The 86491-nt window shown below is 57.3% G+C and carries 75 protein-coding genes and 1 riboswitch; of the genes, 40 read left to right on the plus strand and 35 right to left on the minus strand.

The window, feature by feature from the left end:
- Positions 1-81 precede the first annotated feature (81 nt).
- From ACR0JG_RS15900 to ACR0JG_RS15910, 3 genes are all read left to right on the plus strand, one after another.
- Positions 82-1305, plus strand: a complete 1224-nt coding sequence (locus ACR0JG_RS15900) for a urate hydroxylase PuuD (RefSeq protein ID WP_170397471.1) — start codon at positions 82-84, stop codon at positions 1303-1305.
- 153 nt (positions 1306-1458) lie between these two features.
- Positions 1459-3264 (plus strand): autotransporter assembly complex protein TamA, encoded by a 1806-nt coding sequence (locus ACR0JG_RS15905; RefSeq protein WP_170626495.1) that lies wholly within the window; start codon positions 1459-1461, stop codon positions 3262-3264.
- The gene (locus ACR0JG_RS15910) at positions 3264-7346 is read left to right on the plus strand and encodes a translocation/assembly module TamB domain-containing protein (RefSeq protein WP_480570971.1); all 4083 of its coding nucleotides are present in this window, start codon (positions 3264-3266) and stop codon (positions 7344-7346) included. The genes ACR0JG_RS15905 and ACR0JG_RS15910 overlap by 1 nt, the downstream gene beginning before the upstream one ends.
- 49 nt (positions 7347-7395) lie before the next feature.
- Here the strand turns inward: ACR0JG_RS15910 and fdhF are convergent, their stop codons facing one another.
- The 3 genes from fdhF to ACR0JG_RS15925 all read right to left on the minus strand — a co-directional run bounded on the left by fdhF (position 7396) and on the right by ACR0JG_RS15925 (position 12866).
- Positions 7396-10182, minus strand: coding sequence for a formate dehydrogenase subunit alpha (fdhF, locus tag ACR0JG_RS15915; RefSeq protein WP_480570974.1), 2787 nt, complete (start codon positions 10180-10182; stop codon positions 7396-7398).
- Positions 10183-10195: 13 nt separating this feature from the next.
- Positions 10196-11899: an NAD(P)H-dependent oxidoreductase subunit E gene (locus ACR0JG_RS15920; protein ID WP_480570977.1), complete on the minus strand. Its 1704-nt coding sequence runs from the start codon at positions 11897-11899 to the stop codon at positions 10196-10198.
- 85 nt (positions 11900-11984) lie between these two features.
- Positions 11985-12866: a LysR family transcriptional regulator gene (locus ACR0JG_RS15925; protein WP_170404498.1), complete on the minus strand. Its 882-nt coding sequence runs from the start codon at positions 12864-12866 to the stop codon at positions 11985-11987.
- A gap of 305 nt (positions 12867-13171) precedes the next feature.
- Between ACR0JG_RS15925 and ACR0JG_RS15930 the strand changes: the two genes are divergently transcribed.
- Complete coding sequence (locus tag ACR0JG_RS15930) at positions 13172-13564, plus strand: DUF4275 family protein (protein ID WP_480570980.1); 393 nt, start codon at positions 13172-13174, stop codon at positions 13562-13564.
- A gap of 28 nt (positions 13565-13592) precedes the next feature.
- Here ACR0JG_RS15930 and ychF read toward each other — a convergent pair whose 3' ends face one another.
- A complete protein-coding gene (gene ychF, locus ACR0JG_RS15935) occupies positions 13593-14690 on the minus strand; it encodes a redox-regulated ATPase YchF (protein WP_480570983.1) in 1098 nt (365 codons plus the stop codon).
- A gap of 202 nt (positions 14691-14892) precedes the next feature.
- On the opposite strand from ychF, the gene ACR0JG_RS15940 reads away from it, so the two are divergent.
- From ACR0JG_RS15940 to ACR0JG_RS15970, 7 genes are all read left to right on the plus strand, one after another.
- Positions 14893-15378, plus strand: coding sequence for an acyloxyacyl hydrolase (locus ACR0JG_RS15940; protein ID WP_170404502.1), 486 nt, complete (start codon positions 14893-14895; stop codon positions 15376-15378).
- Positions 15379-15457: 79 nt separating this feature from the next.
- The gene (gene trpA, locus ACR0JG_RS15945; RefSeq protein ID WP_170511464.1) at positions 15458-16249 is read left to right on the plus strand and encodes a tryptophan synthase subunit alpha; all 792 of its coding nucleotides are present in this window, start codon (positions 15458-15460) and stop codon (positions 16247-16249) included.
- A gap of 164 nt (positions 16250-16413) precedes the next feature.
- Complete coding sequence (locus tag ACR0JG_RS15950; RefSeq protein ID WP_170397492.1) at positions 16414-17580, plus strand: alpha-hydroxy acid oxidase; 1167 nt, start codon at positions 16414-16416, stop codon at positions 17578-17580.
- Positions 17581-17834: 254 nt separating this feature from the next.
- A complete protein-coding gene (locus ACR0JG_RS15955; RefSeq protein ID WP_170397494.1) occupies positions 17835-18488 on the plus strand; it encodes a 50S ribosomal protein L25/general stress protein Ctc in 654 nt (217 codons plus the stop codon).
- A gap of 130 nt (positions 18489-18618) precedes the next feature.
- Complete coding sequence (pth, locus tag ACR0JG_RS15960; protein ID WP_170511466.1) at positions 18619-19302, plus strand: aminoacyl-tRNA hydrolase; 684 nt, start codon at positions 18619-18621, stop codon at positions 19300-19302.
- A gap of 72 nt (positions 19303-19374) precedes the next feature.
- Positions 19375-20538 carry a serine hydrolase domain-containing protein gene (locus ACR0JG_RS15965; protein ID WP_480570987.1) on the plus strand — a complete coding sequence of 388 codons (1164 nt, stop codon included), beginning with the start codon at positions 19375-19377 and terminating at the stop codon, positions 20536-20538.
- Between the two features lie 9 nt (positions 20539-20547).
- Positions 20548-20928 (plus strand): DUF2237 family protein, encoded by a 381-nt coding sequence (locus ACR0JG_RS15970; protein WP_170397502.1) that lies wholly within the window; start codon positions 20548-20550, stop codon positions 20926-20928.
- Here ACR0JG_RS15970 and ACR0JG_RS15975 read toward each other — a convergent pair.
- From ACR0JG_RS15975 to ACR0JG_RS16015, 9 genes are all read right to left on the minus strand, one after another.
- Complete coding sequence (locus ACR0JG_RS15975; protein ID WP_480570990.1) at positions 20925-21557, minus strand: class I SAM-dependent methyltransferase; 633 nt, start codon at positions 21555-21557, stop codon at positions 20925-20927. The two genes, ACR0JG_RS15970 and ACR0JG_RS15975, sit on opposite strands and share 4 nt — an antisense overlap.
- 51 nt (positions 21558-21608) lie before the next feature.
- Complete coding sequence (trpB, locus tag ACR0JG_RS15980) at positions 21609-22856, minus strand: tryptophan synthase subunit beta (RefSeq protein ID WP_170397508.1); 1248 nt, start codon at positions 22854-22856, stop codon at positions 21609-21611.
- A 67-nt stretch (positions 22857-22923) separates the two neighbouring features.
- A complete protein-coding gene (locus ACR0JG_RS15985; RefSeq protein ID WP_480570993.1) occupies positions 22924-23259 on the minus strand; it encodes a hypothetical protein in 336 nt (111 codons plus the stop codon).
- A gap of 45 nt (positions 23260-23304) precedes the next feature.
- The gene (locus tag ACR0JG_RS15990) at positions 23305-23949 is read right to left on the minus strand and encodes a phosphoribosylanthranilate isomerase (protein ID WP_480570995.1); all 645 of its coding nucleotides are present in this window, start codon (positions 23947-23949) and stop codon (positions 23305-23307) included.
- Between the two features lie 9 nt (positions 23950-23958).
- Positions 23959-24309 carry a LapA family protein gene (locus tag ACR0JG_RS15995; RefSeq protein WP_170397774.1) on the minus strand — a complete coding sequence of 117 codons (351 nt, stop codon included), beginning with the start codon at positions 24307-24309 and terminating at the stop codon, positions 23959-23961.
- Positions 24310-24316: 7 nt separating this feature from the next.
- On the minus strand, positions 24317-24601 hold the full coding sequence (ihfB, locus tag ACR0JG_RS16000; RefSeq protein ID WP_050603110.1) for an integration host factor subunit beta: 285 nt from the start codon (positions 24599-24601) through the stop codon (positions 24317-24319).
- Between the two features lie 270 nt (positions 24602-24871).
- On the minus strand, positions 24872-26548 hold the full coding sequence (gene rpsA / locus ACR0JG_RS16005; protein WP_039532111.1) for a 30S ribosomal protein S1: 1677 nt from the start codon (positions 26546-26548) through the stop codon (positions 24872-24874).
- Between the two features lie 336 nt (positions 26549-26884).
- Positions 26885-28570 carry a tryptophan halogenase family protein gene (locus ACR0JG_RS16010; protein ID WP_170404526.1) on the minus strand — a complete coding sequence of 562 codons (1686 nt, stop codon included), beginning with the start codon at positions 28568-28570 and terminating at the stop codon, positions 26885-26887.
- 199 nt (positions 28571-28769) lie between these two features.
- Positions 28770-29306, minus strand: coding sequence for a hypothetical protein (locus tag ACR0JG_RS16015; RefSeq protein WP_480570998.1), 537 nt, complete (start codon positions 29304-29306; stop codon positions 28770-28772).
- A gap of 219 nt (positions 29307-29525) precedes the next feature.
- Between ACR0JG_RS16015 and ACR0JG_RS16020 the strand changes: the two genes are divergently transcribed.
- Complete coding sequence (locus tag ACR0JG_RS16020) at positions 29526-30002, plus strand: YHS domain-containing (seleno)protein (protein ID WP_170424393.1); 477 nt, start codon at positions 29526-29528, stop codon at positions 30000-30002.
- 26 nt (positions 30003-30028) lie between these two features.
- On the opposite strand, the gene cmk is transcribed toward ACR0JG_RS16020, so the two are convergent.
- The 10 genes from cmk to miaB all read right to left on the minus strand — a co-directional run bounded on the left by cmk (position 30029) and on the right by miaB (position 40515).
- Positions 30029-30643, minus strand: coding sequence for a (d)CMP kinase (cmk, locus tag ACR0JG_RS16025; protein WP_480571001.1), 615 nt, complete (start codon positions 30641-30643; stop codon positions 30029-30031).
- The gene (gene aroA / locus ACR0JG_RS16030) at positions 30640-31986 is read right to left on the minus strand and encodes a 3-phosphoshikimate 1-carboxyvinyltransferase (RefSeq protein ID WP_170397529.1); all 1347 of its coding nucleotides are present in this window, start codon (positions 31984-31986) and stop codon (positions 30640-30642) included. The genes cmk and aroA overlap by 4 nt, the downstream gene beginning before the upstream one ends.
- 69 nt (positions 31987-32055) lie before the next feature.
- Positions 32056-32766, minus strand: coding sequence for a tRNA (guanosine(46)-N7)-methyltransferase TrmB (gene trmB, locus ACR0JG_RS16035; RefSeq protein ID WP_480571003.1), 711 nt, complete (start codon positions 32764-32766; stop codon positions 32056-32058).
- Between the two features lie 93 nt (positions 32767-32859).
- Positions 32860-34041 (minus strand): methionine adenosyltransferase, encoded by a 1182-nt coding sequence (metK, locus tag ACR0JG_RS16040; RefSeq protein ID WP_480561127.1) that lies wholly within the window; start codon positions 34039-34041, stop codon positions 32860-32862.
- A 5-nt stretch (positions 34042-34046) separates the two neighbouring features.
- Positions 34047-34095: riboswitch (SAM-SAH riboswitch) on the minus strand.
- Between the two features lie 15 nt (positions 34096-34110).
- Complete coding sequence (gene lnt, locus ACR0JG_RS16045) at positions 34111-35643, minus strand: apolipoprotein N-acyltransferase (RefSeq protein WP_480571006.1); 1533 nt, start codon at positions 35641-35643, stop codon at positions 34111-34113.
- Positions 35640-36524, minus strand: a complete 885-nt coding sequence (locus tag ACR0JG_RS16050; RefSeq protein ID WP_170733296.1) for a hemolysin family protein — start codon at positions 36522-36524, stop codon at positions 35640-35642. Before ACR0JG_RS16050 ends, lnt begins: the two co-directional genes overlap by 4 nt.
- Before the next feature lie 36 nt (positions 36525-36560).
- Positions 36561-37055, minus strand: coding sequence for an rRNA maturation RNase YbeY (gene ybeY, locus ACR0JG_RS16055; protein ID WP_170404552.1), 495 nt, complete (start codon positions 37053-37055; stop codon positions 36561-36563).
- 41 nt (positions 37056-37096) lie between these two features.
- Positions 37097-38119: a PhoH family protein gene (locus ACR0JG_RS16060; RefSeq protein WP_170404555.1), complete on the minus strand. Its 1023-nt coding sequence runs from the start codon at positions 38117-38119 to the stop codon at positions 37097-37099.
- A gap of 146 nt (positions 38120-38265) precedes the next feature.
- On the minus strand, positions 38266-39030 hold the full coding sequence (locus ACR0JG_RS16065; RefSeq protein ID WP_170564561.1) for an outer membrane beta-barrel protein: 765 nt from the start codon (positions 39028-39030) through the stop codon (positions 38266-38268).
- Positions 39031-39195: 165 nt separating this feature from the next.
- Positions 39196-40515, minus strand: a complete 1320-nt coding sequence (gene miaB / locus ACR0JG_RS16070; protein ID WP_480571009.1) for a tRNA (N6-isopentenyl adenosine(37)-C2)-methylthiotransferase MiaB — start codon at positions 40513-40515, stop codon at positions 39196-39198.
- A 120-nt stretch (positions 40516-40635) separates the two neighbouring features.
- Here miaB and ACR0JG_RS16075 point away from each other — a divergent pair, with 120 nt between their 5' ends.
- Positions 40636-41499: a hypothetical protein gene (locus ACR0JG_RS16075; protein WP_480571013.1), complete on the plus strand. Its 864-nt coding sequence runs from the start codon at positions 40636-40638 to the stop codon at positions 41497-41499.
- A 3-nt stretch (positions 41500-41502) separates the two neighbouring features.
- On the opposite strand, the gene ACR0JG_RS16080 is transcribed toward ACR0JG_RS16075, so the two are convergent.
- Positions 41503-42300, minus strand: a complete 798-nt coding sequence (locus tag ACR0JG_RS16080; protein WP_170397571.1) for a phytanoyl-CoA dioxygenase family protein — start codon at positions 42298-42300, stop codon at positions 41503-41505.
- 85 nt (positions 42301-42385) lie between these two features.
- Here ACR0JG_RS16080 and ACR0JG_RS16085 point away from each other — a divergent pair, with 85 nt between their 5' ends.
- Positions 42386-43282 carry a LysR family transcriptional regulator gene (locus ACR0JG_RS16085; RefSeq protein WP_480571016.1) on the plus strand — a complete coding sequence of 299 codons (897 nt, stop codon included), beginning with the start codon at positions 42386-42388 and terminating at the stop codon, positions 43280-43282.
- Positions 43283-43285: 3 nt separating this feature from the next.
- Here ACR0JG_RS16085 and irrA read toward each other — a convergent pair whose 3' ends face one another.
- Positions 43286-43702, minus strand: a complete 417-nt coding sequence (gene irrA, locus ACR0JG_RS16090; RefSeq protein WP_170397577.1) for an iron response transcriptional regulator IrrA — start codon at positions 43700-43702, stop codon at positions 43286-43288.
- Between the two features lie 187 nt (positions 43703-43889).
- Between irrA and fabA the strand changes: the two genes are divergently transcribed.
- From fabA to ACR0JG_RS16110, 4 genes are read left to right on the plus strand one after another with little or no spacing between them, the layout of a single operon-like run.
- Positions 43890-44399 carry a bifunctional 3-hydroxydecanoyl-ACP dehydratase/trans-2-decenoyl-ACP isomerase gene (gene fabA, locus ACR0JG_RS16095; protein WP_039538618.1) on the plus strand — a complete coding sequence of 170 codons (510 nt, stop codon included), beginning with the start codon at positions 43890-43892 and terminating at the stop codon, positions 44397-44399.
- 30 nt (positions 44400-44429) lie between these two features.
- The gene (gene fabB / locus ACR0JG_RS16100) at positions 44430-45659 is read left to right on the plus strand and encodes a beta-ketoacyl-ACP synthase I (protein ID WP_170397584.1); all 1230 of its coding nucleotides are present in this window, start codon (positions 44430-44432) and stop codon (positions 45657-45659) included.
- Between the two features lie 5 nt (positions 45660-45664).
- Positions 45665-46456 carry an enoyl-ACP reductase FabI gene (locus tag ACR0JG_RS16105; RefSeq protein ID WP_170397587.1) on the plus strand — a complete coding sequence of 264 codons (792 nt, stop codon included), beginning with the start codon at positions 45665-45667 and terminating at the stop codon, positions 46454-46456.
- Positions 46457-46515: 59 nt separating this feature from the next.
- Positions 46516-46704: a hypothetical protein gene (locus ACR0JG_RS16110; protein WP_170397589.1), complete on the plus strand. Its 189-nt coding sequence runs from the start codon at positions 46516-46518 to the stop codon at positions 46702-46704.
- Positions 46705-46715: 11 nt separating this feature from the next.
- On the opposite strand, the gene ACR0JG_RS16115 is transcribed toward ACR0JG_RS16110, so the two are convergent.
- Positions 46716-47144 carry an FKBP-type peptidyl-prolyl cis-trans isomerase gene (locus tag ACR0JG_RS16115; protein WP_170818117.1) on the minus strand — a complete coding sequence of 143 codons (429 nt, stop codon included), beginning with the start codon at positions 47142-47144 and terminating at the stop codon, positions 46716-46718.
- A 124-nt stretch (positions 47145-47268) separates the two neighbouring features.
- On the opposite strand from ACR0JG_RS16115, the gene ACR0JG_RS16120 reads away from it, so the two are divergent.
- The 7 genes from ACR0JG_RS16120 to ACR0JG_RS16150 all read left to right on the plus strand — a co-directional run bounded on the left by ACR0JG_RS16120 (position 47269) and on the right by ACR0JG_RS16150 (position 53905).
- Entirely contained in the window at positions 47269-47955 is a 687-nt protein-coding gene (locus ACR0JG_RS16120; protein ID WP_480571020.1) for a haloacid dehalogenase type II, read from the plus strand.
- Entirely contained in the window at positions 47955-48782 is an 828-nt protein-coding gene (locus ACR0JG_RS16125; protein ID WP_480571023.1) for an alpha/beta fold hydrolase, read from the plus strand. Before ACR0JG_RS16120 ends, ACR0JG_RS16125 begins: the two co-directional genes overlap by 1 nt.
- Complete coding sequence (locus tag ACR0JG_RS16130; RefSeq protein WP_170663912.1) at positions 48779-49753, plus strand: threonine/serine dehydratase family protein; 975 nt, start codon at positions 48779-48781, stop codon at positions 49751-49753. The genes ACR0JG_RS16125 and ACR0JG_RS16130 overlap by 4 nt, the downstream gene beginning before the upstream one ends.
- A gap of 75 nt (positions 49754-49828) precedes the next feature.
- Positions 49829-50617: a 3-oxoadipate enol-lactonase gene (pcaD, locus tag ACR0JG_RS16135; RefSeq protein ID WP_170647423.1), complete on the plus strand. Its 789-nt coding sequence runs from the start codon at positions 49829-49831 to the stop codon at positions 50615-50617.
- A gap of 11 nt (positions 50618-50628) precedes the next feature.
- Positions 50629-51342 carry an alpha/beta fold hydrolase gene (locus ACR0JG_RS16140; RefSeq protein WP_170397608.1) on the plus strand — a complete coding sequence of 238 codons (714 nt, stop codon included), beginning with the start codon at positions 50629-50631 and terminating at the stop codon, positions 51340-51342.
- Between the two features lie 214 nt (positions 51343-51556).
- Positions 51557-52651, plus strand: coding sequence for a Zn-dependent alcohol dehydrogenase (locus tag ACR0JG_RS16145; RefSeq protein ID WP_170397613.1), 1095 nt, complete (start codon positions 51557-51559; stop codon positions 52649-52651).
- A gap of 21 nt (positions 52652-52672) precedes the next feature.
- On the plus strand, positions 52673-53905 hold the full coding sequence (locus ACR0JG_RS16150; RefSeq protein ID WP_480571026.1) for a mandelate racemase/muconate lactonizing enzyme family protein: 1233 nt from the start codon (positions 52673-52675) through the stop codon (positions 53903-53905).
- A gap of 23 nt (positions 53906-53928) precedes the next feature.
- Here ACR0JG_RS16150 and ACR0JG_RS16155 read toward each other — a convergent pair whose 3' ends face one another.
- Positions 53929-56970, minus strand: coding sequence for an ABC transporter transmembrane domain-containing protein (locus ACR0JG_RS16155; RefSeq protein WP_480571029.1), 3042 nt, complete (start codon positions 56968-56970; stop codon positions 53929-53931).
- A 169-nt stretch (positions 56971-57139) separates the two neighbouring features.
- Here ACR0JG_RS16155 and ACR0JG_RS16160 point away from each other — a divergent pair, with 169 nt between their 5' ends.
- Positions 57140-57529, plus strand: coding sequence for a DUF3307 domain-containing protein (locus ACR0JG_RS16160; protein WP_170397621.1), 390 nt, complete (start codon positions 57140-57142; stop codon positions 57527-57529).
- Positions 57530-57532: 3 nt separating this feature from the next.
- On the opposite strand, the gene ACR0JG_RS16165 is transcribed toward ACR0JG_RS16160, so the two are convergent.
- Positions 57533-57994, minus strand: coding sequence for an Lrp/AsnC family transcriptional regulator (locus tag ACR0JG_RS16165; protein WP_170397624.1), 462 nt, complete (start codon positions 57992-57994; stop codon positions 57533-57535).
- A gap of 146 nt (positions 57995-58140) precedes the next feature.
- On the opposite strand from ACR0JG_RS16165, the gene ACR0JG_RS16170 reads away from it, so the two are divergent.
- Positions 58141-61536, plus strand: coding sequence for an indolepyruvate ferredoxin oxidoreductase family protein (locus ACR0JG_RS16170; protein ID WP_480571032.1), 3396 nt, complete (start codon positions 58141-58143; stop codon positions 61534-61536).
- Here the strand turns inward: ACR0JG_RS16170 and ACR0JG_RS16175 are convergent.
- The 6 genes from ACR0JG_RS16175 to ACR0JG_RS16200 all read right to left on the minus strand — a co-directional run bounded on the left by ACR0JG_RS16175 (position 61533) and on the right by ACR0JG_RS16200 (position 68776).
- Entirely contained in the window at positions 61533-62837 is a 1305-nt protein-coding gene (locus ACR0JG_RS16175) for an FAD-dependent oxidoreductase (RefSeq protein WP_170511276.1), read from the minus strand. The two genes, ACR0JG_RS16170 and ACR0JG_RS16175, sit on opposite strands and share 4 nt — an antisense overlap.
- Positions 62824-63507, minus strand: coding sequence for a TetR/AcrR family transcriptional regulator (locus ACR0JG_RS16180; protein WP_170404600.1), 684 nt, complete (start codon positions 63505-63507; stop codon positions 62824-62826). Before ACR0JG_RS16180 ends, ACR0JG_RS16175 begins: the two co-directional genes overlap by 14 nt.
- Positions 63508-65052: a trimethylamine methyltransferase family protein gene (locus tag ACR0JG_RS16185; RefSeq protein ID WP_480571035.1), complete on the minus strand. Its 1545-nt coding sequence runs from the start codon at positions 65050-65052 to the stop codon at positions 63508-63510.
- Between the two features lie 2 nt (positions 65053-65054).
- Positions 65055-67457, minus strand: a complete 2403-nt coding sequence (locus ACR0JG_RS16190) for a GcvT family protein (RefSeq protein WP_480571038.1) — start codon at positions 67455-67457, stop codon at positions 65055-65057.
- A gap of 98 nt (positions 67458-67555) precedes the next feature.
- Complete coding sequence (locus ACR0JG_RS16195; RefSeq protein ID WP_170564505.1) at positions 67556-68185, minus strand: glutathione S-transferase; 630 nt, start codon at positions 68183-68185, stop codon at positions 67556-67558.
- Between the two features lie 93 nt (positions 68186-68278).
- Positions 68279-68776, minus strand: coding sequence for a class I SAM-dependent methyltransferase (locus ACR0JG_RS16200; RefSeq protein WP_480571041.1), 498 nt, complete (start codon positions 68774-68776; stop codon positions 68279-68281).
- 228 nt (positions 68777-69004) lie between these two features.
- Between ACR0JG_RS16200 and ACR0JG_RS16205 the strand changes: the two genes are divergently transcribed.
- From ACR0JG_RS16205 to ACR0JG_RS16225, 5 genes are read left to right on the plus strand one after another with little or no spacing between them, the layout of a single operon-like run.
- A complete protein-coding gene (locus ACR0JG_RS16205; RefSeq protein ID WP_170511264.1) occupies positions 69005-70777 on the plus strand; it encodes an ABC transporter ATP-binding protein in 1773 nt (590 codons plus the stop codon).
- Complete coding sequence (locus ACR0JG_RS16210; RefSeq protein WP_170647404.1) at positions 70770-72683, plus strand: ABC transporter substrate-binding protein; 1914 nt, start codon at positions 70770-70772, stop codon at positions 72681-72683. Before ACR0JG_RS16205 ends, ACR0JG_RS16210 begins: the two co-directional genes overlap by 8 nt.
- Positions 72684-72698: 15 nt before the next feature.
- Positions 72699-73727, plus strand: a complete 1029-nt coding sequence (locus ACR0JG_RS16215) for an ABC transporter permease (RefSeq protein ID WP_170397654.1) — start codon at positions 72699-72701, stop codon at positions 73725-73727.
- On the plus strand, positions 73724-74878 hold the full coding sequence (locus ACR0JG_RS16220) for an ABC transporter permease (protein ID WP_170397657.1): 1155 nt from the start codon (positions 73724-73726) through the stop codon (positions 74876-74878). The genes ACR0JG_RS16215 and ACR0JG_RS16220 overlap by 4 nt, the downstream gene beginning before the upstream one ends.
- Positions 74875-76230, plus strand: a complete 1356-nt coding sequence (locus tag ACR0JG_RS16225) for a CoA transferase (RefSeq protein WP_480571047.1) — start codon at positions 74875-74877, stop codon at positions 76228-76230. The genes ACR0JG_RS16220 and ACR0JG_RS16225 overlap by 4 nt, the downstream gene beginning before the upstream one ends.
- A gap of 87 nt (positions 76231-76317) precedes the next feature.
- Here ACR0JG_RS16225 and ACR0JG_RS16230 read toward each other — a convergent pair whose 3' ends face one another.
- Complete coding sequence (locus ACR0JG_RS16230; RefSeq protein ID WP_480571050.1) at positions 76318-78714, minus strand: mechanosensitive ion channel family protein; 2397 nt, start codon at positions 78712-78714, stop codon at positions 76318-76320.
- A 382-nt stretch (positions 78715-79096) separates the two neighbouring features.
- Here ACR0JG_RS16230 and ACR0JG_RS16235 point away from each other — a divergent pair, with 382 nt between their 5' ends.
- From ACR0JG_RS16235 to rpe, 8 genes are all read left to right on the plus strand, one after another.
- On the plus strand, positions 79097-80311 hold the full coding sequence (locus tag ACR0JG_RS16235) for a hypothetical protein (RefSeq protein ID WP_170424455.1): 1215 nt from the start codon (positions 79097-79099) through the stop codon (positions 80309-80311).
- Complete coding sequence (locus ACR0JG_RS16240; RefSeq protein ID WP_170663925.1) at positions 80308-81555, plus strand: glycosyltransferase family 4 protein; 1248 nt, start codon at positions 80308-80310, stop codon at positions 81553-81555. The genes ACR0JG_RS16235 and ACR0JG_RS16240 overlap by 4 nt, the downstream gene beginning before the upstream one ends.
- Positions 81555-82628 (plus strand): glycosyltransferase family 4 protein, encoded by a 1074-nt coding sequence (locus ACR0JG_RS16245; protein WP_480571053.1) that lies wholly within the window; start codon positions 81555-81557, stop codon positions 82626-82628. The genes ACR0JG_RS16240 and ACR0JG_RS16245 overlap by 1 nt, the downstream gene beginning before the upstream one ends.
- Positions 82628-83206, plus strand: a complete 579-nt coding sequence (locus tag ACR0JG_RS16250; RefSeq protein ID WP_480571056.1) for a histidine phosphatase family protein — start codon at positions 82628-82630, stop codon at positions 83204-83206. The genes ACR0JG_RS16245 and ACR0JG_RS16250 overlap by 1 nt, the downstream gene beginning before the upstream one ends.
- 2 nt (positions 83207-83208) lie before the next feature.
- Complete coding sequence (locus ACR0JG_RS16255; RefSeq protein ID WP_480571059.1) at positions 83209-84351, plus strand: glycosyltransferase family protein; 1143 nt, start codon at positions 83209-83211, stop codon at positions 84349-84351.
- Positions 84348-85100: a polysaccharide deacetylase family protein gene (locus ACR0JG_RS16260; RefSeq protein WP_480571062.1), complete on the plus strand. Its 753-nt coding sequence runs from the start codon at positions 84348-84350 to the stop codon at positions 85098-85100. Before ACR0JG_RS16255 ends, ACR0JG_RS16260 begins: the two co-directional genes overlap by 4 nt.
- 19 nt (positions 85101-85119) lie before the next feature.
- The gene (locus ACR0JG_RS16265; protein WP_480571065.1) at positions 85120-85596 is read left to right on the plus strand and encodes a class I SAM-dependent methyltransferase; all 477 of its coding nucleotides are present in this window, start codon (positions 85120-85122) and stop codon (positions 85594-85596) included.
- A 125-nt stretch (positions 85597-85721) separates the two neighbouring features.
- On the plus strand, positions 85722-86411 hold the full coding sequence (rpe, locus tag ACR0JG_RS16270; protein WP_170647387.1) for a ribulose-phosphate 3-epimerase: 690 nt from the start codon (positions 85722-85724) through the stop codon (positions 86409-86411).
- Positions 86412-86491: the final 80 nt, after the last annotated feature.

An 86491-nucleotide genomic window follows, 5' to 3' on the forward strand; every position in this document is an offset into this window, starting at 1 on the left:
TGATACAGTTTGACAATATACGGGAATACCGAAGAAAAGCCCGTTTGCCTAGTGTGGCGCAACGCAATCGGAGACATAAGCATGTACGACTTCGCCGTGTTCTGGGATTGGATTGGTTTTGGCGTGCGCTGGTTGCACGTTATCACCGCGATTGCCTGGATCGGATCATCCTTCTACTTCATCGCGCTGGATCTTGGTTTGAACCGCGATATCCCCGGACCGGCGGACGGCGAGGAATGGCAAGTCCATGGCGGAGGATTCTATCACATCCAGAAATATCTCGTCGCTCCGGAGCGTATGCCCGACCACCTGACCTGGTTTAAATGGGAAAGCTACGCCACATGGCTCAGCGGTGCCGCGCTACTGATGATCGTCTACTGGGTAGGCGGAGAGCTCTATCTGATCGATGCCCAAAAGGCGGATCTGGCGCTATGGCAAGGCATATTGATCTCGGCTGCCTCGCTGACTGTCGGTTGGCTGGTCTACGATTTTCTCTGCAAGTCGGGATTGGGCGAGCGTCCGACATTGCTGATGGTTCTTCTGTTCGTGCTGCTGGTGATTATGGGCTGGGGTTATAACCAGATTTTCACCGGTCGCGCGATGATGCTGCATCTGGGGGCCTTCACGGCCACAATCATGACCGCAAATGTGTTCTTCATCATCATGCCAAACCAGCGCATTGTGGTGGACGACCTAAAGAACGGGCGCACACCTGATCCGAAATACGGCAAAATCGCCAAGCTGCGTTCGACCCACAACAACTATCTGACATTGCCGGTCGTGTTTCTGATGTTGTCGAACCACTATCCGCTGGCTTTTGCGACCGAGTACAATTGGATCATCGCCGCGCTGGTCTTCCTGATGGGTGTCACGATCCGGCACTATTTCAACACCCGCCACGCGCGCGCTGGAAACCCAACCTGGACCTGGCTGGTAACGGCTTTGCTGTTCATGACCATCATGTGGTTGTCGACCGCTTCGATGAACGACCCGTTGGAAGAGGCCGAAGCGCGGCAACTAACTCCCTACGAACAGAAATTCGCATCAGCGGATGGCTTTGAAGAAGCACAGGACATAGTTCTGGGTCGCTGTTCTATGTGCCACGCGCGCGAGCCTGTCTGGGAAGGCATCCTGTGGGCACCCAAAGGTGTCCTGCTGGAAACAAAAGCTGACATTGCTCAGAACGCGCAACAGATTTATCTGCAATCCGGCGTCACACATGCCATGCCTCCTGCGAACGTGACCTATATGGAACCTGAAGACCGGGATGCGATTGTTCGCTGGTTCCGAAATGCCGGTCTGTAGCGGATTGGCACACGAGTTTGCCAATAAAAACACCTGAACTTTGTTTAGTTCTTCCCCTAAGCGCCGTCAGATGCTCTAAATGAATTCAACACGCCGCATTCGTTTTGTTTCGCGGCCATAGCGATTTCGACTTGGGGCAGTTGGAGCCATACAATGACAGGGAGCAGACCGCGCAGCGATCTGAGAGGCTGGCTTTTTGGTGCGTTTGTGGCCTTGTCCCCCAATCTTGCTACCGCGCTAGAAACGACCCTATCCGCCCCTGGTGCATCTGAAGATCTGGTCGACCGCTTGGAAGAGACTTCATCCATCTTCACCTCGGAATCGCGTGGTCTTGATACGTCACTGGAAATACTGTCGGCAGCTTTGTCCGACTACCGCACCATCGTTCAGATCATGTACGACGAAGGCTATTTCAGCCCCGTCGTCAGCATCAAGCTTGACGGGCAGGAAGCCGCCAAAATCAATTCGCTGAACGTTCCAGCCCAATTCAAACGGGCGACTATCCTTGTCACACCAGGGCGGAAGTTCAAGTTCGGAACGGCTGTCGTGCAACCGCTGGCACCGGGCACGGAACTGCCCGAAGAGTTCGCCACGGGTAAGACCGCGACCACCGGAGCGATCCAACAGGCGGCTTCGGCCGGGGTGCAGGGCTGGCGCGATACAGGCCATGCCAAGGCGGAAGTGGAAGATCAGAAAGTGATAGCGCGCCATGCGCAGGCACGGCTGGACGCGACAATTGATCTGGCTCCGGGGCCAAGGCTGCGGTTCGGTAAAATGATCATTCAGGGCGATACAAATGTCCGCCATCGATCGATCGAGAAAGTCGCAGGCTTCCCGTCGGGTGAGGTTTATTCGCCTGAACAGGTCCAAAAGGTTGGCACCCGCCTACGGCGCACCGGCACATTCGCTACGGTTTCGCTCAAGGAACATGAAGAACCCAACCCGGATGGCACGCTTGATTTCGACGCGACGTTTGAAGACCTGCCACCGCGCCGCCTGACCTTTGGGGCCGAGATTGCCTCGCGCGACGGGGTTGATCTTACAGCTACGTGGACCCATCGAAACGTTTTCCGGCGAGCCGAAAGGCTGCGGTTCGAGGCGGCAATCCGCAATATCGGCGGTGCCGAGGATATCGATGGACGCATTGGTCTGCGGCTAGATCAACCTGATCGTCTGGGCCCTGACGACAATACATTCTGGAGCGCGCTGTTGGAGCGGCGCAATACCGAAAACTACAACGTCACCGTCGCCTCGCTTGCCTATGGTGCACGCCGCACATTCTCTGACCGCCTTTACGCCGAAGCCTCGGCAGGTTTCCAATGGTCGGACGCAGATGACGCCTATGGCGATGGGCGCAAGTTTCGATACTTTATTCTTCCGTTCCGGTCAGAATGGGATGAACGCGACAGCAAGGTCAGCGCGACGCGCGGTTATTATCTAGACTCGCAAGTCATGCCCTTTGTCGGGTTCTCCGGGTCGGATACCGGCCTGAGAATGTTCTTTGACGGTCGCGCCTATAACGATCTGGGCACCGCCGGTCGGCTGGTGTTGGCAGGCCGGGTGCAGTTGGGATCGGTCCTCGGACCTCCGGCAGATGGTGTGACTCCAGATTTCCTGTTCTTCTCGGGTGGTGCCGGTACAGTACGGGGTCAGCCATTTGAAAGCCTAGGTATCCCCGTCGGGGATGGTGTCGCCGGTGGCAAGTCTTTTCTGGGACTCTCAGCCGAGGTCCGAGGCAAAGTCACTGACGCAATCTCGTTGGTTGGGTTTTATGACTACGGTGTGGTCGACACGTCCTCATTCATCGGCAGCGGCGCGGAAGAGCATTCTGGCGCGGGCCTTGGAATCCGTTATGATCTGGGCGGCTTCGGGCCCTTGCGCTTTGACCTTGCGGTGCCGGTTCAGGGCGATACGGGTGACGGGCTGCAATTCTACCTCGGGATCGGGCAAGCCTTTTGATGCGTCGCGTTGTATATCCCCTGTTGCTAAGTTCAGCAGCGATCACCGTTCCCATCGCGGCGACCGCTCAGGACGAGGGCGGCAGCATGATCGAGCAGTTTCTGCAAGATACCCTGTCCGGTGATGATCAGAATGTGCGGGTGATCGGCCTTGAAGGTGCCTTAAGTTCGCGTGCGACGATTCAAGAAATCACAGTCGCCGATGACGACGGCGTCTGGCTCACCATTAAAAACGCTGAATTGGACTGGAACCGATTGGCACTGCTGCGCGGCCGGTTCTCGGTCAACACACTATCGGCGCAGGAAATCGATATCGCCCGCGCACCCGGTACAACAACAAAGGACGCACCGCCCCCTTCAGCCGAAACCCAACCCTTCCAACTACCTGAGCTTCCGGTTTCGATCGAAATCGGAGAGCTGCGTGTCGATGACCTTTCTTTAGGTGAGCCGCTGATCGGCGTCGCTGCCGAGCTTGCCGTGAACGGCAACCTATCGCTGGCTGATGGAACACTGGATACTACGCTGGATATCGACCGACTGGACCGCGCCGGGGACACGATTGATCTGAAAGCAGGCTTTCAGAACGACAGCCGCCAGATCGATCTGGACTTGACCGTAGCCGAAGCATCAGGCGGTCTGATCGCAACGGCCCTGTCCATCCCCGATGCCCCGCCGCTTGAGCTGACTGCAAAAGGCTCGGGGCCGATAACGGATTTTAATGCTGATATCGGTCTAAGCAGCGATCAGCAGCTTCGCGTGTCCGGTCAGGTACGACTGCGCACAGCCGAAGAGAGTGGCAACGCTTCCGATGGAATCGCGTTTACTGCCGATGTCGGAGGCGACCTGACGCCGTTTCTGGCCGAAGAGATGGACACGTTCTTCGGTACCGACACACGGCTGTTTGTAGATGGGCGCACCCATTCTGACGGGGCGCTGGATATATCGGATATCGAGATTACCTCGGAAGCGCTGGACCTCAAAAGCGAACTCAGCCTTGCTTCGGGTGGTGTTCTGAAACTGGTCGCCCTGCAAGGTCGTATCACGCCGCCGGAAGGTGACAAGGTCGTTCTGCCCGTCAGCGGCGGCGATACGTCAATCGGCGCGGCTCAGATTTCGGCCTTGTACAATACCGAGAATGGCAATCTCTGGGACCTGAGCCTGACGACCAACAAGATTGAAACCCCAAACCTGAACCTCGATCATGCACGGATCAGCGGGCAAGGCACGCTAGATCAATCCAGCGGGCTGTCGGTCGATGGCGATCTGCAGGCTGTGCTGGATGGCATTGATCTGACAGATGCCGCACTGAATGCCGCCGTCGGAAATCAGATCACACTGGATGGACAGTTCGAGTACGGCAGCGACCAGACATTGCAATTGTCCGGGGTCGAACTGGTCGGCAGCGACTATACTCTAGACGCTGATGCGTTGATCAGCGGGCTTGCGACCGGGTTGCAGGTTGATGGCACGGCACTGCTGCAGGCGACCGACCTGTCGCGGTTCTCGGACCTGGCACAGCTTCAGCTTGGTGGCGAGGCTTCGGTCCAGGTGGCTGGAAAGGGCTCGCCACTGGAACGCAGCTTTGACGGCAAGGTCACGGTGAATGGGCGTGATCTGGTGACCGGGCGTGACGATATTGATCCAATGATCACGGGTGAAACCGAAATCGTTCTGGATGCCAAACGCGACACCGATGGGGTAACAATTCGCGATTTCACCGTGAATGGCGACGCTCTGACAGCGCAGGCCAGCGGCACGGTCACGACGCCAAATGGCAATCTGACGATTGACGGTCAGGCCAGCGTGAACGCCCCAAATCTGGCGGTGTTCTCAGGCATCGCACAGCGTGATCTGGCGGGCGCATTACAGGCCCGGCTGGATGGCAAAGGCACCGTACAGACGTTGGAATTCGACGGCCAAGCCAGCGTGATCGGAACAAATATCGAAACCGGGATGAACGAGTTCGACCCGCTGTTGAAAGGCCGGACATCAATCAATCTGGACGGTGCGCATTCGGGAAACCAAATCGTTATTCGAAACGCCACGATCAAAAGTGCTGCTATTACTGCTGAGGTAGGCGCAACCATCGATGACCCCACCGGAAACATCGCGGTGGATGGAAGCGCCAAGCTGAACGCCCCCGACCTGTCTTTGTTCTCCGGCCTCGCCGGGCTTGATCTGGCCGGGTCGATTGATGCCGACGTCACCGGTCGGGCCGCGCAAAGCAGCAAGGCCTTTGATATCAAAGGCAACCTGAGCGCAGACGACCTTGCCACGGGTATCCAAGCCGTAGATGCGTTGGTACAGGGACGAACCACGCTGAACGTGGATGCCGCCAACGATGATCAGGGGCTGAACATCCGCACTTTCAGTCTGAACGGAACCGCGCTGACCGCAGATGCATCGGGCCTATTGGATCGGGAGGCCGGTGGCCTCGATTTCTCGGCCATGCTGGACGACATCGGCCGTCTATCTTCGACATTGTCCGGGCCGCTCACGCTGGATGGCAACGTCGCCCCGACAGGGTCCGGTTTGGAAGGCAATGCGCGCCTGCAGGGACCTGATAGCTCGTACGCCAATTTAACCGGAACCGTAGAAACCGGTGGCACCGCGGATCTAAATTTTGACGCCCGCCTGAATCGGGTCGAACGTTTTGTGCCCGATTTCCCCGGAACCGTCGCCGCCAGTGGTACCGCCCGCCGCGACGCCGGGATGTGGACCATCGACGCAAAGGCTAATGGCCCCGCCGATATCAATACAACGGTTGCCGGGACCTTTAACGAAACCAGCGGCGAAGCGGACCTGAAGATGCAGGGCGGTGTCAACATCGGTATCGCCAATGCATTTATCTCCCCCAACAATCTGGCCGGTACCGCCCGGTTCGATCTGGCCCTGAAAGGGGCACCTGCGCTGGATGCGCTTAGCGGAACGATTTCAACATCCGGCGCGTCGATGGCCTTGCCCGATGTGGGACAGACAATCACTGGCATCGGGGGTTCCGTAAACATCGCGCAAAGCCGCGCCACGATTGCACTGCAGGGTGGGTTACGAGCGGGCGGAGGGTTTACCGTCAACGGCCCGATTGATCTGACCCCACCCTTCAACGCCCAGATAACCACAGCGCTCAACAATCTCGTGCTGACAGACAAGCTGCTCTATGAGACCACATTGAACGGTCAGATCGCCCTGACCGGGGCATTGGCCGGTAACAGTTCGCTGGCCGGGCAGATAAACTTTGGCGAAACCAACATCAATCTTGCAGCCGCCGCAGGAGCAGTCGGCGCAGCACCAATTCCGACGATCCAACACCTGAACGAAAGCCGTGCCGGTTTCGTAACGCGGGAACGCGCCAATCTGGTGGAAACCGAGGATGAGACTAAAAGCAACTCGCGCATGTCGCTCGACATCGGATTGCTTGCACCCAAGGCAGTTTTTGTCCGAGGACGCGGCGTGAACGCGGAACTGGGCGGTCGCATACAGATTGGTGGAACTACAACTTCTGTTGTGCCGTCAGGCCAGATTGAGCTTATCCGCGGTAATATCGATATCCTTGGTCGCCGCCTTGCGCTGACTAAGGGTGTGGTCACCCTGCAGGGTGACCTGACGCCATATATCGAGTTTGAATCGTCCTCCAGCACCTCGGACGGCACCGCAACGATCGAGATCGCCGGGCCGCTGGACTCACCCGAGGTCGACGTTTTCTCAGATCCTGAACGCCCGACCGAGGAAGCGCTTGCAATGCTCTTGTTCGGCAACCGGTTCTCAGAACTGTCACCGTTTGTCATTGCGCAGATGGCGGCCTCATTGGCCCAACTCAGCGGCGCCGGCGGGGATACTACCAAAGGGGTGCGCGAGGCCACGGGCCTGGACACTATCGACCTTGGCGCGACTGAGGGCGGTGGGGGCAGCCTTGGTGCGGGCGCATATCTAAGCGACAATCTCTACACCGATTTCACCGTCAATACCGAAGGTGACACCGAGGTGAACTTGAACCTCGACGTCACCGACAGCTTCACGGTGCGCGGCACGGTGGATGGCCGGGGTGAGACGGGCTTGGGTATCTTTTTCGAACGCGACTACTGAAAAAAAAGGCGACCCCAAAGGGCCGCCTTTTTTTTCAGTTGATTGAAGACTATTCCGCCGCGACGGCGTCTGCGATCTTTTCGACGCGAATTGCCGAGAACTTGAACTCGGGGATCTTGCCATAAGGATCGATGGCCGAGTTGGTCAGGATATTCGCCGCCGCCTCGACATAAGCGAACGGGATGAACACCATATCTTCGGCAATCGCCCGGTCGGCCCGCACCATGATTTCAATCGAACCGCGGCGAGTAGTCAGACGAATCATATCGCCCGGCTCAATCCCCATCAGTTTCAATGTACGCGGGTTCATCGAGCAGTTCGCTTCAGGTTCCACGGCATCCAGAACGTTGGACCGGCGCGTCATCGACCCGGTATGCCAATGCTCCAGCTGGCGGCCTGTAGTGGCGATCATCGGGTATTCATCATCCGGGGCCTCATCCGGTGGGATGACACTGGCTGGCGTGAACCGGGCGCGACCATCCGCACGTGGGAAACCATCGCCGAACACAATCGCCTGACCTGGGTCTGTCTCGGACAGTGACGGGTAAGTGATCGTCTCCGTCTCAAGCCGTTCCCACGTGATGTTGTCGAGCGAATTCATCGTCAGCTTCATCTCAGCAAAGACCTGAGAAACATCGGAATAATCCCAGTTCAAACCGATCCGCCGCGCCAGCTCAACGGTGATCTTCCAATCCTCGCGCGCCTCACCCGGAGGGGTCACGGCGGGCCGCACACGCTGTACCTGACGGTTGGTGTTCGACACGGTGCCGTTCTTCTCATAGAGCGCTGAGGCGGGCAGAATGATGTCGGCATAGTTCGCCGTTTCGGTCAGGAAGATATCCTGCACGATCATCAGTTCCAGCTTGGCCAGTGCGTCGCGCGCGTGATTCACATCGGGGTCGGACATGGCGGGGTTTTCCCCCTGGATGTACATACCCTTGATGTTGCCCGCATAAGCCTGATCGATAATCTCGGTGACGGTCAGCCCCTTCTCGTTCGAGAAGTCGCGGTCGTCATTCCAGACGTTGGTGAACTTGGCCCGAATGCCGTCGTCGGTAACGGACTGATAGTCCGGCAGGAACATCGGGATCAGGCCCGCGTCTGAGGCACCTTGCACGTTGTTCTGCCCGCGCAGAGGGTGAAGACCTGCACCGGGTTTACCAACATTGCCGGTCATCAGAGCCAACGAGATCAAGCAGCGCGAGTTGTCGGTGCCATGGATGTGCTGGCTGACACCCATACCCCAGAAAATCAGACCGGCCTTGGCTTGTGCAAAGGTGCGCGCCACACGGCGCAGCTGATCCGGTTCGATACCGCAGATCGGCGACATCGCTTCGGGCGTGAACTGACGCAGGTGCTCTTTCTCGGCTTCCCAGTTCTCGGTCCAGCGGTGGATATACTGGCTGTCATAGAGCTCTTCTTCCACGATCACATTCATGATCGCGTTGAGCATCGAGACATCCGCTCCCGGACGGAATTGCAGCATTTCATCGGCAAATTTACGCATACCGACGCCGCGTGGGTCCATCACGATCAGCTTTCCACCACGTTTGGTGAACTGCTTAAAGTAGGTCGCAGCAACAGGGTGGTTTTCAATCGGGTTGGCCCCGATGATGATCGCCACATCCGCGTTTTCGATCTCGTTGAAGGTCGCAGTAACAGCGCCAGAGCCGACGTTTTCGATCAGGGCCGCAACCGACGACGCATGGCACAGGCGGGTGCAGTGGTCGACATTGTTGTGGCGGAAACCCTGGCGGATGAACTTCTGGAACAGATAGGCTTCTTCGTTGGTGCACTTGGCCGAGCCGAAGCCTGCAACGCTGCGCGGGTCTTCGTCGCGCAGAGCCTTCAGCTTGGTGGCGGCCAGATCCATCGCCTCTTCCCACGTCGCTTCGCGGAAATGAGTCGAGAGGTTGCCCGGATCGACGTTCAGGCCCTTCTCAGGCGCATCATCACGCCGGATCAGCGGTGTGGTCAGGCGGTGCGGGTGGTGGATATAGTCGAAACCGAAGCGGCCTTTGACGCACAGACGGCCTTCGTTTGCGGGACCGTTGATGCCCTCGACATATTTGACCTTGCCGTCTTTGACCTTCAGCGAAACCTTACAACCGACGCCGCAGAACGGGCAGACGCTTTCGGTTTCGCTGTCGTAATCCTTGCTGTCGCCGCGCTGGTGGTCATCTAACACGGTGGCAGGCATCAGCGCTCCGGTCGGGCAGGCCTGAACGCACTCACCACAGGCAACACAGGTCGATGCACCCATCGGATCGTTCTGGTCGAACACTACTTGCGCGGTATGACCACGACCGGCCATGCCGATCACGTCGTTCACCTGCACGTCGCGGCAGGCACGAACACAGAGATTGCAGTTGATGCATGCGTCCAGATTGACGCGCATCGCAACGTGGCTGTCATCCAGCAGAGGGATCTTCTCGGCTTCTTTGGCCGGGAAACGGCTGTCGCTGACATCGTTCAGCTTGGCCATGTCCCAGAAATGGCTGGAGGTATCATGTGCCTCTTCAGGCTGGTCGGCCACCAGAAGTTCCATGACCATCGCGCGCGATTTCTCGGCCCGGTCGCTGTCGGTCTTAACCACCATACCGTCGGCTGCCGGACGGATGCACGAGGCGACCAGAGTACGCTCGCCTTCCACCTCGACCATACAGGCGCGGCAGTTGCCGTCGGGGCGATAGCCCGGTTGCGGCTTATGGCACAGGTGAGGGATGGTAAACCCCTGCCCCTTTGCGGCTTCCCAGATGGTCCAGCCTTCGGGCACGGTGACATCTTCGCCGTTCAGGTTGAAGGTGACGGTCTTGTTTGGGCTTGCATCAAGCATGGCTCTGTCTCCCTCAGATTTCGTCAGAAAAATGTTTTATGACCAGGCGGATCGGGTTTGGGGCCGCCTGCCCCAGACCGCAGATCGAGGCATCGCCCATCACTTGGCAGAGGTCTTCCAACAGGTCCTGATCCCACTTGTCGGCCTGCATCAACTTCACCGCCTTTTCACAGCCTGCGCGGCAAGGTGTACACTGGCCGCAGCTTTCATCTTCGAAGAACCGCAGCATGTTCAGCGCCGCATCGCGTGCCGTGTCCTGATCAGACAGAACCACCACGGCAGCAGAGCCAATGAAGGTGCCGTGCGGTTGCAGCGTGTCAAAGTCCAATGGGATATCGTCCATCGACGCAGGCAGCAGGCCCGAGGACGGACCACCTGGCTGATAGGCCTTGAAGGTTTGCCCTTCGGCCATGCCCCCGGCGGCTTCGATCACATCCAAAATGGTCGAGCCAGCGGGCAGAAGGTAAACGCCCGGCTTTGCGACACGACCCGAGACCGAATAGCTACGCAAACCCTTGCGACCGTTCTTTTCGGTGCTGTTAAGGCATTCAGGCCCTTCACGGCAAACTTTGGTCACCCAATAGAGCGTCTCGACATTGTGCACCAAGGTCGGACGGTTAAAGACCCCAACCTGCGCCACGAACGGAGGGCGGTGACGCGGCAGGCCTTTCTTACCTTCGATCGACTCGATCATCGCGGATTCTTCACCGCAGATGTAAGCGCCAGCACCACGGCGCAGGTCGATATAGCCTTCTTCGACGATCCCGGCTTGTTCGAGCGCGGTAATCTCACGACGCAGGATTTCCAGAACTGCCGGGTATTCGTCGCGCATATAGATAAAGCAGGTCTCTGCCTCGACGGCCCAAGCGGCGATCAGCATCCCTTCGAGGAAGACATGCGGCGTGCGCTCAAGATAGTAGCGGTCCTTGAATGTGCCGGGCTCGCCCTCATCGCCGTTGACAGCCAGATAACGCGGGCCTTCATTCATGCGAACAAAGCCCCATTTCTTGCCCGACGGGAAGCCAGCGCCGCCCAGACCACGCAGGCCCGAGGACAGTACGTCTTCCTGCACCTTCTCCCAATCGTCGCCCTCGCGCAGCTCTTTCAGTTTGGCGTAGCCGCCATTGGCTTCATAAACCGCAAAGGCTTCGTAATCGGGCAGATGGGCGTGGGTGTCATTCGCCGCAATCGCGGCCTGCACCTTTTCGGGGGTCGCGTGGTCGATGTGGTTGTGACCGATCTCCAGCACTGGAGCGGTGTCGCAGCGTCCCATGCAGGGCGCACGGACAACGCGGACCTGCGAGGCATCCAAACCCTCTTCCAGCGCTTTTTGCAGCTGCTGGGCACCGGCCATTTCGCAGGACAGCGAATCGCACACACGGATCGTCAACGCCGGAAGAGGCGTTTCACCCTCTTTCACCACATCGAAATGGGCGTAGAAGGTTGCGGTTTCGTAAATCTCAGCCTGCCCGATCCGCATCTCAACCGCCAGGGCGGCGATGTGGTCGGCGCTGATATGGCCGTGTGCGTCCTGTATCAAATGCAGAAATTCAATCAGCAGATCGCGACGTCGCGGACGGTCGCCCAGCAGACGTGCAATTTCTGCTTGTGCCTCGTCCGAGAATTGACGGCCTTTGGGCGTGTGCCGCCCCTTGCCTTTACCTGACTTCCAGACGCCCTTTGGCGCGCCTGATGGCTTGGTGTCTAATGGTGCCATGATGCCCTCCGATTGAGGCCCCGTGTCTCATCAGATTAGCATATCGTCAAATCGCATATTTCAATCGCACGATAACGACAGTTTATCACCGCAAAGACGCCATCACTGTGCGTAAGGCCGCGACCGTGGGCAATTCCGGGTCACGAGTGAGCGTGGCCAGACAAATTGGCTTGCTCACCACGGGTTCGATCAGGGACAGAACCCTTGTGTCCTTCAGGTCGCCCAGCGCCCGCACCAGCACGCGTGGAATCACGGTGGCCGCTAGCCCCTCGCGTGCCATGACCATCGAGGCAGTGAATCCGCTGGTCTCGGCCACAATATCCGGGTGCAAGCCCTGTTCGGCGAATATCCGATCCAGAATGCGCCGGTTCTGCATCTGTGGTTCCAACAGGCTCAGGGGAAACTCGGCCACGCGGGCCCATGGGATCGGGCCTGTCTCATCGGTCATATGCGAGGGGACCAATAGGACATAAGTTTCTTCGTACAAGCGCTGCACTTGCCGTAGATCGGTACCGATACTGTCGCCATAAGTGATGCCTGCATCCAGACTTCCTTCGTCCAACCGGTGCTGAATGGCCGTTGCAGACATTGTTTCAATCCGGGTCACGATACGTGGATGCGCATCGCGCAACCGCTTCGTAAGACGCCCGGTGAAGGCAATCGCGGTAGGGATTACACCCAAAATAAGCGTGCCGGTGATCTCACCCTTTGCAGCGAGCACCTGTTGTTCCAAAGCCTTGGTGTCGTCAAGAATGCGCCGCGCGCGCTGGACAATCATCTCGCCTTCTTCAGTCAGCCCCTGAAATCGGTTTGCGCGGCGAACAATGGAGACACCCAGCCGATCCTCCAGGTTTCGGATTCGCATCGAGAACGCAGGCTGTGAAATCCCGCATTCCTCAGCTGCCTTGGCGAAATGACGATGCCGCGCCAATGCGCTGAGCAATTGCAGGTCGCGGATTTCGATCATCTAGAGCTGTCTCAAGTATCAGGTCAAAATCCAAACTAACCACATTTCTGCACGAGAGAAATGTGCGAGATGCGAGCATCGTCAATTTGTTGGCTGCCAAAGGATCGGCGTTTCAGGTACATGCAATACTCGGGTGGTTGAGCCTGCCGAACTGCTGTTCCAGCCCAAATGAAACCAACGGGATCGCATCTTGCCACCTGAGCGGTTTTGACACTTCGCCATAACGCGCGATATGCCAGTTTAACAAAAAGATAGAACCGAATTATTCCATGAACCTTACGAGAAACCAAATTGAGGACTTCTTGGTGCGTGAATGCGTCGATTTTGATCCTCTCAATTCCAAAGAAGGTGGTGAGGTTGTTCAATGCTGGCATCAGACATTCGCCGGGAGTGTAAAGAAATCAACCGGTTCCTGGATTCACAATCGCATCCGCTGGCATGGTTTCAGTTACGGGTTTCAAATCGCGCGGGCGGGCGATGACGCTTTAAATGCCTATAAGAACCAGTGGCCTGCCGCGTATGTTATCTTTGATGAAGATATCAAATGGTCGTATCGCTGCGTCTCAGAAACATATCCAGATTTCACATCTTTTGGCGCGGATATCTACGTAGCCCACCACAACATGAAGTGGACAATGGCGTTCACGCACGAGCAACCCGATATCGGCCCGTTCTTCGCAGAAAATCCGAGGTTATAAGCTGAGCAGTGACTGCTTTGGTGGCTTCTCAGGTGTTGAACAAAAAGTGCATCACATCGCCATCCTTGACGATGTAGCCTTTCCCTTCGGCCCGCATCTTACCCGCCTCTTTGGCACCCTGTTCGCCATTGGCGGCGATGTAGTCGTCATAGGCGATAGTCTCGGCACGGATGAAACCCTTCTCAAAGTCTCCGTGGATGACACCTGCGGCCTGTGGTGCGGCGGTGCCGGTGCGGATGGTCCAGGCCCGGGCCTCTTTCGGGCCGACGGTGAAATAGGTTTCCAGCTTGAGCAGGTCGTAACCGGCACGGATCAGACGGTCGAGGCCGGGCTCTTCCAGACCCATTTCCTCTAAGAACATCTGTGCCTCGTCGTCTTCCAGAAGGCTGATCTCTTCCTCGATCTTGGCACTGATAATGACATGAGCATTACCTTGCGCGGCAGCCATCTCAGCGACTTTGGCAGAGTACTTGTTGCCTTCGGCGGCCTCTTCTTCGGACACGTTGCAGACATAAAGCACCGGCTTGGTGGTCAGAAGTTGCAGCATTTTCCATGCTTTAGCGTCTTCATCAGACACTTCAACCAGACGCGCTGGCTTGCCGTTTCCCAGCATCTCCTGCGCCTCGGCCAGCAGGCGGTCCTGCTGTTGCGCTTCTTTGTCATTGCCCTTCAGCTTGCGCACCAGATTGGCGCGACGCTTTTCGATGCTTTCCAGATCGGCCAGCATCAGCTCGGTTTCGATCGTATCGGCATCGGCCACCGGATCAACGCGGCCATCCACATGGGTCACGTCACCATCTTCGAAACAACGCAGCACATGGGCAATCGCGTCAGTCTCGCGGATGTTTGCCAGAAACTGGTTGCCCAGCCCCTCGCCTTTCGAGGCCCCTTTCACCAACCCCGCGATATCCACAAAGGTCATGCGGGTTGGAATGATCTGTTTCGAGGACGCAATCGCCGCCAGTTTATCCAGCCGGTCATCAGGAACGGCGACATCCCCCACATTGGGTTCGATGGTGCAGAACGGGAAATTCGCCGCCTGAGCTGCCGCAGTTTTGGTCAGTGCGTTGAAGAGGGTCGACTTGCCAACATTCGGCAAACCCACGATTCCCATTTTAAAGCCCATGACGGCCTCCTGATACCATTCGAGCGCCGCTTCTAGGCAGGTCCGGTGCAATGCGCAAGGCAAAGTGCCTGAACACTGCCGCGAGTCTATTCTGCCACATCACAAAATCGACATCGAATTGTGTTCTTGCGTCCATTGAAAACATGCACCTACATTCCTCAATAAAACCAATACCAACGAACGACGGACATAGTAGGTAAAAATGAAATCCCTTGTTATTCTGGCTTTTGCGCTGACAGCCGCTACTGCAGCACAGGCCCAATCCATCATTTTCGGAGCAGGCTACGCAGATTATTCCAGCGCTGAGAGCGAAGATCAGGCGATTGTTTCGCTGGAATACCAGCATCGCTCTTTCTACGAAGCGACCCGTTTCAGCGCCACCTGGGGTGCGTCCCTGTCTGTTGATACCGACGGTGACACGCATGTTGGCGCGGGCCTGATCGGGCTTTACACTTTTGCGGACCGTTGGTTCATCGAGGGCAGTGTCATGCCGGGATACTATAGTGAATCCAACGAACTGAATGATCTGGGCGGCAGTTTTCAGATACGCAGCTTACTGGGCCTTGGCTATACGCTGGAAAGCGGCAACAAACTGTCTGCCGCTATCACTCATATATCCAACGCCAGCACGCAGGAAGACAACCCAGGTGTAAACGCACTTTTGCTGAGATACCATTACGCCTTCTGATCGGAAGCCCACCAAGCGGGATTGATTTTCAGCGAAAGTTTCTGCACATCAGGTCCAAACCCGAGTGCAAGGACTTCCGATGACCCGTATCGACGCCAAATTCGCCGCCCTGAAGGAACAGGGCAAAAAGGCATTTGTAGCTTATGTCATGGCCGGAGATCCCGACTATGACACTTCGCTGGAGGTCGTGAAGGGTTTGCCCGGCGCAGGTGTCGACGTCATCGAGTTGGGCCTGCCCTTTACCGATCCGATGGCCGATGGCCCGACCATTCAGGCTGCTGGCCAACGGGCGTTGGATGGTGGAATGACATTGCAACGCACTCTGGATTTGGCCCGCGCCTTTCGTGAATCCGATGACACCACACCGATCGTGCTGATGGGATATTACAATCCGATCTACAGCCGAGGTGTCGAGAAGTTCCTAGCAGATGCAAAATCAGCGGGGATCGACGGGCTGATCGTCGTCGACCTGCCCCCCGAAGAGGACGAAGAGCTTTGTCTGCCCGCGCAAGCTGCCGGGCTGAACTTCATCCGCTTGGCGACGCCGACGACCGATGACCAACGCTTGCCTCGCGTACTGCAAAACACATCCGGCTTTGTGTATTATGTATCGATTACCGGCATAACCGGTGCTGCCGAAGCGCAGGCAACCGATGTTGGGCCCGAGGTCGCTCGGATCAAAGCTGCAACTGATTTGCCCGTGATCGTCGGTTTCGGCATCAATACGCCAGAAAAGTCTCGCAACATCGCGAGTGTATCCGATGGCGCGGTAGTTGGATCTGCCATTGTCAGCCAGATCGGTTCCGGAAAACCGGTGACCGAGGTTCTGGATTTTGTCAAAACACTGTCAGATGGCGCGCACTCCGCCTAACAATTTCTTTCCATTTTCAGATGGTTCTTCACCGCAGCAGGCGCGCCGCCCACTGCGGTGTATTTTTGTTTTGACCACGCGGCAACCAACCGCAGCAAGCGGGCATTGCAGTGTTTCATAATAATTGGTAAAGAAACTTAACCAATCCTGCGAGAACCTGATCAATGCCAGTTATTACCAATATCGAAGACCTCAAACGGATCTATGAGCGTCGCGTTCCGCGCATGTTTTTTGACTATGCAGAAAGCGGCAGCTGGACCGAACAAACCTTCCGCGAGAATACGTCGGATTTCGAAGATATCCGCCTGCGCCAACGGGTCGCCGTAGACATGACAGGGCGCTCGACCGCATCGCAGATGATCGGGCAGGATGTATCCATGCCCGTTGCATTGGCTCCGGTAGGCCTGACAGGAATGCAGCACGCGGATGGCGAGATCAAAGCGGCCAAAGCCGCCGAAGCCTTTGGTGTACCCTTCACACTGTCGACCATGTCGATCAATTCGATCGAAGATGTCGCTGAAAACACTTCGGCCCCTTTCTGGTTTCAGCTCTACACTATGAAAGATCAGGACTATGTCGGGCGACTTATCCAGCGCGCGAAGGATGCGAAATGCTCGGCCCTTGTCATTACGCTTGATCTGCAAATCCTTGGCCAACGACACAAGGACCTGAAGAATGGCCTATCTGCGCCGCCAAAGCTGACCCCCAAGACCATCGCCAACCTGATGACGAAATGGGCCTGGGGCATCGAGATGCTAGGTGCCAAGCGCCGAGAATTCGGGAATATCGTCGGTCATGTCGATAGCATCACAGATACACGCTCGCTCGGCACATGGACCGCCGAGCAATTCGATCCCAGCCTCGACTGGGGCAAAGTCGAGAAGCTGATGGAACAATGGGGCGGCAAGGTGATCCTTAAGGGCATACTCGATGCCGAGGATGCCAAAATGGCTGCCAAGCTGGGCGCAGATGCAATTGTTGTCTCAAACCATGGTGGACGGCAGCTGGATGGTGCGCTCAGCTCGATCCGGGTTCTGCCCGAGATCATGGATGCCGTCGGCAGTGATGTCGAAGTGCATCTGGATAGCGGCATCCGTTCAGGGCAAGACGTGCTGAAAGCTCTGGCGCTTGGGGCCAAGGGCACCTTTATTGGTCGCGCCTTTGTCTATGGGCTGGGTGCAATGGGTCAGAAAGGCGTCACAACAGCATTGGAAGTGATCCAGAAAGAGCTCGATACAACGATGGCACTTTGCGGTGAACGCAACGTAGCCGATCTTGGGCGCCACAATCTTCTAGTCCCCGAAGACTTTGGCGGTCGCTGGCAGGCTTGATCCTACGCCTCCCAAGTAGATGGAGACGCCGCATGGCCGCCCATTGAGCGTCTCGTTCAAGGTACTTGCAGCCAGATGAAGCAGAGGATCCGTCCTTCATCTGGCCGTAAATACCTCGGAGCGCGAGGCAGAGCCTCGCAAAATTTCTCGGGCTACAAAAAGCCCTTTCCAAACCAACTGAATCAAGCTAAGGACGCGGCTTCACGCGGGCATACAGCCTTGGAGGATGCCCGCCCTAACATTGGAGAATTATCATGGCTGGAGAGATTCCTGATCTCGTAGCTCTGGAACGGACGGGGACAGGCAAGGGCGCCGCTCGTCAAGCACGCCGCGATGGCATGGTTCCGGGCATTGTTTTTGGAGGCGATAAAGAGCCGCTGCCGATCCAGATCCCGTTCAACGTACTGTTCAAGCGCCTGAAAGCAGGCCGGTTCAAGTCGACCCTGTGGAACCTGAAAGTCGAAGGTCACGAAGACGTGCGCGTCATCTGCCGCGATGTCCAGCGTGACGTTGTCAAAGACCTGCCGACCCACCTGGACCTGATGCGCCTGCGTCGGACCACCAAGATCGCGCTGTTCATCCCCGTTGAATTCATCAACGAAGAAGAAGCCCCCGGTATCAAAAAGGGTGGCGTTCTGACCGTTGTCCGCCCCGAGGTTGAACTGCTCTGCACCGCCGGTGACATTCCTGAGAAGATCACTGTTGATCTTACTGGCATGGAAATCAACGACGTTGTCACCATCTCTTCGGTTGTGCTGCCCGAAGGCACCAAGCCCACCATCGATCGTGACTTCGTGATCGCCAACGTCTCGGCACCCACCGGTCTGTCGACCAGCGACGACGAAGAGGGTGATGAGGAAGAAGTGGCTGCAGATGAAGTTGAAGTCATCGGCCAGGAAGAAGAATAAATCCGGATCAAATCCAGATTTGAAACGGGGCGCCATCTGGGGCCCCGTTTTCTTTTGCGTGTACGGGGCTGGAAAACATCCCCTGATCCATGCAATGAGATAACGACGCGAGACTGTAAGGGACAAAGCGATGAAACTGTTTGTCGGTTTGGGAAATCCGGGATCAAAATACGCTCGCAACCGGCACAATATCGGCTTCATGGCGTTAGAGCGAATTGCCCAAGATCACGGGTTTGGTCCATGGAAGTCCAAGTTCCAGGCGGAAATTGCCGAAGGACGTCTAGGCGGCCAGAAAGTGCTGCTAGTCAAGCCGCAAACCTTCATGAACCGCTCTGGCCAGTCAGTGGGAGAGGCAATGCGCTTCTACAAGCTCGACTCGACGGACGTGACCGTCTTCCATGATGAGCTGGACTTGGCACCTGGTAAAGTGCGCGTTAAGGCAGGCGGTGGCCACGCAGGCCATAACGGGTTGCGGTCGATCCACGACCATATCAGCCCGGCCTATGATCGCGTGCGGCTGGGTATCGGTCATCCGGGCCGCAAAGAAATGGTCTCGCCTTATGTTCTAAGCGACTTTGCAAAGGCGGATGCGGACTGGCTGGATGACGTGCTGCGCGGCGTCTCGGACGGTGCCACCTATCTTGCCGATGACGAAAGCGGGAAATTCATGAATGCCGTTGCACTGCGCACTGCTCCACCCAGATCATCGAAGCAGCCCACTAAACCTGAAACGCCCCCCAAAGCTGCCGCCGAAGCCGTTTCAGCGCCCGATGAGCGTTCGGCCATGCAAAAGCTGCTGGATAAATTCAGATAATCATTCCGCAACGTTGCGCTTGCGCAAAGCCTCAGGCCAAAGTCCAATGTCAGAGGCAAAGGGAGGTGACGAATGAAAACAGCGCTCAGATGGCTGCTGCGTATCCTGTTGACCTTGGCATTGGCAGCGGCGGTTGTCGGATTTTGGAAACGCGAGGAAATCCAGCGCCTGATGGCGGTGAATTCGCTGTTTTCAGAAGAAAAGATCGTCCACAACTTTTCGAATATGGACGAAGCCTTTCTGACGGTCACTCTGCCGCGTGGCAATGGCCCGACCTGGGAGCTGCCGTATGGGCCCGGCTTCGATCTTCCCGATGGAACAGACCAGTGGATCGAAGATCGCTCGGTAACATCCCTGTTGGTGATGCAGGACGGAGAAATTCGTTTCGAAGAATACTATCTGGACACCGGGCCGGATGATCGCAGGATCTCCTGGTCAATTGCTAAAAGCTATTTGTCTGCCTTGTTCGGTATTTTGCTGGATGAAGGCGCGATCAATTCGCTCGACGATCCGGTTGTGCAATACGCACCCGACCTCAAGGGCAGCGCCTATGAGACCGCCACGATCCGCAACGTGTTGAACATGGCCAGCGGCGTGACCTTTGACGAGGATTATCTGGACTATAATTCCGACATCAATCGCATGGGCCGCGTCGTGGCGCTGGGAGGTGAACTGGACGACTTCGCGGCTTCGTTGAAGGACAGTTTCGTCGCGCCGGGTGAAACATGGCAATATGTGTCGATCGATACTCATGTGATCGGAATGGTCATCCGGGGGGCAACAGGACGCAGCGTTGCAGAGTTACTGACCGAGAAAGTGATCGCACCGCTGGGGTTGGAGCGAGAAGGTTATTACATCACCGATGGAGCAGGCGTTGCATTTGTGTTGGGCGGTCTCAACTTCACAACGCGCGATTTTGCCCGGTTCGGGCAGTTGATTTTGCAGGATGGCGAACGCGATGGACGGCAGATTGTACCCGCGGATTGGATCGACGCCGCTACTTGGCCAAGCGCACCGACCGAACCGGGCAAGATAGGGTATGGCTATCAATGGTGGATTCCGATCGGTGCCCATGAAGGTGAATTCATGGCGCGGGGTGTGTATGGGCAGTACATTTACTTCGACCAGCCACGTGGTGTTCTGATTGTCACGACGGGCGCAGACCGAAAGTTCCGCGATCCCGGTGTCGGTGAGCAGAACATAGAAATGTTCCGCAAAATTGCGCGAAGCCTGTAAGATACCATCATGCAGAAGCAAGACAGCATCAATGTTCTGGGCGGCGTGCTCGCGCCTTGCTCGCGCAAACCATTAACCGGTTTCTTTCGCGACGGTGCCTGCAACACCTGCCCCGAGGATCAGGGAAGCCATACGGTCTGCGCCGTGATGACGGCAGAGTTTCTGGCTTATTCGAAATATGTCGGAAATGACCTGAGCACACCCCGGCCTGAATTCGATTTTCCTGGGCTCAAGCCTGGTGATCGCTGGTGCTTGTGTGCGGGGCGCTTTTTGCAAGCCCATGACGAGGGATGCGCGCCCAAGGTGCACCTTGAAGCCACGCACCAGAGGGCGCTGGATATCGTACCTCTCCATATTCTAAAAATGCAGCGCGCTGAAGACGAGCACTAGATGGCGATCGCCCGATATCCGCGAGACGTGCGCGACGGCGGCCCGGTTGGAAAGCCATGCTCGGCCTGCAGATCCCAGCCCGAACGCGCGAGCATCTCCGCCACAATATCCGGTCGATAGGTTCGGTGCCGCCATTGGAACCAGATGATCGCATTACACCAATGTGGCTTGCTGACAACCAACCAAAGCGTTGCACCCGGTTCAGCCAGATCGCGCATGCGGCGCAAAGCATCTATCGGATCAGCGCAATGCTCCAGAACCTGCGCAGCCAACAGGCAGTCAAAACGGGATGCAGGATGGAACTCTTCCAAGCGCGATTGGACAGTCTCGGCGTTTCCACCGCGCCTTTGCAACGCTGACCCTGCCAGTTGCAGCATTCGGGCCGAAGGTTCCAAAAGCGTCACATGCCCTTCGCGCCGGATCACGGCGCGTGCTTCGGCAAAGGCTCCCGTACCGCACCCGATATCCAATGCGTTACGGCCCAATTCGGCCTGCGGGTCCGAGGACAGGAATCCCAGATAGGCATCGAAATACCCCAGCAGGCGCATCTTGTCTGCCCAGCCCGGAGCGGCCTGATCGTATTTCTGTTCAAGCCGGTCGGGCCCGGCCTTTGAGGAAACACTGCACATGCAATGCAAACTGGCATAGTTCCTCAAAGGCGCAAAGCCTGTTAGGCCTAATCAGTCCGCTGCGCGACCTTCGGTATCCGACATATCAAAGTTCAGGTACCGTGCGACGGTCTGCACATCCTTATCCCCCCGGCCACACATATTCATGCAGATCAGGTGGTCCTTGGGCAATTCCGGCGCGATTTTCATAACATGCGCCAGCGCATGGCAGGGCTCCAGCGCAGGTATGATACCTTCGGTAGCGCAGCACAACTGGAACGCTTCAAGCGCTTCTTTATCCGTGATCGAGACATAGTTGGCGCGACCGATGTCGTGCAGCCAGGAATGCTCGGGGCCAATGCCCGGATAGTCCAGACCGGCCGAGATCGAATAGCCTTCGAGAATCTGCCCATCATCATCCTGCAGCAGATAAGTGCGGTTGCCGTGCAGCACGCCCGGACGACCTCCGGTCAATGAGGCGCAATGCTCCATCTTCTCGTTCACGCCCTTGCCGCCCGCTTCAACACCGATGATATTCACATCCTTGTCGTCGAGGAACGGGTAGAATAGGCCCATCGCATTCGAACCACCTCCGATGGCGGCGATGATGGTGTCGGGCAAACGGCCCTCGGCCTTTTGCATCTGTTCCTTGGCTTCCTTGCCGATGATCGACTGGAAGTCGCGTACCATCGCCGGGTAAGGATGCGGGCCAGCAACGGTGCCAATGCAGTAAAAGGTATCGCGCACATTGGTCACCCAGTCGCGCAGAGCGTCGTTCATCGCATCTTTCAGCGTACCCCTGCCGGATGTCACCGGGATCACTTCGGCTCCCAGCAGGCGCATGCGGAACACGTTCGGGGCCTGGCGCTGAACGTCATGGGCACCCATGTAGACAATGCACTTCAGGCCGAACTTGGCGCAGACGGTGGCTGTGGCCACGCCGTGCTGCCCTGCCCCGGTCTCGGCGATGATCCGGGTCTTTCCCATGCGCCGCGCCAGAATGATCTGGCCCAGCACATTGTTGATCTTATGCGCGCCGGTGTGGTTCAGTTCGTCACGTTTCAAGTATATCTTTGCGCCGCCCAGATGTTCGGTCAGGCGTTCCGCGTAGTAGAGCGGCGAAGGGCGACCCACGTAGTTTGCCCACAGATCGTCCATCTCGGCCCAAAATGTGGGGTCATCCTTGGCTTTGTCATATTCCTCTTCCAGTGACAGGATCAGCGGCATCAGCGTTTCGCTGACAAAGCGCCCGCCGAAGATGCCAAAGCGGCCTTGTTCATCGGGGCCGGACATGAAGGAATTAAAAAGATCGTTGGCCATGGAAGTCTCCCTCGTCGTACCCGATGTTCATAGGAGGTGACGGAGTGATTTGCCATCGCAAAACGTATCATTCCGCCGCCTGAGCGCGCTGTTCCCACACCTGAAATGCCTGAACTCGACTTGGAACAGCAATGCAGGGAAATTGACAGAACACATTGATATCGGCCAGACGGGTCGACGCGCGTACTACACGGCGATGAGGGCCGGAATGTGCGAATGTCAGCATAACTTCGACATCATGCCAGACTGTGTATGAAAAATAACAGCCTTGACGCACAAATACCTCGGCATGCAGGCACAGCGCGTCACCGCGTGCCTGCCGCAAGGATTGATGAGCGCGCCAGAAGAACTCGGGCCCGTGATACCATCGTTTAAGTGAAACTCCGCCGATCACTGCCAGCATGCTCTCCCCCATTTTGAGGAGATACGCAGGTTCGTGCTTATCAGATCAACTTGCCGCGTCGATAAAGGCGCGGATCAGCCCGGCATCCTTGACACCCGGAGAGCTTTCGACGCCGGATGAGACATCCACCTGCTGTGCGCCGGTCATTCGCACCGCTTCTGCGACATTGTCAGGGGTAAGACCTCCGGCCAGCATCCATGGCCTACGCCAGTATTTACGACCTGCCAGCAGGTGCCAATCAAAATACAAACCGTTACCACCAGGCAGCTCCGCGTTTCGCGGTGGCTTTGCGTCGATCAACAGCTGATCCGCCACATCTGAATAGAGATCGATGGCCGCGAGGTCTTCGGCCTCGGCCACACCAATGGCCTTCATTACTGGCAGGCCGAAGTGGTCTCGCACTTGCTGCACACGCTCAGGACTTTCTTTGCCATGCAGTTGCAACATATCCAGAGGCACGATCGAAAGAATGTGGTCCAGATCCTCGTCCGTCGCATTCACTGTCAGCGCCACCTTGGCGACGCCCGCGGGCACCTCCTGTGCCAATGTCGCAGCTGTCTGGGGCTCAACATGCCGCGGGGATTTGGGGAAAAACACAAAACCAACATAACCCGCGCCCGCATCCACAGCAGCGCGCACGTGGTCAGGGGCGGTCAGGCCGCAGATTTTAACTCGGATACCAGCGGGCATCGTAGGGCCTCAGCTTGCCTCATCCAGAATGGCCAGCACATCATCCTGACCTTCATTCTGCTTTTTCTTGAGCTTCTTAACTTCACGCTCAAGCTTGCGCACTTCGCCTTGCTTCACGGTCACATCCTTGCGGTGCTTATGCTCGCGTAGCCATTCCCACAGGAAGCCGATGACCAGGCCGGCAACAACCCCACCCAGCACGACCAGAAACAGCGGCAAGGAGGTTGACAGGTTGAACCCCAGCAACTCGGACAAAGCATCCGGCATAAGCTTAAGTTCAACAATTTGGCGATTGGCCAGCGAAACCGAGACCAGAACGATCCCCAATGCAGCCAGAAAAGCATAACGAATGTAGCGCATCATGAGGCTAGGCTTTACCGTTCAAACGGTCCCTTAGCAACTTGCCAGTTTTGAAAAATGGAACACATTTTTCTTCAACCTGCACAGTTTCACCGGTGCGGGGATTGCGGCCTACACGTGCGTCACGCTTTTTCACCGAAAACGCGCCGAAACCGCGCAGCTCTACGCGGTCGCCGCGTGCCATGGCGTCGGTCACTTCTTCAAAAACGGTATTCACGATCCGCTCGACGTCGCGTTGATAGAGATGCGGATTTTCGTCGGCAATTTTCTGAATCAATTCTGAACGGATCATACGCAATACCCTCCCAGGCGGACGATGTGACAAGCCTATAGTTCTGACAGTATAGGAAAAAACCCGGATCGGGGGAACGGATACTCTGCCAGCAAAGGCGGCATTTTGCGACAATCTCACGCGAATTTTTGCCCGTTGGCCTGATTTCCACACTTCATGCGCGAACGATAGGCAAATTAAGCCGACTATTTGGAAGATATTGATTCGCAACAAAAACGGCCCCGCACCATGGTGCGAGGCCGAATTTCATGTTTGGGATACGCCCCGGACTTAGTCGCCCGACTTCAGTGCTGCACCCAGGATATCGCCCAGCGACGCGCCCGAGTCGGAAGAACCGTACTGTTCCACGGCCTCTTTCTCTTCTGCGATCTCGCGTGCCTTGATCGACAGGCCCAGACGGCGGGTCTTGCTGTCGACGTTGGTGACGCGGACGTCGACCTTGTCGCCGACCGAGAAACGCTCGGGGCGCTGCTCAGCACGGTCACGCGACAGGTCCGAACGACGGATGAACGACTTCATGCCTTCGTACTCGACCTCGATGCCGCCATCTTCGATCGCGGTCACTTCGACGGTGATGACCGAACCACGCTTCACGCCGCCCACGGCTTCGGCGAACTTGTCACCGCCCAGGGCTTTGATCGACAGCGAGATACGCTCTTTCTCAACGTCAACTTCCGAGACGACGGCCGAAACCATGTCGCCTTTGCGGTAGTTCTGGATCGCATCTTCGCCACGCTCGTCCCAGGACAGGTCGGACAGGTGAACCATGCCGTCGATGTCGCCTTCGAGGCCAATGAACAGACCGAATTCGGTGATGTTCTTGACTTCGCCTTCGACCTCGGTGCCCTCGGGGTGTGTTTCTGCAAACACTTCCCATGGGTTGCGCTGAGTCTGCTTCAGGCCCAGAGACACGCGACGCTTGGCGCCGTCGATTTCCAGAACCATGACGTCGACTTCCTGGCTGGTCGAAACGATCTTGCCGGGGTGGACGTTTTTCTTGGTCCAGGACATCTCGGACACGTGCACCAGACCTTCGACACCGGCTTCCAGCTCGACGAACGCGCCGTAGTCGGTGATGTTGGTGACGCGACCCTGATGGACCGAGCCCAGCGGGTATTTCGCAGCAACAAGATCCCACGGATCTTCCTGCAGCTGCTTCATGCCCAGGCTGATGCGGTGGGTCTCTTTGTTGATCTTGATGACCTGAACCTTGATGGTTTCGCCGATCGTCAGGATCTCGGACGGGTGGTTCACACGGCGCCATGCCATGTCGGTGACGTGCAGCAGGCCGTCAACGCCGCCCAGATCAACGAATGCACCGTATTCGGTGATGTTTTTGACAACACCCTCGACGGTCTGACCTTCGGACAGGTTGCCGATGACTTCGGCACGCTGTTCGGCACGCGATTCTTCTAGGATAGCGCGACGCGAAACAACGATGTTGCCACGGCGGCGGTCCATTTTCAGAATCTGGAACGGCTGCTTCAGACCCATCAGCGGGCCAGCGTCGCGCACGGGGCGAACGTCAACCTGCGAGCCGGGCAGGAACGCAACTGCGCCACCCAGATCGACGGTGAAGCCACCTTTGACGCGACCAAAGATTGCACCTTCGACGCGCTGGTCGTCGGCATATGCTTTTTCCAGACGGTCCCATGCCTCTTCACGGCGGGCCATCTCGCGCGAGATGACGGCTTCGCCACGGGCGTTTTCTGCGGCGCGCAGGTACACTTCGACCTCGTCGCCTACAGCGATTTCAGGGGCTTCGCCGGGATTTGCGAATTCTTTCAGATCAACGCGGCCTTCCATTTTGTAGCCCACGTCGATGATGGCTTGGCCGGCTTCGATCGCCAGAACCTTGCCTTTGACAACAGAACCCTCTTCGGGCGTGTCCATTTCGAAGCTTTCATTCAGGAGGGCTTCGAATTCCTCCATGGATGCGTTAGCCATGTGGCGTTGTTTTCCTTTACATAACGTTTTTGCTGGCCGAGCGGTTGTCTCCGCCGGTCTTGTTTCATGATGCCTGAATGCGTGATCCAGAACGCGCCCGAGCTAACAAACACAAAGGGCCGAGGTAACCCGGCCCTGCTCAGATACGTCATCCGGACGTTAACCGCCCTTGTTCAGACAGCGCGCGTATAGGCGGATTCCGTGTCATGTGCAAGAGCAAAGCCCTTAAACACTGGCCAATCCCACAAAATCCGAACATCAGGTCCGGGCATCGAAGCAAACGCGATCCGATCCCCGGCCTTCTTTGTCAGTTCTGCCGAATGATACCATGCGGCGCTAGAACAGTTGCAGATCCTTCTTGCCGCTTTGAATCTCAGCGAGGTTTGGCATGTTCTCGATCACCACGGGTGCCGGTTTCGCGCCCGGCATTGCGACAGTCGGCTGCCCCATTGCGGCCTTGCCAAAGGCAGGCTTCTCCAACTCGCCCCGGATATCTCGCAGCAGGGTTTTGTGATCCGGCATGGTCTTGAGGATCTGCGCAAGGTCCATTTTTGCCCCCTTCCACCACTGGAACCAAATCGGTTTCTTCAACGGTCGCAGACGATCACGGATACCTTCGCCATACCCCGTATCATACACCTGTTTGCCCAGAAGAACCGTCTGATAGACGCGGAAATTGAACAGCGTCGCAAACTCGATATCGTGTTCCATCGGCAGACGATGCTGCCACAGCTCAAGGTTCTCGGCCAACCGATCCGGAATCTTCATCTCGGTGCGGGCGTCGATCCAATATTGATCATCGGTGCGGTTACCCAACCGGTAGTGCAGGCAGATAAAATCCAGTACCTCGTCATAAAGCTTGTTCATCTGCCGGTTATATCGGTTGCGCAGCGCGGGCTCGATATCGCGGGTCGGCAGATGCTCGGCAAACCAGCGGATCGCGTGATCGATCATGTGGATCGCGGTACTTTCAAGCGGTTCGATAAATCCACCAGACAAACCGATCGCCAAGCAATTCTTAACCCAGGCATTGCGTACACGTCCAACACGCATGGGGATCACGCGCGGTGTCAGCCCCTTGCCGCTGTCGCCCAACCACTCAAGATATTCGTCGGCCGCCTGATCATCGGTCCGATGCGCGGATGAATACACATATCCCGTACCTACACGATTGTAGAGCGGCACACGCCACGTCCAACCCGCACCAAGCGCGGTCGAGCGTGTAACGCTTTCGATCTTTTCGGGGTTAGGGTGCTCGATCTGCAAGGCCATGGCACGGTCGTTGGGCAAGTAGTCCGAGTAATCCATGAACGGCTCGCCCAACGCTTGATTGATGATCAACCCCCGGAAACCGGTGCAATCTATGACCATCTCAATGTCATGGCGTCCCTTGCGCTCTAACATCAGGTGGCTGACATTGCCCTGCTCGTCCAGTTCGACCGATTGCACCTCATCCTGAATATGCTCGACGCCGCGCTTGGCGCAGACCTTTGTCAGCATGCCCGCAAATTTCACGGCATCCAGATGATAGGCATAGCCAAACCGCTGTTCGAACTCAGGTGCACCCAACGGGCGCGCACCCTTGCACAACCGGGCCAGATCATCATGCGGTGAGATTGACTGCGTGAAATCCCGATCCCCGTTACCAAAACGCAGAAAATACTCGGCAGCCTCCAATCCCTCCAGCAATTGACCATGGGCAAACGGGTTTACGTAGTCGATCCGATTGCCCTTGGCGTCGTTGTTCCAATTGCAGAACTTAACTCCCAACTTGAACGATGCGTTGGTTTCGCGGAAGAAATCCCGCTCTGATATGCCCGCCTGACGGAGCGTGACCGGCATACGCGGCACCGTCGCTTCACCGACACCCACAGTCGAGATGTTGGGGCTTTCGATCAAGCAAATGCGTGGGCGATCCTTGGGTGCTGACGTGCGGGAGAACACCATGTCCAGGATGAGCGCAGTCATCCAACCCGCCGTACCACCACCCACGATGGTGATCTTACGCAAACGATTATTCATATTTTTTGTCCCTGTTGGCTTGGGATTTTGTAGCTGCCTCCCCCTTTTTTTGAGTGTTGGGGATTAACAGCAGCTTTCCCTTATTTAGCTGTGGGAAGACTATAACAGCTTTCAAGCATCCAGCTAGAGCCTATGACACCCATGGTCGCAGGCATATTCGTCATCAGAATTCAGGCTTTGCGCCTACTTTGGACAAGTGTCAGATTTTCTCACCCTTCTTCAGAAGTTCTTCGATCAGCTCACGCTGCAGATCATGGCTGTCGCCCCCTCCGAATTCCGCCGCGCCACCGGTGTACAATGTGCCATAGGTGTTGGCGATATTCACAGTCTGGGCCAGACCCGAGATCAACTGATCCCTTTGCAACAGCGAAAGCGGGTGAATGAACGCAGCCCATAAGGTGCCATTTGCGATCGCATAGCGCGCATCCAGCGTGCTGTCGAAATTTGCCTGCATCATCCGTTGCAAATCGGCTGGCGACAAATCCGCAGCACTGCCAATCGCGACCATCGCCCGCATGCGATCAGCATTGGTATCGGTGACAACCAGCACCGTCACATCAGATATCGTCAACTCAAACCCCGGCCCGATCGGTTGCGCCTCGGGATCTAGCGCAAAGATGATTTTTCCCAGACGCTCGTAAGTCATCGGAGGTTCGGCCTCGGGCACCGGCGTATCTGATTGCTGCGCAGCTACGCTACCTGCAAGAAAGAACAAAAACAGGGCTAGTCTGTTCATGGGCCGCTCCTACGGTTGTCCAACAAGCTTAGGCGGCCATCGGACAGGTGGCCAAACAAAGCTATGTGAACAGTTTTTGCAAAACGCTCTGATCTTTGGACGATCTGCAAAATCTCATGACCTATCTGCGATTACCCGTCCGAAGAACCTTTTCTAACTTAGTTACATCGGCTTGGGGCGGACCCGAGCCTTGAACCAAAAAGGGAAAGGACCCCTACTATGAAATCGCTCGCACTTACTGCATTAGCCGCAACTCTGGCCCTGGCAGCTCCGGCTTTTGCCGCAGACGAAATCAACGTCTCCAAAGGCCTGTCGGCGGCTGGTGCACCCCTGGCAGCCCATGGCGTCGATCTGGTCGCGCTTGTCAACAATGGCAATCCGGTCGAAGGCTTCGCCAATCATTCGGCGACTTATGACGGCGCATCCTATTACTTCACCAGCGCGGAAAACCTTGAAGCGTTCGAGGCCAATCCGGCGGCTTACTTGCCCCAGCACGGTGGCTATTGTTCGTTCGGGGTGTCTGTTGGCAAAAAGTTCGACGGCGATCCGGATCAGTACCTGATCGCAGACGGCAAGCTGTATCTGTTCCTGAATGCTGATACCCGCGCTGCTTTCCTGAAAGACGTCACCGGCACCGCTAAAACCGCAGATGACCAGTGGACCAATATCAAGAGCATCGCAGTTGGTGAATTGTAGTTAACGGACACCTGTCCGCGGCCATTTCAGGCTGCGGGCAGGTTCTGTTCTATCGTTTCGAGCGCCCGTGCCAACGCGGCCTCAATGCTCAGGTTTGACGTGTCAAGCTGCACGGCGTCATCTGCAGGTTTCATCGGTGCTGTGCTGCGATCCGCGTCACGTGCGTCACGCTCTTTGACATCCGCGAGCACCTGTTCGCGTGACACGTCCGAACCTTTGGCCGAAAGCTCAAGATATCGCCGTTCCGCCCGGACTTCGGGGCTGGCGGTGACAAACAGTTTGACCTCAGCGTTTGGGCAAATCACGGTTCCAATATCGCGCCCGTCCAGCACGGCGCCTCCGGCGCGACGTGCAAACGCCCGCTGAAAATCGACGAGTGCGCTTCGGACTTCAGGAATGACCGCAACTTTCGAGGCCGCCTGTGCGATCTCAGCCGTACGCAGATCGCCCTGCTGCAATTCTTCTGCTGTCAGGGACCCAGCCGCTGCAATCGGTTCGTCACCTTGCAGCATACGACGCCCCACTGCGCGATAGAGAAGACCGGTATCCAGATGCGCGAACCCGAAATGCGCAGCAACGCCCTTGGAAATCGTCCCCTTGCCCGCCGCCGCAGGGCCGTCGATAGCTACGGTGAATCTCATGTACGCTCGACCTTGGCACCGAGCGCGGCCATCAAAGGCTCAAAAATCGGGAACGACGTTGCGATCGGTCCGCCGTCATCCACCGAAACCGCCTTTTTAGCCCCCATCCCCATGACCATGAACGACATGGCAATGCGGTGGTCCAAGAAGCTTTCGCAGGTCCCACCACCGGGCACACCGCCGATGCCGAGACCGTCGACTGACCACCATTCGTCACCTTCGTTCACGGTCACACCGTTGGCGCGCAGGCCACGGGCCATTGCGTCGATCCGGTCACTTTCCTTGACGCGCAGTTCTTTCACGCCGCCCATCATTGTTGTGCCCGTCGCATTTGCGGCCACAACAGACAGCACCGGGTATTCATCGATCATCGACGCCGCGCGTTCGGGCGGGACGTTGATCCCCTTCATGTTGGGCGAGTATTTTGCACGCAGATCGGCAACCGGCTCACCCCCTTCTTCGCGCTCGTTTTCGTAGGTCAGATCGGCACCCATTTCGCGCAGCGTGGTGAACAGGCCTGCGCGGGTCGGGTTCAGGCCGATACCGGGGACCAACACGTCCGAGCCCGGTGTGATCAGTGCGGCACAGACCGGAAAGGCTGCACTGGACGGGTCGCGCGGCACGGCGATGACTTGTGGCTTCAGCTCGGGCCGACCGGTCAACGTGATAACGCGCCCTTCATCCGTGTCCTCGACCGTGATTTCTGCGCCGAAGCCTGCAAGCATCCGTTCGGAATGATCGCGAGTCGCTTCTTTCTCAATCACGATGGTCTTGCCGGGGGCGTTAAGCCCTGCCAGCAGAACGGCGGATTTCACCTGCGCCGACGGCACAGGCACCTCATAGCGCACCGGGGTGGGGTCCGCAGCACCGATAATGGTCATCGGCAGACGTCCACCGTCTCGGCCGACAGATTGCGTTCCGAACAGCGCCAGCGGATCGGTGACCCGCGCCATCGGACGTTTGTTCAGGCTCGCATCTCCGGTGAAGGTCGCTGTGATCGGAGAAGTCGCCATCGCCCCCATGATCAGGCGCACGCCAGTGCCCGAATTGCCACAATCGATTACCTGATCTGGTTCGGAAAAACCACCAACGCCTACGCCATGCACCGACCATTCGCCACCGCCATGATCCGTTACTTCGGCTCCAAAGGCACGCATGGCCTTAGCGGTGTCCAATACGTCCTCGCCTTCCAGCAGGCCCGATATCTTGGTTTCTCCCACAGCCATTGCCCCCAGGATCAGGGACCGGTGCGAGATCGACTTGTCCCCGGGCACCTCTGCGGTGCCTGTCAGCGGGCCGCAAGGCTGCGACGTCATCGGGATGGGCGTGCCGTGTCCGGACATGGGGGCTCCTGTTTTCGCTATCAGTCCTCAGGCCGATTAGCGAATTGGGGCCGGTTGGTCCAGCGACAATCAGTCTTTGCGGCGGAAGGTCAGGTAATGGGGTGTACGGCCTTCGCGCAGCGCCTTCTGTTCGTAGCGCGTGGAAATCCAGTCATCCCACGGCTCACGCCAGTCGGCGGGGCGCTCGGCCAGCCATTCGAAGCCCGCCCGCGGCACCTCTTCCAGCGTTTGGCGCACATAGTCAGGGATGTCTGTTGCAACGCGAAAAATTGCGCCCGGCTTTAACGCGCGTGCCAAAGGCTCCAGATGTTCGGGTGTCACAAACCGGCGTCGGTGATGCCGGGTCTTAGGCCAGGGATCGGGATAGAGCAGAAAAGCGCGCGATATGCTGGCTTCTGGCAAAACGTCGAACAAGTCTCGCGCGTCCCCGGGATGTACCGCAAGGTTTTCAACACCGGCCTGACGGATTTTACCCAACAGCATCGCAACACCATTGATATAGGGTTCGGCTCCGATGATGCCGATATCCGGGTTTTGCTGAGCCTGATGCACCAGATGCTCGCCGCCGCCAAAGCCGACCTCAAGCCAGACAGGCTTGCCTCTGAATAGACCGACGAGATCGAGCGGATCGCGTTCAGGATTACCGTTCCAATCCACCGCACCGGGGGACAAGGCAGCAAGATCTTCCGACAGATAAGTCTTTTGACTGGGCTTCAGGGTTTTGCCCTTAAAGCGGCCATAAAAATTTCTGCGAGGGCGTTGTGGGGTCTTTGTACTCATGGCGCAGCCCATACTGCGGGTCTGAAATTGTTGCAAGTGGTGACCCGCTTGCAAAAAACGCGCCGAAACCGGCGCGTTTTTTATTATTGTTGATCAGACCGCCTGTTTCAGCGCGTCCACCAGATCGGTGCGCTCCCAGCTAAATCCGCCGTCCGCATCGGGTTCACGACCAAAGTGGCCATAAGCAGCGGTCCTCTGATAAATCGGCTTGTTGAGTTGCAGATGTTGGCGAATTCCGCGCGGAGTCAGGTCCATCACCTGCCCAACTGCTTTTTCGATCACTGCATCGGCAATCTGGCCAGTTCCATGCGTGTCGGCATAGATCGATAGGGGCTTTGACACCCCAATCGCATAACTCAACTGAATGGTGCAGCGCTCTGCCATCCCTGCAGCAACGACATTCTTGGCCAGATAACGCGCTGCATAAGCCGCCGAGCGGTCTACCTTGGTTGGATCTTTGCCCGAGAATGCGCCACCACCGTGAGGTGCTGCACCGCCATAAGTGTCGACGATTATCTTGCGACCGGTCAGACCCGCATCACCATCCGGACCGCCGATGACGAACTTGCCGGTGGGATTCACGTGCCATTCGGTTTCGGCGGTCAGCCAGCCGTCGGGGAGGGTTTCACGGATATAGGGCTCGACAATGGCGCGAATATCACCCGAGGTCAGCGCCTCATCCATGTGCTGCGTCGACAGCACGATTGAGCTGACACCGACTGGCGTGCCGTCGCGATAGATAACAGACAACTGTGATTTTGCATCCGGGCCAAGGGCGGGTTCACTGCCATTTTTGCGAACTTCAGCGAGACGGCGAAGGATAGCATGCGAGTATTGGATCGGTGCAGGCATAAGCGCTGGCGTCTCGGTCGTGGCATAGCCGAACATGATGCCCTGATCGCCTGCACCTTCGTCTTTGTTATCGGCAGCATCCACGCCTTGCGCGATATGAGCCGACTGCTCGTGCAACAGGTTGGTCACTTCGACGGTTTCGTGGTGAAACTTGTCCTGCTCGTAGCCGATATCTTTGATACATGCCCGCGCGATATCGTCGATATGCGCCATATAATCATGCAACTTGTCCTGATCCGACAGACCCACTTCGCCGCCAATAACCACACGATCGGTAGTGGCAAATGTTTCACAGGCCACGCGGGCCTCGGGTTCTTCGCGCAGGAATGCGTCTAGTACTGCATCGGAAATACGATCGCAGACCTTATCCGGGTGCCCTTCGGAAACGGATTCCGAAGTAAAAATATAATTCTGTCGGGACATGAAAGTGCTCCATTAAGATTTCCCCACCACGTCAGGAAGCCGTTGTGGCAGGCGTGTGATCGAATACGCTTAGCGTTTGACAGGGTCAATCGGAAATTGGTCGTTTACGCGCCGGGCGTACCGACATAGCAGCGCAAATAGCACCAACAAAGCTAAAAATACCGGACTGTCTCCAATTCGAGAATAAACGGTAGGGGCATGAGGACGCGGCAATTCGGCGTCGATAAACCCCGCCTGCCCAAGCGCCAGCGCCTCGGTGATCCGCCCCAATGGGCCAATCATTGCCGAAACTCCGGTATTGGCCGAGCGCAACATCGGTAGGCCTTGTTCGATTGCACGCATCTGCGCCTGGGCGAGGTGCTGATACGGGCCGGAACGCGTTCCGAACCAAGCGTCGTTTGTAATCTGCAAAAGAAAATCCGCACGATCCGGCGCGGATAAAATATCCTGCGTGAATACCGCCTCGTAGCAGATCAGCGGCAGCGCCTTGCCAAGCACGCCTACATCCATCAATGCGGCACCTGGCCCCGCGCTAAAGCCATTCCCTGTGGTTGCGGCCATCCCGTAGATACCGAAACGTGCCATCACTTCACCAAATGGCACGTATTCCCCAAAGGGCACCAGGTGATGTTTATCGTATAGCCCGTCTTGCTGACCCTCCTCATTTAGATAGATCATCGAGTTATAGATCTGCTGCCCATCGGCACGCTGAATGCCCAGGACTACCGGGGCGCCCTGTGCCGCTTCGCCAATTGCTGAAAGATAGGGCTGCGCGCTGCCCAACCATGCCGGGACCGAGGTTTCCGGCCAGACGATTAGGTCCGGGCGGGGCTCGGCCGCTGTGAATTCAAGTTGGCGTGCAAAAAACACTGACGCATATGCAGGATCCCATTTCTGGTCCTGGGGTGCATTGGGTTGAATCAGCCGCACGATATGACCAGAGGGCATGACTGGAGGTCGGTTCGCTGCATAGATCAAAGCCAATACCGCACAGCCTGCGGTCAACGCGATCGGTACAACGATGCCGCTTCGGGTCCGATCACTGAACAAGGCTGCGCCCAATGGCACAGTGGCGAACAGTGTCAGCGTCCCCAAACCATAGGGGCCGACAAGCGACAGGATCTGGGCAAATGGCGTATCCACCCAAATCTGCGCGATGCCAGCCCAAGGGAACCCGGTCAGAATGTAGCCGCGCGCAAACTCGACCAGTGCCAGCGTCACAGACAGCAAAGCCGCCTGCAAGACGGGTGCTCCACCGATGCGTTTCGTAACTCCAAAGGCCAACGCCCAGAACAGGGCTAACCCGCCGGATAAAAAGATCAGCGCAAAAGGGGCCATCCACGCATGGCGTTGGGCATCAACCAGAAACGGCTCGATAATCCAGCTTAACGCGTGTGCGAAATAGCCCGTTGCGAAGACCCAACCCAGCAAAGCCGCCCGGCGAATTGTCTCAGCGCTCAGAAACAACGGCGCTATTAGCACCAGCGACAGCACGGTTACCGGCCAATACCCTAATGGAGCAAGACCACAGGCCGCTGCAACACCCAACAGCGCCGCCAGCACCAACCGCAGCCAAAAGGGCCACCCATCGGCAGGGTTCATGCAACAATATCCGGCAGCATGACACGCAGCCGTTTTATCCGGCGCGGGTCTGCATCAATGACCTCGAACTCGGGCCCTTCGGGGTGGCATACAACCTCACCACGCGCCGGGACCCGCCCCGAGAGCATGAAGACCAGACCGCCCAAAGTGTCGATCTCTTCTTCATCTACATCTTCGTGGCTGGTCAGTGAGCGGCCAATCTCGGCCTCGAATTCTTCAAGCGGCACGCGCGCCTGCACGACGTAGCAGCCGGGTTTCTCTTGTATCCATAGCTGATCTTCGTCGGCATCATGTTCGTCGGCGATCTCACCCACAACCTGTTCAATCAGGTCCTCGATGGTCAGCAAACCATCGACCCCACCGTATTCATCGATCACCAAAGCCATATGGCGACGCTCGGTCTGCATCTTGGTCAACAACACGCCAATTGGCATCGATGGCGGCACGAACAGCAAAGTCCGCAGCATCGACTTCAGATCAAAATCGGACGAGTTGCCGTTAAAGCCATGGGTCAGCGCGAAGTCCCTGAGATGCACAAACCCCAGTGGCGTATCCAGCGTGCCATCGTAAACCGGGATGCGAGACAAGCCGCTGTCGCGGAAAATCTGCACAAGCTCGTCTTTTGGGGTTGTCGAGGGGACCGAGACGATCTCGGCTGTCGGGATCGCAACATCTTCGACCCGCATTCTGCGCAGGTTGATCATGCCCCTTGGCTGAGCGCTGACGACCTCGGCCCCGTTTAGCTGGCTGGTCTCTTCGCCCTGAGAAGAAAATGCGTCGATGAGTCGAGAAAAAAGCCCGCCTCTTTCGTCGCTGTCATTGTTGCTGTTCTGAGAATGCGCGCCATGCGCCGCCCTAGAACTGCCGTCTGTTTCGCCCATTATCCTGTTCCAAATGATCGGGCAAAGGTGCCCATGTCATACATTATATGGGTCATCTATACCCAGTTTGCCAAGTATCTCGACCTCGACCCTTTCCATCAAAGTGGCGTCGAGGTCACGAATGTGATCATACCCCAGCAAATGTAGTGTACCGTGAACGATCAGATGCGTCACGTGATCGTCGGTGCTTTTGCCGGCTTCAGCTGCTTCGCGCGCGCAGGTGTCATAAGAGATCGCAATGTCGCCCAGCACGATTTCGCCAGTAAAGTCAGGTTGCGGAGCCGGCGGAGTGTCTCCCGCCCGATCCGGGGCCAGTTCTTCGGCAGGCCAGCTGAGGACGTTGGTCGGCGTGGATTTTTCACGAAATTCAGCATTCAATTCAGCGATCCGTGCATCATCGCAGCCCAGCAAGCTGATTTCGCATTGATCCGCCTCAAGATCGCAATACTCCAGAACAGCAGCAATTGCGCGCGTGGCCAAAGGCTCCAGCCCGCGCCAGCGATCATCCTCAAGCGTGATTTCCAGATTCATACCTTTGGCTCCGAGCCCAGCTTCAATCGGCGCCTTGAAAGTTATCCGGTTTCGCGCCCCGCATCGGCCTCATACGCCTCGATAATGGCGGCGACAAGCGGATGGCGGACGACATCTTTCGAGGTGAAATAGTTGAAGCTGATATTCGGGATCGTTTTCAGCAACCGTTCGGCATCCTTGAGACCCGATTGCACACCGCGCGGCAGGTCAACCTGAGACCGGTCGCCGGTGATAACCATCCGACTACCTTCACCAAGCCGGGTCAGGAACATCTTCATCTGCATCGTTGTGGCATTCTGCGCCTCGTCCAGCACCACAAATGCATTTGCCAGCGTACGACCGCGCATGAAGGCAAGCGGAGCAATCTCGATCCGCTTTTCTTCGATCAGCTTGGCAAGTTGTTTTCCGGGCAGGAAATCATTCAGCGCGTCATAAAGCGGCTGCATGTAGGGATCGACCTTATCCTTCATGTCACCGGGCAGGTAACCGAGCTTTTCACCGGCCTCGACCGCCGGACGGCTGAGAATGATGCGGTCAACGTGCCCGCCAATGAACATGGACACCCCGACCGCAACGGCCAGATAGGTTTTGCCGGTGCCCGCGGGTCCAATGCCAAAGGCCAGTTCGTTGTTGAACAGCGACTGCACATAGGCCTTCTGGGCGTCGGTGCGCGGCTCGACCAGTTTTTTGCGTGTCTTGATCTCGACCGTGCCACCCTTGAACATCTCAAGCTGGTCACCATCGCGCGTGCCAGTTCCGACCTCGGAATTGCCCATGCGCAACTCGCGGTCGACATCTGCGGCTTCCACATCACGCCCACCTTCGAGCCGTGTATAGAGGGCCTGTAGAACCTCAATCGCCTGCTTTTGCGAATCCTCGTCGCCCAGCACGACAAGCTGATTGCCGCGTCGCACAATCTGCACCGAGAGCTTCTGTTCGATATCGGTCAAGTTGCGGTCATACTCTCCGCACAAATCGATCAATAATCTGTTGTCTGGAAATTCAACAAGCGCCTCACGCTGGGGCATGTCATCTTGCGGTGGGGTCAGGGCACCGATGGCCAATCCGTTCTCCTGTCTTGGCGGTTCACCTTGAGCGTAGACAAACTGAAGAGGTAGACGCAAGCGGCAGTTTCAAAATTTGCACACCTCATGACAAATGCGCCGATGAACGCTGAAACAGCCAACTTTAAACGCCAATCGCGCGGATATCAGAATGTATAGTTCAACCCGATCCGCAGTCCGCGATAGCTTGGCGTCGATTTGGTCGAGAATGACGGACCCAGTTCGACCGTTTTTGATTCGAACTGCAGATACTCGATCTCGCCGGTGATCGACCAATTTTCGTTCAGTTTGTGTTCAGCGCCCAAGCTGGCCGAGAAACCTTGTCGGCGGTCCTCGCTCTCAAATCGGCTTGTCCCGCTTGCATCAGTTAGTGAGCCTGACGTGGTGATATCGCCGCGGACATAACCCACAGTCACAAAATAGAGGACACTGCCGCTGCGGTTGGTAAGCCCGTTCCGAAGGCGGATGGACAATACATCCGATATCGCGGACCTGCCACTGACCTCTGCCCCACCGGACCGGGAGGACGTGCTGTCATCGAGCGTGCCAAAGTCATAACCGACTTCCAGCCCATACACATAGTCGCGCCCACCTCTGGCTGGCAGAATGCCGCGCCAGCCACCGCGAAAACCTGCGAAATTTCCGCTTGGCTTAAGGTCGCCCGCAGCAAACGTGTCTCCGTCGTTCACGCGCAGGCCAAACTCGTCCGAACCGCCCGAGGCATGTCCGGCGCTGACCCCCAGATAGAACGCATTGACGTCGCGCGCGAAACGCTGAGACGAGATTACGTCGGGCTCAGTGACTTCCCCGACGACATCGCCGGCCAAAGTCGGGGCAGCGCAAGATAGCAACACGACAGTCGCCGACAAAACACGGGAAAGGTTTACACTCGGAAAACGTATCCAGCTCACTACTCGTACCCTCCGCAAAGGCGGGCCGTCAGGCGGGGTCGATGAGTTTGTCGACACCCAAAATTCGGCCCAGAAAAATCTAGCCTTCCTCGGAACATAGTTCCAAGCCATAAATCAAGGGTTAAATTTCAAGGCGAAAACCCTTTGCGGGCCAGCCACAAGGGATCAGACCAACTCACCACCCAGCGAGTTCGCACCAGACGATTTTATCCTTACCTTACGTAATTCGCCGCTCGCGATATCAGCGTCCGCGACGTGAACCGCATGCAGATACTCGGATTTTCCAACCATCTGGCCCGGTTGCCGCCCAGGCTTTTCAAACAGGACATTAACTGTCTTTCCGACCATCGAGTCCTGAATCTCGCGCTGGTGGCGCGTGATCAACCCTTGCAAGCGCTGCAGGCGTGCATCCGCCACTTCGGCCTCGACCTGTGGCCGTTCTGCTGCAGGTGTGCCGGGTCGCGTCGAGTATTTGAAGGAATAGGCGTAGCCGTATTTGACCTCTTCGACCAAATCCAGAGTGGCCTGAAAATCCTCTTCCGTCTCTTCCGGGAAGCCCACGATGAAATCGCCGGACATCAGAATATCGGGGCGCGCTTCTCGGATACGCTCGATCAATCGCAGATAGCTTTCAGCCGTGTGGCTGCGGTTCATCCGCTTTAGAATTTTGTCCGACCCCGACTGCACCGGCAAATGCAGATATGGCATCAACTTCTCACAGGTGCCATGCGCTTCGATCAGCGCATCATCCATGTCGTTCGGGTGCGAGGTGGTAAAGCGTATGCGCTCTAGCCCGTCGACCTTGTTCAATTCCCAGATCAGACCGGCAAGGGTCATGTCTCCGTCCGGTCCAGCCCCGTGATAGGCATTGACGTTCTGCCCCAGCAGCGTGATCTCACGCACACCGCGTTCAACCAGATCGCGGGCCTCACGCAGGATGCGATCTGCCGGGCGGCTGACCTCGGCCCCGCGTGTATAGGGCACAACGCAGAAGGCACAGAACTTGTCACACCCCTCCTGCACGGTCAGAAATGCCGTCGGTCCGCGCTTGGCCTTGGGGCGATTCTTGAGCTTTTCGAATTTGTCTTCTTCGGGGAACTCGGTATCCAGCGCCTTTTCACCCGCGCGCGTCTTCGCCTCCATCTCGGGCAGGCGATGATAGCTTTGTGGCCCCACCACCAGATCGACAAGCGGCTGGCGGCGGATGATTTCCTCGCCTTCGGCCTGAGCGACGCAACCTGCGACACCGATTTTAAGGTCCGGCTTTTCCGCCTTGAGGCCCTTGAAACGGCCCAGTTCGGAATAGACTTTCTCAGCTGCCTTTTCTCGAATGTGGCAAGTATTGAGCAGGATCATATCCGCATCATCGGGCGATTTGGTCTCGACATAGCCCTGTCCGCCCAGCGCTTCGGCCATGCGTTCGCTGTCATAGACGTTCATCTGACAGCCATAGGTCTTGATAAACAGCTTTTTCGGTTCAGACATGGGTTGGCCTTTGCAGTCGCTGGGTCGGCGTCGTCTATACGTATCGAACGCCGCTTGCAATGCTGGTGCAATTACCCGAATTTGGCGGGAATTTCCAGCAAGGCGGCAACGAAACCAATGATGCAGTACGAATCCCTTGATCACCTTCTGAAATCCGATCGGTCGATCCTGAGCAAGGGACCCGTGGCACTGATATTTGCCGAAGATAATGTCGAGCTAGAAGGGACGCTGCACCATCATTTGAAGCTGGGGTTCAAATCCGTGATCACATTCCTGCCCCAGGAATTCACGCTGGATGAAGCGCTGGAGGAAAGGGTTCATCGAGTGACGATGACCTGCGCGCCCAGAACCGTCGTATTTGAGGCCGTCAATCGGATCATTCAGGCGGCTCAAGGCACGTGGGTATACTACTGCTACAACTCTGAATATCTGTTCTACCCTTTCTGCGAGACCCGCTCGGTCGGAGAGTTGCTGGCCTTCCATTCTGAAGAACGGCGCCAGGCCATGCTGACCCATGTGATCGATCTGTATGCGAATGATCTGACGGCCTATCCAAACGGAGTGGCCCCCGATCACGCAATGCTGGACAAGACTGGATACTACGCCCACACGCGGCATGACGCATCTGGCAAGCCGCTAGAGCGGCAACTGGATATGTCCGGTGGTCTGCGTTGGCGGTTCGAAGATCATATCCCGTATGAACGGCGCCGTATCGATCGGATTTCGCTGTTCAAAGCAAAACCCGATCTGAAACTTCTGCCGGATCACACGTTCAGCGAGGCAGAATACAACACCTATGCCTGCCCGTGGCACAACAACCTGACCGCCGCGATCTGTTCGTTCCGGGCGGCCAAAGCATTGAAGACGAACGCCGGATCGACGTTTGATATCTCCAACTTCTGCTGGAACCATTCAACTCCGTTCGAGTGGGACTCGCGCCAATTGCTGGATCTGGGCCTGATCGAATCGGGCCAGTGGTTCTAGGTTCTAACGCTGTAGCAGAACTGGGAACCAGTCCTCGCGCAGCCGCTGCCCCGGCACCATTTCATGTCCCGGAAATGGCGGCGAAGTCCGGCCTGGACGCTCGACATAACGTGCATCATCACCAACCAATCGCAGCGAAAATGCCCTGCGTCGGCTATCGGAAGTATTGCCTCGGGCCCCGTGTAGCGTGCGATAGTTGAAGGCCACTGCGTCACCGGGCTCCATTTCAAATTCTACAATCTTCATCCCTTCGGCATCTGGGTCCGGAATCGGCATGTACTGGCCCTCGTCAGGGAAGAAACCTTCTTCCGAGACCCAGCGGGTAGGTAGCACTTCTTTTTCCCAGCGGTGCGAACCGGCAACGCAGCGCAAGGTCGCTTGTTTCACCGGATCCAACGGTGACCAGAAGCTGATATTCTGTTGACCATCCACAAAATAGTATGGCCCATCCTGATGCCACGGCGTTGCCATCGAGGTTCCGGGTTCCTTCACCAGAACATGGTCATGGAACATCTGCACAGATTGCGACTGCATGAGGTCGGCCGCTACTTCAGCAGCAGGAGATTTTTCGATCACTTCACGAAACTGCGGGATACGGGACCAGTTGCAATAGTCGTCAAAAAAACGGCCGGTTTCGCCATCTTTCCTGTTCTCCGAAGCATAAGGACCCGGCTCGGCCATATTCGCGGCAACCCCGGCCCGTAGGGTTTCAATATGATCGGCGAACAGGCCTTTGACCAACACAACGCCGTCCGTCTGGAAGTTGTCGATCATGGCCTGAGAAACAAGAGGGTGAGTCATTGCGGTCTCCTTAGATTTGTCGCCCGATCTGCGCATGAATAAGACATCTGTTCAAATCATATCTTTCAATTTAGGTATTAACTCTATGTTATATCTCACTCTGCGCCAATACGAATATGTTTGCGCCATCGGTCGGCATGGCAGCCTGTCTGCTGCGGCACAACGCCTAAATGTCTCGCAACCTGCCTTGTCCAATGCGCTGACCCGGGTCGAATCACGTTTGGGATATCCACTGTTTGCCCGAAGACGGGGTGCCGCGATGGCGCTGACCCCGCAGGGCCGCAAATTCATCGAAGAGGCCGAGGCCTTGTTGAAGCGAGCAGCGCTTTTGGAACAGTCAAAGCAGCCGATAACCGGCGAGCGCCGATTGCGCCTGGGATGCTTTGTCGATCTGGCACCCTTTCTTCTGGCCCAATCTCTGCACCGCCTGCAAGAAGCTTTGCCCGACGTCGTCCTGACACACGGGGTTGAGACGTTCGAAGGCCTGATTTCCGGCTTGATCGATGGCAGATACGATTTTGCACTCACCTATGAGCTCGGCATGGATGCCGGTTTTTCTTGTAAGAAGTTGTTCGACAGCACCCCACACGCACTGCTTTCACCTGATCATACACTAGCGGCGGCCAAGCAGCTAACCCTGACCGAGCTAGCGTCATATCCACTGATTCTGTCTAAAGAGGGTTTGTCTGCACAGCATGTACTCGCGCTTTTCAGACGCAAAGGTTTGAACCCCACAATCTCGCACCGAGCGGAATCATTGGAGCTTTCGCGCAGTCTGGCCGCTCATGGGGAAGGCATCGGGATAAGCTATACCAGCCCCAAAAACGGCTTCAGTTATGATCAGGTCCGCGTGATAAGCCTGCCGATCACCGATCCAGACGCAACCGAATCTGTTGTATTGGCACGGCATGGCACGGGGCCGACAGATCCGATGATCACGCAGGCTGAGCATGCGTTGGTTACGTTGTTATGTAAGGATTAGAGGTTACTTCTTCCGCAGGCGGATCACCACATCGACCGAAGCGATTTCGACGCCTTCAGGAGCTTCCGGCAATTGTTGGATCACCAATTGGTCGGATGGTGCATCGCTCAGACGGCTTTCGTCTTCCCAATAGAAATGCGGATGGTCATGCGTGTTGGTGTCGAAATAGCTTTTGGACCCGTCAACAGTGATCTCTTGAAGCACCCCGGCATCGCAAAACGCCCGCAATGTGTTGTATACGGTCGCCAGCGAAACCGCGTCACCTTTGGCTTTTGCGGATTCAAACAGGCTTTCCGCTGTCACATGACGATGCAGACCGTCGCCCACAAGCAATTCGGCCAAAGCAACCCTTTGGCGCGTGGGGCGCAAACCTGCGTCAACCAACCAATTTGCAGCGATCTCACGGCTCTGAGGTGTCATGAATCCGATACCTGTGTTTTGCTGCCCTTAATATAAGTGCGCCCTGCCTGCAATTTCAAATGAAATTCATTCGCAAAGAATATTGTAGTCACAACAAGATATGGAGTGCTGGTCTTGCAGGACCTTGCATACGGGTGATAGACGAGGCCAGATGTAATAAACGGACCCAGGCAGGAGAGGCGGCAGAATGGCCCAATTCCCGAGCAGTTTTGACAAGGACGATCTGCTGAAATGCGCCCGCGGCGAACTATTTGGCCCTGGCAACGCGCAGTTGCCGGCTCCGCCGATGTTGATGATGGACCGCATTACCGAGATTTCCGGCGACGGTGGAGCGCATGGCAAGGGTCATGTGCTGGCCGAATTTGATATCACACCTGACCTTTGGTTCTTTGACTGCCATTTCCCCGGCAATCCGATCATGCCCGGCTGTCTGGGCCTGGACGGTTTGTGGCAACTGACCGGCTTCAACCTCGGCTGGCGCGGCTGGCAAGGACGTGGCATGGCCGTTGGCGTCGGAGAGGTCAAGTTGACCGGCATGGTGCGCCCGGACCGGAAGATGCTGACCTATAAGATTGATTTCAAAAAGGCGATCCAGACGCGCCGCCTGACCATGGGTGTGGCAGATGGCATCGTCGAAGCCGATGGCGAATTGATATACGACGTCAAGGATATGAAGGTCGTTCTGTCAGACGCCTGAGCCTGACCGGCCGCAATAAGGAGTACGCACATGCGTCGAGTAGTCGTCACCGGTCTGGGGGTTGTGTCCTCGATCGGGAACAATGCCGAAGAGGTGCTCGCCTCGCTCAAAGCAGGCAAATCCGGCATCGTAGCAAGCGAACAAATGGTCGAGCACGGCTTTCGCAGCCAAATCGCCGGTTCGCTGAAAATCGATGTGGCCGATCACGTGGACAAGCGGACCCTGCGGTTCATGGGTCCGGGTGCTGCCTATGCCCATATCGCGATGAATCAGGCCATCGCGGACGCCGGGCTGACCGAAGATCAGGTGGTCAATCCGCGCACAGGTCTGGTGGCCGGTTCGGGTGGACCATCGACCAGCGCGATGTTGACCGCGCACCAAACCGTGCTGAAAACCGGCGCAACCAAACGGATCGGCCCGTTTGCAGTGCCAAAGTGCATGTGTTCGACGATTTCTGCGAACTTGGCGACCGCGTTCAAAATCAAAGGTATCAACTACTCGATCACCTCGGCCTGCTCGACCTCGCTGCACTGCATCGGCAATGCGGCTGAACAGATCATGCTGGGCAAGCAGGATGTGATGTTCGCGGGCGGCGGAGAAGAGCTGGACTGGACCCTGTCCTGCCTGTTCGACGCGATGGGTGCGATGTCGTCCAAGTACAACGACACACCTGATAAAGCCTCGCGCGCATTCGATCAGAACCGCGACGGATTTGTGATTTCCGGCGGTGGCGGCATCGTGGTTCTGGAAGACCTCGAGCATGCGCTGGCGCGCGGTGCGAAAATCTATGCCGAAGTAACCGGCTATGCCGCGACATCTGATGGGCACGACATGGTGGCACCATCCGGCGAAGGCGGCGAGCGCGCGATGCGTCTGGCGCTGTCGACCGTGCCCGAAGGCCGCAAGGTCGGCTATATCAATGCCCACGGCACCTCGACCCCAGTGGGCGACGTCGGAGAAGTCGAAGCCGTACGCCGTATCTTTGGTGAAGGCAGTGTGCCTCCGATTTCATCGACAAAATCGATGACCGGTCACGCGCAAGGCGCAGCGGGGGCGCTTGAGGCGATCTTCTGCCTGCTCATGCTGGAACATGATTTCATTACTCCGTCGATCAATGTCGACACACTTGCCGACGGCATCCTGCCCGGTGAAATTGCAACTCAAGTGGTTGAAAACGCAGGCTTGGACAGCGTGATGACCAATAGCTTCGGCTTTGGCGGCACCAACGGATCCATGGTTCTGTCGAAGTATAACGGGTGAACAAGATGTCGGATATTCTCAAGGGTAAACGCGGCCTGATCATGGGCGTGGCTAATGACCGCTCTATCGCGTGGGGCATCGCCAAAGCCATGCACGAAGCGGGCGCTGAGCTGGCTTTCACCTATCAGGGCGAGGCATTTGGCAAACGGCTCGAACCGCTGGCCCAAAGCTTGGGCAGCGACTTCATGGTCGATGCGGATGTGACCGATGATGATTCACTGGATCGCGCGTTTGGCGAGTTGTCCGCCCGCTGGCCAACAATAGATTTTGTTGTCCACGCTATCGCTTATTCGGACAAGTCCGAACTGACCGGTCGATTCTTGAACACCACGCGGGCAAACTTCAAACACTCGCTGGATGTGTCGGCCTATTCGTTCATCGAAGTTGCCCGTCGCGCTTATCCGCTGATGAAGGACAATGGCGGCACGTTGTTGACCCTGACCTATCAGGGGTCGAACAAGGTTGTACCAAACTACAATGTCATGGGCGTCGCCAAGGCTGCGCTGGAATCGGCGACGCGCTATCTGGCGAACGATCTGGGCCCCGAGGGTATTCGCGTGAACGCCATCTCGCCCGGCCCGATGAAAACATTGGCGGGTGCGGCTATTGGTGGTGCACGCAAGACCTACAAGTTCTGCGACCAGAACGCACCGATGCGTTCGAATGCCACGCTGGAGGCCGTCGGAGGCACCGCCGTGTATCTTGCGTCCGACGCCGGCAGCTATACTTCGGGTGAGATCATCCGTGTCGATGGCGGGTATCATATTCTGGGCATGCCTCAGCCAGAGGCCATGTGACCATATCTTTCCCTGCGGGTGCCAAGATTTGAACATCTTTGCCCCGCAGGGATTACGATATGAGCAAACTTGAACAGATCCTTGCGAGCAACACGCGCTCGCCAGCTTTGAAACGCAAATCAGGAAGCGGACGTGCGCGTCTTTTGCTGCTGATTCTCACATCGCTGCTGATTGCCTTTGTGTTTCTGACCCAACCGCCCGTGCGCGATGCGATTGAGCCGTTGTTGTCACATATCCCGGGCCTTTGATCCAATCAGCGTCAGTTGATCGAAACGATTTCGATATCGAAGACCAGATCTTGCCCCGCTAGTGGATGATTTGCATCCAAGGTCACCGTCGCCTCATCTACCTCGACGACAGTCACTGGCAATGCCTGACCGTCAGGAGTTTGCATCTGTAACTGCGTGCCAGGTTCAAGCGGAATGTCATCCGGGATGCCTTCACGCGGGATCTGCTGCCGCATGCCCGGATTGATCGGGCCATAGGCGTCAACGCAATCGATCTCCACACGCTTTTTCTCGCCAATCTGCATGCCCGGCAGGGCAGCGTCCAGACCGGGTATGATCTGCCCGGAACCAACCGCAAACTCCAACGGATCGCGCCCCTCGGAACTGTCGAAGACTTTGCCGTCCAGCAGAGTTCCGGTGTAGTGGATGCGAACCGTGTCGCCTTGTTTGATTGCGGTCATGATGGCCTCCGGCCTGAAAAGAAACGAACGGCGCAGCCTAGAGGCTGACACAGCATTGTAAACCCTGCCCTCTTTAACCCCGGAACCGGTTGTGTTTACCTGCGCCCGATCAGGGGAGGATCGGATGGCTATCACCACGTGTGTATTCGACGCTTATGGCACTCTGTTTGACGTGGCCGCCGCCGCCAGGCAGGCCGCAACAGAGCCCGGATTTGAAGCGTTGGCTAGCAAATGGCCCGAGTTGGCCAATCACTGGCGTCTGAAGCAACTGCAATATACATGGTTGCGTGCTGTCGCTGATGCGCATTGTGACTTTTGGGATGTCACGCAAGATGGGCTGGATTGGGCCTTGGAAGCGGTTGGCCTTCAAGGGGATATCACCCTTCGGCAGCGTCTGCTCGATTTGTATTGGGAATTGCAGGCCTATCCCGAGGTCCCCGATATGTTGAAGGCGCTGAAGGCCGGTGGGTTGCAGACCGCCATCTTGTCCAACGGTTCACCCCCGATGCTGAACGGGGCGGTGCAGTCTGCCGCGATCGGTGATGTGCTGGATGATGTTCTGTCGGTCGAAAGCGTGGGGGTCTTCAAACCCCATGCCAGCGTATACGATCTGGTGCAAAACCGGTTCGGTTGTACGCGCGAAGAAGTTCTGTTCGTCAGCTCAAACGGCTGGGACGCTGCCGGTGCAAGCGGCTATGGATTTGTCACAGCTTGGGTCAACCGCGCTGGCGAACCAATGGATCGCCTACCTTGGAAACCTGCACATGTGCTGCCAGATCTGACGACGATCCCACAATTGGCAGGGCTTTGATGGCGTATTTCACCACCTTGGACGGCAAACGCCTGTACTATGAAGATACCGGCACGGGCCATCCTCTGCTTTGCTTAGCTGGCTTGACGCGCAACTGCCGCGACTTTTCATTTCTTGCGCCACATATGAGTGATCTTCGTATGATTGCGATGGATTATCGCGGGCGCGGCAAGTCCGATTTTGATGCGAACTACATGAATTACAACATCCTGCGCGAGGGGCTGGATGCGGTTGAACTGCTGGATCAACTGGGCTTGAAGAAAGTGACCCTGTTGGGCACATCACGCGGGGGGCTGGTCGCCATGGCGCTGGCCGCCAGCCATCCTGACCGGCTGGCAGGTGTTATCCTGAACGACGTTGGCCCGGTGATCGAACCCGGTGGCATTGCCAAGATTATGGACTATGTCGGCAATCCCCCAAGTTCACAATCCTATGATGAGGCTGCGCAGGTCCTGCAAACGATGATGGCGCCACAGTTCCGGGGCATCGCTCAGGACGTCTGGAAACTGCAGGTAGAACATCAATACATTCAAACCGATACCGGACTACAGCTGCGTTATGACCCCGCATTGCGACAAGCGCTGATCGAGCAGGCCGCCATCACCCCGGCACCGGACCTGTGGCCTTTGTTCGACGCCCTGCGTACGATCCCCACCGGTGTGATCCGCGGCGCAAACTCTGACCTTTTAAGCGCGGCCACAGTGCAAATGATGCACGCACACCACCCCGAATTGATCTCGACCGAAGTGCCGGGCCGAGGACATGTCCCGTTCCTGAACGAGCCTCAATCCCTAGACCTGATCCGCAAGATACTGGACGCCAAATGAGCAACATAGACATGATCGAAGCCGCCGCCGAGCGGCTGAAAGGTCACGTGCGCGAGACGCCGCTTCTGTCATCGCCTTTCCTGGATGAAATCGCGGGTCGCCGCGTTCTGATCAAACCCGAATGCCTGCAACACACCGGCAGCTTCAAATTTCGCGGCGCGTGGTCAGCTATTTCGGCATTGGATGAGGCGGCGCGCAATCGGGGCGTCATCGCCTATTCCTCGGGCAATCACGCGCAGGGTGTTGCTTATGCGGCGGCACAGCATGGAATCTCGTCCGTCATCGTCATGCCGTCGGATGCGCCAAAGCTGAAAATTGAAAACACCCGCGCGCTGGGCGGTGAGGTCGTCCTATATGACCGTGCCAGCGAAAGCCGCGAAGACATCGGCGAGGCATTGGCTGCCGAGCGCGGTTTGACCTTGATCCGGCCTTATGACGAACCGCAAGTGATCGCTGGCCAGGGAACAACGGGACTGGAGCTGGCGCGTCAGGCACGGGCGCTGGGCGTGACCGAAGGTGACGTTCTGATCTGCTGTGGCGGCGGTGGGCTGACATCTGGTATTGCGCTGGCGTTAGAGCGTCACGCGCCCGGTCTGCGCCCTCGTCCATGCGAGCCTGAAGGGTTCGAAGACGTGAAACGCTCGCTGTCAAGCGGGACGATCCAAAGCAACGACGCTACTTCGGGAAACATCTGCGACGCAATCCTGACGCCACAGCCGGGGCAGATTACCTTTCCCATCCTGCAGCGGCTTTGCGGCCCTGGTCTGTCGGTATCTGAACAGGAATCACTACGCGCCATGGCCCTTGCGTTTCTGCGTCTGAAGATCGTGCTGGAACCGGGCGGAGCTGTTGCTTTAGCCTCTGCCCTGTTTCGCAAGGATCAGATTGATGGGGATGCGGTGATCGTAGTCGCCTCGGGCGGCAACGTGGATCCGCAGATCTTTGAACGGGCGTTGGAATTCCTTACCTGACAATCGCTTACAGCCGGTGCAAAATCCGGTCGTAGTCGTTTTAACCGACACCCTGAGCAGACGGGGACGCTAAACATGCATATCGCTGACCTCAAAGATGTTCGGATACACTACCGAATTGATGGCGACGCCGCTGGCGCCCCCATCGTGTTTGCTAATTCACTGGGTACGGATATGCGGCTGTGGGACCCGATATTGCCGCTACTGCCCAAAGGCCTGCGCATCATTAGGTACGACAAACGCGGGCACGGATTGTCAACAGCACCCTCAGCGCCCTATTCCATGGGAAATCTGGTGCGCGACGCCGAGCAATTGCTGGATTATCTAGAAGTCAAGGATTGCGTATTCGTGGGTCTGTCCGTCGGTGGCATGATTGCGCAGGGCCTGGCGGTCAAGCGTATGGATCAGATCCGCGCGCTGGTGCTGTCGAATACGGCCGCCAAGATCGGCACTCCCAAGATGTGGCAGCATCGTATGGATGCTGTCCGTACCGGCGGGATCGAGGCACTGGCGGATGCCACCATGGATCGGTGGTTCTCGAAATCATTTCGCGCCAGCGCCGAGATGACGCTTTGGCGCAACATGATGGTCCGACAACCGGTCGATGGCTATCTGGGCTGTTGCGCTGCAATCTCGGGCACCGATTTCTATACGCCAACCAGCGGATTGCGCCTGCCGACCTTGGGGATTGCGGGCAGCGAAGACGGCTCAACCCCGCCCGATCTGGTGCGCGAAACGGTCGATCTGATCCCTGGTTCACGCTTTGCGCTGATCCGAAAGGCAGGCCACCTGCCCTGCGTCGAGCGCCCTCAGGACTTTGCCCAATTGATTGGTGATTTTCTGACCGAGATCGGACATATTTGAAGGAGGGATTGTTGGCAGATTTCTTGCTTGTACATGGCTCTTGGCACGGTGCCTGGTGCTGGCGCGATCTGATCCCGGAATTGACCACATTCGGACATACCGCCCGCGCCATCGATATGCCAAGCCACGGCTCGGACCCGACGCCTATCCGCGATGTCACCCTTGGAACGTGCAGAGATGCCGTGCTGAAGGCTTCGACACCAAAGACCATCATCTTAGGGCACTCGTGGGGTGGATATCCAGTAAGTGCGGCTGCCGAGACCGACCCGAACGCCATGCGAGGTGTGATTTATCTAAGTGCCTATGTTCCGAAATCCGGGCTATCTATGGTCGAAATGCGCAAACGAGCCCCACGCCAACTGATCGGAAATGCCGTCGAAGTATCCGGCGACGGGTTGTCGTATTCGGTGGTACCGGATCAGGTGCACGACCTGCTTTATCACGACTGCGCGCGCGAGGTGGTTGCCTATGCATTCGCGCGCCTGTGCCCCCAGGCGATCGCACCGCAGACTACCCCCCTAGACGTCGGCGATAACTTCGCGCGCGTTCCAAAAGGGTACATCAGAACTACCGATGACCGAATCGTTCCAACCGAATATCAGGCCGAGATGGCGGGTTGTGCGGACCCTGATATGCACCTCACGATAGACAGCTCTCACTCGCCGTTTTTTTCGCATCCTGAGCATCTTGCCGGGTTGATGCACCAGATCTCGCAACGAATGTAGCCAGCCACCGTCGATGTCCCGACCCCGATACGCCGTGCGCCGATCTGTTTGGTTGTCGCACACTGAACCGATGACCCACACAATGCTTATCAATAGGTGGATTCTTTTGCGTCTACCCCACTTTGGCAGAACAACGACACATCCGTGACGGTTTCCACCTTGCAGGTCCCGCCGGGACGGGTCACCGTGATCCCGTTAGGGAGCGGGAAAACACATGCAAACCATCAAAGCAGCCGTATGCCGGGCCTTCGGCGAACCTCTGGTCATCGAAGACATCCTGATCGCACCACCCGGCATGGGCGAGGTCGAGGTCACGCTGGATGCAGTGGCGATTTGCCATTCGGACATTTCCTTTGCAAGCGGCGCATGGGGCGGCCACTTGCCCGCGGTTTACGGGCACGAAGCGGCTGGCATCGTTTCTGCTGTTGGCGAAGGCGCAGGGGATTTCAAACTTGGTGATCCCGTTGTGGTAACCTTGATCCGCGCCTGCGGGTCCTGCCCGTCCTGTGCCGGTGGCATGCCCACCATTTGTGAAACACCTTATGACACGGTGAAAGGTCCGCTGCAGACTGCCGACGGTGATGCGCTGGAACAGGCCATGGCATGCGGGGCCTTTGCCGAAAAGGTAGTTGTCAGCCACCGACAAATCGTCCGCATTCCCGAAACGCTGCCCAAGGACCTTGCCAGCCTGCTGTCCTGCGGGGTGATCACCGGTGTTGGTGCAGCAGTCAACGCCGCCCAGCTTCGCCCCGGGCAGGACGTGGTTGTCATCGGCGCCGGGGGCGTCGGCTTGAACGCAATCCAAGGCGCACGTATTGCCGGAGCTCGCCGTATCGTTGCGGTCGATATGACACAGGATAAGCTGGATATCGCAATGGAGTTCGGCGCGACCCATGGTGTTTTGGCCAGCCAGAAAGAGCCGTGGAAAGCCGCCTACAAGGCGCTGGGCGGACGTGGCGCAGACGCCGTCTTGATTACTGTTGGTGCAATCCCCGCCTATGATCAGGCCCCGCGTTATCTTGGTCGGGGCGGTAAGGCGATCATGATCGGGATGCCCCATTCTGGTGACATGTCCAGTTACGAACCCGTCGTGCTGGCCGCGCTTGGCCAGGGCATGGTGGGCTCAAAAATGGGCGATGTAGTGATCCAGCGAGACATCCCCTGGATGATCGATCTGTATGAACAGGGGCGGCTGAAACTGGACGAGTTGATCTCGGGTCGCTGGACCCTGTCACAGATCAATGAGGCCATCGAAGACACCAAGTCCGGTGCGGCCAAACGCAATGTAATCTTGTTTGATCGCGACTGAACCCCGCAAAAGGAACACCCGATGAAACTGCAAGATCTCGATGTCATTGTCACCGCGCCTCCGGCACCGGGTTGGGGTGGGCGCTATTGGATTTTGGTCAAGGTCACCACGGATACGGGCGTGATCGGTTGGGGGGAATGCTACGCGTCCTCGGTTGGTCCCGAAGCCATGACCCATGTCATTCGCGATGTATTCGAACGGCACATGCTGGGCGAAAACCCCGAGAATATCGAGTTGATGTTCCGCCGCGCCTATTCCAGCGGCTTCACTCAGCGACCAGACCTGACCGTCATGGGTGCGTTCTCAGGGCTCGAAATCGCCTGCTGGGACATTTTGGGCAAGGATCGTGATCGTCCGGTCTATGCGCTGCTGGGTGGGCGGATGAACGACCGTATCCGGGCGTACACCTATCTCTACCCACTTCCTCAGCATAACCTGACGGACTTCTGGACTTCACCTGAGCAGGCCGGAGAAAGTGCTGCTGAAATGGTCCGGCGCGGCTATACCGCCGTCAAGTTTGATCCCGCCGGGCCTTATACGATCCGCGGTGGGCACATGCCCGCTATGTCCGATATCTCAATGTCGATAGCGTTTTGCAAAGCGATCCGTGAGGCAGTTGGAGACAAGGCCGATCTGCTGTTCGGCACTCATGGTCAGTTCAACACAGCCGGAGCTATACGTCTGGGCCAAGCGCTCGAACCCTGTTCGCCGCTGTGGTTCGAAGAACCCACACCCCCCGACATGATCGAGGATATGGCCCGTGTGGCGCGCAATGTCCGTATCCCTGTCGCGACCGGTGAACGGATGACAACCAAAGCGGAATTTGGCGCGGTCCTGCGCGCCGGGGCCGCCGAAATCCTTCAGCCTGCGTTGGGACGCGCTGGTGGTATCTGGGAGATGAAGAAAGTCGCCGCGATGGCCGAGGTTTTCAACGCCCAGATGGCACCCCATCTGTATGCGGGACCGATCGAGTGGGCGGCGAATATTCATCTGGCGGCGTCGATCCCGAACCTGCTGCTGCTTGAAAGCATCGAGACCCCATTCCACGATCAACTGATAAAGGGAAGCATCCGCGTCGAGAAGGGCTTCGTCACTCCTCCGACCGAGCCCGGCCTTGGTATCGAGGTCGATGAAGGCCTTGCCCGAGCCCATCCCTACAAAGGTGACGGGCTGCACCTACAGATGCAGGAAACCCCATGTGACTATGCAAATGGGAATGCGTTTCAAGGCGGTGCACCCGCAACCGAAGGGTAACAATCGACAGGCGAGCAAGCCGATCAGTTCGAGACATACCCCGCGATGACCTGCAACAGTTTAAAGGCTGTGGCTGCATCGTTCTCGACGACCGCCAGAAATTCCTCCTCACCGATCCGTAGGCAGGACAGTTCCGTTTCAGCCACCATGCTCAACGCCCGAGGCTCTTTTCGGATCAACCCCAGCTCTCCCACCAACGCGCCCGCACCAACCGTTGTGATCAGTTGATCGGCCTCGCCCGAACGCGGCAGGTACAATCCTGCCTCGCCCTCAAGGATGACATAGGCGCCATCGGTTGGCTGATCATCCTTCAGAAACACCACCTGGCCAGGTTTCGCTTCGAACCAGCGCGCACCAAAGGCCAGCAGTCGAAGCTGGCGACGGTCGAGCCCAGAGAACAACGGGGTCTGCTCAAGCGCACGCAATTTGCGTACCAGATCGGCAGAAGCCGCACCGTCGCCGTCGACGTCGGTTGGGCCTTCACCCGTCACGACCCGGCCCTGACGGATTTCAACATACATGTCGAAAACATCTGGATTTTCGAACGCATCATTTAGATAGATTACAGTAGTTTCGGGCAGCAATTCACGCAGATTTTTGTAAACTGCGACCTGTGTCTCCATATCATAGCTGGCAAGCGCGGTTTCAAGGATCAGAATATCTGGCTTTTTGATCGCAGCGCGGGTAAAGGCCAGCGGTTCGGCAAATACCGCAGGCAAGTTCTGGCCGCCAATCGAGACCGGAACATCATAGATCAGTTCCACCACCATCGGTCGCGCCCCGTTCTCGGCCAGAACATCGACGATCAGTTTGCGCGCCTCGTCGGTCCGCGCACCGCCGATCTGGCTGACCTTGCCAAACAGTGCGTTTTCCATAACCGTCAAACCGGGTGCAAAGGCATCTTCATCCAACGGGACGAATACATCGTGCAACGGTTCCAGCAATTTGGCCGAGTGGCTGTGGCGAAGCTCAAGAATGCGGTTCTTCAGCTCATTCGAAAACGCCGGGCCAATCTGCTCGGCCGAGATCACAAATGGCACCGAAAGCAAGCTAGCCAATTGTTCGTCATCCAGCCCGTTTGCGCCTTCCTTCCGGGTTTGCTCGACCAATTCAACCGCGGCCTCGTAGGTCTGGGCCTCAAGCCCCAGCTTGCGGAACAGAGGGTGATCCGTTCCATCAAGCCCAAAGATCTGGCGCAGCATCTCAATAACGTCGCGTGTCAAACTGATCAGGGTTTCATCCAACCCCAACTCGCGCAACTGGCCTAGAAACACGGTTTGCTGTGCCAGCAATTGCCGTGTCACTGGAACACAAGGGGTGGCAAACAACAGGTTCTCAGCAACCGGTAGCGCAGGGTTATACGCGCAGCGATCGAAAATCAGCGCCTGCTGATCAAGCCCGGCCTCGCGCACCGCCTTCTGCACCCGAGGGCGCAATTCGACCAGCTTTGCTGCCAGTTCCGGGCGCTCATTCGCATCAAACACCTGCTCGGCACCGCGCTGAAACAACGCCGCGCCCGAGCCCATGCCATCGATCAGTTTCAGCCACCAATCGCGCAGCCGCGCCGTATCGTCAAAACCCGCCATTCCGGGGTCAAGCCATTCGGCGTTGAATGGATCAGCACTATTGCCTGCCCTCAGCGTCTCGGGGAAATCCGGATCCTCGGTGGACTTGGACAATGGATGTGACCGCATCGGCATCATCACATTTTCACCCAACGTGCCCTGAAACATTATGGGGCGCGAGGTTGCTAGACCTATTCGTTGGGCAACAACGCTTTGATGCAGGCCAGCCATATTGATGCCGCCGATTTCAATACGGCCAGAGGTTGGCAGTATCTCGCGGGTCAGCAACTCGGTCAGCGCATGGCGATCTTCCTCGCTAGTGGCCGAAATGCCGACCGTTTTAGCTGCTGGGAACGTTAGGTCCAGATCATCCAAAACCTGATTGCCGTCGATATCACGAACCGAGACCTGATTCAGTACGATATCGCCATTCAGATGCGGACGATCCGCTGGCTCTCCATCGAATAGGGCTTCATCAATCATTCCATCCGGTGCGAAACGATCAATCACGACATCCCATCGCAGCGACATGTCCTGCGTTTGATTATAATAGGTCAGCAGTTCCTTCCAGGGCGAGCTCAAGTCTTTGTAAGCCGCCAGCGCAGCCACCAGAGCACCCAGCGAAACAGATCCCTGCAACACCAGCAGGCCACCGACAAGGTAGAACATGAATGGCGTCAGCTGCGATATGAAGTTGTTGATGAACTTCATAAAGAACTTCTTCTGATAGATCTCAAAGCGGATGGCGAACAGCCGCCCCAGTTGGTCCGAGATCATCGCCCTCCGATATCGCCAACCGCCATTGGCCCGTAGGGTCGAGGCTCCGGCGGCGTTCTCGCCGATCTGGGCAGCCAAAACGCGGACCTCTTGAATGCGCTTCTTGTTCAGAAGATTAATCTGGCGTTGCAATCGCGGGATCAGCCAGGCCTGCAGCGGGATCAACGCCACCGCGGCCAGTCCGAACCAAACGCTTTGGAGGAACAGAAAGGACAGGATCGTGATCATTTGTCCGGCCTGCAGCACGGGCTGACTAATCGCATCCCCCATCAGCCCACCCATCGGTTCGCTTTCAGCGGTTATCATCGAGACCATTTCGCCCTGACTGACCCGCTCAAAATATGGTTGTGGGAAGCGAAGCGCGCGGTTGATCAACTGATAGCGAAAGCGGCGCAGCATACGCTCGCTCAGTACACCCTTCATGGTGTTGATACGCATCTTCATGAGCCCGTGCGCCAGCACCGCAGCCAGAAAGGCAAAGCACAGGATCATCAGAAAAGTGGTCTGCGTCAGGCTATAACCCCAGACATCGACAATCTGACTTGTCGCGCCGATTGCGTCATTGATTATGCGCTTGGGCAGCTCCAACGTCAGGTAAAGCAAAGGAAACAAGGTCGACGTCACGGCCAGCAAAATCAACTGGTCGCGCTTCGAGTATTTCCAGATGAACTGAAAGATCGATCGTTCTATTGAACCCGCCCCTACTAACGATCCGCCGCTCAAATCACTGATTTTGGCGTGAATACAACGGGCCGAATTTACCGCAATCGTATCCTCGGACGCAAATGAATTTCCGATTTGCGCCTAATTTGCGTTGTGTGAACAAGTTCATTTGCGCGTTTCGCGTTTACCCCCTAATCTCCTGATTCAGGACGATATCGGGAGGATTCATTTGCCTGCCAGCTTTGGCGCTGTGTTTCTGTTGCTGTGCCTGCTTCAGATCAAACACATGTTCGCCGACTATTATTTACAGACGCCCAAGATGCTTTCCGGGCGAGGCACGTATTTCCACATGGGGCGCGCGCAACATGCTGCTGTGCATGTTGTGGGTTCGGTCGTGATTTTCGCGCTCTTTCGCGCCCCGATTGAATTCATACTGATCATCGCTGCGTTGGAATGGATCGTGCATTTCCACATCGACTTTGCCAAAGCCAACTATTCTGACCGCAAACAGCTGCAACCCAATCAGGCCGCTTTTTGGCGTGCCGCTGGTCTGGATCAGTTGTTTCACAACCTTACTTATATTGGCATGGCCTGGGCTTGGGTGGCTTTCGCGGCTTAAGCTTCAGGGTACCACCGGTCGGTTCCGCTTGATCGTCCGCAGCACGACATTCGTTTGCGCGCTGGCGACGGCGGGCAATCGAAACAAGAAATCTTCCAGAAACGTGTTGTAAGCCGACAGATTCCTGCACAAGACACGCAGATGATAATCCGCCTGACCTGTCGTGGCGTAGCATTCCTGCACTTCGGGGCTGATCTCGACGGCCCGGATGAAGTCGACAATCTTGTCCGGGTCATGCCGGGTCAGGTGAACATGCACGATTGCTTCGAACGTCAACCCCATCTCGGCAGGGTTCACCAAAGCGCCATACCGTTCGATCACCCCAGCCTCTTCCAGCGCGCGCACCCTGCGCCACAGGGCGGAGGCTGACATGCCGACAGCATCTGCCAATTCGGCGTTTGAAACCCGGCTGTCATTTTGAAGCAGCGTCAGAATGCGGTGGTCCCGATCATCAAGAGTGGTCATCTTGGAAAGATTCATCCGTAAATATAACTAAATCTGGTGAATCCTATCATATTTTGCAGAACTCGCACAAACTCTGAAACAGAAATTCACCTGCGGGGGGTTAAAATAACCGAACACCAAAGACAAAAACCCATGGACGCGCAGCAATGAGCCACCACGAACCCTCCCCCCGCACCTATCGGCTTGAAGACCGCTATACCCTGACGCAGGGCCGGGTTTTTCTAACAGGCACGCAAGCCTTGGCGCGGATTATGATGGACCAGGCCCGACGCGACCGTCAGGCCGGGCTGAACACGGCGGGGTTTGTTTCGGGTTATCGCGGATCGCCACTGGGCGGGCTGGATCTTGAGCTATGGCGCGCAAAGGACCGGCTGAAGACGGATCGCATCACGTTTATGCCCGCCGTGAACGAAGACCTCGGCGCAACGGCGGTTCTGGGTGCGCAACAGGCCATTTTGGACCCGCATTGCGAGGTCGAGGGCATCTTTTCGATGTGGTACGGTAAAGGCCCTGGTGTCGACCGATCAGGCGATGCATTGAAACACGGAAATGCATATGGGTCTGCGCCAAAAGGTGGCGTGCTGGTCGTGGCAGGCGATGATCATGGTTGCGTCAGTTCTTCGATGCCCCATCAGTCGGATGTGGCCTTCATGTCGTGGTTCATGCCGACATTGAACCCAGCCTCGGTCGAGGAATATTTGGAATTCGGCGAGTACGGGTTCGCTCTGTCCCGTTTCTCAGGCACGTGGGTCGGGTTCAAGGCGGTCTCGGAAACGGTCGAAAGCGCGCGGTCCGTCGATCTGCACCCAGATCGCAGCTTTTCCCTGCCGCAGATCGACTTGCCCGAACTCGGTTTGCACGTCCGCACCGCCGATTTGCCCTCGCCCGAGATCGAGACCCGCATCCAACACAAGTTGCGCGCCGTTCGGGCCTTTGCCGAAGCAAACCCCATCGACCGGCGTATTTATGACATCGACAGTGCGAAGTTCGGCTTCGTGACCACCGGCAAGGGGCACCTCGATCTGATGGAGGCGCTGCGTTTGCTGGACCTTGATGAAGCCGCCTGTCGCCGCTTGGGGATCGACATCTACAAGGTTGGCATGGTCTGGCCGCTGGCCCGTCGCAACGCGTTGCGCTTTGTGAAAGGCAAGGCCGAGGTTCTGGTCGTCGAGGAAAAGCGCGGCATCATCGAAAGCCAGTTCAAAGAATATTTCTATGACTGGCCCGGCGACAAACCCCATAAGATGGTAGGTAAATATGACAGCCATGGCGAACCGCTGATCCCATGGACCGGGGAACTCAGCCCTTTGATGCTGGCCCCTATTGTTGCCGCCCGACTTAACACGTTCTTCCCTGAAGAAAACCTGCCTGCCAAAGCGCGTGCACTGACTGAGACAGAACCGCCCGTGATCAACGTCCCGGGCGCAACACGGACACCCTATTTCTGCTCGGGCTGCCCGCACAATACATCAACCAAAGTTCCAGAAGGCTCTACCGCTGCCAGCGGCATTGGTTGCCACGTAATGGCATCTTGGATGGATCGCGAGACGGTCGGCTATGCACAGATGGGAGGCGAAGGCGTACCCCATGTGGTGGCCTCACAATTCAATGGCGGCAAGCATATCTTCCAGAACCTTGGCGAAGGGACGTGGTACCATTCTGGATCACTCGCAATTCGTCAGGCGGTCGCGGCCGGGACAAATATCACGTATAAAATACTCTACAATGATGCGGTCGCAATGACCGGAGGGCAACCAGTGGATGGACCTGTCAGCGTTGCAGGCATTGCCCAAACCTGCCGGGCTGAAGGCGTTGCGCGGATCGCGCTGGTCTCGGACAACATTGCCAAGTTTCACCGATCCGATTTCCCGGCTGGCACCACATTCCACGACCGGGCAAAGATGGACAGCCTGCAACGCGAACTGCGCGACATACCCGGAGTCACGGTCCTGATCTATGAACAGACCTGCGCCACCGAGAAACGCCGCCGCCGCAAGCGTGGGACAATGGAGGACCCCTCGACGTTCGTCTGGATCAATGATCTTGTCTGCGAAGGTTGCGGCGATTGTTCGGTCGCATCGAATTGCCTGAGCGTTGAGCCGCGAGAAACCCCGCTAGGGCGCAAGCGCAAGATCAATCTAAGTTCGTGCAACAAGGATTTTTCGTGCTTGAACGGGTTCTGTCCGAGCTTTGTGACCGTTGAGGGCGCAACCCGGCGAAAGCGGGCCATAGATCTGGACCTCGACGCGCTTGAGGCAGACCTGCCAGACCCAAAGCTTCCGTCTTTGGACACACCGTTTGATCTGCTTGTGACAGGCGTGGGTGGCACTGGGGTTGTCACGGTTGGGGCCCTGATCACTATGGCCGCGCACCTGGAAGGCAAAGGTGCCTCGGTCCTGGATTTCACCGGATTTGCGCAGAAATTCGGCACGGTACTCAGTTACATCCGCCTTGGCGCAGCTCCGGATGCGCTTAACCAAGTACGCATAGATCAAGGCGCTGCGGATGCGGTGATTGGCTGTGATGTGGTGGTGAGTTCGGCCCCCAAAGCCTCAGCTCATTATGCCCGCGGGACACGCGTTGTGCTGAACAGGGCTGAGATGCCCACCGGCGATCTTGTCCTGCGTCGCGATGCCCAATTGCGGGTCGATAAGCGGGAACAGGCGATCGCAGATGTGGTTGGGGTGGACAATCTCGCCAGCCTTGACGCAAATGCAATAGCTGAGGCTCTACTGGGGGATTCCGTCTTCGCCAACGTCATTTTGCTGGGTTATGCATGGCAAAACGAGCTGGTTCCGGTATCGCATCTTGCATTGGCTCAGGCCATCTTGCTGAACGGTGTTGCCGTCGAAAAAAACCGGCTGGCCTTTGCTCTTGGGCGTTGTCTGGCGGCTGACCACGACCGCATTCACGGGCTGGCACTACCCGAAGAGGCAAACGGCACCTTGGATCAGGTGATTGCGCGTCGGATGGCGTTTTTGACAGATTATCAGGATGCCGCATATGCGGATCGCTATGCGCAACAGATTGAAGCAATCCGCGCGTCGAACCCGAAAATATCCGACGATATTCTAGAATCCGTAGCCCGTAACCTGTTCCGTTTCATGGCCTATAAGGACGAGTTCGAAGTAGCCAGGCTGCAAACGTCCCAAAACTTCGACAACGAACTGAAGCAACAATTCGAGGGAGATTTCAAAACCAGTTACCACTTCGCCCCGCCAATGCTGAGCTGGCGCAAGGACGAACGGGGCCGCCCCCTCAAGTTTGCACTGGGCCCATGGATGCGCCCGGTTCTGCGGGGACTGTCCCGTCTACGTGGTTTGCGCGGCTCGGTCCTGAACCCCTTCGGCTATCACGCCGAAGCGCGACTGCATCGAGATATCCTAAACTGGTACCAATCGCTGTTGGGCATGTATCTGACAAACCCCTCCGCCCATTCCGAGGCCGAGTGGCTGGATGTGCTGTCAGCTGCGGACCAGATACGCGGTTTCGGTCCAGTACGGGAAGAAAGCTATGAGAACGCGCGCGCAATGGCGCGTTAACCAAGCACCGAGAAACTGCTATCGGTATTGACCGGTCGCTTGCGGGAATAAAAACCGGTGTCGATTGTGCGTCCAATGTAAGGCAGTTCAAACTGCATCGGCTTGTCGTCATGATCCGCACCGCCTTCGACGTAGTCGATCAGCGCAGCCATCATTTTGCCCGCAATCGGCGCGTTCTTGTATTGGTTACCGCTGGTGCCGCAGGCCATGTAAAACCCCGGCAGGCTGGACTTGTCATAGATCGGAATCCAGTCAGTCGAGGCATCATACAAATCCACCACCCCACGGGTTCTGGAGGGTATCCCCAAGCTCGGGACCCGCTGGGCATAACGCATGGCCTGCGTGGTCCATTGATCCGTAAAATCGTGGTTATAGCTTACATCATCTTCGCACCATTGATGCGGATCACATGCCGGATCCTCGGAACCGATCAGAATATGATTGCCATGTTCTGGACGGCAATACAGCGCGATATCACTATCCGAGACAATTGTTCCTTGCGTTTCGAAATCAAATCCTTCGGGCGCGGGTACATGCACCACCTCCTGCCGCAGCGGGCGGGTTTGAATGGTCATGTCACCCAGAACCCCGGCCATTTCGTTGACAAGCGCTGACCCGGGACCGGCAACATTCACCACCACTTTGGCGTGGATTTCTTCACCAGAGGCAAGTCTGACACCTGCGACGCGCCCCTGCTGCGACAGGATTTCGCGCACGTCTGCGCCCGTTCGCACTTCGGCACCATGCAGCTTGGCGGCATCCATCAGGTTTTGCGCCGACAAGGCTGGATCGGTCACATAGCCTGCTTTCGGCCAGAACACTGCGCCCTGAATCCGATCTCCGTTCGGTTGGCCGAACTCCGGATCATCCATGCGCCGCGCCGGGGCAAAGCTGTCCAGAGAATAGATCGGCAGACGTTCGGTAATCCGCTCAGGTGTCCATTCTTCAAACGGACAATCCAGTTCGGCGCTGTATTTCTTATGTTTCTCAAGAAACCCATTGGCCTCGGTCTTGACGACCAAACAACCGGTCTCACGAAACTGCGCCAAATCGGCTGTGTCGGGCAAGCCCAGATAGTTCGCCCAATCACGCCAATAGTGATAGCCTTCCCAAGCGAACGCGGTTCCATCGAGGGTCGAATAATGCATCCGAATTATCGCGCAAGAGCCTGCGGTCGAGCCATGCCCAACCTGCGCATTGCGATCCAACGACAGAGTTTTCCAACCGGCCTTGGACATCTCGAACGCGATGGCGGCTCCGATCACACCGGTGCCAATGATGATTGCGTCAGGTTGGTTCATGTCCTGCCCCTTCCCAGAAACGTTTCGCATATGCGCTGAATTCGGTGATTTCCTCGGGTCGCGGTTCGACCCCTGTAAAAACATAAAGGTAGTGTGGAACCATCGACAGCCTGATCGCCAATGGTTCGTTTAACTGCGCCAGATCATATCCGATCTGCATATAATATAGCACCCGCGCCCGCGTCTCTGCCTCGGTCTCATCATAGTTGAACCGGATGAACATCGCGCGCAGCGCGGCCAGGCGACGGGCATCGGACTGGTCCAGCATACGCCGCACCTTTCCCGATCTTCGTGCCCAATCCCGCACAGCAAAATCAAGCGCCGTATCAAATAGTTCGGTATTCACAACGCAGCGCTGAACATTGCACACCGCAGCCGTGATCGTTTCAGCAGGCAATTCGGATTGAGCGATCAAGGCCGCGGTATTTGTCGCCTGCCACCGCGCCAGCAGCGCATCCAGTAATTCCTGCCGCGACTTGAAGTACCAGTAGAATGATGAGCGCGAGACCGCCATCCGCTCGGCAAGGTTCATGACTTTCACCTGCTCGACCCCGTCCGAAATCAGGACGTCCATGGCCACGTTCAGCCAATCATCGCGCGTGACCTTGACGTTACCAATCAGTGGCTCAGCTTCGGGATCGTCCCTGTGCAGGATGGGTTTGGTGCTCATTCAACTCTCCGGCGGTGCGCCGCCCTCTTCTGTACGGCGCGCTATGAAATCCTTCAACGCACCAAGGCGATCCGTATCTGATGCCGGTGCTTTGAAATTTGCCAGGATTTCCTTCCATACACCGGTCGCGCGATGGTTGGCGTCGATCGCGCCACGCTCGGTCCAGGTGCCATAATTTGCGTAATCATGCAGGTGCGGCTCATAAAATGCGGTATTATAGCGCTCCATCGTCTGACTGGTGGCGAAGAAATGTCCGCTGGGTTCAACCTCGCTCAGCGCAGTATCAAACCCGATCTCTACACCATTGGCCTGTGCCCCTGCACAAAGCTCGGCCACCATGTTCAACACCTCGGCATCGCAGATCATCTTCTCGAAAGATACCGTCAGGCCACCTTCGAGCCACCCGGCCGAATGAATGATCACCGTCGCGCCGGCCATCAGGCAGCCCCACAGACCAAACTGGTTTTCGTTGGCGGCCTGAACGTCGTTGATATTCGCCGCAGATCCCGCCGCAGACCGCCATGGCAAACCCAGATGCCGAGCCAGCTGCCCCGCCGCCAAAGACGCCTGAAAATGCGAAGGCGTCCCGAATGCGGGCGCCCCCGATTTCATGTCGACATTGCTGGTGAAGGTCCCATAGCACACCGGCGCACCGGGTTTGGTCAGCTGGGTTAGCGTCAAGGCCGCAAGCGCCTCAGCATGAGACAGCGTGATGGCCCCGGCCACCGTGATCGGAGCCATAGCGCCCATCAGGGTAAAGGGCGTGATAATCGACATTTGCCCATGGCGCGCAAAATCGATCAGCCCCTGCGCCATCGGGATATCCAGCGTCCGCGGGCTGTTGGTGTTGATGATCGTGTAACAATGGGCGTTAGCGCGGAACTCCTCATCAGACAGGCCGCGCGCCGTCGAGAGCATCTCGAAGCAGTCCATCACTTGCGGTGTCCCCCGCGAGAAGAAAAACGGGAACTTATCCGTCAGTTCCATCTGCGCCTGGGTGGTGAAATAGTGCCGCACGTTGGTCGGCACGTCTTGCGGTTCGACCTGCGGCGAAATCATCTGGAAGACATCAAAGTGGTGGGTGAGCTTTAGGAACTCCAGATAGTCCTGCCCGCTCGCCGGTCTCCGACCGCGTTCCAGATCGGTCGCGTTAGGTGCGCCAGCGCCGGGTTGGAACACCAAAGAGCCCAGCTCCAAAGTGAAGTCCCGCCGCCGCGCGCCTGCGCGGCAGGCTATGGATTTCGGGGCCGAGGCCACAGCGGCCTCAACCATATCCCGCCCGATAAAGACCATTTCGCTGTCTTCATCCACGCGTGCGCCACCCTGCGCATAGATCCGCCGCGCTTCGGGCAACAGAACTTTCACGCCCAACTCTTCCAGCGTGCGCAAAGCGGTGTTGTGCATTTCTGCGATTTGATCTGCGGGGAACACTTCCATCTGCGGAAACGGATTGCGCAATTGGCGATAATTCACATCGCGAGTGGGTTGCGGGGCAGCCTCTGCTCCGCGACCACGCCGTCGGCGTCTTTGACCCAAGTCCGACATGGTCAACCTCGCATCGCTTTGCCCAGCGGGTCATAGGGCGACGGCGCAATCACGCGGGCCGGGCGTTCGACACCGACCACATGCACCGACAACTCGGTGCCCGGTTCAGCCTTGTCTCGGTTGACCAAAGCCATGGCCAGCGACTTGCCCGTGTAGTGGCCATAGCCACCCGACGTGACAAATCCAACGCGCTCATCCCCGGCCCAGATCGGTTCATACCCACTGGTATCGGCGTCCAGCGCATCAACCTCAAGCGTCACTTGAACCTGTGCCGGTCCATTGCCATCGCGTTCAGCCAGCGCGGCCTCTTTGCCAACGAAATCCTTGTCCCAGTCGACCCAGCGATCCATTCCGGTCATGCCGGGCGTGTAAAGCTGAGTGAACTCTGCAGACCAGATGCCAAAGCTCTTCTCAAGCCGCGTCGACAACATCGCGTTGAAGCCGCATTCGCGAATGCCGTCCCCGGCCCCAGCCTCAAGCAGCATCCGGCGCAGTTTGATGTGATCGCCATAGCGGCAGTTGATCTCGTACCCTTTCTCGCCCGTCACTGACATCCGGGCAACGCGGGCACGCACCAGACCGATATCGAAGTCACCGCAGCCCATGAATTTCAGGCCCGAGATGTCCTGTTCTGCCAGTTTCTCGACCACGGTCTGCGATTTCGGTCCAACCACGGCAAAGCCGCAATATTCCTCACCCAGATCGCGGATGTTCACACCGTCCATCATGTGATCATCGAACCAGCGCATATGCCAGGCCCGCAGGTAATAGCTGCCCATGATCCACCAAGTGCCATCACCCCAATTCAACACCGTCAGATCACCCTTGAGGCGACCGTTCTCACCCAGCATCGGAGCCAGTTTGGCACGCCCCGGCGCAGGCAGTTTCGAGGCCATGATCCTGTCCAGCCAAGCCTCGGCATTTGGACCTGTGACCTCAAAGCGCGAAAAGCCAGAGATATCCAGCAGGCCCACGCCTTCGCGGATGGTCTTGCACTCCTCAGCTACGATGTCGTGCGCATTCGAGCGTTTCAGCGTCGGCGTCTCTTCAAAGCCCTTGGGCGCAAAGTAAAGCGGTACTTCCAGATCCCAGCTGACGCCCCATTTGCACCCCGCCTCGGTCATTGCATCATGGGCTGGGGCCATCTTCAGCGGGCGACCTGCGGGCAGTTGCTCGTTCGGGTAAGTCATCACGAAACGACGAGAATAGAACTGACCGGTTGTTTCGCGGATGTAGCGTTTGTTCTGAGCGAAATCGCCATAGCGCGCCACGTCCATAGGCCATGCGTCGGCCTCAGGCTCGCCATGGATCATCCATTCGGCCAGCGTCTTACCAACGCCGCCACCCTGCAGGAATCCGGCCATCACCGCACAAGCTGACCAATAACCGCGCTTGCCTGGGACCGGACCGACCAGCGGGTTGCCATCGGGTGAGAAGGTGAACGCGCCGTTCACCCATGTTTTGATGCCAACATTCTGGATCGACGGGTACCGTTCAAAGCCCAGCGTCAGCTCGTTCTCGATCCGGTCGAGCTGTTCCTGGAACAACTCTTCACCGTAGTTCCACGGCGCACCGTCCATAGCCCAGTGCTCGTGATCGACCTCGTAGATGCCCACCAGAACGCCCTTCTGGTCCTGTCGCATATAGGTGAAGCCTTCAAGATCAACCGTCATCGGCATCTCGAAATCCGCCTCGGCCACCTCAGGCACCGTATCGGTGATCAGATAGTGGTGTTTCAGCGGCGAAACCGGCAGCTCCACTCCGGCCATGCGCCCCACCTGTTTGGCCCAGAGGCCAGCAGCGTTGACCACATGTTCACAAGTGATAGTGCCTTTGTCGGTCACAACTTCCCAACCATCCGCAGTCTGTGTCAGGCTTTCGACCTTGGTTTCTTCGTAGTATTCCGCGCCACGTTTCTTGGCCGCTGTTGCATAAGCCTGAACCGTACCGGTGGTGTCGATGTAACCTTCGCGATCCGCCCACATTGCGCCCAGCACGCCGTCGGTGGACATGATCGGGCAGCGTTTCTGCGCCTCCTCTGGCGACAACAACTCACAGTCGTCGATGCCAATAGACTGGAAAATGCGGTAGTTGGCCTGCAGCCACTCCCACCGTTCGGGTGTGCCTGCCAGCGTCAGTCCACCGGTCATGTGCAGGCCGATATTTTGGCCCGATTCTTTTTCGATCTCGCTCAGCAGATCGATCGTGTAGGCCTGAAGTGATGCCATGTTCGGATCGGCGTTCAACGCATGGATACCGCCCGCCGCGTGCCACGAGGACCCCGAGGCCAAACGCCGCCTTTCCAACATGACCACATCTGACCAGCCAAACTTGGCGAGATGGTACAGAACCGAGGCGCCGACAACGCCGCCACCGATGACTACGACACGATACTGAGATTTCATCCTGCGCTCCCCTGCATGACTCGCAGAGGACGCTAGAGGCACTGTTCACTTCTGTCTAGACATTTCTGTACAGTTCGAGGGACAGCACCCGGATCAGCTTAAAGCCGGGCGCTCGGGCGTGTCTGAACGGCATCAAACCAGGCGCGTGTGGCCGTGTTCTCTTCTGGGATACGCATCTTGATGACACGTGCGAAATCGACAAACACAAATGTGGTGATATCGGCCAGTGAAAACATGTCACCCGCAACGAAACCGCTCACTTGCAGACGGGCCTCAAGCAAATCGAAGAAGGCACGCACCCGCTCAGCCCCCCGCTGCGCTAGTTCAGGGATTTGCGCGTGGTTTGCAGGCCCGGTGATCGCGCGGCCTTTGAACGAAGGATGGGTGTTGCGCAAAGTTTCCGCGATTGGTGCGCCACATTGTTGTTCGGCGATGGCATTCCACATCAGAATTTCGCCTTTTTCATCCGGCGTTTGCCCCATCAAGGCAGGTTCCGGAAAGCGCGCCTCGAGATAGGTGGCGATGCCAAGATTTTCTGTAAGCGTGGTACCTTGATCCGTAACAAGCACAGGAATCGTTGCACCAGGGTTCACAGCCCGGAAAGCATCGCTAAGCTGTTCACCCTTGGCGATTGAGATATCGCGGGTGTCAATCTTCAGCCCCTTTTCCGCGATAAACATCCGAGCACGGCGCGGGCTTGGCGCGGTCGAGCAATCGTAGAAAAGCATTTTTGACGGTCCCCTCCAAAGCTTCACGCCTCAGACGTTAGACCGGCCCGGTACTACAGCGCGAGTCGGATCACACAGTGACCCTACGGCAGATCAACGCCGATAGATGAAACAGCGCCCGTCGACCGCCCCTTCTGGCAGCGGCACCTCGGTCAGTGTTTCGAAATACATACGATCGCTGGAAACCATCAGTCCGTCCCGCGACAGAAGCGGTTCGATCAAAGGTGAGACGAGGCGGGCAAAAGCATCATTCTTTTGCCGGTTGTGTCCCCCAAGATCGGCATGGATCAGACTGGCTGACGCGCCAAATCGCGTGACCGAAGCAGGCAATGTTTCGCGCACATCACCGAGAATCACCAGATCATCGGGCGGTGTCGAATCGGGATGAGACGCAACGGCCCGTTCAAAAACATAAACGGGACGGTCCTGAATGTGCTTAATCATGTGGTGATATGTGCGCCCATTTCCCAATCCCAGCTCAAAAACCGGACCAGGCTGCCCCGTGGTCTGCGCGATGGCAAAGTCCAGACAAGCACGTTGCGAGACCATTCGGTCAATGAACAGATCCAATCGGCTTTGTTGCTCGGACACGGGGCACCTCTTTCAAAATCATTCGACACCAGTCAGGGAGCGATTGCGCCTTTGATGGCAAAAACTCAAGACTTTGTGTAGCCATACGGCCCGAGTTTCACGATTCCGCGACAATTCGGGTGAAGAAGGTGTTTGACTACGCCGCCCCAACCGCGCGAAACTGCTCAAAAAAGACAGGGAGTTCACAAAGCCGATGTTTTCTAGCGGCCAGACGGGTGGAAAACCCGCATGAGTGCGTTGTTGTCCGTTCGGGATCTCAGCATCGGCTTTGGCACGGGTCCATCCGTTGTCCAAGATGTCAGCTTCGAGGTCGAACCCGGGCAGACACTTGCATTGGTTGGAGAATCCGGTTCGGGCAAAACGATTTCCTGTCGCGCTGCACTGCGTATTCTGCCGCGTACCGCCCAGATCCGTAGCGGAACGATCACACTGAACGATTCCAAAGGCACCGCTAATCTGATCGAACTGAGTGAAAGACAGATGCGTGGTATTCGCGGCAATCGGGTTTCTATGATTTTTCAGGAACCGATGCGATCTCTGTCACCGCTTCACAAAATCGGAAATCAGGTCAGCGAAGTTCTTTGGTTGCATCGCGGCGCATCCGATGCACAGGCCCGCAAAGAAGTTCTGACCCAGTTTGAGAGGGTTGGTTTCCCCGACCCTGCCCGCGCCTACGACAGCTATCCGTTCGAGCTGTCCGGCGGCATGCGCCAGCGCGCCATGATTGCCATGGCCATGGTGTCCAAGCCTGAATTGCTCATCGCGGACGAGCCAACCACAGCCCTGGATGTTACCACCCAAGCGCAGGTTCTTGGGCTGATCAAAGAGCTGCAGCGCGAGACCGGTATGGCGCTGATCCTTGTCACCCATGACCTGGGTGTAGTTGCTAACATGGCCGAGCGGGTGGTCGTCATGCACAAAGGCCGCGTGATGGAAGCTGGCCCGGCAGCACCAATTCTGAACGATCCGGCGCACCCCTATACGCAGCAGCTGTTCGACGCTGCGCCTGAGATACCCGATCAGGATGCCGTCGGCATACCGATGCCCGACGAGGACCTAATTCTGCAGATGACCGGGGTCTCAAAGACCTACACGATGCGATCGAGCAAAGGTTGGAAAGCCGACAAACTGATCCATGCCTGCCGGGGCGTAGATATGAAGCTGGCGCGCGGCAAGACGCTTGCAATCGTTGGCGAAAGCGGGTCTGGCAAAACAACCGCCGCCAGAATCGCTCTGGGCGCTGAACTGCCCGACCCGGGCGGCAAAGTTCTGTTCAGAACAACAAGGGATTCCGAACCGATAACGGTTCACAGTATGACACGGACCGAGCGCACCGCGTTTCAGCGCAAGGCGCAAATGGTGTTTCAGGATCCCTATAGCTCTCTTAGCCCCCGTATGCGCATTCAGGATGCCATGACCGAGCCGTTGGAGATACACCGCCTCGGCACCGTGGCAGAGCAGCGCGACAAAGCGGCCGCAATGTTGCAGCGGGTCGGGCTGAATGCCGATATGCTCAAACGCTATCCGCATGCGTTTTCTGGAGGACAACGACAGCGCCTATCTATCGCCCGCGCAATGATGCTGGACCCGGCGCTGATTGTTTGTGACGAGCCAACCTCGGCACTGGATGTATCCGTTCAAGAGCAAATTTTGACCCTGCTCGAAGAACTGCAGGACAGTCTGAACCTGTCTTACCTGTTCATCTCACATGATCTGGCCGTCGTCGCGCGCATTGCCGACGAAGTCGCCGTCATGCGCCGGGGTCTTGTGGTGGAACAAGCCCCACCCGAAACTCTGTTCTACAATCCACGTCATCCCTATACCAAGGCACTGATTGCCGCCCAGCCGGAACCAGATATCAATCGCCCGATTGATCTGAAACTGGTTGCGTTAGGTGCCGGTTCTCCCGACAGTTGGGATGACGCCTTTCGATTTTCCGACTCCGTGATACCTTCTTTGGTAGAGTTGGAGCCCGGCCATAAGGTACGTTGCCATGTTTAAGACCACTCACCGATTGATTTTGGCCGCGACGCTGGCCTTCGCAGGAATGCTGCCCGCTGCGGCAGAAATACCGTCTAATCTTCAGGAAAACGCGTTCTGGCAAACCGAGGTTGAAAGCGGTGACCTGCCACCGGTTGCTGAACGTATTCCGCAAGATCCGCTGATCGTGGACTTAGCCGCCAAAGGTCGCGAATTCGGCGTACCCGGCGGTACACTGCGCACGATGGTCACCCGGTCCAAAGATATTCGGCAAATGGTGGTCTATGGCTACGCAAGGCTTGTGGGCTTCGATCAGGATTACAACATCGTCCCGGATTTGCTGGCTTCTTTCGAAAATGAAGACAATCGCAAATTTACTTTGAACCTGCGACCCGGCCACAAATGGTCAAACGGATCCGCGTTCACATCCGAAGACTTCCGGTATTGGTGGGAGGATGTGGCCAACAACGAATTGCTCAGCCCTTCAGGCCCACCAGATTTCCTGCTGGTTGAAGGCAAAACACCCACCGTCACCTTCCCCGACGAAACAACAGTTGTATTCGAATGGGATGACCCCAACCCGAATTTCCTGCAATCACTTGCTCAGGCGCGGCCGCCCTTTATCTATCGACCGTCTGAGTTCCTTAAGCAATATCACGAGAAGTTTGCAGACCCCGAAGAACTGGCATTCAAGGTCGAAGATGCGCGGGTAAAAAGCTGGGCGGCGCTGCATAACAAGTTGGACAATCTATATAAGTACGACAATCATGAACTGCCGACGTTGCAGCCATGGCTCAACGCAAGTTCGGGCAAGAAAATCCGGCACAACTTTGTCCGTAACCCTTATTACCATCGGGTGGATTCAAATGGGGTTCAGCTGCCCTATATCGACGTAGTCGAAATGGAAATCGTCGCACCGGGTTTGGTCGCGGCCAAAGCAAATGCGGGTGAAACCGACTTGCAAGGTCGCGGATTGGCATTCCGCGATGCCTCGATCTTGAAAAAGGGCGAGGCTGAAGGTGGATACAAGACGCTTCTGTGGAAAACAGGCGTCGCGTCGCAGATCGCGATTTATCCCAATTTGAACTACACTGACGATGCGTGGCGCGAGGTTCTGCGCGATGTACGTGTACGCAGGGCACTGTCGCTCGCCATTGATCGCAAGACGATCAATCAGGCGCTCTATTTCAAGCTGGCCCAACCCGGCGCGATGTCGGTTCTGCCCGCATCGCCCTTCTACGACGAAGCGAATGCGCAGGCTTGGGCACAGTATGACGTCGACAAGGCGAATGCTCTGCTTGATGAGGCTGGGCTGACCGAGCGTGACAAAGATGGTATCCGACTGTTGCCCGACGGGCGTCCGATGGAGCTGATCATCGAAACCGCAGGTGAGCGGCAAGAGGTTGAAAATGCCCTGCAGATCGTCACGGATACCTGGCGTGAGATCGGAGTCGAACTGGTCATGCGACCATTGGATCGAGACATCCTGCGCAACCGGGTCTTCTCGGGCAATACAATGGCGTCGGTCTGGTTCGGCTGGGATGACGGCATTCCGCAAAGCCACACATCGCCGGCCTATCTCGCCCCGACCGATCAGGTCTTTCTGGCATGGCCTAAATGGGGCCAATACTATCAGACAAATGGAGGGTCGGGCGAACCACCAGACATGCCCGAGGCCGAACTTCTCATGAAGCTTGCCCACGATTGGGAAATCGCCTCCACGGATGAAGAACGCGGCGCAGTCTGGTCTGAGATGCTGAAAATTCACGCTGACCAGCTTTATGCGATCGGCATCCTGAACGGCGCACCGCAGCCTATTGTCGTGTCGAACCGCCTGCGCAATGTGCCTGAGCAGGCCATGTGGGCATGGGAACCCGGCGCACATTTCGGCATTCACCGTCCCGACGAGTTCTTCTTCGCCGACTAATTCAGGAGCAGCTAAATGGTCATGCTGCGCTACGCGGTGTATCGCTTTTTCACGATGCTGCTGACATTGCTGGTGGTGTCGGTTCTGATTTTCGTGATCATCAACCTGCCCCCCGGCGACTATCTCAGCAACCAGATCGCCGAACTGCAGGCTTCAGGACAGTCCGCCGGTGTCGCCAAGGCCGAGTTTCTGCGCAAGGAATACTCATTGGACCGGTCGTTGCCCGAGCAGTACCTGATCTGGATGGGCTTCTGGCCCGGACCGCATGGGTTCGAGGGCCTGTTACAGGGCAATTATGGTTGGTCCTTCGAATTCGACCGCCCCGTGCGCGAGATCGTGGGCGATACGCTCTGGTTGACGGTTGTGGTCAATCTGGCCGCCATTTTATTCGTCTATGCCGTTGCTCTACCATTGGGGGTCATCGCTGCGGCCAGATCACGGACGTGGATCGACTATACCTCGGCCTTTGTAGGCTATCTGGGTCTTGCGACCCCGAACTTCCTGTTGGCGCTGATCCTATTCTACTATGGCCATCGCTATTTCAACCTGCCCATCGGCGGCCTGATGGACCCTTCCTTTGAGGGACAACCGATGAGCTGGGACAAGTTGAAATCCATCCTTGTCCACCTGATCGTTCCAACCTTCGTCATCGGAACCTCGGGTGCTTCGGCCATGATGCAGCGCCTGCGCGCCAATATGCTGGATGAACTAGGGAAACCTTATGTCGAAACAGCAATCGCCAAGGGCATGTCCCCATCGCGGATGCTGACGAAATACCCATTGCGCGTGGCCTTCAACCCGTTTGTCGCCGACATTGGAAACCTGCTGCCCTCGATGGTTTCCGGGTCGGTTTTGGTCTCGGTGGTTCTGGGTCTGCAAACAATCGGCCCGACCCTGCTGACTGCCTTGAAAACGCAGGACCAGTTCCTGTCGGCCTTCATTCTTATGTTCGTGGCTCTGCTGACGCTGATCGGCACCATGATTTCCGATATCCTGCTGGTCATGCTTGATCCGCGCATTCGTTACGAGGGGCGCGAAGCATGACCGATAAACCCGATGGTCGCTATGTCGACGACGCACCATTTGACCCGCAGGCCTCTATTCAGCAGCTTGAGCGCGCAGATCTCGATGCCCCTAATTGGGTGCTGGTCTGGCGCAAGTTCAGGACCCACAAGCTGGGTCTGATTTCTGGCCTCTTCTTACTGCTCTGCTACTTGATGCTGCCTTTTGCGGGCTTTATTGCCCCCTACGGCCCCAATGATCGGAACGGAGAGCACCTGTATGCTCCACCCCAGTCGGTCAACTGGTTTCATGAGGGGAAGTTCATCGGCCCCTACGTTTATCCAATAGTTGCAGAGGCGGACCTTGAAACTTTCCAGTGGAAATTCGTCGCTGACACGGAAGATCCGCGCCCAATCCGGTTCTTCTGCGAAGGGTCAGAATACAAACTCGCAGGGCTGATCAAATCCGATACGCACCTGTTTTGCGCACCCGAAGGGGCCACGCTGTTTCTGTGGGGCTCGGACCGTCTGGGCCGCGATGTATTCAGCCGCATTCTATATGGCGCGCAACTGTCGCTGACAGTGGGCCTGATCGGCATTTCGGTATCCTTCTTCCTCGGCATCCTGTTCGGATCAATGGCCGGGTATTTCGGAGGGCGCATCGACTGGACCATCAACCGTGTGATCGAAATCCTGCGCTCGCTGCCGGAACTTCCCCTCTGGCTGGCCTTATCCGCCGCGGTGCCGTCAAATTGGAGCCCGGTCGCGGTATTCTTCATCATCTCGATCATCCTCGGTATTCTCGATTGGCCAGGCCTTGCCCGATCTGTCCGCGCAAAATTCCTGTCTCTTAGAGAAGAGGAATACGTACGCGCGGCCGAGATGATGGGCGCAAGTTCGGGTCGTGTGATCCGAAAGCACCTGCTACCCAATTTCATGTCGCATCTGATTGCCTCGGCCACGCTATCAATCCCTGCGATGATCTTGGGCGAAACCGCCCTCAGCTTCCTTGGCCTTGGACTGCGCGCCCCGGCGGTCAGTTGGGGCGTGATGCTGAACGATGCGCAGAACCTCGCCTCAATCGAAATCTATCCATGGACCGCGATCCCGATGCTGCCAATCATCGTCGTCGTGCTGGCCTTCAACTTCCTTGGCGACGGGTTGCGCGACAGCCTTGATCCCTATCAGCAATGAGCTTGCTGTCCGCCCTCCCCTCACCTGACACCTACAGGGTCAATGGGGCGGGTGCGCGGCCCAGCGCCTTTGCGGTCTCGGAACTGGCGACGGCCAGTTTTGCGGCAGTCGGGCAGGAGCTGTCGCGCCTTGTGACAGCCTTGAACCTGGCGCCTACACCTCTGGAGGTGGCCGTAGATCATCGACTGGCCTCCTTGTGGTATGGCTTTTCCTTCAAACCCGAAGGGTGGGATATGCCCAGCCTTTGGGACGCGATTGCTGGTGACTATCAGGCCTCTGATGGGTGGATCAGGCTGCACACCAACCTGCCCAGTCATCGCGCCGCCGCCCTTAGTGTTTTGCAAGTCGCGCCGGACCGTGCGCTGGTATCGCGCGCGGTTCGGGATTGGAGCATCTCTGAACTGGAAGCCGCGATTGTCGCCGAGGGCGGCGTCGCTGCCGCAATGCGCAGCCGCTCTGAGTGGCATGACCATCCGCAAGGACGCATATTGGCCCGCGAGCCGTTGATCGGATGGCAGGGGCCACGCAATATTCAGCTACGTGATCGGCCTCAGGCGACTGCCGCGCGTCCCCTTGCTGGGCTGCGTGTGCTCGATCTGACCCGCATTCTGGCTGGGCCCGTCTCAACACGAACACTCGCGGGATTCGGCGCCGAGGTCCTGAGGATGGATCCACCCGGCTGGGATGAACCTGGCGTCATTCCTGACATTTCTCTCGGCAAGCATTGCGCCTATCTGAACCTGAAATCATCCGATGGAAAAGCAAAACTGCAAGAGCTGCTGGCCCAAGCGGACATATTTGTCCACGGGTATCGGCCCGGCGCTTTGGACGCACTCGGTCTGGGCAAAAACATGCGGGATCAGCTTGCCCCCAACAGGGTTGAAGTCACGCTCGACGCCTATGGCTGGCAAGGACCATGGGCAGCGCGCCGCGGTTTTGACAGCCTTGTACAGATGAGTTCCGGAATCGCACATGCAGGGATGGGTTGGGCGGGGGCCGACAAGCCAACTCCGTTGCCCGTTCAGGCACTGGATCACGCAACTGGTTACTTGATGGCAGCCGCCCTGCTCTCGGCGCTCGCCGAAGCCGCATCTGGACACGCTGTTATGGATGCCAGGCTCTCGCTGGCGCGCACCGCCGAATTGCTGGCAACCCTGGCCAAGAGCGACACTGACGATGAAATCACCGAAGCGCTACCGACCGATTATGCGGACGAACCCGAACCTTCCGGCTGGGGGCCCGGCCATCGCTTGAAGCCGGCGCTAACCGTTGGATCCGCAAAGATGCACTGGGCTTTGCCTGCGTCCAAACTGGGAACTTCGCAGCCCACTTGGCCGTCACTTACCGCTTAAAGCTGCCGCCGCGCGGGACGCGCGGCCCGGCCCAACGCTTTGGTTGACGTCTCGCCAGAGACGCAAACCAAAGGGGCGGGAGCCCTCCTAGCGATCATCGCCACCGCCGGGGCCGATATCGTCCAGATAGTCTTCGTCAATCGCGGCCTGAACGGCCCCTGTGACAGCCTCGCGTTGTTTGGGAGTCAGGTCCTCGGCCTCTTTGTCATCCGCCAGTCGCACGGTGACTTCCCGATGCGCAAACCGGATGCCTTCACGGGCAAACAGCTCACGAATATCCTGATAGACTTTCTTGCGCACCAGCCACTGATCACCCGGTTTGGTCATGAACTTGACCCGGATAATCATCGCCGAATCCTGCATCTCGATCACACCCTGCGATTTCAGCGGCTGAATGAAGTTATCACCAATCACAGGATCGCTCAGCAGCTCTTGACCCAGCTTCTTGATCAGCTTCCGCACCTTTTCGACATCGGTGTCATAGGTCACCCGCAACGGCAGCTTCATGATTACCCAGTCGCGGGAATAGTTTGTCAGAACCTTGATCTCTCCAAATGGGATCGTGTTGAGCGCACCAAGGTGGTGGCGTAGTTGGAAGGACCGGACCGAAATCTTTTCGACCGTCCCTTTCACATCACCAATGTCGATGTATTCACCCTTTCGGAAAGCATCATCCATCAGGAAGAACGCACCCGAGAAGATGTCGCGGACCAAGGTTTGCGACCCGAAACCAACGGCCAGACCCACAACACCTGCACCGGCAAACAGCGGGCTGACATTGATCCCCAGTTCCATCAATACAATCAGCGCGATGGTCACAACGACCACAGCCAGAATGGCCCCGCGGAACAGAGGCAACAGAGTTGCAAGACGGCTCTGCCCGCCTTCGCCTCCTTCGTCGCCCAGCTCGGCTTCAGCACCGCCGTCATCCGTCTCTTCCGCGATCTTGCTATCGATCCAGACGCGGAAGAAGTGAAACAGAATGTAACCCATAAACAGGATCACCATCACATCCAGCGCCCGCTCGATAGGCAAGTCATCCGACCAATTGGCCTGCGGGTTCCAGATCACCACCAGCGCATAGAGACCCACCACAAAGGCCAGAATGCCTGCCACACGACGGGCAAGGTCTTCGTACGTCAGAATGGCGTGCTTGCGCTTTTCGGCCTGCGGCGTATCAGCCACCAGCTCATCCTCGATCTGCTCAGCCGCTTCTGCGTCGGCATTCATCACCTCAATTCTGCGATTGCGATCAAAATACCTTTCAAGCAGATAGTTCATCGCGCCGTAGGCCACGACGACGGACATAAAGATGGCATAGCTGCTGGCCACGATCGGGATCGAATCCTGAACCTCAAGCACCAGATCAACGGCCAGTTTGAACCAGCTGAACACCATATAAAGCACCAGAACCGGCGCCCAGGCGAAAGAGATGAACTTCAGTATCCAAGACACCTGATCCGGAGCACGCCCGCCACGAATAGCGTTCGAGATCGCGCGTGCATTGAACAGGATCATCAGTATGTTGCCCAGCGCCCCGATCAGCGTCAGGCTACCATAGACCATGGCATAGACGTTATAGTTCAGCCCAAAATCCGCGACCCATGTCGAGAACAGAACAACCGAGATGTCATAGGTCGCCAGTGCTGACGCCCAAACATACAGGCGCTTGGCGTCCCGGTCTGAAAAAGGCGGCAAGCGATACTGGCTAAGGTAAGGCGACAGAACCATCCGCCACAAGTCCGAGACAGTGCGCGAAAGGAAAAATGCGGTAAAGATTGCCGTAACGGTAAACTGGATTGATATGTCTTCCGCTTCACCAAAGAACAGATAGCCAACGATCAGCGCCATAAGCATGGCAAAGATCGTTCCGCCAATGCCCATCACGAAACGATACACAAGGAAAGGCATCTTTTCACGATAGCCAACCGGGTTTTCCTTGATGCGCGCAACCACCAAACGCTTCGCGATGCGCTTGCCGTAGATTTCGATCGACAACCATCGCCCCAGCAAAAGGAACAACACGTTCAGGACCAACACCTCGACATAGGTCTGAATCCGCCCGTCCGGACTGGTCTGTCTGAGGATGTATTGCACCTCAAAGACCGAATAGGGCAGCGCCTCCATCCGCGAGCGCACGGAATCCCGGAACTTTGAGAACCGCTCTTGCGCCTTCATCAGCTGAGAACCCTCAGCCATGTGATCAATGCTATCTGCCTCGGGCGTCGCGTCACCGCTATAGCCTGCTGCCGATACAACCTGCCCGGCGCTGTCGATTACGATTACGCTTGCGCCCGCCTCGGAAGCGGAACGAATGGCCGCCGCCAGATCGCTGTCAGCGGCAGAGCTTGAAGAACTGGCTTCTTCGCTTGATCCTATTGGGTATCCCGGAATAAGCGAAGTTTGCGCAACCGCGTCGGTTGCACTGGCCAGCATTGCCGCCCAAATCACCAAAATCAGCCCGGCCAGAACATTCATTTTCATCGTATATCGCATCCAATTCGTAGCTGCGTCCAAGACTATAGAACCTCAGAAGGCTGTTCAAATCATCCGCACACGCGGTGTCAACATCGTGAGAGCCCGTGTTCCTGACGCAATGGATGGGATAAAGTGTTTCCAAGACAACAAAAATTGAATATGACCACCTGAGGCGTCCAGCCTCCGAATTGGCTTGTGCATGAAGAACCATCGGCCTGCATATCGCAAGGTGCGCCTGTTGCCGGCGGTGGCATTATGCTGTTGCCAATTCGCAATGTTTGGCGCATTTGGACGGCGGAATCTGTGCCTTTGGCAAGAAGGTCTGGCAGAATTACGATAATCAGGTGCAGACGCGCGGAGTTGCACCGGAACCGAAACAGGCGAAGGCATGAGCCTAGGGATCAAAAACGAAAATCACGGCCGCGCACCGCGCATCCTGCTATATAGTCACGACACGTTCGGCCTGGGTCACCTGCGCCGGTCACGCGCGCTGGCTGCGGCCATAACACAAGCCGATCAACGCGCTTCGGCCCTCATATTGACCGGTTCACCCATTGCCGGACGGTTTACTTTTCCGCGTCGGGTTGACCATGTCCGTCTACCCGGGGTCACCAAACGCGCCGACGGCTCGTATGCTTCGCAGACCATCGGCATGGGCATCGATGATGTGACCGAGTTGCGCGCAAGCCTGATCCAGACATCTGTCGAACAGTTCGACCCCGATGTGCTGATCGTCGACAAAGAGCCTACCGGTTTTCGCGGTGAGCTGCTGCCGACGCTTGAGTATCTTGAAAACTCCTGCTCAACCAAATTGGTTCTGGGCCTGCGCGACGTTCTGGATGAGCCCGAAGTACTGGCCGCCGAATGGGAGCGTAAGGACGCGATCTCGGCGACTGAACGATTCTATGATGAGATCTGGGTATATGGGTTGCGATCGGTCTACGATCCTACACAAGGCCTTCCCCTCAGCCCGGCGACGCAACAGCGCATTCATTGGACAGGGTATCTACGTCGCGATCTTGGGCCGGTTGGTGAGCCACCAGAACAACCGTATATCCTGATCACCCCTGGTGGTGGCGGCGATGGCAAGGCGATGGTCAATTTGGTGCTGTCCGCATATGAAAAAGACCCGGATCTGTCACCCCGCGCTGTGCTGGTCTATGGGCCCTTCCTGTCAGGCGAACTACGCGAAGATTTTGAAACCCGTGTCGCCGCCCTAAATGGCCGTGTGACCGCCGTTGGCTTTGAATCGCAGATCGAAACGCTGTTCGCGGGCGCTGCCGGTGTGGTCTGCATGGGCGGGTACAATACCTTCTGCGAGGTTTTGTCCTTCGACAAACGCGCCGTCATTGTTCCGCGCACGACGCCGCGGCTGGAGCAATGGATTCGTGCCTCGCGCGCCGAGGATCTGGGTCTGGTACGCATGCTGGATGAAAACCGTGACGGTCTGACAGCGGATGCAATGATCCGCGCGATCCGCGCCTTGCCCCATCAGCCGCTGCCTTCGCAGGCCATTCGCGCAGGGTTGTTGGACGGGCTAAGCTACGTCACTCATCGCATAAACGCGCTGCTAGGCGCGGAACAAGAGCGCGCCACCGGATGACGCGCGAACCCCCCAAGCTGGCGGTGCTGGTCAAAGGCTGGCCGCGCCTGTCCGAGACGTTCATCGCGCAAGAATTGGTGGCGTTGCAGGAGGCAGGGCACAGCTTCGATATCTGGTCGTTGCGCCACCCGACCGATACCAAGCGCCATCCTCTGCACGATCGCCTCAAGGGGCAGGTGCATTACCTGCCGGAATACCTTTATGAAGAGCCTGAGCGGCTGGCGACTGCGCGAGACATTGCAGCTCGTCTGCCCGGATACGCGCAAGCTTACCAGGTCTGGCGGCAAGACCTTCGCCGAGACCCGACTCACAACCGAATTCGCCGGTTTGGTCAGGCCTGCGTATTGGCCGCTGAGCTGCCCGATCAAACGCGGGCGCTGTATGCGCATTTCATGCACACTCCGTCTTCGGTCGCCCGCTATGCGTCTATCATGCGCAGCCTGCCCTGGAGTTTTTCGGCGCATGCCAAAGATATCTGGACCTCACCAGACTGGGAAAAGCGGGAAAAGCTGCAACTGGCCTCTCACGGCGCCATCTTCGGGGCAACCTGTACTGCCATTGGTGCCGCACATCTGCGCGAACTGGCTGATGATCCTGCGCGGGTAGAACTGATCTATCATGGGCTGGACCTGTCGCGGTTTCCTGCACCTCCCCAGCAGTGTTCGCGTGCAGAGGATGCACCCTTTCACATGCTGTCAGTCGGGCGTCTTGTCGAAAAGAAGGGCTTTGACCGGCTTCTCCAAGCTTTCGCGCTACTCCCCAGATCGCTGAATTGGCATTGGACCCATATCGGCGGCGGAAATCTGGGCGATGAGTTGAGCGCACAAGCCGATGCCGCAGGGATTTCCGATCGGATCACGTGGATGGGGGCTTGCGATCAACCGGAAGTCATTGCCGAGATGCGCCGCTCTGATCTGTTTGTCCTGCCCAGCAGAATTGCTGCCGACGGCGACCGCGATGGTTTACCCAATGTTTTGATGGAAGCCGCGTCCCAGCGCCTCCCGATCCTGTCAACGCCGGTGTCAGCCATCCCGGAGTTCATTGAATCCGGTATTCACGGTCAGTTGTCAGCAGATGACCCGACCTCTCTTGCCTCGGCTATTGCGGATCTCGCCCGGAACCCGACCAGAACGGCCGAGATGGCTGAGGCCGCGTATAACCGGTTGATCGCCGACTTCCGGATGGACCCGGGCATACGTCGCTTGTCCGAGCGGCTCAGCGCCTTGTGCGCGGACGAGCCCTGATGGCGCGGGTGGCTTTCTATGCACCGATGAAGTCCCCCGACAGTCCCAAGCCCTCGGGTGATCGCGAAATGGCCCGCAACCTGATGCAGGCCCTCGGCGCTCAGGGAGACATTGTTGAGCTGGCCTCGCAATTGCGGATTTACGACAAGGCAGGCGACCGGGCACTTCAGGACGAATTACGTCGCAAAGCAACGACCGAGGCTGCACGACTGGCTGAGGAACTGCCCTCTGACACGAACCTGTGGGTGACTTATCACAACTACTACAAGGCCCCCGATCTGCTCGGCCCGGCCGTGAGCCGCGCAAGAGACATCCCGTATGTGCAGCTGGAAAGCACCCGCGCCACCAGCCGGCTTGCAGGCCCATGGGCTGATTTTGCGCAAGCGGCGCATGACGCGTGCGACAGCGCGCAGGTGATTTTCTACCACACTGCCAACGATCTGATTACGTTAGAACGGGAAAGGTTCGGTACGCAGGCGCTCGTCGAGCTGCCTCCGTTTCTTCCCATCACGGAATTACCCCCTGTTTCGACCCGTGATGGGCCGATGCTGACTGTGGGAATGATGCGGTCGGGGGACAAGCTGGCCTCGTACACCATTCTGGCCGACACGCTGGAACATCTGACAGGGGATTGGGCGTTGGACGTGGTAGGCGATGGCCCGGCCCGATTGGAAGTCGAGGCGCTGATGGCGCGGTTCGGACCTCGTGTCCGGTTTCTGGGTCAGCTGGATCGGGACGCGTTGCAGGCCCGGTACCGCCAGGCCTCCTTGTTCGTTTGGCCCGGCGTCAATGAAGCCTATGGAATGGTCTATCTTGAGGCCCAGGCCTGCGGCGTTCCCGTCGCAGCACAAGATCGCCCCGGTGTTCGTGATGTGCTGATACCTTCCGATCATCCCGATACCGGATCGGGTGCCAAAGGGTTGGCCGCGCGTATACAGAGGTTTCTGGACCATCCCGACCTGAGCCAGTCTGAGGGTAATCGCGCCCGCGCCTATGTCGCGCACCGCCATCTGATGCCATCCGCCACCGAGCGGTTCTGGACCACTGTGCGCCCCTTGTTGGAGAAAAGTTGATGACCCGTCTCGCCCTTCTGCGCCATGGACACACGGATTGGAATCGCGCGGGTCGCATTCAGGGGCGCAGCGACATTCCGCTGGATGCCAACGCCCGGGCTGAACTTGCGGGGTATTGCCTTCCTTCGCCATGGAACGCAGCATCAATCTGGTCCAGCCCGCTAAGCCGCGCGTCTGAAACAGCGCAGTTGGTATCGGATAAAGCGCCCAAAACATCTCAGGCGCTGACCGAGATGAATTGGGGCGATTGGGAGGGACGGCGCGGTGCCGAACTGATCGAAATCCCCGACAGCGGTTATCGCCACATCGAAGACTGGGGCTGGGATTATCGGCCACCGGGCGGTGAAAGCCCGGCTGAATTATGGGCAAGGCTTAATCCATGGTTGACCGAGTTGCAGGGAGACAATCTTGCGGTCTGCCACATCGGAATCATGAGGGTGATATTGGCCAAGGCCTGGGGCTGGAATTTTACCGGCCCCGCGCCGTTTAAGATCAAGCGCAACAGACTGTTTATCGTAAACCTGGACGAAATGCGGCCTGAACCCGAACCGGTTCGATTGATTGCGCGTGAGGTTTGACCATGAAGGTGATGATCGTTGTTACCCATCTGTTAGGGACCGGACACCTTAGCCGGGCCCTTACATTGGGGCGCGCGTTCGCCGAACAGGACCACGAGGTGTTTGTGGTCTCGGGTGGCATGCCTGCGCCTCAGCTTGGCACACGTGGATTATCATTACTGAATTTACCGCCGCTGCGGTCTGATGGCACCGATTTCACCCGCCTGCTTGATCAGAATGGCGCTGTGGCCGACTTGGCCTACTTCGCTGCGCGCACAAACGCCCTGACGCAGGCGGTAAGCAGCTTCGGGCCGCAGGTTCTGATCACCGAGCTTTATCCGTTCGGGCGGCGCTCTTTGGCCGCGGAGTTCAAATCTGCATTGAAAGCCGCACGAGACCTACCTCGGCCACCCGTCATCCTTGGTTCGATCCGTGACATTCTTGCGCCGCCATCGAAGCCCGCAAAGGTAACCCAAACGGATGAGGTTATCGCAGAGTTTTACGACGGCGTTCTGGTCCATTCCGACCCCAAGATCACAGAACTGGAGGTCAGTTGGCCTGTCTCGGATCAACTGGCATCGCGCCTGCATTACACCGGTTTCGTGGCCCCAAGTGCTGCGCCAAGTCATCCGGATGGCATAGGCCAGGGCGAGATATTGGTCAGCGCGGGTGGCGGGTCGGTCGGCCAGCCGATCTTTCAAGCGGCCATCGAGGCCGCCCGAAAGATGCCCAACAGGCGCTGGCGCCTGTTGGTGGGCGGGCAGGATGCCAATGCGCGGATCGCCGAGCTTTCGCAAATGGCCGAGGGTTCATCGGTTCTTCTTGAAACCGTCCGCCCTGATTTTCGCCAAATGCTGCCGCTTGCCGCCGCGTCGGTCAGCATGTGCGGTTACAACACCGCCATGGACCTGCTGCAAAGCGGTACCCCGGCGGTTCTGATCCCCTTCGATGATGGCAAAGAGGTTGAGCAATCTTTGCGCGCGCGATCTCTTTCGCAGTTGAACGGGATCGAGGTGCTTAACAGTTCTGACCTGACCGCCGGCTCGCTGGCCAATGCGCTGGAGCATGTCATTTCGAGTGTTGAACGCCCCCCGATGACCGAAGGGTTTGATGGCGCGCGCCGGTCAGTGGATATTGCAGTGAGCTTGTACGAGGCCAGCCGATGAGGCCTGATTGGCGCCCCTTGCAGTCAGAGTTGCGGCGCTGGCAGGATGCAGGATTGACCCTGCCCTTGTGGTGGCGTGATGACGATGCAGTTGCAGTGACACCACAGATAGAAAAGCTATCGGCCATGTCAGACGAGCTCGGCCTACCCGTCCATCTGGCGGTGATCCCGCGTGATGCGCAAACGGCACTTGCAGAGTATGTGTCAGATCAGTCTGTTTTGATCCCGGTTGTGCATGGCTGGGCGCATCAGAACCACGCGCCTGCAGACGAGAAAAAAGCCGAATTTCGCATGCACCGGCCCCTTGAAGCGGTAGTTGCAGATGCCGAGGCTGGATTGTCCCGGTTGCGAGAATTGTTTGGTGCGCACCTGCGACCGATGTTTGTTCCGCCTTGGAACCGGATCGACTCCAAAGTCGCCATGCAGCTTCACGGGCTGGGCTATCGGGTTCTGTCGACGGCGACCCCCCGAAAGATACTGCTCGCAGCGCCCGGCCTCGCGCAGATAAACACACATCTCGATCCAATCGACTGGCGCGGGACGCGCGGTTTGATCGACCCTGACAGACTGATCGCACAGACAGTTGAGCTGCTGCATGACCGACGCACCGGTCGCGCAGACAATGCCGAAGCATTTGGGGTGTTGACGCATCATCTAGTCCATGATCAGGACATCTGGACGTTTACACAGGATCTGTTGCTCAGGCTGCTTGATGGACCGGGCACACCCTGGACCGCACCACGCAACTGAACTCGCAAGGAGAGCCCGAATGAGCCGACTGGATTCCATGCTGCGCCGCCTGACGGCGCAACGCGATGGGCTAAACTGGGCCGTCACACAGATCGGCACCATGGAAGGGGACGTTCTGGACCTGGGGCTGGGTAACGGACGTACCTATGATCATCTGCGTGAGATCCTGCCCTCTCGGCGTATATGGGTGATGGATCGCGTCTTGCAGTGTCATCCCGACAGCACGCCACCGGCACAGGATTTCCTGCAGGGTGAGGCCGAGCCGATGTTGCGTAAACTGGCGGACGCAGGCCAAACAATCGCGCTGGCGCACTACGATTTCGGCCGCGGGATCAAGTCCGAAGATGTTGCGGAAGCGGCGCGCCTCAGCCCTCTGATCAAACAAATCATGCGACCCGGTGGGTTGTTGATTTCAGGGCAACCGTTGACGGGTTTTGCTCAGATTGAAGGCCCCGAGACCATCGCGCCCGATCGATATCTTTTCTATCGCGCCTGAGCAGGCTTTGAACTGGCGGGTTTGTATATTGAATCTATCGATCAGATTCACCGCAGTCAGGCCTATGCATTGACGCGAGTCGAGGGTATACGCCACCGCAACAGCACACCCACATGAGGCCAGTCATGAGCTTTGACCGTTCCATCAAGATCGCTCCCTCGATCCTGTCAGCCGATTTCGCAAATTTCGGACAGGAGATTCAGGCCATCGAAGCGCAAGGGGCGGATTGGGTTCATGTAGACGTGATGGACGGCCACTTTGTCCCAAACCTCACTTTTGGTCCCCCAGCGGTCAAAGCGTTTCGCCCACATGTTAAGACCGTCATGGATGTGCATTTGATGATCACTCCGGTCGATCCTTATATTCAAGCCTATGCCGATGCGGGCGCTGATGTGCTGACCGCGCACGTCGAAGCGGGGCCGCATTCGCACCGCACGCTGCAGGCGATACGCGCTGCGGGAATGAAAGCAGGGATCGCGTTGAATCCCGGGACGCCCGCCGAGGCTGTCGAACATCTGTTGGACCTGACTGATCTGGTGTGCGTCATGACCGTCAACCCCGGCTTCGGGGGGCAAAAATTCATCGACATGACCACAAAAGTGCAACGTTTGCGCGAGATGATCGGCGACCGGCCGGTGCATATCGAAATCGACGGCGGTGTTGATCCCAAAACAGCGCCTCTGGTGGCCGCTGCAGGCGCTGACGTGTTGGTCGCCGGATCAGCAGTTTTTAAAGGCGGTTCAGTTTCAAACCCGTCGGTCTATGGCGACAATATTCGCGCTGTGCGGACTGCTGCCGAAGGTGCACTGGGTTAACAACAAACCCTCCCGCCAGTCGTCGACGTTTCTTACGAAACGCCTCCTCCTGTTGGGCCCGGCATCGCGCTTTGCGCGAT

This window comes from Ruegeria sp. AD5, from assembly GCF_056542345.1.

What these genes read in the sequence shown, in the direction of transcription:
- ACR0JG_RS15900 (WP_170397471.1), top strand. Translation starts at nt 82, where the DNA reads ATGTACGACTTCGCCGTGTTCTGGGATTGGATTGGTTTTGGCGTGCGC.
- ACR0JG_RS15905 (WP_170626495.1), top strand. Translation starts at nt 1,459, where the DNA reads ATGACAGGGAGCAGACCGCGCAGCGATCTGAGAGGCTGGCTTTTTGGT.
- ACR0JG_RS15910 (WP_480570971.1), top strand. Translation starts at nt 3,264, where the DNA reads ATGCGTCGCGTTGTATATCCCCTGTTGCTAAGTTCAGCAGCGATCACC.
- fdhF (WP_480570974.1), bottom strand. Translation starts at nt 10,182, where the DNA reads ATGCTTGATGCAAGCCCAAACAAGACCGTCACCTTCAACCTGAACGGC.
- ACR0JG_RS15920 (WP_480570977.1), bottom strand. Translation starts at nt 11,899, where the DNA reads ATGGCACCATTAGACACCAAGCCATCAGGCGCGCCAAAGGGCGTCTGG.
- ACR0JG_RS15925 (WP_170404498.1), bottom strand. Translation starts at nt 12,866, where the DNA reads ATGATCGAAATCCGCGACCTGCAATTGCTCAGCGCATTGGCGCGGCAT.
- ychF (WP_480570983.1), bottom strand. Translation starts at nt 14,690, where the DNA reads ATGGGCTTTAAAATGGGAATCGTGGGTTTGCCGAATGTTGGCAAGTCG.
- ACR0JG_RS15940 (WP_170404502.1), top strand. Translation starts at nt 14,893, where the DNA reads ATGAAATCCCTTGTTATTCTGGCTTTTGCGCTGACAGCCGCTACTGCA.
- trpA (WP_170511464.1), top strand. Translation starts at nt 15,458, where the DNA reads ATGACCCGTATCGACGCCAAATTCGCCGCCCTGAAGGAACAGGGCAAA.
- ACR0JG_RS15950 (WP_170397492.1), top strand. Translation starts at nt 16,414, where the DNA reads ATGCCAGTTATTACCAATATCGAAGACCTCAAACGGATCTATGAGCGT.
- ACR0JG_RS15955 (WP_170397494.1), top strand. Translation starts at nt 17,835, where the DNA reads ATGGCTGGAGAGATTCCTGATCTCGTAGCTCTGGAACGGACGGGGACA.
- pth (WP_170511466.1), top strand. Translation starts at nt 18,619, where the DNA reads ATGAAACTGTTTGTCGGTTTGGGAAATCCGGGATCAAAATACGCTCGC.
- ACR0JG_RS15965 (WP_480570987.1), top strand. Translation starts at nt 19,375, where the DNA reads ATGAAAACAGCGCTCAGATGGCTGCTGCGTATCCTGTTGACCTTGGCA.
- ACR0JG_RS15970 (WP_170397502.1), top strand. Translation starts at nt 20,548, where the DNA reads ATGCAGAAGCAAGACAGCATCAATGTTCTGGGCGGCGTGCTCGCGCCT.
- ACR0JG_RS15975 (WP_480570990.1), bottom strand. Translation starts at nt 21,557, where the DNA reads ATGTGCAGTGTTTCCTCAAAGGCCGGGCCCGACCGGCTTGAACAGAAA.
- trpB (WP_170397508.1), bottom strand. Translation starts at nt 22,856, where the DNA reads ATGGCCAACGATCTTTTTAATTCCTTCATGTCCGGCCCCGATGAACAA.
- ACR0JG_RS15985 (WP_480570993.1), bottom strand. Translation starts at nt 23,259, where the DNA reads ATGCTGGCAGTGATCGGCGGAGTTTCACTTAAACGATGGTATCACGGG.
- ACR0JG_RS15990 (WP_480570995.1), bottom strand. Translation starts at nt 23,949, where the DNA reads ATGCCCGCTGGTATCCGAGTTAAAATCTGCGGCCTGACCGCCCCTGAC.
- ACR0JG_RS15995 (WP_170397774.1), bottom strand. Translation starts at nt 24,309, where the DNA reads ATGCGCTACATTCGTTATGCTTTTCTGGCTGCATTGGGGATCGTTCTG.
- ihfB (WP_050603110.1), bottom strand. Translation starts at nt 24,601, where the DNA reads ATGATCCGTTCAGAATTGATTCAGAAAATTGCCGACGAAAATCCGCAT.
- rpsA (WP_039532111.1), bottom strand. Translation starts at nt 26,548, where the DNA reads ATGGCTAACGCATCCATGGAGGAATTCGAAGCCCTCCTGAATGAAAGC.
- ACR0JG_RS16010 (WP_170404526.1), bottom strand. Translation starts at nt 28,570, where the DNA reads ATGAATAATCGTTTGCGTAAGATCACCATCGTGGGTGGTGGTACGGCG.
- ACR0JG_RS16015 (WP_480570998.1), bottom strand. Translation starts at nt 29,306, where the DNA reads ATGAACAGACTAGCCCTGTTTTTGTTCTTTCTTGCAGGTAGCGTAGCT.
- ACR0JG_RS16020 (WP_170424393.1), top strand. Translation starts at nt 29,526, where the DNA reads ATGAAATCGCTCGCACTTACTGCATTAGCCGCAACTCTGGCCCTGGCA.
- cmk (WP_480571001.1), bottom strand. Translation starts at nt 30,643, where the DNA reads ATGAGATTCACCGTAGCTATCGACGGCCCTGCGGCGGCGGGCAAGGGG.
- aroA (WP_170397529.1), bottom strand. Translation starts at nt 31,986, where the DNA reads ATGTCCGGACACGGCACGCCCATCCCGATGACGTCGCAGCCTTGCGGC.
- trmB (WP_480571003.1), bottom strand. Translation starts at nt 32,766, where the DNA reads ATGAGTACAAAGACCCCACAACGCCCTCGCAGAAATTTTTATGGCCGC.
- metK (WP_480561127.1), bottom strand. Translation starts at nt 34,041, where the DNA reads ATGTCCCGACAGAATTATATTTTTACTTCGGAATCCGTTTCCGAAGGG.
- lnt (WP_480571006.1), bottom strand. Translation starts at nt 35,643, where the DNA reads ATGAACCCTGCCGATGGGTGGCCCTTTTGGCTGCGGTTGGTGCTGGCG.
- ACR0JG_RS16050 (WP_170733296.1), bottom strand. Translation starts at nt 36,524, where the DNA reads ATGGGCGAAACAGACGGCAGTTCTAGGGCGGCGCATGGCGCGCATTCT.
- ybeY (WP_170404552.1), bottom strand. Translation starts at nt 37,055, where the DNA reads ATGAATCTGGAAATCACGCTTGAGGATGATCGCTGGCGCGGGCTGGAG.
- miaB (WP_480571009.1), bottom strand. Translation starts at nt 40,515, where the DNA reads ATGTCTGAACCGAAAAAGCTGTTTATCAAGACCTATGGCTGTCAGATG.
- ACR0JG_RS16075 (WP_480571013.1), top strand. Translation starts at nt 40,636, where the DNA reads ATGCAGTACGAATCCCTTGATCACCTTCTGAAATCCGATCGGTCGATC.
- ACR0JG_RS16080 (WP_170397571.1), bottom strand. Translation starts at nt 42,300, where the DNA reads ATGACTCACCCTCTTGTTTCTCAGGCCATGATCGACAACTTCCAGACG.
- ACR0JG_RS16085 (WP_480571016.1), top strand. Translation starts at nt 42,386, where the DNA reads ATGTTATATCTCACTCTGCGCCAATACGAATATGTTTGCGCCATCGGT.
- irrA (WP_170397577.1), bottom strand. Translation starts at nt 43,702, where the DNA reads ATGACACCTCAGAGCCGTGAGATCGCTGCAAATTGGTTGGTTGACGCA.
- fabA (WP_039538618.1), top strand. Translation starts at nt 43,890, where the DNA reads ATGGCCCAATTCCCGAGCAGTTTTGACAAGGACGATCTGCTGAAATGC.
- fabB (WP_170397584.1), top strand. Translation starts at nt 44,430, where the DNA reads ATGCGTCGAGTAGTCGTCACCGGTCTGGGGGTTGTGTCCTCGATCGGG.
- ACR0JG_RS16105 (WP_170397587.1), top strand. Translation starts at nt 45,665, where the DNA reads ATGTCGGATATTCTCAAGGGTAAACGCGGCCTGATCATGGGCGTGGCT.
- ACR0JG_RS16110 (WP_170397589.1), top strand. Translation starts at nt 46,516, where the DNA reads ATGAGCAAACTTGAACAGATCCTTGCGAGCAACACGCGCTCGCCAGCT.
- ACR0JG_RS16115 (WP_170818117.1), bottom strand. Translation starts at nt 47,144, where the DNA reads ATGACCGCAATCAAACAAGGCGACACGGTTCGCATCCACTACACCGGA.
- ACR0JG_RS16120 (WP_480571020.1), top strand. Translation starts at nt 47,269, where the DNA reads ATGGCTATCACCACGTGTGTATTCGACGCTTATGGCACTCTGTTTGAC.
- ACR0JG_RS16125 (WP_480571023.1), top strand. Translation starts at nt 47,955, where the DNA reads ATGGCGTATTTCACCACCTTGGACGGCAAACGCCTGTACTATGAAGAT.
- ACR0JG_RS16130 (WP_170663912.1), top strand. Translation starts at nt 48,779, where the DNA reads ATGAGCAACATAGACATGATCGAAGCCGCCGCCGAGCGGCTGAAAGGT.
- pcaD (WP_170647423.1), top strand. Translation starts at nt 49,829, where the DNA reads ATGCATATCGCTGACCTCAAAGATGTTCGGATACACTACCGAATTGAT.
- ACR0JG_RS16145 (WP_170397613.1), top strand. Translation starts at nt 51,557, where the DNA reads ATGCAAACCATCAAAGCAGCCGTATGCCGGGCCTTCGGCGAACCTCTG.
- ACR0JG_RS16150 (WP_480571026.1), top strand. Translation starts at nt 52,673, where the DNA reads ATGAAACTGCAAGATCTCGATGTCATTGTCACCGCGCCTCCGGCACCG.
- ACR0JG_RS16165 (WP_170397624.1), bottom strand. Translation starts at nt 57,994, where the DNA reads ATGACCACTCTTGATGATCGGGACCACCGCATTCTGACGCTGCTTCAA.
- ACR0JG_RS16170 (WP_480571032.1), top strand. Translation starts at nt 58,141, where the DNA reads ATGAGCCACCACGAACCCTCCCCCCGCACCTATCGGCTTGAAGACCGC.
- ACR0JG_RS16175 (WP_170511276.1), bottom strand. Translation starts at nt 62,837, where the DNA reads ATGAACCAACCTGACGCAATCATCATTGGCACCGGTGTGATCGGAGCC.
- ACR0JG_RS16180 (WP_170404600.1), bottom strand. Translation starts at nt 63,507, where the DNA reads ATGAGCACCAAACCCATCCTGCACAGGGACGATCCCGAAGCTGAGCCA.
- ACR0JG_RS16185 (WP_480571035.1), bottom strand. Translation starts at nt 65,052, where the DNA reads ATGTCGGACTTGGGTCAAAGACGCCGACGGCGTGGTCGCGGAGCAGAG.
- ACR0JG_RS16190 (WP_480571038.1), bottom strand. Translation starts at nt 67,457, where the DNA reads ATGAAATCTCAGTATCGTGTCGTAGTCATCGGTGGCGGCGTTGTCGGC.
- ACR0JG_RS16195 (WP_170564505.1), bottom strand. Translation starts at nt 68,185, where the DNA reads ATGCTTTTCTACGATTGCTCGACCGCGCCAAGCCCGCGCCGTGCTCGG.
- ACR0JG_RS16205 (WP_170511264.1), top strand. Translation starts at nt 69,005, where the DNA reads ATGAGTGCGTTGTTGTCCGTTCGGGATCTCAGCATCGGCTTTGGCACG.
- ACR0JG_RS16210 (WP_170647404.1), top strand. Translation starts at nt 70,770, where the DNA reads ATGTTTAAGACCACTCACCGATTGATTTTGGCCGCGACGCTGGCCTTC.
- ACR0JG_RS16215 (WP_170397654.1), top strand. Translation starts at nt 72,699, where the DNA reads ATGGTCATGCTGCGCTACGCGGTGTATCGCTTTTTCACGATGCTGCTG.
- ACR0JG_RS16220 (WP_170397657.1), top strand. Translation starts at nt 73,724, where the DNA reads ATGACCGATAAACCCGATGGTCGCTATGTCGACGACGCACCATTTGAC.
- ACR0JG_RS16225 (WP_480571047.1), top strand. Translation starts at nt 74,875, where the DNA reads ATGAGCTTGCTGTCCGCCCTCCCCTCACCTGACACCTACAGGGTCAAT.
- ACR0JG_RS16230 (WP_480571050.1), bottom strand. Translation starts at nt 78,714, where the DNA reads ATGAAAATGAATGTTCTGGCCGGGCTGATTTTGGTGATTTGGGCGGCA.
- ACR0JG_RS16235 (WP_170424455.1), top strand. Translation starts at nt 79,097, where the DNA reads ATGAGCCTAGGGATCAAAAACGAAAATCACGGCCGCGCACCGCGCATC.
- ACR0JG_RS16240 (WP_170663925.1), top strand. Translation starts at nt 80,308, where the DNA reads ATGACGCGCGAACCCCCCAAGCTGGCGGTGCTGGTCAAAGGCTGGCCG.
- ACR0JG_RS16245 (WP_480571053.1), top strand. Translation starts at nt 81,555, where the DNA reads ATGGCGCGGGTGGCTTTCTATGCACCGATGAAGTCCCCCGACAGTCCC.
- ACR0JG_RS16250 (WP_480571056.1), top strand. Translation starts at nt 82,628, where the DNA reads ATGACCCGTCTCGCCCTTCTGCGCCATGGACACACGGATTGGAATCGC.
- ACR0JG_RS16255 (WP_480571059.1), top strand. Translation starts at nt 83,209, where the DNA reads ATGAAGGTGATGATCGTTGTTACCCATCTGTTAGGGACCGGACACCTT.
- ACR0JG_RS16260 (WP_480571062.1), top strand. Translation starts at nt 84,348, where the DNA reads ATGAGGCCTGATTGGCGCCCCTTGCAGTCAGAGTTGCGGCGCTGGCAG.
- ACR0JG_RS16265 (WP_480571065.1), top strand. Translation starts at nt 85,120, where the DNA reads ATGAGCCGACTGGATTCCATGCTGCGCCGCCTGACGGCGCAACGCGAT.
- rpe (WP_170647387.1), top strand. Translation starts at nt 85,722, where the DNA reads ATGAGCTTTGACCGTTCCATCAAGATCGCTCCCTCGATCCTGTCAGCC.